Annotated in this window: 90 protein-coding genes, 7 pseudogenes and 1 riboswitch; of the genes and pseudogenes, 57 read left to right on the top strand and 40 right to left on the bottom strand. The window is 71.8% G+C overall.

The genetic code is table 11. From position 1 onward, the window contains the following. Positions 1-99 precede the first annotated feature (99 nt). Both RMT89_RS21720 and RMT89_RS21715 read left to right on the top strand, forming a co-directional pair. Positions 100-3,357, top strand: coding sequence for a sarcosine oxidase subunit delta family protein (locus RMT89_RS21720; protein WP_315885413.1), 3,258 nt, complete (start codon positions 100-102; stop codon positions 3,355-3,357). Continuing rightward, the gene (locus tag RMT89_RS21715; RefSeq protein WP_315885412.1) at positions 3,350-3,940 is read left to right on the top strand and encodes a sarcosine oxidase subunit gamma family protein; all 591 of its coding nucleotides are present in this window, start codon (positions 3,350-3,352) and stop codon (positions 3,938-3,940) included. Before RMT89_RS21720 ends, RMT89_RS21715 begins: the two co-directional genes overlap by 8 nt. A 31-nt stretch (positions 3,941-3,971) precedes the next feature. Here the strand turns inward: RMT89_RS21715 and RMT89_RS21710 are convergent, their stop codons facing one another. Continuing rightward, positions 3,972-4,625: an IclR family transcriptional regulator gene (locus tag RMT89_RS21710; protein ID WP_399498457.1), complete on the bottom strand. Its 654-nt coding sequence runs from the start codon at positions 4,623-4,625 to the stop codon at positions 3,972-3,974. 238 nt (positions 4,626-4,863) lie between these two features. Between RMT89_RS21710 and RMT89_RS21705 the strand changes: the two genes are divergently transcribed. Beyond that, positions 4,864-5,748, top strand: coding sequence for a universal stress protein (locus tag RMT89_RS21705; RefSeq protein WP_315885411.1), 885 nt, complete (start codon positions 4,864-4,866; stop codon positions 5,746-5,748). A gap of 189 nt (positions 5,749-5,937) precedes the next feature. Then, positions 5,938-6,351, top strand: coding sequence for a hypothetical protein (locus RMT89_RS21700; RefSeq protein WP_315885410.1), 414 nt, complete (start codon positions 5,938-5,940; stop codon positions 6,349-6,351). A 67-nt stretch (positions 6,352-6,418) separates the two neighbouring features. On the opposite strand, the gene urtE is transcribed toward RMT89_RS21700, so the two are convergent. The 5 genes from urtE to urtA form a co-directional block, all read right to left on the bottom strand. Next, positions 6,419-7,111 (bottom strand): urea ABC transporter ATP-binding subunit UrtE, encoded by a 693-nt coding sequence (gene urtE, locus RMT89_RS21695; RefSeq protein ID WP_315885409.1) that lies wholly within the window; start codon positions 7,109-7,111, stop codon positions 6,419-6,421. Between the two features lie 4 nt (positions 7,112-7,115). Beyond that, positions 7,116-7,898: an urea ABC transporter ATP-binding protein UrtD gene (gene urtD / locus RMT89_RS21690; RefSeq protein WP_315885408.1), complete on the bottom strand. Its 783-nt coding sequence runs from the start codon at positions 7,896-7,898 to the stop codon at positions 7,116-7,118. Continuing rightward, positions 7,895-9,007 (bottom strand): urea ABC transporter permease subunit UrtC, encoded by a 1,113-nt coding sequence (urtC, locus tag RMT89_RS21685; protein ID WP_315885407.1) that lies wholly within the window; start codon positions 9,005-9,007, stop codon positions 7,895-7,897. Before urtC ends, urtD begins: the two co-directional genes overlap by 4 nt. Then, entirely contained in the window at positions 9,004-9,888 is an 885-nt protein-coding gene (gene urtB, locus RMT89_RS21680) for an urea ABC transporter permease subunit UrtB (protein ID WP_315885406.1), read from the bottom strand. The genes urtC and urtB overlap by 4 nt, the downstream gene beginning before the upstream one ends. 90 nt (positions 9,889-9,978) lie before the next feature. After that, on the bottom strand, positions 9,979-11,232 hold the full coding sequence (gene urtA, locus RMT89_RS21675) for an urea ABC transporter substrate-binding protein (protein WP_315885405.1): 1,254 nt from the start codon (positions 11,230-11,232) through the stop codon (positions 9,979-9,981). A 394-nt stretch (positions 11,233-11,626) separates the two neighbouring features. Here urtA and RMT89_RS21670 point away from each other — a divergent pair, with 394 nt between their 5' ends. Continuing rightward, positions 11,627-12,076 carry a MarR family transcriptional regulator gene (locus RMT89_RS21670; RefSeq protein WP_315885404.1) on the top strand — a complete coding sequence of 150 codons (450 nt, stop codon included), beginning with the start codon at positions 11,627-11,629 and terminating at the stop codon, positions 12,074-12,076. On the opposite strand, the gene RMT89_RS21665 is transcribed toward RMT89_RS21670, so the two are convergent. Next, complete coding sequence (locus tag RMT89_RS21665) at positions 12,060-13,142, bottom strand: substrate-binding domain-containing protein (protein WP_315885403.1); 1,083 nt, start codon at positions 13,140-13,142, stop codon at positions 12,060-12,062. The genes RMT89_RS21670 and RMT89_RS21665 overlap by 17 nt on opposite strands. A 432-nt stretch (positions 13,143-13,574) precedes the next feature. On the opposite strand from RMT89_RS21665, the pseudogene RMT89_RS21660 reads away from it, so the two are divergent. After that, positions 13,575-13,893, top strand: a pseudogene (locus RMT89_RS21660) (substrate-binding domain-containing protein); the annotation flags it as partial. Positions 13,894-14,012: 119 nt separating this feature from the next. Next, positions 14,013-17,387: a pyruvate carboxylase gene (locus RMT89_RS21655; protein WP_315885402.1), complete on the top strand. Its 3,375-nt coding sequence runs from the start codon at positions 14,013-14,015 to the stop codon at positions 17,385-17,387. Between the two features lie 2 nt (positions 17,388-17,389). Here RMT89_RS21655 and RMT89_RS21650 read toward each other — a convergent pair whose 3' ends face one another. Beyond that, positions 17,390-18,022, bottom strand: a complete 633-nt coding sequence (locus tag RMT89_RS21650; protein ID WP_315885401.1) for a class I SAM-dependent methyltransferase — start codon at positions 18,020-18,022, stop codon at positions 17,390-17,392. Between the two features lie 166 nt (positions 18,023-18,188). Here RMT89_RS21650 and pgm point away from each other — a divergent pair, with 166 nt between their 5' ends. From pgm to RMT89_RS21625, 5 genes and pseudogenes are all read left to right on the top strand, one after another. Then, the gene (pgm, locus tag RMT89_RS21645) at positions 18,189-19,829 is read left to right on the top strand and encodes a phosphoglucomutase (alpha-D-glucose-1,6-bisphosphate-dependent) (RefSeq protein WP_315885400.1); all 1,641 of its coding nucleotides are present in this window, start codon (positions 18,189-18,191) and stop codon (positions 19,827-19,829) included. A 2-nt stretch (positions 19,830-19,831) separates the two neighbouring features. Then, positions 19,832-20,395, top strand: coding sequence for a hypothetical protein (locus tag RMT89_RS21640; RefSeq protein WP_315885399.1), 564 nt, complete (start codon positions 19,832-19,834; stop codon positions 20,393-20,395). Positions 20,396-20,444: 49 nt separating this feature from the next. Next, positions 20,445-20,774 (top strand): annotated as a pseudogene (locus tag RMT89_RS21635) (STAS domain-containing protein); the annotation flags it as partial. A 171-nt stretch (positions 20,775-20,945) separates the two neighbouring features. Next, positions 20,946-21,275, top strand: a complete 330-nt coding sequence (locus RMT89_RS21630) for an anti-sigma factor antagonist (RefSeq protein ID WP_315885417.1) — start codon at positions 20,946-20,948, stop codon at positions 21,273-21,275. 46 nt (positions 21,276-21,321) lie between these two features. Further along, positions 21,322-23,754: a hypothetical protein gene (locus tag RMT89_RS21625; protein WP_315885398.1), complete on the top strand. Its 2,433-nt coding sequence runs from the start codon at positions 21,322-21,324 to the stop codon at positions 23,752-23,754. A 134-nt stretch (positions 23,755-23,888) separates the two neighbouring features. Here RMT89_RS21625 and RMT89_RS21620 read toward each other — a convergent pair whose 3' ends face one another. Both RMT89_RS21620 and RMT89_RS21615 read right to left on the bottom strand, forming a co-directional pair. Then, complete coding sequence (locus RMT89_RS21620; protein ID WP_315885397.1) at positions 23,889-24,422, bottom strand: DoxX family protein; 534 nt, start codon at positions 24,420-24,422, stop codon at positions 23,889-23,891. Positions 24,423-24,536: 114 nt separating this feature from the next. Beyond that, a complete protein-coding gene (locus tag RMT89_RS21615) occupies positions 24,537-25,064 on the bottom strand; it encodes a GNAT family N-acetyltransferase (protein WP_315885396.1) in 528 nt (175 codons plus the stop codon). A gap of 7 nt (positions 25,065-25,071) precedes the next feature. Here RMT89_RS21615 and RMT89_RS21610 point away from each other — a divergent pair, with 7 nt between their 5' ends. From RMT89_RS21610 to RMT89_RS21590, 5 genes and pseudogenes are all read left to right on the top strand, one after another. Next, positions 25,072-25,644, top strand: a complete 573-nt coding sequence (locus RMT89_RS21610; protein ID WP_315885416.1) for an XRE family transcriptional regulator — start codon at positions 25,072-25,074, stop codon at positions 25,642-25,644. After that, a complete protein-coding gene (locus RMT89_RS21605) occupies positions 25,641-26,819 on the top strand; it encodes an MFS transporter (protein WP_315885395.1) in 1,179 nt (392 codons plus the stop codon). Before RMT89_RS21610 ends, RMT89_RS21605 begins: the two co-directional genes overlap by 4 nt. Positions 26,820-26,914: 95 nt before the next feature. Then, positions 26,915-27,106 (top strand): annotated as a pseudogene (locus RMT89_RS21600) (hypothetical protein); the annotation flags it as partial. 77 nt (positions 27,107-27,183) lie between these two features. Further along, positions 27,184-27,471 (top strand): annotated as a pseudogene (locus RMT89_RS21595) (cation/H(+) antiporter); the annotation flags it as partial. Next, positions 27,468-28,337 (top strand): fructosamine kinase family protein, encoded by an 870-nt coding sequence (locus RMT89_RS21590; protein WP_315885394.1) that lies wholly within the window; start codon positions 27,468-27,470, stop codon positions 28,335-28,337. The pseudogene RMT89_RS21595 and the gene RMT89_RS21590, both read left to right, overlap by 4 nt. 18 nt (positions 28,338-28,355) lie before the next feature. Here the strand turns inward: RMT89_RS21590 and RMT89_RS21585 are convergent, their stop codons facing one another. After that, a complete protein-coding gene (locus RMT89_RS21585) occupies positions 28,356-28,814 on the bottom strand; it encodes a MarR family transcriptional regulator (RefSeq protein WP_315885393.1) in 459 nt (152 codons plus the stop codon). Between the two features lie 194 nt (positions 28,815-29,008). On the opposite strand from RMT89_RS21585, the gene RMT89_RS21580 reads away from it, so the two are divergent. After that, positions 29,009-29,368, top strand: a complete 360-nt coding sequence (locus tag RMT89_RS21580) for a hypothetical protein (protein WP_315885392.1) — start codon at positions 29,009-29,011, stop codon at positions 29,366-29,368. Here RMT89_RS21580 and RMT89_RS21575 read toward each other — a convergent pair. Both RMT89_RS21575 and RMT89_RS21570 read right to left on the bottom strand, forming a co-directional pair. After that, entirely contained in the window at positions 29,365-30,354 is a 990-nt protein-coding gene (locus RMT89_RS21575) for a helix-turn-helix domain-containing protein (RefSeq protein WP_315885391.1), read from the bottom strand. The genes RMT89_RS21580 and RMT89_RS21575 overlap by 4 nt on opposite strands. A gap of 346 nt (positions 30,355-30,700) precedes the next feature. Further along, a pseudogene (locus RMT89_RS21570) lies at positions 30,701-31,719 on the bottom strand (saccharopine dehydrogenase family protein). Positions 31,720-31,819: 100 nt separating this feature from the next. On the opposite strand from RMT89_RS21570, the gene RMT89_RS21565 reads away from it, so the two are divergent. The 3 genes and pseudogenes from RMT89_RS21565 (at position 31,820) to RMT89_RS21555 (ending at position 33,606) form a co-directional block, all read left to right on the top strand. Beyond that, entirely contained in the window at positions 31,820-32,767 is a 948-nt protein-coding gene (locus RMT89_RS21565) for a helix-turn-helix domain-containing protein (RefSeq protein WP_315885390.1), read from the top strand. 16 nt (positions 32,768-32,783) lie between these two features. Beyond that, positions 32,784-33,242, top strand: a pseudogene (locus tag RMT89_RS21560) (TerC family protein); the annotation flags it as partial. A gap of 178 nt (positions 33,243-33,420) precedes the next feature. Next, positions 33,421-33,606 (top strand): hypothetical protein, encoded by a 186-nt coding sequence (locus RMT89_RS21555; protein WP_399498454.1) that lies wholly within the window; start codon positions 33,421-33,423, stop codon positions 33,604-33,606. Between the two features lie 51 nt (positions 33,607-33,657). Here the strand turns inward: RMT89_RS21555 and RMT89_RS21550 are convergent, their stop codons facing one another. Further along, the gene (locus RMT89_RS21550; protein ID WP_315885389.1) at positions 33,658-34,587 is read right to left on the bottom strand and encodes an FkbM family methyltransferase; all 930 of its coding nucleotides are present in this window, start codon (positions 34,585-34,587) and stop codon (positions 33,658-33,660) included. A 153-nt stretch (positions 34,588-34,740) separates the two neighbouring features. On the opposite strand from RMT89_RS21550, the gene RMT89_RS21545 reads away from it, so the two are divergent. After that, positions 34,741-35,622: an LLM class F420-dependent oxidoreductase gene (locus RMT89_RS21545; protein ID WP_315885388.1), complete on the top strand. Its 882-nt coding sequence runs from the start codon at positions 34,741-34,743 to the stop codon at positions 35,620-35,622. On the opposite strand, the gene RMT89_RS21540 is transcribed toward RMT89_RS21545, so the two are convergent. Then, the gene (locus RMT89_RS21540; protein ID WP_315885387.1) at positions 35,598-35,819 is read right to left on the bottom strand and encodes a hypothetical protein; all 222 of its coding nucleotides are present in this window, start codon (positions 35,817-35,819) and stop codon (positions 35,598-35,600) included. The genes RMT89_RS21545 and RMT89_RS21540 overlap by 25 nt on opposite strands. Positions 35,820-35,923: 104 nt before the next feature. Here RMT89_RS21540 and RMT89_RS21535 point away from each other — a divergent pair, with 104 nt between their 5' ends. After that, complete coding sequence (locus RMT89_RS21535) at positions 35,924-36,829, top strand: LysR family transcriptional regulator (protein WP_315885386.1); 906 nt, start codon at positions 35,924-35,926, stop codon at positions 36,827-36,829. A gap of 55 nt (positions 36,830-36,884) precedes the next feature. On the opposite strand, the gene RMT89_RS21530 is transcribed toward RMT89_RS21535, so the two are convergent. Further along, on the bottom strand, positions 36,885-37,448 hold the full coding sequence (locus RMT89_RS21530) for an NAD(P)H-dependent oxidoreductase (RefSeq protein WP_315885385.1): 564 nt from the start codon (positions 37,446-37,448) through the stop codon (positions 36,885-36,887). A gap of 117 nt (positions 37,449-37,565) precedes the next feature. Here RMT89_RS21530 and RMT89_RS21525 point away from each other — a divergent pair, with 117 nt between their 5' ends. The 4 genes from RMT89_RS21525 to RMT89_RS21510 are packed head-to-tail and all read left to right on the top strand — an operon-like array spanning position 37,566 to position 41,985. Then, the gene (locus RMT89_RS21525) at positions 37,566-38,237 is read left to right on the top strand and encodes a TetR/AcrR family transcriptional regulator (protein ID WP_315885384.1); all 672 of its coding nucleotides are present in this window, start codon (positions 37,566-37,568) and stop codon (positions 38,235-38,237) included. Between the two features lie 39 nt (positions 38,238-38,276). Then, entirely contained in the window at positions 38,277-39,323 is a 1,047-nt protein-coding gene (locus RMT89_RS21520) for a LacI family DNA-binding transcriptional regulator (RefSeq protein WP_315885383.1), read from the top strand. A 17-nt stretch (positions 39,324-39,340) separates the two neighbouring features. Then, positions 39,341-40,519, top strand: coding sequence for a 4-hydroxybenzoate 3-monooxygenase (locus RMT89_RS21515; protein WP_315885382.1), 1,179 nt, complete (start codon positions 39,341-39,343; stop codon positions 40,517-40,519). Between the two features lie 29 nt (positions 40,520-40,548). Beyond that, positions 40,549-41,985, top strand: coding sequence for a benzaldehyde dehydrogenase (locus RMT89_RS21510; protein ID WP_315885381.1), 1,437 nt, complete (start codon positions 40,549-40,551; stop codon positions 41,983-41,985). 171 nt (positions 41,986-42,156) lie between these two features. Here the strand turns inward: RMT89_RS21510 and trxA are convergent, their stop codons facing one another. Then, positions 42,157-42,543: a thioredoxin gene (gene trxA, locus RMT89_RS21505; protein ID WP_315885380.1), complete on the bottom strand. Its 387-nt coding sequence runs from the start codon at positions 42,541-42,543 to the stop codon at positions 42,157-42,159. A gap of 140 nt (positions 42,544-42,683) precedes the next feature. On the opposite strand from trxA, the gene RMT89_RS21500 reads away from it, so the two are divergent. Continuing rightward, positions 42,684-44,117: an NAD(P)/FAD-dependent oxidoreductase gene (locus RMT89_RS21500; protein ID WP_315885379.1), complete on the top strand. Its 1,434-nt coding sequence runs from the start codon at positions 42,684-42,686 to the stop codon at positions 44,115-44,117. 18 nt (positions 44,118-44,135) lie between these two features. Here the strand turns inward: RMT89_RS21500 and RMT89_RS21495 are convergent, their stop codons facing one another. From RMT89_RS21495 to RMT89_RS21485, 3 genes are all read right to left on the bottom strand, one after another. Next, entirely contained in the window at positions 44,136-46,073 is a 1,938-nt protein-coding gene (locus tag RMT89_RS21495; protein WP_315885378.1) for a hypothetical protein, read from the bottom strand. A 65-nt stretch (positions 46,074-46,138) separates the two neighbouring features. Then, positions 46,139-47,287 (bottom strand): tryptophan 7-halogenase, encoded by a 1,149-nt coding sequence (locus RMT89_RS21490; RefSeq protein WP_315885377.1) that lies wholly within the window; start codon positions 47,285-47,287, stop codon positions 46,139-46,141. 14 nt (positions 47,288-47,301) lie between these two features. Next, entirely contained in the window at positions 47,302-50,322 is a 3,021-nt protein-coding gene (locus RMT89_RS21485) for a LodA/GoxA family CTQ-dependent oxidase (RefSeq protein ID WP_315885376.1), read from the bottom strand. A gap of 300 nt (positions 50,323-50,622) precedes the next feature. Here RMT89_RS21485 and RMT89_RS21480 point away from each other — a divergent pair, with 300 nt between their 5' ends. Then, positions 50,623-51,504, top strand: coding sequence for a YncE family protein (locus RMT89_RS21480; protein ID WP_315885375.1), 882 nt, complete (start codon positions 50,623-50,625; stop codon positions 51,502-51,504). Here RMT89_RS21480 and RMT89_RS21475 read toward each other — a convergent pair. The 5 genes from RMT89_RS21475 to RMT89_RS21455 form a co-directional block, all read right to left on the bottom strand. Then, the gene (locus RMT89_RS21475; protein ID WP_315885374.1) at positions 51,494-52,468 is read right to left on the bottom strand and encodes a hypothetical protein; all 975 of its coding nucleotides are present in this window, start codon (positions 52,466-52,468) and stop codon (positions 51,494-51,496) included. The genes RMT89_RS21480 and RMT89_RS21475 overlap by 11 nt on opposite strands. Continuing rightward, positions 52,465-54,375, bottom strand: coding sequence for a ferritin-like domain-containing protein (locus RMT89_RS21470; RefSeq protein ID WP_315885373.1), 1,911 nt, complete (start codon positions 54,373-54,375; stop codon positions 52,465-52,467). The genes RMT89_RS21475 and RMT89_RS21470 overlap by 4 nt, the downstream gene beginning before the upstream one ends. Positions 54,376-54,385: 10 nt before the next feature. Further along, on the bottom strand, positions 54,386-55,819 hold the full coding sequence (locus RMT89_RS21465; protein ID WP_315885372.1) for a radical SAM/SPASM domain-containing protein: 1,434 nt from the start codon (positions 55,817-55,819) through the stop codon (positions 54,386-54,388). Further along, entirely contained in the window at positions 55,816-57,246 is a 1,431-nt protein-coding gene (locus tag RMT89_RS21460; protein ID WP_315885371.1) for a hypothetical protein, read from the bottom strand. Before RMT89_RS21460 ends, RMT89_RS21465 begins: the two co-directional genes overlap by 4 nt. A gap of 188 nt (positions 57,247-57,434) precedes the next feature. Continuing rightward, positions 57,435-58,082, bottom strand: coding sequence for a peptide deformylase (locus tag RMT89_RS21455; RefSeq protein ID WP_315885370.1), 648 nt, complete (start codon positions 58,080-58,082; stop codon positions 57,435-57,437). Between the two features lie 131 nt (positions 58,083-58,213). Between RMT89_RS21455 and RMT89_RS21450 the strand changes: the two genes are divergently transcribed. Beyond that, the gene (locus RMT89_RS21450) at positions 58,214-59,647 is read left to right on the top strand and encodes a PepSY-associated TM helix domain-containing protein (RefSeq protein WP_315885369.1); all 1,434 of its coding nucleotides are present in this window, start codon (positions 58,214-58,216) and stop codon (positions 59,645-59,647) included. On the opposite strand, the gene RMT89_RS21445 is transcribed toward RMT89_RS21450, so the two are convergent. Both RMT89_RS21445 and RMT89_RS21440 read right to left on the bottom strand, forming a co-directional pair. After that, the gene (locus RMT89_RS21445; protein WP_315885368.1) at positions 59,640-60,062 is read right to left on the bottom strand and encodes a MarR family transcriptional regulator; all 423 of its coding nucleotides are present in this window, start codon (positions 60,060-60,062) and stop codon (positions 59,640-59,642) included. The genes RMT89_RS21450 and RMT89_RS21445 overlap by 8 nt on opposite strands. Further along, positions 60,059-60,568 (bottom strand): MarR family transcriptional regulator, encoded by a 510-nt coding sequence (locus RMT89_RS21440; RefSeq protein ID WP_315885367.1) that lies wholly within the window; start codon positions 60,566-60,568, stop codon positions 60,059-60,061. Before RMT89_RS21440 ends, RMT89_RS21445 begins: the two co-directional genes overlap by 4 nt. Positions 60,569-60,679: 111 nt before the next feature. Between RMT89_RS21440 and RMT89_RS21435 the strand changes: the two genes are divergently transcribed. Next, positions 60,680-61,645, top strand: a complete 966-nt coding sequence (locus tag RMT89_RS21435) for a pirin family protein (RefSeq protein ID WP_315885366.1) — start codon at positions 60,680-60,682, stop codon at positions 61,643-61,645. Here RMT89_RS21435 and RMT89_RS21430 read toward each other — a convergent pair. The 3 genes from RMT89_RS21430 to RMT89_RS21420 all read right to left on the bottom strand — a co-directional run bounded on the left by RMT89_RS21430 (position 61,531) and on the right by RMT89_RS21420 (position 64,487). After that, complete coding sequence (locus RMT89_RS21430) at positions 61,531-61,842, bottom strand: metal-sensitive transcriptional regulator (protein WP_315885365.1); 312 nt, start codon at positions 61,840-61,842, stop codon at positions 61,531-61,533. The two genes, RMT89_RS21435 and RMT89_RS21430, sit on opposite strands and share 115 nt — an antisense overlap. Before the next feature lie 27 nt (positions 61,843-61,869). After that, complete coding sequence (locus RMT89_RS21425) at positions 61,870-64,131, bottom strand: heavy metal translocating P-type ATPase (protein WP_315885364.1); 2,262 nt, start codon at positions 64,129-64,131, stop codon at positions 61,870-61,872. Between the two features lie 80 nt (positions 64,132-64,211). Continuing rightward, entirely contained in the window at positions 64,212-64,487 is a 276-nt protein-coding gene (locus tag RMT89_RS21420) for a heavy-metal-associated domain-containing protein (RefSeq protein WP_315885363.1), read from the bottom strand. Positions 64,488-64,663: 176 nt separating this feature from the next. Between RMT89_RS21420 and RMT89_RS21415 the strand changes: the two are divergent. After that, a pseudogene (locus RMT89_RS21415) lies at positions 64,664-65,629 on the top strand (hypothetical protein). 292 nt (positions 65,630-65,921) lie between these two features. On the opposite strand, the gene RMT89_RS21410 reads toward RMT89_RS21415, so the two are convergent. Beyond that, entirely contained in the window at positions 65,922-66,140 is a 219-nt protein-coding gene (locus RMT89_RS21410) for a heavy metal-associated domain-containing protein (protein WP_315885362.1), read from the bottom strand. 209 nt (positions 66,141-66,349) lie between these two features. Here RMT89_RS21410 and RMT89_RS21405 point away from each other — a divergent pair, with 209 nt between their 5' ends. The 12 genes from RMT89_RS21405 (at position 66,350) to RMT89_RS21350 (ending at position 77,988) form a co-directional block, all read left to right on the top strand. Beyond that, complete coding sequence (locus RMT89_RS21405) at positions 66,350-66,700, top strand: NADH-quinone oxidoreductase subunit A (RefSeq protein WP_315885361.1); 351 nt, start codon at positions 66,350-66,352, stop codon at positions 66,698-66,700. Beyond that, positions 66,691-68,070 carry a hypothetical protein gene (locus tag RMT89_RS21400; RefSeq protein ID WP_315885360.1) on the top strand — a complete coding sequence of 460 codons (1,380 nt, stop codon included), beginning with the start codon at positions 66,691-66,693 and terminating at the stop codon, positions 68,068-68,070. The genes RMT89_RS21405 and RMT89_RS21400 overlap by 10 nt, the downstream gene beginning before the upstream one ends. Then, complete coding sequence (locus RMT89_RS21395; protein WP_315885359.1) at positions 68,063-69,007, top strand: NADH-quinone oxidoreductase subunit H; 945 nt, start codon at positions 68,063-68,065, stop codon at positions 69,005-69,007. The genes RMT89_RS21400 and RMT89_RS21395 overlap by 8 nt, the downstream gene beginning before the upstream one ends. 7 nt (positions 69,008-69,014) lie before the next feature. Then, positions 69,015-69,584, top strand: a complete 570-nt coding sequence (locus RMT89_RS21390) for an NADH-quinone oxidoreductase subunit J (protein ID WP_399498453.1) — start codon at positions 69,015-69,017, stop codon at positions 69,582-69,584. Further along, entirely contained in the window at positions 69,581-69,886 is a 306-nt protein-coding gene (gene nuoK, locus RMT89_RS21385; RefSeq protein WP_315885358.1) for an NADH-quinone oxidoreductase subunit NuoK, read from the top strand. Before RMT89_RS21390 ends, nuoK begins: the two co-directional genes overlap by 4 nt. Next, complete coding sequence (locus tag RMT89_RS21380) at positions 69,883-71,733, top strand: proton-conducting transporter membrane subunit (protein WP_315885357.1); 1,851 nt, start codon at positions 69,883-69,885, stop codon at positions 71,731-71,733. The genes nuoK and RMT89_RS21380 overlap by 4 nt, the downstream gene beginning before the upstream one ends. 5 nt (positions 71,734-71,738) lie before the next feature. Then, a complete protein-coding gene (locus RMT89_RS21375) occupies positions 71,739-73,247 on the top strand; it encodes an NADH-quinone oxidoreductase subunit M (protein WP_315885356.1) in 1,509 nt (502 codons plus the stop codon). Positions 73,248-73,252: 5 nt separating this feature from the next. After that, positions 73,253-74,674, top strand: coding sequence for an NADH-quinone oxidoreductase subunit N (locus RMT89_RS21370; RefSeq protein ID WP_315885414.1), 1,422 nt, complete (start codon positions 73,253-73,255; stop codon positions 74,672-74,674). Between the two features lie 155 nt (positions 74,675-74,829). Next, entirely contained in the window at positions 74,830-75,630 is an 801-nt protein-coding gene (locus tag RMT89_RS21365; RefSeq protein WP_315885355.1) for a helix-turn-helix domain-containing protein, read from the top strand. Between the two features lie 131 nt (positions 75,631-75,761). Continuing rightward, complete coding sequence (locus RMT89_RS21360; RefSeq protein ID WP_315885354.1) at positions 75,762-76,223, top strand: hypothetical protein; 462 nt, start codon at positions 75,762-75,764, stop codon at positions 76,221-76,223. A 92-nt stretch (positions 76,224-76,315) separates the two neighbouring features. Further along, complete coding sequence (locus tag RMT89_RS21355; RefSeq protein WP_315885353.1) at positions 76,316-76,993, top strand: DUF305 domain-containing protein; 678 nt, start codon at positions 76,316-76,318, stop codon at positions 76,991-76,993. 254 nt (positions 76,994-77,247) lie between these two features. Beyond that, positions 77,248-77,988 (top strand): exo-alpha-sialidase, encoded by a 741-nt coding sequence (locus tag RMT89_RS21350; RefSeq protein ID WP_315885352.1) that lies wholly within the window; start codon positions 77,248-77,250, stop codon positions 77,986-77,988. Positions 77,989-78,042: 54 nt separating this feature from the next. On the opposite strand, the gene RMT89_RS21345 is transcribed toward RMT89_RS21350, so the two are convergent. After that, positions 78,043-78,267 (bottom strand): hypothetical protein, encoded by a 225-nt coding sequence (locus RMT89_RS21345; protein WP_315885351.1) that lies wholly within the window; start codon positions 78,265-78,267, stop codon positions 78,043-78,045. Beyond that, a complete protein-coding gene (locus RMT89_RS21340; protein ID WP_315885350.1) occupies positions 78,245-78,832 on the bottom strand; it encodes a TetR/AcrR family transcriptional regulator in 588 nt (195 codons plus the stop codon). Before RMT89_RS21340 ends, RMT89_RS21345 begins: the two co-directional genes overlap by 23 nt. A gap of 125 nt (positions 78,833-78,957) precedes the next feature. Between RMT89_RS21340 and RMT89_RS21335 the strand changes: the two genes are divergently transcribed. Then, positions 78,958-79,209, top strand: coding sequence for a hypothetical protein (locus RMT89_RS21335; RefSeq protein ID WP_315885349.1), 252 nt, complete (start codon positions 78,958-78,960; stop codon positions 79,207-79,209). Next, positions 79,206-79,754 carry a hypothetical protein gene (locus RMT89_RS21330; protein WP_315885348.1) on the top strand — a complete coding sequence of 183 codons (549 nt, stop codon included), beginning with the start codon at positions 79,206-79,208 and terminating at the stop codon, positions 79,752-79,754. The genes RMT89_RS21335 and RMT89_RS21330 overlap by 4 nt, the downstream gene beginning before the upstream one ends. A gap of 641 nt (positions 79,755-80,395) precedes the next feature. Here RMT89_RS21330 and RMT89_RS21325 read toward each other — a convergent pair. The 3 genes from RMT89_RS21325 to RMT89_RS21315 are packed head-to-tail and all read right to left on the bottom strand — an operon-like array spanning position 80,396 to position 82,160. After that, on the bottom strand, positions 80,396-81,082 hold the full coding sequence (locus RMT89_RS21325) for a methyltransferase (protein ID WP_315885347.1): 687 nt from the start codon (positions 81,080-81,082) through the stop codon (positions 80,396-80,398). Then, positions 81,079-81,825, bottom strand: a complete 747-nt coding sequence (locus RMT89_RS21320; protein WP_315885346.1) for a cation transporter — start codon at positions 81,823-81,825, stop codon at positions 81,079-81,081. Before RMT89_RS21320 ends, RMT89_RS21325 begins: the two co-directional genes overlap by 4 nt. Continuing rightward, positions 81,825-82,160: a metalloregulator ArsR/SmtB family transcription factor gene (locus RMT89_RS21315; protein WP_315885345.1), complete on the bottom strand. Its 336-nt coding sequence runs from the start codon at positions 82,158-82,160 to the stop codon at positions 81,825-81,827. Before RMT89_RS21315 ends, RMT89_RS21320 begins: the two co-directional genes overlap by 1 nt. Positions 82,161-82,280: 120 nt before the next feature. On the opposite strand from RMT89_RS21315, the gene RMT89_RS21310 reads away from it, so the two are divergent. The 3 genes from RMT89_RS21310 (at position 82,281) to RMT89_RS21300 (ending at position 84,109) form a co-directional block, all read left to right on the top strand. Then, positions 82,281-82,685, top strand: a complete 405-nt coding sequence (locus RMT89_RS21310; RefSeq protein WP_315885344.1) for a hypothetical protein — start codon at positions 82,281-82,283, stop codon at positions 82,683-82,685. Between the two features lie 141 nt (positions 82,686-82,826). Further along, positions 82,827-83,474 (top strand): DUF3105 domain-containing protein, encoded by a 648-nt coding sequence (locus RMT89_RS21305; RefSeq protein ID WP_315885343.1) that lies wholly within the window; start codon positions 82,827-82,829, stop codon positions 83,472-83,474. Further along, positions 83,471-84,109 (top strand): DUF305 domain-containing protein, encoded by a 639-nt coding sequence (locus RMT89_RS21300; RefSeq protein WP_315885342.1) that lies wholly within the window; start codon positions 83,471-83,473, stop codon positions 84,107-84,109. The genes RMT89_RS21305 and RMT89_RS21300 overlap by 4 nt, the downstream gene beginning before the upstream one ends. 74 nt (positions 84,110-84,183) lie before the next feature. On the opposite strand, the gene RMT89_RS21295 is transcribed toward RMT89_RS21300, so the two are convergent. Continuing rightward, positions 84,184-85,104 (bottom strand): cation diffusion facilitator family transporter, encoded by a 921-nt coding sequence (locus tag RMT89_RS21295; protein WP_315885341.1) that lies wholly within the window; start codon positions 85,102-85,104, stop codon positions 84,184-84,186. 275 nt (positions 85,105-85,379) lie between these two features. Between RMT89_RS21295 and RMT89_RS21290 the strand changes: the two genes are divergently transcribed. The 6 genes from RMT89_RS21290 (at position 85,380) to RMT89_RS21265 (ending at position 91,517) form a co-directional block, all read left to right on the top strand. Then, positions 85,380-86,060, top strand: a complete 681-nt coding sequence (locus RMT89_RS21290; RefSeq protein WP_315885340.1) for a hypothetical protein — start codon at positions 85,380-85,382, stop codon at positions 86,058-86,060. Between the two features lie 84 nt (positions 86,061-86,144). Continuing rightward, a complete protein-coding gene (locus RMT89_RS21285; protein WP_315885339.1) occupies positions 86,145-86,747 on the top strand; it encodes a copper resistance protein CopC in 603 nt (200 codons plus the stop codon). Next, a complete protein-coding gene (locus RMT89_RS21280; protein WP_315885338.1) occupies positions 86,737-88,782 on the top strand; it encodes a cytochrome c oxidase assembly protein in 2,046 nt (681 codons plus the stop codon). Before RMT89_RS21285 ends, RMT89_RS21280 begins: the two co-directional genes overlap by 11 nt. Next, a complete protein-coding gene (locus tag RMT89_RS21275; RefSeq protein WP_315885337.1) occupies positions 88,779-89,450 on the top strand; it encodes a thioredoxin domain-containing protein in 672 nt (223 codons plus the stop codon). The genes RMT89_RS21280 and RMT89_RS21275 overlap by 4 nt, the downstream gene beginning before the upstream one ends. Before the next feature lie 108 nt (positions 89,451-89,558). Beyond that, on the top strand, positions 89,559-90,038 hold the full coding sequence (locus tag RMT89_RS21270) for a DUF3093 domain-containing protein (RefSeq protein WP_315885336.1): 480 nt from the start codon (positions 89,559-89,561) through the stop codon (positions 90,036-90,038). Positions 90,039-90,062: 24 nt separating this feature from the next. Further along, positions 90,063-91,517: a DUF1775 domain-containing protein gene (locus RMT89_RS21265; protein WP_315885335.1), complete on the top strand. Its 1,455-nt coding sequence runs from the start codon at positions 90,063-90,065 to the stop codon at positions 91,515-91,517. Positions 91,518-91,567: 50 nt separating this feature from the next. Here RMT89_RS21265 and RMT89_RS21260 read toward each other — a convergent pair whose 3' ends face one another. Further along, positions 91,568-92,152 carry a histidine phosphatase family protein gene (locus RMT89_RS21260; RefSeq protein WP_315885334.1) on the bottom strand — a complete coding sequence of 195 codons (585 nt, stop codon included), beginning with the start codon at positions 92,150-92,152 and terminating at the stop codon, positions 91,568-91,570. A gap of 111 nt (positions 92,153-92,263) precedes the next feature. Further along, a riboswitch (cobalamin riboswitch) is annotated at positions 92,264-92,355 on the top strand. A gap of 63 nt (positions 92,356-92,418) precedes the next feature. Between RMT89_RS21260 and RMT89_RS21255 the strand changes: the two genes are divergently transcribed. After that, positions 92,419-92,640, top strand: coding sequence for a CbtB-domain containing protein (locus tag RMT89_RS21255; protein WP_315885333.1), 222 nt, complete (start codon positions 92,419-92,421; stop codon positions 92,638-92,640). 16 nt (positions 92,641-92,656) lie between these two features. Then, positions 92,657-93,421, top strand: a complete 765-nt coding sequence (locus RMT89_RS21250; protein ID WP_315885332.1) for a CbtA family protein — start codon at positions 92,657-92,659, stop codon at positions 93,419-93,421. Between the two features lie 100 nt (positions 93,422-93,521). On the opposite strand, the gene RMT89_RS21245 is transcribed toward RMT89_RS21250, so the two are convergent. Continuing rightward, the gene (locus RMT89_RS21245; protein WP_315885331.1) at positions 93,522-95,480 is read right to left on the bottom strand and encodes a copper resistance protein CopC; all 1,959 of its coding nucleotides are present in this window, start codon (positions 95,478-95,480) and stop codon (positions 93,522-93,524) included. 55 nt (positions 95,481-95,535) lie between these two features. Continuing rightward, on the bottom strand, positions 95,536-95,976 hold the full coding sequence (locus RMT89_RS21240; RefSeq protein ID WP_315885330.1) for a hypothetical protein: 441 nt from the start codon (positions 95,974-95,976) through the stop codon (positions 95,536-95,538). Between the last annotated feature and the right edge of the window lie 813 nt (positions 95,977-96,789).

The raw sequence follows: 96,789 nt of genomic DNA, 5'->3' as shown, positions 1-96,789 counted from the left end.
CCTTCGTCCGGCACGCCGAGGGCACGCACCGAACACCGCGGGCACCGCACAGGACTTTCAAAACACCCCCTAGGACCACTGGAATCTGGGAGCCGATCCATGCTGCTCATCCCCTGCCCGTGGTGCGGGCCCCGCGACGAGGCCGAGTTCCACTACGGCGGCCAGGCCCACGTCCCCTACCCGGAGACCCCGTCGACCCTCACCGACGAGGAGTGGGCCCGCTACCTGTTCTTCCGCGACAACCCGAAGGGCCCCTTCGCCGAACGCTGGACCCACACGGCGGGCTGCCGCCGCTGGTTCAACGCGATACGGGACACGTCGACGAACGAGATCCTTACGGTGTACAGGACGGGCGAGCCAAGGCCGCTGCGGACTGCGGGGGCGGGGGCGGCAGCCCCGGAAGGGGCGCGGGGCTGTGCCGATATGCGGCTCCGCCGCGGGGCGCGACCAGCCCCCACCCAGCCGCAGCCGAACGACAGCCCTCACGGGATCGAAGGGGCGGAGCCCCTTCAGGATGGGACGGGTAGGGGCGGCGGGGGCGAGAACCAACCCTTCCGCCACCCCACCCGCGGCCGAATCCACCGCGACACCCCCCTCACCTTCACCTTCGACGGCACCGAACACCAGGGCTACCAGGGCGACACCCTCGCCTCCGCCCTCCTCGCCAACGGCATCATCCAGACCGGCACCAGCATCAAACTCGGCCGCACCCGAGGCATCTTCTCCGCCGGCGTCGAAGAGCCCAACGCAGTCATCCAGATCGAGAAACCCTTCCCGGAGCCGATGCTCCCCGCGACAACCGTCGAGCTCTACGACGGCCTGGTCGCCACCAGCCTCCCCGGCCAGGGCCGCCTCGCCACGGGACCGGATCCGGCCCGTTACGACGCCGTACACGCCCACTGCGACCTGTTGATCGTCGGCGCGGGCCCGTCCGGCCTCGCCGCAGCCGCGGCCGCAGCGAGAAGCGGCGCCCGAGTCATCCTCGCCGACGACCAGCCCGAACTCGGCGGCAGCCTCCTGGGCACGGCCGAACACCTCGACTGGGTACAGGAGATCACCGCACACCTCGACACCGCCCCCGACGTCCGCGTCCTGCGCCGCACCTCGGTCTTCGGCTACTACGACGACAACCACCTCCTCGCCGTCGAACGCCGCACCAACCACCTCGGCGCCGAGGCCCCGGAAAACGTCTCCCGCGAACGCGTGCACCGCATCCGCGCCCGCCGCGTCGTCCTGGCCACCGGCGCCCACGAACGCTCCCTGGCCTTCGCGGACAACGACCGTCCCGGAGTGATGCTGGCCGCCTCGGCCCGCACGTACGTCAACCGCCACGGCGTCCTGCCCGGCCGCCACGCGGTGGTGTTCACCACCAACGACAGCGCGTACGCGGCTGCACTGGACCTGGCCACAGCAGGCGTCGGGATCACCGCGATCGTCGACACCCGCCCCGACCCGGGAGAGTGGGCCGAGCGCGCGAGGGCGGCCGGCATCGAGGTCCTGCCCGGCCACGCCGTCACCGGCACGGAGGGCGACGCGCGCCTGACCGCCGTAACCGTCGCCCCGTGCGGAGAGCCCGTCGGGCAGCGGCAGTTCGCCGCCGACCTGCTGCTGGTCTCCGGCGGCTGGAACCCGGTGGCGCACCTGTTCAGCCAGTCGGGCGGCAAGCTGCGCCACGACGAGACACTGGGCTCCTTCGTCCCCGACACCAGCCGGCAGGCGGTCGAGGTCGTGGGCAGCGCGAGCGGCGTCCTGGATCCGGCCGCGGTCCTGGCCCAGGGCGCGGCCGCCGGTGCCCGGGCCGTCGAGGCCGAGGGCTACAGGTCCGACACGCCCCGGCTCCCGGCGGTGCCCGCACAGCCGCAGCCGACGCACCCCATGCACATGTACGTCGTTCCGGGCGGCGCCCCTTCCTTCGTCGACCTCCAACGCGACGTCACCGTCGAGGACCTGGCCCGCGCGACCGCCGCCGGCATGCGCTCGGTCGAACACACCAAGCGCTACACCACCGCCGGCACCGCCAACGACCAGGGCAAGACCTCCGGCGTCCTCGCGAGCGGTGTCGTCGCCGAACTCCTCGGCGTGGACATCTCGGCGCTCGGCACGACGACCTTCCGCCCGCCGTACACCCCGGTCTCCTTCGCCGCCCTGGCCGGCCGCGACCGAGGCGCGCTGAGCGACCCGGTCCGCACGACCGCCCTCCACGAGTGGCATGTCGAGCACGGCGCCCTGTTCGAGAACGTCGGCCAGTGGAAACGCCCCTGGTACTACCCGCAGGACGGCGAGGACATGGAAGCCGCAGTGCTGCGCGAGTGCGCCGCCACCCGCGAGAGCGTGGGCTTCATGGACGCCTCCACCCTCGGCAAGATCGACGTCCAGGGCCCGGACGCCGGTGTCCTCCTCGACCGGCTCTACACCAACATGATGAGCACCCTGAAGGTCGGCATGATCCGCTACGGCGTCATGTGCCGCCCGGACGGCATGGTCTTCGACGACGGCACGGTCATCCGCCTCGCCCAGGACCGCTTCCTGGTCACCACCACGACGGGCAACGCTGCCGCCGTACTGGACTGGATGGAGGAGTGGCTCCAGACCGAGTGGCCCGAGCTGAAGGTCCGCTGCACCTCCGTGACCGAACAATGGGCCACGGTCGCCCTGGTCGGCCCGAAGTCCCGCGAGGTACTCGGCGCGCTCGCACCCCAACTGGCCGTCGCCAACGACGACTTCCCGTTCATGGCCTGGCGCGAGACGACCGTCGCCGGCATCGAGGCCCGTGTCTGCCGGATCAGCTTCTCCGGCGAACTCGCCTACGAGATCAATGTGTCACCGTGGCGGGCCCGCGCCCTGTGGGAGGCCGTGTACGAGGCCGGTGCCCCGTACGGCATCACCCCGTACGGCACCGAGACCATGCACGTCCTGCGGGCCGAGAAGGGCTACCCGATCATCGGCCAGGACACCGACGGCACCGTCACCCCGCAGGACCTCGGCATGAGCTGGGTGGTGTCGAAGAAGAAGCCGGACTTCATCGGCAAGCGGTCCCACGCCCGTGCGGACACCGCCCGCCCCGACCGCAAGCACCTGGTCGGGCTGCTGCCCGAGGACCCGGGCACCTTCCTCCCGGAGGGCACCCACCTGGTCGCCGACAGCGTGCTGCCGGCCCCACCCGTCCCGATGCTCGGCCATGTCACCTCCAGCTATCGCAGCGCGGCTCTCGGCCGGACGTTCGCGCTCGCCCTGATCAAGGGCGGCCGGGACCGCATCGGCGAGCGGCTGTACGCCCCCGTGGGCGGCCAACTGGTCCCGGTGACCGTCGCAAGCCCCGTCCTCTACGACCCCGAGGGAGCCCGCCGCGATGGCTGACACCGCACTCATCAGCCCCCTGTCGCACACCGCCGACCGCCTGGCCGCCGCCACCCGCAGCTCCGGCGGTGCGGTCCGGCTGGCCGAACTCCCCTTCCTGGCCCAGGTCAACGTGCGTCTCGACGCCAAGGGGGCGGCGGCGGAAGCCGTGGGGCTCGCGCTCGACCTCCAACTGCCCCTCCAGCCGAACTCCGCCGTTCGCGCGGGGGAGTTGACCGCCCTGTGGCTCGGTCCGGACGAATGGCTGCTGGTGGGGCCACCGGGTGGCGAGCGGGCACTGGAGCGCCGGATCCGGGAGGCCGCGGGCGACGAGCCCGTCTCCGTCACCGATGTCTCCGCCCAGCGCACCACCCTCCTCGTCACGGGCCCGCGCGCCCGCGACCTGCTGGCCCACGGCTGTCCGCTGGACCTGCATCCGCGGGCCTTCGGCCCCGGACGCTGCGCCCAGACGACACTGGGCCGCACACAAGTCGTCCTGGTCGCCCGGGACGAACCCAGGGCCGGATTCTGGGTCCTGGTCCGCTCGTCGTTCGCCGGCTATCTGGCGGACTGGCTGCTCGACGCGGCGACGGAGTACATCTGAGCCCGGACGCACGCATCGAGGCGGGGGAGGCTCAGCCCAGGTAGCCCATCCGGCGGCTGATCTCCTCCGCGCCCTCGATCAGCGCCGGCGCGAGTGCGTGGATGCGCTCCTCGGTGAAGCGGTACGCGGGGCCGGAGGCGCTGAGCGCGGCGATGACCTCACCGTCGCGGGAACGGATCGGGGCCGCCACGGCGTGCGGTCCGAGTTCGAGTTCCTCCAGCGTCACCGCGTACCCGCGCTCGCGGGCCTCGTCGAGGTTCTTCTCCAGCTTCGTCCTGGCGGTCAGGGTGCGCGGGGTCAGCTTCCGCGTCCCGGCTGCCGCGAGCACGGCGGCGCGCTCCTTGTCCGGCAGGTGGGCCAGCAGGATCTTGCCGCTGGATGTGGCGTGCAGGGGGGTGAGCTGCCCGACCCAGTTGTGCGTACCGACGGCGCCTGGGCCGCGTACCTGACAGAGGTTGACCGCGAAGTGCTCCTGCAGTACCGCGATGTCGACGGTCTCGCCGATCTCCTCGCTGAGCCGCTCGCACACCGGCCGGCTCAGGCGGGGACCGTCGTGCGCCGCGCCGATGCCCAGGCCGGCGACCCGGCCGGCGAAGTACGGCTGGTCCGCCCCCTGCGATACCACCACCTGCGGCGCGCCGGCCCAGGTGGCCGTCGTGGTCGTACCCGCTCCGCCGTGATGCATGACCGCGGCCATCCTGTGCGCGGATGGCCGCGATGGCCGCGCGGGTCACGCCCTCCGGGCCGCGCAGGGGGATGCTGCGGCGCGCACGCACGCTCACCCGCACGGGGTGTGCGGTATCCGCGGCCACCAGCCCGGGCCGCTGCTAGCCGCAGCACGGATCGCACCCCATCCGCGCGTGCTCGGAGGCCCTGTGTAGGACAATGAAAGAAGTGTCCCGGCGCTGAAGGCGGTGGGAATCATGGCGTTGCCCTTGGTCGTGGGTGTCGACGGCTCCGAGCCCAGCCTCCATGCCGTCGACTGGGCCGTGGACGAGGCGGTGCGGCACGGAGTGCCGCTGCGGATCGTCCACGCCTCGCTGTGGGAGCGGTACGAGGGGGCGGCCCTGGAGGACACGCCGGGCGCCGTCACGGATGTGGTGACCGAACACGATCTCGCCGAGAGTGTCGTGGCGCTCGCCGACCAGCGAGCCAGGCAGCGCGCACCGGAGCTGGAGATCAGTACCGGGCTGCTGCCGGAGGATCCCGTGTCGGCGCTGCTGCGCGAGGCGGGTCTCGCCTGTGCCGTCGTGACCGGCGTACGGGGCAGGGGCCCGATCAGGGATCTCCTGCTGGGCTCGGTCGGCCTCTCCCTCGCGGCCCGCGCCCCCTGCCCGGTCGCCGTCGTACGCGGCAGGGCGGAGAACAGGCAGTCGGCCAACGGTCGCATCGTCCTGGGCGTCGGCGAAGCCACGGCCGCCGCCGCGGTCCGGTACGCCTTCCGGGAGGCCGCGGTGCGGAAATGCGAGATCGAGGCCGTACGGGCCTGGCGGCGCCCGGCGCACCGGACGGCACCGCATCCGCTGCTGGCCGGGGAGCCCGCCCATGCCGAGGAGGAGCACGCCTCGGAGCTGCTCGACAAGGCGATGGAGAGTGTCGCCGAGGAGTACTCCGGCGTGACCGTGCACCGCGCGCTGGTCGAGGGCTCCGCGCGCCATGCGCTGGTGGCCCGGTCGGCGGCGGCCGACCTCCTGGTCATCGGGGCCCATCGGCGCCACGGACACCTCGGACCCCAGCTCGGCCTGGTGGGACATACGGTGCTGCACCACTCCGAGTGTCCGGTGGCGGTGGTACCGCGGCGGGAGTGACCGCGGTCGTCTTGTGCGGCAGGCTAATCGGCCTGCCACTGTGTGACGGCCGCCGAGCGGCTCGGTGCCGTAACCGAGAAGCCTGTGCGAAGCGGCCCCGGACCTCCTTGCCTTTGCTCGGGCGTACGGCGACGCCAACTCCCGTGATACACAGGGAAGATCAGTGAGCCGAGCAGAGAGGTACCGCCCATGGGCCGACCGACGAGCTCCACTCCGCTGCCGGGCGATACGAAAGTACTGTCCATCGGGCTGCACCCGAACGCGCTCGACTACAGCCGGATGCCCGACGGCGTCGACGAGGCGACGCTCACCGCCCGCATAGAGGCGGCGCACGCGGCCCTGCGCGAGGCGGGGTTCGACACCGTTCCCTGCCTGATCGACAGCTCCCCGGACCGTGCCGAGGCGATGGTCCGGGAGCAGCTCAAGGAGCACACTTTCGGCCTGGCGATGATCGGCGGTGGGGTCCGGCTGCTGCCGGAGCACACGCTCCTGTTCGAGCGGTTGGTCAACGTCCTTGCGGAGGCGGCGCCTGGGATCCGGTTGTGCTTCAACACGTCGCCCGAGGACACGGTTGAGGCGCTGGGGCGGTGGGTTCGGGCGTAGAGGATGTGGTCCGGGTTGCCCGTGCAGCGGACAGAAGCCACGGAGGCGGGACGCCGGCCGCCGTAGGTCACACGCTGAGGGCCTCCCGGACGGTCTGTTCGGCGCCCGTGCCGCCCTCGCCGGAGGAGGTCACCCGGCCCGCCTCCAGGACGCAGTAGCGCTGAGCGGCGCGCATGGCGAAGCCGACGTGCTGTTCGACGAGGAGGACGGAGAGTCCGCCGCGGCGGGTCAGGCCGAGGACGGTCTCCTCGATCTCCGCGACGACGGAGGGCTGGATGCCCTCGGTCGGCTCGTCGAGAAGGAGCAGCCGCGGCCTGGTGATCAGGGCGCGGGCGATGGCCAGTTGCTGGCGCTGGCCGCCCGAGAGCAGGCCCGCGCGGCGGCCGGACAGCTCCCGCAGGACGGGGAAGAGGTCCAGCACCTCGGCGATCGCCTCCTTGCCCCCGCCGCGGCCGTCGGCCACGAGTTGCAGGTTCTCGGCGGTGCTCAGGTGCGGGAAGGACTGCTGGCCCTGTGGGACGTACGCCATTCCGCGGGCGACCCGCTGGTGCGGGGCGAGGCGGGTGATGTCCTCGCCGTCCAGCAGTACGCTGCCGCTCTTCGGTTTCAGCAGGCCCATCGCCACGCGCAACAGGGTGCTCTTGCCTGCGCCGTTGTGCCCGAGGACCGCGGCGACGCCGTCCTTCGGGACGGTGACCGTGACGTCGTGCAGGACGGGGCTGCGGTCGTAACCGGCCCGGACGTTCTTGATCTCCAGCATGGCGTCAGACCTCCTGTGCCGACGCGACGGGTGCCGGGGACGCCACCTCGGGTTCGGAGGCCCGACCGAGGTAGACCTCCTGGACCTTGGCGTCGGCCTGGACCTCGTGGACCGTGCCCTGGCTGAGCATCCTTCCGGCGTGCAGGACGCTGACACTGCGGGCGAAGGAGCGCATGAAGTCCATGTCGTGCTCGATGACGACGACGGTCCGCTCCTCGCTGATGCGCTGCAACAGCTCGCCGGTCGCCTGACGTTCGTCGTGACTCATCCCGGCCACCGGCTCGTCGAGCAGCAGCAGCCGTACGTCCTGCACGAGCAGCATGCCGATCTCCAGCCACTGTTTCTGACCGTGGGCGAGGACCCCGGCCGGACGGTCGCGCAGAGCGGACAGACCGATCGTCTCCAGCGCCTGCTCGACCGGTTCCGGGATGTCCGTGCGGCGCCGCAGCATGGTCCACAGGCCGCGTCCCGCACCGGCCGCGATATCCAGGTTCTGAAGGACCGTCAACTCCTCGAAGACCGTGGCCGTCTGGAACGTACGGCCGATGCCCATCCGGGCGATGGACTGCACCGGCCTGCCCAGCAGTTCCCGGTCGCCGAAGCGGGCCGAGCCGGTGGCCCTCACCAGGCCGGTGACGGCGTCGACCAGCGTGGTCTTGCCGGCGCCGTTCGGGCCGATGAGGAAGCGCAGGTCGCCGGGGCGGATGTCCAGGTCGACACCGTCGACGGCGGTGAAGCCGTCGAAGGTCACGCGCAGATCGCGGACGGTCAGTCCCTCGCCACTCATGCGGTCTCTCCTGAACTGGTCGGTCGGGTACGGCGGTTGCGTGCGAGGGCCGTCAGGGAGGCGAGGCCGCCCGGCAGGAAGCCGACCGCCAGCACGAACAGCAGGCCCTGGAGATACGTCCATGCGGCCGGAAAGGCGTCGGACAGCGTGCTCTGCGTCCAGGCGACGGCGACCGCGCCGAGCACCGCCCCCACCAGCGAGGCCCGGCCACCGACCGCCGCGCCGATGACGAAGCCGATGGACGGGACGATGCCGATCAAGGCCGGGGAGATGATGCCGACGGCCGGGACGAAGAGGGCCCCGGCGAGCCCCGCCAGACCGGCCGCGACGACGTACGCCACCAGCTTGACGTTGGCCGGGTCGTAGCCGAGGAAGCGCACCCGCTCTTCGGAATCCCGTACGGCGATGAGGAGTTCGCCGTACCGGCTGACGAACAGCTGACGGACCAGGACCATCACCAGCAGCAGGGCCGCGGCGATGATGAAGTACACCGTGCGCTGGTTGACCGGGTCGCGCAGGTCGTAGCCGAAGAAGCCCTGGATGTCGGTGAGGCCGTTCGTGCCGCCCGTGGTGGCCTGCTGGCCGATCAGCCAGATCGCCAGGGCCGCGGCCAGGGCCTGGCTCAGGATCGCGAAGTACGCGCCCTTGACCCGGCGGCGGAAGACGAAGAATCCGAGCACCGTGGCGACCGCCATGGGCAGCAGCACCGTCATGGCCAGCGCGAACAGCGGGTTCGCGAACGGCTGCCACCACCAGGGCAGCGCGTCCGAAGTGCCGTACAGCTGCATGAAGTCGGGGAGCGTCTGGCCGGTCGCGGCGGCGTCCGCGAGCTTGAGGTGCATGGCCATGGCGTAGCCGCCGAGACCGAAGAAGACGCCCTGGCCGAGCACCAGCAGCCCGCCGCGGCCCCACGCCAGGCTGACGCCGACGGCCACGATCGCGTAGCACAGGTACTTGGCCAGCAGTGAGAGCCGGAAGTCGGGAAGGACGAGCGGCGCAACGCCGAGCAGCAGGACGGCGCCGAGGAGGAATCCGCCGGGCACCCGGAACCGCGTCAGCACAGCGGGGGCCGGGGTCTTGCCGGCGGCGGGGGTCATGGTTGTCGTCATGCCAGGCTCCGGGTGCGCAGTGTGTACAGGCCCTGGGGTCGCCACTGGAGGAAGGCGACGATCGCCACGAGGACGACGACCTTCGCGACGCTGATCGTCGTCGAGTACTCCAGTACCGCCTGGAGCGCACCGAGCACGAAGGCGGTGATCACGCTGCCCTTCAGCTGCCCGATGCCGCCCACGACCACGACGAGGAAGGCGTCGACGATGTAGTTGGTGCCCATCGTCGGGCCGATCGGCCCGACCAGGGTGAGCGCGACACCGGCCACCCCCGCGAGGCCCGAACCGATGAAGAAGGTCGTACGGTCGACCCGTTCGGAGGCGATGCCGGACACCTCGGCGAGGTCGCGGTTCTGTACGACGGCCCGGATCCGGCGGCCCAGCGGCGTCAGTCGCAGCACGAGTGTGAGGCCGAGGACGCAGCTCAGGGCGAGGCCGAGGATGAACAGCCGGCTGTTGGCCAGCGTGATGCCGGCCACCGAGATGTTGCCGGTCAGGAGATCCGGGGCGTGGGTCTGCACGTTGGGCGCGCCGAAGATGTCACGGGCGAGCTGCTGGAGCATCAGGGAGACGCCCCAGGTCACCAGCAACGTGTCCAGCGGCCGGATGTACAGGCGCCGGATCAGCAGCCACTCCAGCAGCGCGCCGAGGCTGCCGGCCACGAGGAAGGCCAGCGGCAGCGCGACGAGCAGCGAGAGGCCGGCACTGCTGATGGACTTCTGCAGGACGTACGTCGTGTAGGCACCGGCCATGATGAACTCGGCGTGCGCCATGTTGATCACGCCCATCTGACCGAACGTCAGCGTCAGTCCGAGGGCGATGAGCAGGAGGACGGCACCGATGCTGATGCCGGTGAAGGACTGGTTGAGGATGACCGTCATGAAGCGGCTCCGGGTCGGGGACGGGCGTGCGGTCCGGGGCGCGGCCCGGCCTCGGTGACGAGGCCGGGCACCCGCGCGGGGCGCCGGGGCTCAGGAGAGACCGGAGGCCCAGGAGTAGCCCTTCAGATACGGGTCCGGCTTGACCGGCTTGCCCGAGTTCCAGACCTCCTCGATCAGGCCGTCCGCGCCGACCTTGCCGATGCGGGCCGTCTTGTACACGTGCTGGGAGGCGCCGTCCACGGTGACCTTGCCCTCGGGGGCGTCGAGTTCGATGCCGTCGGCCGCCGCCTTGACCTCGGCGACGTCGAAGGAGCCGGCCTTCTCGACCATCTCCTTCCAGAGGTAGACCGAGACATACGCGGCCTCCATCGGGTCACTGGTCGGCTTGTCCTTGCCGTACGCGGACTGATAGGCCTTCACGAACTCGGTGTTGGCCGCGCCCGGGGTGGTCTGGTAGTAGTTCCAGGCGGTCAACTGGCCCTCCAGATACTGGGTGCCGATGCTCTTGACCTCCTCCTCGGCGATCGACACCGACAGCACCGGCATGCTCTTCGCGGTGAGCCCCGAGGACTTGTACTCCTTGAAGAAGGCCACGTTGCTGTCGCCGTTGAGGGTGTTGAACACCGCGTCGGCGCCGGAGTCCTTGACCTTGTTGACGATGGTGCTGAACTCCGTGGAACCCAGGGGCGCGTAGTCCTCCCCGACCACCTTCATGCCGTTGGCCTCCGCGTACGCCTTGATGATCTTGTTGGCGGTGCGCGGGAAGACATAGTCGCTGCCGACGAGATAGAGCCGCGTCAGCCCCTGCTTCTTCAGGTAGTCGAGCGCGGGCACGATCTGCTGGTTGGTGGTCGCGCCGGTGTAGAAGATGTACGGCGACTGCTCCAGGCCCTCGTACTGCACGGGGTAGAACAGCAGCGACTTGTACCGCTCGAAGACCGGCTTGACGGCCTTGCGGCTCGCCGAGGTCCAGCAGCCGAAGGTGGCGACGACCTTGTCGTCGGTGATCAGGCCCTCGGCCTTCTCCGCGAAGGTCGGCCAGTCGGAGGCGCCGTCCTGGCTGACGGGCTTGAGCTTCTTGCCGAGAACCCCGCCGGCGGCGTTGATCTCCTTGATGGCGAGGAGCAGCGAGTTGTGGACGGTCACCTCGCTGATGGCCATGGTGCCCGACAGCGAGTTGAGCAGACCGACCTTGACGGTGCTGCCGGAGGTGTCGGCCTTGGCCGCGGTGCCGGACGACGTGTCGTCGCCGGTCTTGGCACCGCACGCACTGAGGGCGGCGGACGCGCCGATGGCAGAGACGCCTGCCAGCAGACCGCGACGGCTGATGCTGGGCCCGGACATGCAGTACCTCCTTGCCCCGAAGGGGCGTGGGAAAGAGAGGAAGAATCGGGGACGGGGATGAGCGGGCACTCAGCGTGTGAAGGGCGGCTGCGTGGGCGCGCGCATTCCCAGCCGTACGGTGCGGTGGCGGCCGAGCTGGTCGTCTGAAGTGCGGTCACAGACTGCGCCGGTGCTGTTACCCCGGCGTTTCGGCGCCGTTGATGAATAATTTCTGTTGGAAGTAATCCGGTGCGAACCACGCCGGGAGCCGTCGCCTCGGATGCCTGAATGACGGCCGGTGGGGGCGCTGTTGGGGGCCGGGGAAGGGCTTGCTTCCCATGGAAAGTACCTCCCGGGGGGAGGTAGGGTCGGCGCTGAAAGCCGCTACTTCGTGGGCCTGCCGAGGAGGATGGAAGTGCTGTCGGAGCCGCCCCGCGATCTCCCCCGACTGCTCAGCAGTGCGGAGCGGTTGATGACCCGTCGGCTGGCCGCCGCGCTGGAGGCCGAGCACTGCTCCGTCGAGGAATGGCGGGTGCTGGCACTGCTCTCGGACGGCCGCGGACACACGATGTCCGACATCGCCTCCTACGCCCTGATGCCCGCGCCCAGCCTCACCAAGCTGGTCGACCGGATGGTGTCGGCGGCCCTGGTCTACCGCCGCAAGGACCCGGGGGACGGCCGGCGCGTCCTGGTCTACCTCTCCGCCCGCGGCCGGACCCGGCACCGTGCCGTGTCGGTGCCGGTACAGCGAGTGCAGGAGCAGATGCTGGACGAGCTGCCCGGCGTACAGGAGCTGGCGGACGGGCTCGCGCGGCTGGAGTTCCTCCTGGAGCGCGGCCCGGAGCAGGTCAGAGCTGAGCGGTGATCTCGAAGTCCAGCGCGTCCGCCCGGGCGAGATACAGCCGTTGTTCGAGGTGGTTGCCCCGCAGCCGCAGGGCGCCCCTGGGGCCCTCGTAGCAGATCGTCTCGTCCGGACCCGCCGGCGCCGACACCGCCAGCGACCCGCGCCGCTCGGCGAGCGCGCCGAGCAGCAGGATGCCCTCGAAACAGGACTCGCCGAGACTCCCCGCGACCGGCGCCTCGTCACCGAAGCGGCGGGCGTAGCGGTGGCCGAAGGACAGGCTCTCCGAGGTCATCAGGGAGTCGAAGTACCCGGCCGCCGCCCACAAACCCTCGGACGCCTCCGCGCCGGAAGCGAGCAGCAGGTTCTCGTCCATGTGTGTACTCAGCCGTACGCACCGCTGATGCAGCCCCGCCGCGGTGAACGCCCGGTTGAAGCGCACCGCGTCGTCCCCCAGCAGCAGCATCAGTACCGCGTCCGCCCCGCAGGCCTCGACGCGGCGCACCACGGGGCCGAACTCCTCGGTGTCCAGCGGCACGAACACCTCGTCCACCACGCTGCCGCGGCACTCGCCGGCGAACCGGCGCGCGGTACGGGCGGTCACCCGCGGCCAGACGTAGTCACTGCCCACCGTGCACCAACGGCGCACTCCCGTGGCCCCGGCCAACAGCCGCATCGCCGGGGCGAGTTGCTGGATGTCCGTCTCTCCGGTGAGGAAGACGCCGGGAGTCTCCTCGCCGCCCTCGTACTGGGCGGTGTAGATGTACGGCACCCGGTTGGCGATCCGCGGTGCCAGGGCCTGGCGTACCGCGGAGTCGTGCCAGCCGACGACCGCGTCGACCGCGCCGAGCGCGACCAGACCGGCCACCTCGTCCGCGACCTGCCGGGGTGCGGCGCCGCCGTCCACGACGACCAGCCGTACCTCCCGGTCCAGGATGCCGCCCCCGGCGTTGAGTTCCTCCGCGGCCAGCTGCGCCGAGAGCTCGCAGGACGGTCCGAAGATGCCGGCCGGTCCGTGGAGGGGGATCACGAGTGCGACCAGGAGCACATCCCGGCGGTCGGGGGACAGGCGTGCTGCCGTCGAGTGCACAGGGCACCTCCGGGGATTCCGCGGCGCAGGACCTCCCGCGCCGACGGAGCCCAGCCTAGGGGGTGTTTTGAAAGTCCCGCACAGCACCCACGGCGCCCGGCACGCGCCCTCGCCGCACCGGCCAAAGACCCAAGTACGTCCAGTACGAGGGCCTTCGTCCGGCACGCCGAGGGCACGCACCGAACACCGCGGGCACCGCACAGGACTTTCAAAACACCCCCTAGCTCCCCCTCTTCACGCGCCCCCGGACAGCAAGTGCCGCAAGAGCAAGCAGAACAGGCTCCGGCCCGTGGGCACCGTGCCGGGAGCGTCCGCCGGGACCCGGGTGCACGAGGTGCCCAGGACCCCGCGGCTGCCCGCGCCCGGACACAGCGTCGCGTCCTTCGCCGCCGCATGGAACACCGGCGGGCCCAGCCACCTGACCGACTCGACGTCATCGCCACCGACCGGCGCCGCGGCTACCGCACCGCCATGCGCCGGCACGGCCTGGACGCGCACATCCGGGTCCTGCGCGGCGACCACACCGAGGCGGCCGGTGAGCGCGCCGCCCGCCGGCTTCTGGACGCCGGTGACCTCCCCGCCGCCGGCTGAGCTGCTTCAACCTCACCACCGTCAGCCAGGGCGCCCGGGAACAGGCCCGGCACGCCGTGGCCGCCGCCGTGGAACGCCTGGACCAGAGCCGTACGACCCCCCGAGAGGTCGTGCTCAGCCACGGCTCGTGCCGCGCGGCTCCATCGCCGCACCCGCCTGATCCCGGCCCGGGAGAGTGAAGCGCGGTGTGTCAGTCCCCTCCGTGGCCAGGTTCACATGGCGTACGCGAGGCATGGCCGACACCATGGTGCACCTCACCGGCAGGCGAAGGGATCACGAATGTTCCGCAAGGTGCTGGTCGCCAACCGTGGCGAGATCGCGATTCGGGCCTTTCGTGCGGGCTACGAGTTGGGCGCGCGGACCGTCGCCGTCTTCCCGCACGAGGACCGCAACTCGCTGCACCGCCTGAAGGCCGACGAGGCCTACGAAATCGGCGAGCAGGGGCACCCGGTGCGCGCCTACCTCTCCGTCGACGAGATCGTCGGCGCCGCGCAACGGGCCGGTGCGGACGCCGTCTACCCCGGCTATGGATTCCTCTCCGAGAACCCCGAGCTGGCCCGCGCCTGCGAGGCGGCGGGCATCACGTTCGTCGGACCGGGCGCCGACATCCTGGAGCTGACCGGCAACAAGGCCCGCGCGGTGGCCGCCGCCCGTGAGGCCGGAGTGCCCGTGCTCGGCTCCTCCGCGCCCTCCAACGACGTCGACGAACTCGTCCGTGCCGCCGACGACATCGGCTTCCCGGTGTTCGTCAAGGCCGTCGCGGGCGGCGGCGGGCGCGGGATGCGCCGCGTCGAGGACCCCGCCCAGCTCAGGGAGTCCATCGAGGCGGCCTCCCGCGAGGCGGCGTCGGCGTTCGGCGATCCCACGGTCTTCCTGGAGAGGGCCGTCGTCGAACCCCGCCATATCGAGGTGCAGATCCTCGCCGACGGGCAGGGCAATGTCATCCACCTCTTCGAGCGGGACTGCTCGGTGCAGCGCCGCCACCAGAAGGTGATCGAGCTCGCGCCCGCCCCCAACCTCGACCCCGCCCTGCGCGACCGCATCTGCGCCGACGCCGTCCGGTTCTCCCGGCAGATCGGCTACCGCAACGCGGGCACCGTGGAGTTCCTCCTCGACCGCGAGGGCAACCACGTCTTCATCGAGATGAACCCGCGCATCCAGGTCGAGCACACGGTGACCGAGGAGGTCACCGACGTCGACCTGGTGCAGTCCCAACTGCGCATCGCCGCCGGGGAGACCCTCGCCGACCTCGGCCTTGCCCAGGAGACCATCACCCTGCGCGGCGCGGCCCTGCAGTGCCGTATCACCACCGAGGACCCCGCCAACGGCTTCCGCCCCGACACCGGCCGGATCAGCGCCTACCGCTCACCGGGCGGCTCCGGCATCCGGCTCGACGGCGGCACCACGCACGCCGGTACGGAAATCAGCGCGCACTTCGACTCCATGCTGGTGAAGCTCACCTGCCGGGGCCGCGACTTCGCCGCCGCGGTGGGCCGCGCCCGGCGGGCCGTGGCCGAGTTCCGCATCCGCGGTGTGGCCACCAACATCCCGTTCCTGCAGGCGGTGCTGGACGACGCGGACTTCCAGGCCGGCCGGGTCACCACCTCGTTCATCGAGCAGCGCCCGCATCTGCTCACCGCCCGCCACTCCGCCGACCGCGGCACCAAGCTGCTGACCTACCTGGCCGACGTCACCGTCAACCGGCCGCACGGCGAGCGGCCCGACCTGGCCGACCCGATGGCCAAGCTGCCCCCGGTGCCGGAGGGCCAGCCGCCCGCGGGTTCGCGGCAGCGGCTCGTCGAACTCGGCCCCGAGGGCTTCGCCCGAAGCCTGCGCGAGGCACCCACCCTCGGCGTCACCGACACCACGTTCCGCGACGCCCACCAGTCGCTGCTCGCCACCCGGGTCCGTACGAAGGACATGCTCGCCGTCGCCCCGGTCGTCGCCCGCACCCTGCCCGAACTGCTCTCCCTGGAGTGCTGGGGCGGCGCCACCTACGACGTCGCCCTGCGCTTCCTCGCCGAGGACCCGTGGGAACGCCTGGCCGCCCTGCGCGAGGCAGTCCCGAACATCTGCCTCCAGATGCTGCTGCGCGGCCGCAACACCGTCGGCTACACCCCCTACCCGACCGAGGTCACCGACGCCTTCGTGCAGGAGGCCGCCGCCACCGGCATCGACATCTTCCGCATCTTCGACGCCCTCAACGACGTCGACCAGATGCGGCCCGCCATCGACGCCGTACGCCAGACCGGGACCGCCGTCGCGGAGGTGGCCCTGTGCTACACCGCCGACCTGTCCGACCCGTCCGAGCGGCTCTACACCCTCGACTACTACCTGCGCCTCGCCGAGAAGATCGTCGACGCGGGCGCCCATGTGCTGGCCGTCAAGGACATGGCGGGACTGCTGCGGGCCCCGGCCGCCGCCACCCTCGTATCGGCGCTGCGCCGGGAGTTCGACCTGCCGGTGCACCTGCACACCCACGACACGGCAGGCGGACAGCTCGCCACCTACCTCGCCGCCGTGCAGGCCGGCGCGGACGCCGTGGACGGAGCGGTGGCGTCCATGGCGGGCAGCACCTCGCAGCCGTCCCTGTCGGCGATCGTGGCCGCGACCGACCACTCCGCCCGCCCGACCGGCCTCGACATCCAGGCCGTCGGCGACCTGGAGCCGTACTGGGAGAGCGTCCGCAAGGTCTACGCCCCCTTCGAGGCGGGCCTGCCCGCGCCGACCGGCCGCGTCTACCACCACGAGATCCCCGGCGGCCAGCTCTCCAACCTGCGCACCCAGGCCATCGCGCTCGGCCTCGGCGACCGCTTCGAGGACATCGAGGCCATGTACGCCGCCGCCGACCGGATGCTGGGCCGGCTGGTGAAGGTCACACCGTCGTCGAAGGTCGTCGGCGACCTGGCGCTCCACCTGGTGGGCGCGGGCGTCGACCCGGAGGACTTCGAGTCGGAGCCCGACCGTTACGACATCCCCGACTCGGTCATCGGCTTCCTCCGTGGCGAGCTGGGCACCCCGCCCGGCGGCTGGCCCGAGCCGTTCCGCAGCAAGGCGCTGCGCGGCCGCGCCGAGGCCAAGCCCCCCGCGGACCTCACCGCCGACGACCGCGCGGCCCTGGTCAAGGACCGCCGCGCCACCCTCAACCGGCTCCTGTTCCCCGGCCCGACAAGGGAGTTCGAGACCCACCGTCAGTCCTACGGCGACACCAGCGTGCTGGACAGCAAGGACTTCTTCTACGGCCTGCGCCAGGCCAAGGAGTACGCCATCGACCTCGAACCCGGGGTACGGCTGCTGATCGAGCTCCAGGCCGTCGGTGACGCCGACGAGCGCGGCATGCGCACCGTGATGTCCTCCCTGAACGGCCAGTTGCGGCCCATCCAGGTCCGCGACCGGGCGGTGGCCTCGGACGTCCCGGCCACCGAGAAGGCCGACCGCTCCAACCCCGGCCATGTCGCGGCGCCGTTCGCGGGCGTGGTCACCCTCGCGGTCGCCGAGGGTGACCAGGTGACGGCCGGGGCGACGGTCGCCACCATCGAGGCGATGAAGATGGAGGCCTCCATCACCGCCGGCAAGGACGGCACGGTCTCCCGGCTCGCCGTGGGCCGGATCCAGCAGGTCGAGGGAGGTGACCTGCTGGTGGAGATCGCCTGAGGTCAGCGGCGGCAGTGGAGGTACACGTGGGGCTCGGGTCCCGCTCCGGGGTGGGCCGGGGTGAAGACGGTGCTGTTGCGCGACAGCACCGTCAGCCCCGCCGCCTCCTCCATGGCGATGAGATCCTGCTCGGCGAAACTCGTCGCCCGGACCGGGCGGCCCATGAAGACCACCTCGACGTCCTCCACGTCCGCGGGCACGGTGGCCAGCACCAGATGGCCGCCGGGCTTCAGGGCCAGTGCGAGCTTCTTGACCACTGCCGTCTGCTCCGCGCGCGTCATCTGGAGCAGCGAGAAGAACACGCACACCCCGTCGAACGAGCCCTCTTCAAGGGCGAGTTCACGGATGTCGGCGTGGCGGAACTCGGCCTCGGGGACCTGACGGGCGGCGAGTTCGACCATGACGGGGGAGACGTCGACGCCCAGCACGGAGTGGCCCGCCGCGGTGAGCACGGCCGCCGTGGGCCGTCCGGTGCCGCTGCCCACGTCCAGCGTCCGGGCGGCGGACGGGAGGCGTTCGAGGAGCCACTCCATCGCTGCCAGATGCGCGGGGGCATGGGCGAACGCCTTCTCGTAGTCGGCGCCGAGTGCATCGAACAGCACGGCGGCGGGCGGACGTTGGTCCTCGTGCGTCACGTCGGGTCTTCCCTTCGCTCGTCGGCACGCATCGTCGCACTGGCTGTAGGCACACCACAACGGTGACCTGTGCACCGACAAGAGCGGCCTGGTGCGCGTCCCCGCGCGCAGGGCAGGGGAGAATGAGGGCCGTCAGCAACGGTCGACCGTGCGGAGGAGCGGGGAGATGCAGGACGAGCGAGCGGGGCAGGTCGCCGGGCCCGAGGACCTCATCGACGTGGCCCGCCTGGTCACGGCGTACTACGCGCACCACCCCGACCCGGCCGAGCCGGGGCAGCGGGTGGCGTTCGGCACCTCGGGACACCGCGGCTCGTCCCTCGCGGCGGCCTTCAACGAGGACCACATCGCCGCCACCAGCCAGGCCATCTGCGAGTACCGCGCCGCCCAGGGCACCGACGGCCCCCTCTTCCTCGGCGCCGACACCCACGCTCTGTCGGAGCCCGCCCGCATCACGGCGCTGGAGGTGTTCGCCGCCAACGACGTCACGGTCCTCATCGACCAGACGGACGGCTACACACCCACCCCCGCGGTCTCCCACGCCATCCTCACCCACAACCGCAACCGCACCTCCGGCCTCGCCGACGGCGTCGTCGTCACCCCCTCCCACAACCCGCCCGCCGACGGCGGCTTCAAGTACAACCCGCCCAGCGGCGGCCCCGCCGGCTCCGAGGCGACCTCCTGGATCCAGGACCGCGCCAACGAGATCATCACGGGCGGCCTGAAGGACGTACGGCGCATCCCCTACGCCCGCGCGCTCGAAGCCCCCGGCACCGGCCGCTACGACTTCCTCGGCACGTACGTGGCCGACCTCCCGCAGGTCCTGGACCTGGACGCGATCCGGACCGCAGGCGTGCGCATCGGCGCCGACCCGCTGGGCGGCGCCTCGGTCGCCTACTGGGGCCGGATCGCCGAACAGCACCGGCTCGACCTGACCGTGGTCAACCCGCTCACCGATCCCACCTGGCGTTTCATGACGCTCGACTGGGACGGCAAGATCCGCATGGACTGCTCCTCGCCGTACGCCATGGCCTCGCTCATCGAGCAGCGCGACCGCTACGACATCGCCACCGGCAACGACGCCGACGCCGACCGGCACGGCATCGTCACACCCGACGCGGGCCTGATGAACCCCAACCACTATCTGGCCGTGGCGATCTCGTACCTCTTCTCCCACCGCGAGCAGTGGCCCGCGGGCGCCGGAATCGGCAAGACCCTGGTGTCGTCGAGCATGATCGACCGGGTCGCGGCGGACGCCGGCCGCCCGCTGGTCGAAGTCCCCGTCGGATTCAAGTGGTTCGTGGACGGCCTGTCCGACGGCTCCCTCGGCTTCGGCGGCGAGGAGTCGGCGGGCGCGTCCTTCCTGCGCCGCGACGGCTCGGTGTGGACCACCGACAAGGACGGCATCATCCTGGCGCTGCTCGCCTCCGAGATCACGGCGGTCACGGGCAGGACCCCGTCGCAGCACTACGCCGAGCTCACCGACCGCTTCGGCGCCCCCGCCTACGCGCGCGTCGACGCCCCGGCCTCCCGCGAGGAGAAGGCCCTGCTCGCCAAGCTGTCCCCGCGCCAGGTCACCGCAGACACCCTCGCCGGAGACCCGGTCACCACGGTCCTCACCGAGGCTCCCGGCAACGGCGCCGCCCTCGGCGGCATCAAGGTGTGCACGGCCAACGCCTGGTTCGCGGCACGCCCTTCGGGCACGGAGGATGTCTACAAGATCTACGGGGAGTCATTCCTCGGGCAGGATCATCTGCGGCAGGTCCAGGAGGAGGCGAAGTCGGTGGTGCTGGCCGCACTGGGCGCCTGACCGTGGACGATGCTGTCGTCACCGCACTGATCGCCGCCGGTGCCGCACTCGCCGGCGGCGCCCTGACCGGGGTGTTCACCTTCGCCGCCGCCAAGCGCCAGGCGGCGGCGGCCTGGGCGGCGGGGGAGCGGCAGGCAGCGGCCGCGTGGGAGGCGGGCCGACAACAGGCGGCCGCCGCCTGGGACGCCGGCCAACTCCAGGCCACGGCCCAGCTCGACGTGGCCCGCCGCACGCTCACCGAACAGACGCTCGCGAACCAGCGGGCGGTGCGGCGGGCGGCGTACGTGACGTTCCTGAGCCGGACGGACAGCGCCCAACAGACCTCGCAGGCCTGGCAGAGCGCGATCGGCACCGCGGAGGAGACGCCGCGGCGACGGGAGTACGACGCGGCGATGGGGGCGGTGGGGGAGGCGCTGAATGTCGTACGGCTGGAGGGGCCGGACGCCGTGACCGCGGCGGCGGAGACCCTGCGCACCGCCCTCGCCGCCGGCGCTCCCGGAAGCCAACACTCCATGGCGCAGGGGGCGTTCCTGGACGCGGCCCGCGCGGCGCTCACGCCTGTGTAGTGCGTGCCGGGCGGATAAGATCCGGAGTGCCCGAGATGGGGGGAGCCCGGTGCAGCTGAAGGTGTCGTACGAGGTTCAGCGCGACGGCATTACCGTTGTGCGGGTCGAAGGTACCGGCGAGGAGGCCGTGCTCAATTCCGGCACCAAGACGGAACTGCGCACTGTACTCGTGCAGTTGGCCCAAGAAGGGCGCCTGCTCTTCGTCGTCGACCTCAGCGGGTTGGACGACATCAGTGGCGACGGCGTGGGTGTACTGGTCGGGGCCTTGAAACGGGTGCACTTCAAAGGCGGGACGGTCGCGCTGGTCGTCACCGGCGAGCGCGTGCTCTCCGCGTTGTCCAAGAGCGGCCTGAACCGGGTCTTCCGTATCCACGACAGTGTGGAGAGCGCCGTGGGGAAGCTGATCGTGGACTATGCGGAGGAAGGTATTCAGCAGCGCTGCGCGGCCATTGAGGAGCGCGCCCGCGAGCGGCTCGCCAGGGAAGCCGCCGGCGCGGCGAGCCGCGTCGTGGTGTCGGACGGCTTCTCCTACGAGCACCTCACCGAGAGCATCAGTCTGGTGAAGGTCGCGGTGGAACTGGACGTCTACACAGCGCCGGCCCTGCGTGAGGTGCTGGTCGACCTGATCAACCAAGGACGGTACTTCCTGGTGGTCGACCTGAGTGCTATCGAGCACTTCGACTCGACCGGAGTGGGTGTCCTCGTCGGCGCGCTGAAGCGCGTCTACGTCCAGGCCGGTGCGCTGGCGGTGGTCGCCACCTCCGGCCGGGTGCTGAAGCAGTTCCGGATCACTGGACTGACCAAGGTGTTCCCCATCTTCCAAACGGTGCATCCGGCCGTCGAGTACCTCGGCCGGAAGGACCTCCGCACCCATGCATGACGGTGAGACCCGTCGGCGGACCGCCGCTGAATGGGACCCCCTGCGTTTGGGAGTTCACCCCGCGCCCGCCCCGGACGGGACCATCGACCTGCCGTTGACGGAGTACCTGCCCCGTCCGCACGACGACACTCTGCGGCAGCGGCTGGCCCGCACGGCGGCCACGCACGGAGCCGTGTTCGTATTGCTGGTGGGCCGCTCCGCGAGCGGAAAGACCCGTGCCGTCTACGAGGCGGTGGCTGCCGTCCTGCCCGACTGGCCCGTGGTGCACCCCGCCGACGCCGACGAACTCGCCGCGGCGGACATCGGTCCGCGCACCGTGCTGTGGCTCGACGAGACGCAGCGCTACCTGTGCGGCGCCTCGGGAGAGCGATCGGCCAGGGCCCTGGGGAGAGTGCTCGACCAGGTGGCACCGCTCGCCGTGGTGGGCACGATTTGGCCGGAGACACTGAGGCGACTGACGGAGAACAGCCGCGGCGACGAGGGCGAGAGCCCCCACATACGAGCGTTGTTGACAGGACGTCACGCCGTGATCGCGGTGCCGGACACACTGACCGGTGACGCCTCGGCTGTCGCCGCCGCGGCGGCCCGCGACGCCCGCCTGGCAGCCGCCGTACGGGCCGCAGGACCCGGCAACCGGGTACTCCAACACCTCACCGGGGGCCCGGAGTTGGTTCGCCGCTGGGATATGGGCCCCGACCAGTGGTTCACGGCTGCCGAGCACGCCGTGCTCACGGCTGCGGTCGAGGCACGCCGGCTCGGCCACGCCAGCGCCGTCCCCGCGCGGCTGCTGATGGAGGCGGCGTCCGGTTTCATGGACTCCACCTCCCGTGCCACCGCGGGCAAGGAGTGGTTCCCGGCTGCCATCAGCGCCCTGACCGCCACTGGAGGCGGCCCGGCGCCGCTGATCGCGGAGCGGCACGAGCCGGGTGTCGGCGACCCCGACAGTTACCGCCCGGACGACTACTTGGAGCAGCACATCCGCCGGGTCCGAGCCCATCGCGTGCCACCGGCCGAGTTCTGGACGGGGGCGACCTGGGCCCGGACCCCCGATGACCTCTACGCCTTCGGCCGGGCCGCCGAACAGCGACGTCGCTACGGCTGTGCCGCCGAGCTGTACAGACAGGCCGTCGAACAGGGCCACAGTCGGGCCCGGGCCGCCTGGGCCGTACTGCGGGAGACCACCGACGGGCGGGCCGCCGCCGAGGAGGCGGCCTGGACGGACGGGGCCGCCTGGGCGGCGCTTGCCGTGTCGAGGGAGTCCGACGGCGACAAGTCGGCTGCCTACGAGGCCTATCGGCGCGCGGCCGAGGCGGGAGACGTGTGGGCCTGGTCGGCCATGGCCCGCACACATGAGGAGGAGGGGGACCCCGCCGCCGCGGACGCCGTCGCGGCCCTGGCAGCGGCGGCGGGACAGCCGCACGCCTGGCGGACGCTCGGCCGGATGCGCGCGGCCCACGGGCCGTCCGCGGCGAAGGCGTTCGAGCAGGCGGTGGACGTCGGCGACGGATGGGGGCACGTCGGCCTCGCGCAGGTCGCCGAACGCGCCGGTGCCCTCTCCGAGGCGGTGGAGCACGCCACGCGGGCGGCCGAGGCCGGGGTCACCGCGGCCTGGGCGCGACTGGTACGGCTGCACTGGGCGCTCGGCGACCAGACGGCAGCCGTGGCGGCGGCCACCGGCGGCGCGGATGTGGGGAATCCCGAGGGATGGACCCTCCTGGCCCAACTGCGCAATCAGGCAGGCGACTTGTCGGGAGCGGCCGCCGCCCATCGCGAGGCCGCCGCCCTGGGCGTCGCCGCGGCCTGGCGCGAACTGGCCCTGCTCGCCGAGTCGGACGGTGACAGCGTCGCCGCCGAGGAGGCCGCGGCGCAGGCGGTACGCACCGGCGACCCGGAGGCCTGGACCGCGCTGGCCGAGGCCCGCGCGGAAGAGGGCGACGACACGGGCGCTGCCCGCGCCGCGGCGGAGGCGGCCCGCGCCGGTGACGTGGAGGCCTGGATCACGCTGGCGCGCGGCCGGGAGCGCGCCGGGGACACGGAGGGCGCGGAGCTCGCCGCCGACCTGGCCGCCGAACGAGGCTCCCCGGCGGCATGGGCCGCCCTGTCCCGGATGCGGGAGCGGACGGGAGACCGGGAGGCCTCCCGGCGAGCCGTACAACGGGCTGCCGCCCTTGGCGCCACCGACGCCTGGACCGCGCTGGGCCGTGTGCGCGAGGAACGGGGCGACAGTGCCGCCGCCGAACGCGCCTACGGCCGCGGCTGCGAGGCCGCAGACACAGAGGCCTACGCCGCGCTCGGCGCCCTGTACCTGGAACAAGGGCGAACGACCGAGGCCTGCGCCGCCTACCGTTCGGCCGTCGACGCGGGACTCCCCGACGCCTGGGAGGGGCTCCTGACGGCGCTGGCAGCCCAGGCACCGCGCGCCACGTCCGCGCAACTGGTACGGCGACTACGGACGACGGGACTGCCCGCCGACGAGTGAGCACGGCGGTTGGCGCTTGCTGGGAGGGTGCGAGGTCAGCGGGACGGCTTGCGCCGGTCCGCCGCCCGGCGTCCGAGCCTGGCACGCGGTCAGCCCGACAGCCCGGGTCCGCACGTCGCCGAGTTCCCTCGCCCTCACCGCGGCAGCCTGGCCCGCACCCCGCCGGCCCTCGCCGCCGGGCCGGCCGTGGCGCGCACCGAGCGGCTCACGAGGTGTGCGTCCCGGCGCAAGTCCTTCGCGGCGTGGCGGCCGCGCCATGCCAGTGACGGGGACGCACCGGTGTCGTCGGCGGCGATCAGGAGGCCGCCGAGCATGGAGAGGTTCTTCAGGAAGTGGATGCGCTGCTGGGTCCGCTGTTCCGGGTCGTCCTCCTCCCAGAAGCGGTGTCCGGCGAGGGTGGTCGGTACGAGGGTCGCCGCGATGGCGAGCGCGGCGATGCGGGGCATACGGCCGATGCCGAGCAGGACGCCCGCGGCGACCTGGACGGCGCCGTTGAGCCGGACCGCCTGCTCCGTGCGGTCCGGCAGGATCTCCACCCGTTCGGTGATCGGCTGGACGACGGGCTCCGCGACCGGCGCCACGTCCTTGGGGTTGCTCAGGGAGTCCAGACCCCCGGCGATGAACATCGAGGCGAGCATCGGGCGTCCGGCTACACGCAGCAGACTCATGGCACTCTCCGGAAATCGTGGCGGACTGCGGCGATCACCGGGTTCCCGGCCGGAGCCGGCTCATGCGACGGCGACGGCGACAGCGACGGCGACGGCGACAGCGACGCCCGACCGTCACCCCGACGTGCTGAGCCGCAGCTGCATCAGCGTCAGGTCGAACCAGCGGCCGAACTTCGTCCCGGCCTCCCGGACCGTGCCCACGTGCTCGAAGCCCCGGCGCTCGTGCAGCCGTATCGACGTGGTGTTCCCCGACTCGATTCCGGCGATCATGCTGTGCCGGCCGGTGGCACGGGCCGTCTCGATGAGCGCGGTGAGCAGGGAGCCGCCGATGCCCAGACCGTGGTGCTCCTCGCGGACGTAGACGGAGTCCTCCACGGTGTGGCGGAACCCCTCCAGGGCCCGCCAGGGGGCGTAGGACGCGTAACCGGCGATCTCGCCGTCCACCTCCGCCACCAGCGCCGAGCGGCGGTCGAGGTGATCGGCGAACCACGCCTGCCCCTCGGCGGGGGAGTGCGGTACCTGCGTCCACAGGGCCGTCGAGTGCTCGACGGCGTGGTTGCGGATCGCGACGACGGCCTCGGTGTCCTCCGGCCGGGCCGCGCGGACCGTCACGCCCCCTCGCTTCTCGTATATTGGAATCATGTCCAATATGATAGATCCTCTGGTGGAGCGGATCGCCACCCGAATTCGGTCCGAGCGGGAGCGGCGCCGATGGACGCTCGCCCAGCTCGCCGACGCCTCCGGGGTCTCACGGGCGATGATCAACCGGATCGAGCGCGGCGAGAGCAACCCCACGGCCGTCGTCCTCGGCAAGCTGTCCGCCGCCTTCCAGCTCAGCGTCGCGTCCTTGCTGGCCGTCACCGAAGACGCGCCGAAGGAGGAACCGGGCGTGCGGCGGCGGGCCGACGACGTCGAGTGGACCGACCCGGACACCGGCTACCGGCGCCGCCAGATCGCCGGTCCCCGCTTCCCCGCCGAGATCGCGGAGATCCACCTGCCGCCCGGCGCCCGCGTCCCCTACCCGGCCGCCGCCTTCGCCTTCCTCCACCAGCTCGTGTGGGTCCTGGAGGGGCGGCTCACCTTCCACGACGGTGACACCGTTCATGAACTCGGCACCGGCGACATCATCGAACTCGGCGATCCCGCGCCGCGCGTCTTCGCCAACACCGGTACCGACGCCTGCCGTTACGCCGTCGTCCTCAGCCGCACCGACCGGCCGTGACGCGCCCCCTCCGCCGGGGCGGCACCGCCCTGCTCGCCGCCTTGGCCGGTACGGCGACAGCCGACAACTACACCCTCCAGCCCGCCCTCACCGTCGTCGCCGCCGACCTGGACGTCCCGCTCTCCGCGATCAGCCTCGTCCCCTCCGCCGCCCTCGCCGGCTCGATGACCGGCTTCGCCGTGCTGCTGCCCCTCGCCGATCGCATCGCCCCCAACCGGCTGGTCGCCGCCCACTTCACCGCCCTCACCGCCGGCCTCGTCCTGGCCGCCACCGCGTCCGACGCGGCCGTGCTGATCGCCGCCCACCTGCTCATCGGCGCCGCGGCCGCGGTCGCCGCCCAGGCGAGCGTCATCGCCGGACGCCTCGCCGCACCCGGGCGCCGCGGAGCCGCCGTCGCGCTCGTGGCGACCGGCCTGTCCGCCGGGATCCTCCTCAGCCGACTCGTCGGCGGCGCCCTCACCGACCTGATCGGCTGGCGCGCGATGCTCCTGGTCTGCGCCGCCCTCGCCCTGCTCTGCGCCGGAACGGCCGCCGCACTCCTGCCCGGCGAGCGCCCCCGGGCCCGCAACTCCTACCGCACCGCTCTGGCCACCCTGCCCCGGCTCCCGCTGCGCGAGGCCCGGCTGCGGCGGGCGGTCGCCACCGGGGGCCTGTGGTACCTCGCCTTCACCCTCCTGTGGGTCGGCCTCGCGCTCTCCCTGGCCCGGCCGCCGCACTCCCTGGACCCCACCGCCATCGGCCTGTTCGGCCTGGCCGGGCTGCTCGGCTTCGCCGTACTGCCGTTCACCGGGCGGCTCGTCGACCGCCGGACATCCCACACCGTGATGACCGCCGCCGTGACGGTCGCGGCGAGCGGCACCCTGCTCATCGCCCTCGCGCCGGACTCCCTCCCGGCCATCGCCGTCGGACTCGCGGTGTTCGACGCGGGCTGCTTCGTCGCCCAGGCCGCCAACCAGAGCCTCGTCATCGGCATCGACCCCGCCGATTCCGGCAGCCTCAGCGGCGCCTACCTGGTGCTGTACTTCGCCGTCGGCGCCCTCGGCACCGCCCTCGCCGGACCGCTGCTGGACACCATCGGCATGCGGGGCACGACGCTCGTCGCCCTGAGCGCCCTGGCCGGGGCGGCCCTCCTCGCGCGAGTCCCCGCACCGGCGCCCAGACCCTCGTGCGAGTGAGACAAACTGGTGAGAGCCGGGGCAGACCTGGAGCCCTCCGGAAGAATTGCTGTCTCCGACTCGGTGGCACCGTCAGGAGAGACACGTGGGCCTGCCAGCACCCCAACAACGTCTGGTCACTGCACGGACTCCACGAGTGCCTGATGCGCCAGGGCAAGGACGGCGAGGCCCGCATCATCGCCCAACAGCTCCGCATCGCCGCCGCGTTGGCCGACGTACCCATCGAGTCGTCGTGCTTCTGCCGCCTCGCCACGAGCGCCGTTACGGGGGAGTGCTGCGGCTCGTAGAGGGGTGCTGTCCCAGATGGTCGCGGCCCCCTCGGTAGTGGCACGGTGACGTCGTACCGGCGAGACCGCCGTCACCCGCCCGTCTGTACGGCTACGGCCCCGGACCGGCCGCCGACATCGCCACCACCCTCGTCGCCCGCGGCGAGTTCGCGCTGGTCCTCGCCGCCATGGCCGCGGGAGCGGGACTCGACAGCCGGCTGACGGCGTTCATCGCCGGGTACGTACTGGTCCTCGCCGTGCTGGGCCCGGTGGCGGCGGGCCACGCCGACCTGCTGGTGCGTGATCCCGGCGCGGTCCGCCCCGGCCGAGCCCCGGTCGGCCGACCGCGCTGCCCTAAGAACCACCGCTCTACGCTGCCGTCATGACGGAAACAGAGGAGGGACCGGCGGCAGCGGCGGCCCGCTTCACGGGTGGCGCCGTGCTCGGAGCGCGGCGTCTGTCCGGCACGCTGACCGAAGTCACCCTCGACGGCGGGCGGGTGGTGATGGTCAAGCGCGGGGACGGCGGCCCCGGGGCGACCCGGGCCGAGGCGGCGGGGCTGCGCTGGCTGGGCGCGGCGGGCACGGTCCGGGTTCCGGCCGTGCACGGGCACGACGAGGAGTGGCTGGTGACGGACCGCGTTCCGGCCGGCCGGCCGAACCCCGACGCGGCGGAGCGCCTCGGTCGCGAGCTGGCCGCACTGCACGCCACGGGCGCCCCGGCGTTCGGGGCGCCGCCGCCCGACGGCCCGAGGGACGCGTACATCGGACTGGCTCCCATGCGGAACGTCGAGGGTACGGACTGGCCGAGTTGGTACGCCGAGCATCGCGTGCTGGCGTACGTGCGCCGGGCGGTCGACGGCGGCACGCTCGGCGCCGCCGAGGCCGCGGAGTTCGAGCGGGTCTGCGCCCGGCTGTCCGAACTGGCGGGCCCCGCCGAGCCTCCGGCCCGTCTGCACGGTGACCTGTGGAACGGCAACGTCCTGTGGGCCGCGGACGGCCACGCCTGGCTGATCGACCCGGCCGCGCACGGTGGTCACCGCGAGACGGACCTGGCGATGCTCCACCTCTTCGGCTGCCCCCACCTCGACCGCCTGCTGGACGGCTACCAGCGCACGGCACCGCTCAGCGAAGGCTGGCCCGCCCGAATCGCCCTGCACCAGCTCTTCCCTCTTCTGGTCCACGCGGTCCTGTTCGGACGTGGCTACGCGGAGCAGGCGCTTGCGGCGGCGAGGTCGGCCCTGGCGGGCTGACCGTGCGGTGACCTGTGCTCAGGCAGGAACCCGGAGCGTCTCCACGGCCCGGACCAGCGGGGCGAGTTCGGGGTTGAGGGCCGCCTCGTCCAGAGCCTCGCGCAGTGCGGACTCGTTGGTGGGGCGGGCCTCTTCGAGGAGCTTCAGGCCCGCTTCGGTGACGTCGGTGTAGATGCCGCGGCGGTCGGTGGGGCAGAGGTAGCGGGAGAGCAGGCCCCGGTCCTCCAGGCGGGTCACCAGCCGGGTGGTGGCGCTCTGACTGAGGACCACGGCGTCGGCGACCTGCTTCATCTGGAGGTGGCCGCCCTCGCCGCTGTGCTGTCGGCTCAGGACGTCGAGCAGCGAGTACTCCCGCACGCTGAGGTCGTGCCCGGTCTGCAGGGCGCGCTCGATGTGGGCCTCGATCCGCCCGTGCAGCAGGGAGAGCGCGCACCAGCCCTGGGCGAGGGCGGTGAGTGCGGGGTCTGTGGCGGTCATGGGCCTGTCTCCTCCGTCCCGGTGTGACTCACACCAGGATATGCCATACGCGAAATTGTCGTCGCGCGCGATTATTAATCGCCTGCAAGTATCTGGAACAACCCGATGGCGCCGCCCCGTTTTCCCCCGCTAGCGTCAGGATCCCCGCCCGGCCGACACCGACGACCGGCGCCCCGTAAGGAATGCGACCCGCGATGACCAGCCGCCCGCCCATGACGACGACCCTTTGGCGCCCCACGGGCCCCGAGGAGCTGGACCTGGTGCGCGACCTGGACTGGCGGGCCTGGCCGCCGCGCCTGCCCGAGCAGCCGATCTTCTACCCGGTGCTCAACGAGGCCTACGCGGTGAGGATCGCCCGCGACTGGAACGTCAAGCACAGCGGCGCCGGCTTCGTCACCCGCTTCGAGGTCGAGTCCCACTTCCTGCGCCGCTACCCGGTCCAGCAGGCGGGCGGCGAGACGATCCTGGAGCTGTGGGTGCCGGCCGAGGAGCTCGACGAGTTCAACGCGCACATCGTCGGCACGATCGAGATCGTGCACGAGTTCCGGGCCTAACTTCGCGCCAAGTGCCGCATAGTCAGGGCGAGTTGAAGTCGGAAACGGCCCTGCGGGGTGCGTACCGGCCAGCCCAGCAGGTGTTCGGCGTGGGTCAGGCGGTCCTGGAGTGTGGAGTGGTGGACGTTGATGTCGGCGGCCGCCGATCGCAGGCTCGTCGTGGAGGCGACCGCGTGCAGGGTGGTGAGGAGCCAGAGTGTGGTCGACGCCGCGCGCTCCAGGGCCTGGACGTCCGCCGGTGGTTCGGCGCCCGGTACTACCAGGTCGGCGATCCGGGCGACGTCACCGAGGTCGTCGGCGTGCACCACGCGTTGTCCGGGGTCCCGGGCGGTGCCCTCCGCGGTGAAGCGCAGGGCCGTACGGGCGTCGGCCCAGGAGCGTGGCAGGTCGAGGACGGGTACGGCGGGGCCGACCCCGACCCGTCCGACGGGGAGATCGTCCTCCGTATCCGCCGCGACGATCAGGGCCCGCCCCCCGGACACGGCCAGCGCACGCGCCCGGCCCGTGGGATCGAGGCCCAGGCGGCGGGCCGCGTGCAGTCGGGTCGGCTCCGGTGCCGTGGCGTCGAGGAGCGTCTCCATCAGGGCCGGATCGTCGGCCGGGGCCCGGCCGCGGGTGCGGTCCAGCACCAGCCGTACGGCACCGGCGGCCCGCTCCAGGATCACCGCGTCGACCACGCTGGGCTGCGCCCCCGACCGCTCCAGCCACAGCGCCGCCGTACCGCCCGGCGTCAGCGTGGCGGACGGCCAGGCCGGGTCCGGCGGCAGCTCGGTGTCGCTGCGGGTGCCGTCGGCCTCGACCCGCACCCGGACCTGCCGCTCCGCGTCGACGAGCCGCGCCGGGACCCCGGCCAGCACGGCGGCTCCCCGCACCAGCGCCTCCACACCGGCCCGTGACTCGGCCAGTCGGTCGAAGTAGGCGATGACCCGCACGGCGGCGCCGGCGTCCGGGTCCAGCGCGGTGAGACGCCCGGCCAGCTCTTTCATACGTTCATAGTGCGTCGGCCGGGCGCCTTTCGAGGAGCCCCCGGCTACCGGCGGATGTCGACCGGCGCATGCGCGTTCGCCCGGAGCCTTTGGAGAGGGCCGGATAGCGGGGGATGCCCCCCGACAGCCGGGCACTATGCGCGGAGCCCCCGGCCCCCGGCGGATGTCGGCCCGGCACATGCCCGGACGGCCGGGAGCGTCTCGGGAGGGCCGGATACCGGCGGATGCCGATCGAGGAGCCCCGGCCGCCGGCGACCCGCACATGCGCGGACGGCCCGGAGCCTTTCGAGCGGGCCGGATAGCGGGGGATGCCCCCCGACAGCCGGGCACCATGCGCGGAGCCCCGTTACCCGTGGACGTCCACCGACACATGCGCCGACAGCGCGCCCAGGAAGTCGGCCGCGTCGAAGGCCGCCCCGGCGGACGCGACACCCACCGTCCTGGTCCGCCCGGTGAGGACACGGGTCACCGCCTCCACCGCGAGGGGCGCGCTGACCGCGTAGATGTCCCGGCCCCGGGCCACCGCACGGCGTTCCCGGCCGGCCGAGCGCACGACGACGTCGACGAGGAAGGTCTGGTCGGAGCGTCCCCGCTCGTCGGCCGCCGTCGGCGCCGGTGTGTCCGGGGTCGCGATGTCATCGGCCGCCTCGGTCGTCATGTACGTGCGCACCTCGGGCACGGTCAGATGGCTGGGCACGGTGACGACGTCGGCCATCGTGAACTCCGCGACGACCGGCCGGGTCCCCAGCGGCTCGGGGAACGGCCAGTCCACGACGGTCGGCGCGTCGTCGTGGTACTCCAAGCGCCCCTTGGCATAGCGGACCCGCTTGCCCCGCGCCGCTCCCGGGAGACCTCGCCCGCGACCCGCGTCCCGGCGGTGGGCTGCCAGCCGTTCAGCCCGTACGCGATGTGCACCTCGTCGGCGCTCGTCCAGTCGCCCATCGCGGAGGTGACGAGCAGATCGCCGAGACCGCCGTAGAAAGCCATCGCGGGCACGATCAGCGTCCCCGCCGCCCGGGCGCGGTCGGAGAAATGCGTGAACGTGTCGTCATTCGCCTCGATCTCGGCCGCCACGTCCACGTACGGAATCCCGGCCCGCAGCGCCGCCTCGATCAGCGGCCCGGCGGTCGTCGCGAACGGCCCGGCCGTGTTGATCACGGCCGCCGTACCCGCCAGCGCACGGTCCAGCGAGACCGGGTCCTCGACCGACGACGGACGGACGTCCAGGCCCGGCGCGGCCGCCGCCCGCAGCTTCTCGGCGTCACGGCCGGACAGCACCGGCACGAAGCCCCGTTCCAGGAGCTCCGCCACCACGAACCGCCCGGTGTGCCCGTATGCGCCGAACACCGCCACCTGCTGTCCCATGACCACTCCCCGTTCTCGTGCGTTCCGTTGTGATCATCCTGGCAAGGGCGGGCGCCCCACCGTGAGTGTCCGGAACGACACTGCCCATACAATTCCGGACATGGCCTCAGTCGCGTTCGCCGTCACCGACGGGATGCTGCACTTCGAACTGTCCATCGCTCAGGAGATTTTCGGCGGCGCCCCGGACGGGGTGCCCGGGCCCTGGTACGACATGGCCCTGTGCGGAACGGGTGCGGTGCGGGTCGGCGGGTTCCGGGTGGAACCCGACCACGGGCTCGACCACCTGGCGCGCGCCGACACCGTGATCGTCCCCGGCTGGGCGGACATCGACGCCGCCCCGCCCGCCGACCTGGTCGACGCGGTCCGCGCGGCGCACGACGCGGGCAGCCGCGTGGCCTCCCTGTGCACCGGCGCGTTCGTGCTGGCCGCCGCGGGCCTGCTGGACGGCAGACGCGCGACCACGCACTGGGCGCACACCGACGCCCTGACCGCCCGCCATCCCCGGGTGGAGGTCGACCCCGACGTGCTCTACGTCGACAACGGCAGCGTGCTCACCTCGGCGGGCAAGGCCGCGGCCCTGGACCTGTGTCTGCACCTGGTCCGCCTGGACCGTGGCTCGACCGTCGCCAACGCCGTCGCCCGCCGCCTGGTCGTGCCCCCGCACCGGGCCGGCGGCCAGGCGCAGTACGTCACCACGCCGGTGCCCGCCCGGGACGATCACCCGCTCGGCGCGCTGCTGCCGTGGGTGATGGAACGCCTCGACCAGCCGCTGACCGTGGACGACCTGGCGCGCCGCACCCGGACCAGCTCGCGCACCCTCGGCCGCCACTTCCGGGCGGCGACCGGCACCACCCCGCTGCAGTGGCTGCTCACCCAGCGGATCCGCCGCGCCCAGGAGCTGCTGGAGACCACCGACGACAGCGTCGACACCATCGCGACCGCCACCGGCATGGGCACCGCCACGACCCTGCGCCGCCACTTCAACCGCACGCTCGGGGTGCCCCCGGACACCTACCGACGGACGTTCCGCGCGTCCCGCGACGGCTGAGCTCAGCCGGCTGGCAGCCCGGCGCTTCGGCGTGGCCGACCGCTACCAGGGCACCAATCTGTGGGTCGAGCAGAACGGCAAGCGGGTGATGACCCCGATGCTCGTCGTGATGCTCGCGATCGGCTCCACCGACGTCCTGTTCGCCCTGGACTCCATCCCCGCGATCTACGGCCTCACCCAGGACCCGTACATCGTCTTCACCGCCAACGCCTTCGCCCTGATGGGCCTGCGCCAGCTGTACTTCCTCATCGGCGGCCTGCTGAAGAAACTGGTCCACCTCAGCTACGGCCTGTCGATCATCCTCGGCTTCATCGGCGTCAAACTGATCCTCCACGCCCTGCACGAATCAGGCGTCCACGTCCCGGAGATCAGCATCCCCTTCTCCCTCGGCTTCATCGTCCTGGTCCTCGCCATCACCACAGCAACCAGCCTCCACGCCACCCGCAAGACGCCGGACCAAGACCACGCCCTCTAGGCCCGTACTTCGCAGGTCGCCGAAAAGGTTCTCCGCATCGGCCTCACGGCGTCCGATCTCGACCGGGCCGGACCGAGACGGCCATCGCTGCTGCGGTTCCGACCGGCGAGCGATCAGCTACGACCGCTTGGTCTTCACGATCGGGTGACCTGCGAAGTACGGGTCTAGGCTCCAGGCCATGCACAACACCCTGACGGAGCACGCCCGGTGTCTGTACGGAGACGAGTACCGGCCCACGCCGGAGTGCGGGCTCGAACCTTGCCCATGGCTGGTGCTCCCGCAGCGGCCGGACGAGTCGGCTCTGATGCGGGAGGCCGCCAAGAACCTCCGGATGCACGGTCCGCTGGGACGGCATCGCCGCTGATCCGGTGCGGCGGGCGGACGTCCTGGAGGCGGGCGCGGTGGACCCCGGAACCTAGGCCGCCGAGGGCGCCGCCTTCGCGCGCATCATGACGCAGTCGAACTCGACCACCCGGCCGGTGGTCGCCTCGCGGGTGACCGGGTACATGCCGGTGATCTCGAAGCCGCCGTCCTCGTAGGCGGCGACGGACTCGCTCATCGGGGGGCTGCCCTCGTACAGGCGCAGCATGGCGACCTCGGACTGCAGGCCCACGAAGTCGGCGATCCGTTCCCCGGCGCCGGCGTACACCTCCAGGTCGTAGCCCTGGGTGTCCATCTTCAGGAAGGGGCGTGGGTCGTCGATGCCGTCGAGGGCCTCGTCCAGTACGGCGTCCAGGCGGCGGATGCGGATCTCCTCGGTGCGGGTGGTGTGGAAGCGCTTGTAGCGGTCGCGGCCGTAGTCGCTGGCCGGGAGCAGGGAGTTCATGGTGTTCCAGCCGACGTGGATCTCGGCCGTGGTGTTCTCGCGGCCCAGGCCGCAGTGGTGCACCTGCCAGTTCGGATCGCGTTCGGCGGCTTTGCTGAGGCGGGCGAAGGCCTCCTCGGTCGGTTCGAAGGAGACGATCCGGCCCTGGTAGCCGTGCTTGCGCAGCCTCTTGGCGTACTGGCCGTTGTTGGCGCCCACGTCCAGCACGCAGTTCGCGCCGTACAGCTCGAACATCGCGGTGACATGCTGGGTGCACAGATATTCGGCCGCTGCCATCTGAAGCTTGCGCTCGTCCGCCGCGGACGTCTCACCGAGAACGAGCCGGGCCCCGCTCTCGCCCAGGGGGACGCTGGTCCAGCCGCCCGGGGCGCCGCGGTGGACCATCCAGGCGTCCTTGCCTGCGGGTTTCACCGTGTACCGGCCACGCCGGGAGACCAGCGCGGTTCCCGGTGCCAGGTCCGTCACCCGCACGCCGAAACGGGGCATCAGCTGGAGCAGTCTGCGGTAAAGGGTCTGCATCCGCCCACCCTGGCAGAGTTGACCGGAATCGGTCCCCTGTTTGAACGCATTTCAACGAGCGGATGGCGTCCCGGGTTTGCCGCTTGACTTCGAGAGCGCTCGAAGAACTAGCGTCACCGGCGACGGTGACAGTCGGGGCGAACGGAGACGGACATGCAAGTGGGCGTGCACATCAACCGGTTCGACCACCCCGGGGGCGGCCCCGCGCTGGGCAGCGAGCTCGCGGCGGCGGGCCGCGCCGCCGAGGCGGCCGGGGTGAGCTGGTTGTCGGTGATGGACCACTATTTCCAGATGGAGTTCAACGGCGGCGCCGAGGCCCCCATGCTGGAGGCCTACACCACCCTCGGTTTTCTCGCCGGCCACACCTCCACGGTCCGGCTCGGCGCACTCGTCACCGGCGTGACCTACCGCCACCCCGGACTGCTCGCCAAGATCGCCACCACGCTCGACGTGCTGTCGGGCGGCCGGGCCACCCTCGGGATCGGAGCGGCCTGGTACGACCGTGAACACCGGGGCCTGGGTGTCGAGTTCCCGCCGGCCGCCGAGCGCTTCGAGCGCCTTGACGAGGCGCTGCGGATCTGCCGGCAGATGTGGGACCCGGCGGACAACGGCCCCTTCGAGGGCCGCCACTACCGGCTCGCGGAGACTCTGTGCGTCCCGGCCCCGGTCAGCCGCCCGCACCCGGAGATCATGATCGGCGGCGGGGGAGAGAAGAAGACCCTCCGTCTGGTCGCCCGCCACGCCGACGCCTGCAACCTGTTCGCGACCAGCCCGGAGGAGGTCGCGCACAAGCTGGACGTGCTGCGCGGCCACTGCGACACGGAGGGCCGGGACTACGACGAGATCCGCCGGACCGTCGTCTACACGGGCGAGGCCGCCACGGCGGGCGACCTCGATGCCTTCACCCGTGACATCACCGGCTACACCAAGCTCGGCATCGACACGGTGATCCTCGCCCCGCGCACCGGTGAGCCGGCCGCGTTCATCGAGGACTTCGCGGCCCCGGCCGTTCAGCGGCTGGCACAACTGGACTGAGCGGTCACCGGCGGCCTGCTGCGGGAGACGACGCGGGTGCCGCTTTCGTCCACGACCCGGACCTGGAGCGAACCGCATCCGCACCGGGTCCACACCGTGCGGCCCTCGGCGGTGCTGTGCCGGGAGACCACCTGGAACGGCTCGGCGCCGTCGGGCCAGCCGCAGTGCGGGCAGACGGTGGCGGTGGCGCTGGTCATGGCAACTCCTCCTGGGCGGTGATCGGTTCACTGTCCAGGGTGCGGTCGGGCGTTCATGTACGTCCAGGTTGACTTTCCGCACCGCACCTTGAAGCGTGGGCTTCATGATTGACCTGCGCCGACTGCACGTCCTGAGGGCCGTCGCCCACTACGGCACGGTCACCGCGGCCGCCCACGCCCTGCACTTCACCCCGTCCGCGGCCTCCCAGCAGATCCGCCAGCTCGCCCGCGATCTGGGCGTCGACCTGCTGGAACCGCAGGGGCGCGGGGTACGGCTGACCCCGGCCGCGGAGAGTCTGCTCGCCCACGCCGACGCCATCCAGGTCCGCTGGGAGGAGGCCGAACTCGATCTGCGTGCCGAGCACGGGGCTCCCGCCGGACAACTGCGCGTCTGCGGTTTCTCCACGGGCGTGTCGGTGCTGCTGGCGCCGATGGCGGTACGGCTGCGGGAGCGGTATCCGCGGCTGACCGTTCGGATCCAGGAGACGGGGGCGCTGGAGAGCTTCGACCTGCTCTTCGAGGGCGAGACGGACCTGGCCGTGGTGGAGGTGACCCCGCGCAATCCGCCGCTGAGCGACGCGCGCTTCGAACAGCAGCCGCTGCTGGACGATCCGTACGACCTCGTGGTCCCCGACGACCATCCGCTGGCCGGACGTGGGCACGTCGATCTCGCGGAGGTGGCGCACGAGGACTGGATCGCGCCGTTGCCGGAGAGTCCCTGTTGCCCGCATGTGATGTCGGCGTGCGGGGCGGCCGGGTTCACGCCGGGGGTGGTCCATCACGCGATGGACTGGACGGTGACCGCCCATCTGGTCGCCCACCGGCTCGGCGTCGCGCTCGTCCCACGCCTTGCCCGGCTGACCCCCCGTCTGCCGATCACGCGGGTGCGCTGCACCGGCAATCCGCACCGCAAGCTGCTCAGCGCCACCCGCCGGGGCATCCGTACCCGCCCCGCGGTCGCCGTCGCGCTGGAGGAGCTGCGGGAGCTGGCGTCGACGGCGGTGGCCTGACATGCCCGAGTGGGGCGGGGACCGTCGGTTCCCGCCCCACTCACGAACCGCTGCCTCAGGCGGCGGCCGTCTCGCCGGCGTAGCCGTGCACCCGGGCGATGACCTCGGTCAGCTGGGCGGCGACCTCGGCGTCGTCGGCCGGGTGGGTCTCGGCGAAGCGGGTCACGGAGCCGGGGATGGAGAGCTTGACGTCCTCCAGCACCTTGCCGCCGGCGATGCCCACGGCCTTGCGGGTCTCGTCCTGCGCCCACACGCCGCCGTACTGGCCGAAGGCGGTGCCGAGGACGGCGACCGGCTTGCCGCCGAAGGCGCCGGCGCCGTACGGACGGGACAGCCAGTCGATGGCGTTCTTCAGGACGGCCGGGATGGTGCCGTTGTACTCGGGGGAGAACAGCAGGAACGCGTCGGCGGCCTGCGCGGCCTCGCGCAGCTTGGCGGCCGGGGCCGGGACGCTGCCCTCGACGTCGATGTCCTCGTTGTAGAAGGGGATCTCCGCGAGGCCCTCGAAGAGCTCGACCTCGGCGCCCTCGGGCGCGAGCTTCACGGCCGCCTCGGCGAGCTGGCGGTTGTGCGAACCGGTGCGAAGGCTGCCGACGAGCGCGAGGATGCGAACAGACATGCGAACTCCAGATGTGAAACAAGCGGGCGGGGAGCAACCGGACCGAGGTCCGTTTAGTTTCTAGCATCCTAAGCGGACCGCGGTCCAGTTTCATTCCCGATGCTTTACGCTGGCTTCATGTCCGCGTCCCTGCCGCCCTTCCCGCTGCCTCAGGAGCCCCTCGACGAGCCCGAACTGCTCCAGCTGGGTTCCCCGGAGGACGAGCCCTGCCTGCGCGCCGACGCCGCTCGCAACCGGGCCCGGCTGCTGGAGGCCGCCGGACGCCTGGTGGCGGAGCACGGCGCGGCCGGGGTCACGATGGAGGCGGTGGCCGCGGCGGCCGAGGTCGGCAAGGGCACGGTCTTCCGCCGCTTCGGTGACCGCACCGGCCTGCTCACGGCCCTGCTCGACCACTCCGAGAAGAACTTCCAGTCCGCGATCATCACCGGCCCCCCGCCGCTGGGCCCCGGGGCGCCGCCCCTGGAACGGCTCAAAGCGTTCGGCTGCGCCCTGCTGCGCCGCTCGGCCGACGAACTGGAGCTCCAGCTCGCCGCCGAGCCCGTCGCGGAACGCCGCCACTCCAACGCGCCCCGCCGCTTCCTGCGCGGCCACGCGCTGATCCTGCTGCGCCAGATAGTCCCGGACGCCGACTGCGAACTGCTGTCCCTGACGCTGATGGCGTATCTCGACCCCCCGATGATCCACTACCGCAGCAAGGTCTGCGGCATGTCGCAGGAGCGGGTCGAGGCGGGCTGGCTGGACCTCGTCGACCGCGTCACGAGGACCGCCCCGCCCTGCCAGGGGAGGTAACAGCCCCCGCCCGGACGCCCCTTCACAGCTTCTGCAAAGATGCCGTACGTCATGGTGCAGATACCGAAAACGCCCGCGTCCGCGTCTCCCGCACCGCGCTCCGTGCCCACGAGCGCCGATGTGGCCCGCCTGGCCGGCGTCTCGCGCGCGACCGTCTCCTACGTCCTGAACAACACCAGCGCCGTACGGATCAGCGAGCCCACCCGGCGCCGGGTCCACGAGGCCGCGAAGGAGTTGGGGTACGTCCCGCACGCGGCCGCCCGCAGCCTGCGCGCCGGGCACAGCCGGATGGTCCTGATGCCCGCCCCGGCCTTCCCGGTCGGCCCCCTGTACGGCCAGTTCATCAGCGACCTCCAGTCCGCCCTCGGCCGCCTCGACTACACGGTCGTGCAGTACGGCAGCGTCGGCCTGCACGGCGACGAGGCCGCCCGCGCCTGGGCGGAACTGCGCCCCGTCGCCGTCCTGGTACCGGGCTCCGGACTCGGCCCGCAGGGCGTGACGGTCCTCAAGCGCTCCGGCGCCCGGGCCGTGGTCACCATCGGCTCCGAGTGCGTCGAGGGCGCCCACGCCCTCCAGATGGACCACTCGGCCGTCGGCCACAGCGCGGGCCGCCACCTCTACGAGCGCGGCAGGCGCCGTATCGGCGTCGTGGTGCCCGCCGAGCCCGGCCTTGAGGCCTTCTCCGGGCCCCGCCTCGACGGCGTGCGCCGGGCCCTGACCGGCACCGACGCCACGGTGACGGAGCTGCCCCTCGGCTACGACGAGGAGGCCGCCGCCCGCCTCGCCGCACGCTGGCGCGAGCTGGACCTGGACGCCGTGTTCGCCTACAACGACGAGTACGCGATGCTGCTGATGAGGGCCCTGCAGGACGAGGGCGTCGCCGTACCCCGGGACACGGCCGTCATCGGCGCCGACGATCTGATGCTCGGCAGGCTGCTGCGGCCCAGACTGAGTACCGTCCATATCGAGCTGCCGTCCGGCCGCGACCTCGCCGAACTGGTCGACCGCGCGGTGCGCAACCCCGCCGCCGCGCCCGAGACGCACAAGGTACTGGGAGCATCGGTGGTGCACCGCGACTCCAGCTGACGTACGGGAGGCCCTCCATGCGTACGACCGTCGGCATCATCGGTGGCGGCCCCGCCGGGCTCCTCCTCGCCCGTCTGCTGCACCGGGCCGGGGTCGACTGCGTCGTCCTGGAGAGCCGCACCCGCCAGTACGTCGAGCACCGCCAGCGCGCGGGCATGCTGGAGCAGGGCACCGTCGACACCCTGCGCGAGGCCGGCGCCGCCGACCGGCTGCAAGCCGAGGGCATGGTCCACAACGGCATCGAGCTGCGCTTCGAGCGCGAGCGGCACCACATCGACTTCCCGGCCCTCACCGGCGGCCGTACCGTCACCATCTACGCCCAGACCGAGATCGTGCGCGATCTGATCGCGCTCCAACTGGCAGACGGGCCACCGCTGTTGTTCGAGGCCCCGGCCCTTGCCGTCGAGGGCGCGGAAAGCGAGCAGCCGGTCGTGCGCTACCTGCATCAGGGCCGGGAGGAGACGCTGACCTGCGACTGGGTCGTGGGCTGCGACGGCTTCCACGGCGTGTCGCGCGATGCCGTACCGGCCGCCGTGAGCCGGGCGTACGCCCACGACCACCCCTACGCCTGGCTGGGGATCCTCGCCGAAGTGCCGCCGTCCTGCGAGGAGTTGGTCTACGCACGCGGTGAGCGCGGCTTCGCCCTGCACAGCATGCGCTCGCCCTCCGTCTCCCGGCTGTATCTCCAAGTCCCGGTCGGCACCGACCCACAGGACTGGCCCGACGACCGGATCTGGGACGAACTGGCCGCCCGCTTCGCCATCGACGCCGACTGGACCCTGGAACGCGGACCCATCACCGCCAAGTCCGTGACCCCGATGCGCAGTTACGTCCACGAGCCGATGCGCCACGGCCGGCTCCTGCTCGCCGGGGACGCCGCCCACATCGTCCCGCCGACCGGCGCCAAGGGCCTCAACCTCGCCGTCGCCGACGTCCGCTTCTTGAGCCGCGCGCTCGCCGCGTGGCGTTCCACAGGCGAGACACAACTGATCGACAGATACTCGGACGTGTGTCTCGCGCGAGTGTGGCAGGCCACGCGTTTCTCCTACGACATGACTAAGATGTTGCACGCTCAACCAGACGGGGATGCCTTCGACCAGCGGATGCAGCTCGCACGTCTGCGCCGGATCACCGCATCCCGCCACGCGGCCGCCGAACTGGCGGCGAACTACACGGGACTCCCGCTCCCCGAGTGAGTCCCGCGGTGACCGAACGGAGAGCCGTCATGTCGTTGCTCGACCCCAAGTCCTGGCAGCCCCGCCCCCTCACGGGCCCCGAGCACACCGTCACCGAGCCCGCCACCGGCGACGCGCTCGGCACGGTCACCCTCGCCGCCCCCGAGGACGTCGCACCGGCCGCCGAGGCCGCCCGCGCGGCGCAGGCGGAGTGGGCGCGGCTGCCGCACTTCGTGCGCGCCGGGGTCCTGCGCAAAGCCGGGGACCTGTTCACCGCGCACGCCGACGAGCTGCGTGAATGGCTCGTGCGCGAGTCGGGCTCCATCCCCGGCAAGGCCGACTTCGAACTGCACGTCGCCTCCCAGGAGTGCTACGAGGCCGCCGCCCTCGCCTCCCGCCCCGCCGGACACGTCCTGCCCAGCGAGGCGCCCCGCCTGTCCTACACCCGCCGGGTCCCGGTCGGCGTGGTCGGCGTGATCGCCCCGTTCAACGCCCCGCTGATCCTCTCCATCCGCTCCGTTGCCCCCGCCCTCGCCCTGGGCAACGCCGTCGTCCTCAAGCCGGACCCGCGCACCGCGGTCTGCGGCGGCCTGTCGCTGGCCGCGGTCTTCACGGAGGCGGGCCTGCCCGAGGGGCTGCTGCACATCCTGCCCGGCGGGGCGGAGACCGGAGCGGCCCTGGTCGCCGACCCGAGGGTGCCGGTGATCTCCTTCACCGGCTCCACCGCGGCCGGGCGGGCCGTCGGCGAGACCGCCGGCCGCCATCTCAAGCGCGCGCATCTGGAGCTGGGCGGCAACTCCGCCCTGATCGTCATGGAGGACGCCGACCTCGACGCGGTGATCTCCACCGCCGCCTGGGGCTCCTTCTTCCACCAGGGCCAGATCTGCATGACGACCGGCCGCCACCTCGTGCACCGCTCGCTCTACCAGGAGTACGTCGAGCGCCTTGCCGCGAAGGCCGACTCGCTCGCCGTCGGCGACCCGCACCGCGACCAGGTCCACCTCGGCCCGCTCATCGACCGCAACCAGCTCGCCAAGGTGCACGGCCTGGTCGAGGCCAGCGCCGCCAGCGGCGCCAAACTGGCCGCGGGCGGCACGCACGAGCTGCTGTTCTACCGGCCCACAGTCCTCGCCGACGTCGCCGACAACACCCCCGCCTACGCGGAGGAGGTCTTCGGCCCCGTCGCACCCGTACGGCCCTTCAGCACCCCCGACGAGGCCGCCGCCCTCGCGGCGGACGGACCCTACGGCCTCTCCCTGGGCATCGTCACCAGGGACGCGGCCCGCGGCCTGGACCTCGCCGAGCGCATCCCGACCGGCATCGTGCACATCAACGACCAGACCGTGAACGACGAGGCGGTCGCGCCCTTCGGCGGTACGGCAGCCTCCGGCACCGGCGCCCGGTTCGGCGGCGAGGCCAACCTGGAGGCCTTCACCGACGTGCGCTGGACGACGGTGCGCGGGGACGTGGCGCCGTACCCCTTCTAGGCCCGTACTTCGCAGGTCGCCGAAAAGGTTCTCCGCATCGGCCTCACGGCGTCCGATCTCGACCGGGCCGGACCGAGACGGCCATCGCTGCTGCGGTTCCGACCGGCGAGCGATCAGCTACGACCGCTTGGTCTTCACGATCGGGTGACCTGCGAAGTACGGGTCTAGGGGTTACTGGCCGTTCGCCTCGGCCTGGGCCTGCTGCTCGGCCACGGCCTTGCGGACCTCGTCCATGTCCAGCTTGCGGGCCTGCCCGATGACGTCCGTCAGGGCGGCCTCGGGCAGGGCGCCCGGCTGCGCGAACACGGCGACCTGATCCCGGACGATCATCAGGGTGGGGATGGACTGGATACCGAAGGCCGCGGCCAGCTCCGGCTGCGCCTCGGTGTCCACCTTGCCGAACACCAGGTCCGGGTTCTCCTCCGCAGCCTTCTCGTAGACCGGGGCGAACTGCCGGCACGGGCCGCACCAGGCCGCCCAGAAGTCGATCAGGACGAACTCGTTGTCCGTGACCGTCTGGTCGAAGTTCTCCTTGGTGAGCTCCACGGTGCTGCTCATGGCGTGTTCCCTCTTCCTGTGTCGGGGCGAAGCCGTCGGCACAACACGGCCGGACGGGCAGGTATTCCGTGCGCGTACAGTCACGCATCGGCGCACGTACCCGTGTGGCCACGGTGCACACCACCCACCAGACTGACCCCATGACGGAAACGGAATCCATCGCGTACGACGTCGTGGTGCTCGGGGCCGGGCCCGTGGGGGAGAACGTGGCCGACCGCACCCGCGCGGCCGGCCTGTCCACCGCGGTCGTGGAGAGCGAGCTGGTCGGCGGCGAGTGCTCGTACTGGGCCTGCATGCCCAGCAAGGCCCTGCTGCGCCCGGTCATCGCCCAGGCCGACGCCCGCCGCCTGCCCGGCCTGAGCGCCGCCGTGCAGGGCCGACTCGACACGGCGGAGGTGACGGCCCGGCGGGACGGCTTCACCTCCCACTGGAAGGACGACGGCCAGGTCGGCTGGCTGGAGGGCATCGGCGCCGACCTCTACCGGGGCCACGGCCGTATCACCGGCGCCCGCACGGTCACCGTGACCGGCGCCGACGGCACCGAGCGCGTCCTGACCGCCCGGCACGCCGTCGTCGTGTGCACCGGCACCCGCGCGGTCCTGCCCGCCCTGCCCGGACTCGCCGAGGTGAAGCCCTGGACCAGCCGGGAGGCCACCAGCGCCAAGGAGGCGCCCGGACGCCTGGTCGTGGTGGGCGGGGGAGTGGTCGCCACGGAGATGGCCTGCGCCTGGCAGGCCCTCGGCTCACAGGTCACCCTCCTCGTCCGCGGCAAGGGCCTGCTGTCCCGCATGGAGCCCTTCGCCGGCGAGCTGGTCGCCGAGGCGCTCACCGAGGCGGGCACCGACGTCCGCACCGGCACCTCGGTGGAGTCCGTGAGCCGCGAGAACGGCACGGTCGTGGTCGTCACCGACGGCGGCGACCGGATCGAGGCCGACGAGATCCTCTTCGCCACCGGCCGCGCCCCGCACACCGACGACATCGGCCTGGACACGATCGGCCTGAACCCCGGCTCCTGGCTCCCCGTCGACGACAGCCTGCGCGTCACCGGCAGCGACTGGCTCTACGCCGTCGGCGACGTCAACCACCGCGCCCTCCTCACCCACCAGGGCAAGTACCAGGCCCGCATCGCCGGCGCCGCGATCGCCGCCCGCGCCTCGGGCGTCCCGCTCCTGGAATCCGACCCCTGGGGAGCCCACGCCGCCACCGCCGACCACGCGGCCGTCCCCCAGGTCGTCTTCACCGACCCCGAGGCAGCCGCGGTGGGCCTGTCCCTGGCGGAAGCCGAACAGGCGGGCCACCGAGTCCGCGCCGTCGACTACGACCTCGCCAACGTCTCCGGCGCCTCCCTCTACGGCGACGGCTACCGAGGCCGCGCCCGCATGATCGTCGACCTGGAACGCGAAATCCTCCTCGGCGTCACCTTCGTCGGCCCCGGCGTCGGCGAACTCATCCACTCCGCGACGATCGCGGTCGCGGGCGAGGTACCGATCAGCAGGCTGTGGCACGCGGTTCCGTCGTATCCGACGATCAGTGAGGTGTGGCTCAGGCTGCTGGAGACGTACCGGGACAACTGAATCCCGGTCGCCCCGGCCTCACTCGGAGAAGAGTGCCGTCTCCGCCGCCGTACTGGTGAACCCGTTGGTCGTCGTGATGCGCAGCCGGACATCGTCCCCGGGCCGGAACTGGCCGCGGTCGAGGTGGACCGTGGGATCCTTCAGGCCGACGCCCAGGGTCTGCCAGGTACGGCCGCCGTCCGCGCTGACCTGGGCGGAGTAGGAGAGGTCCGGCTCGGGCTCCCGGTCGAACTCCAGGGCCATGCCGAGCATGCCGTCCTCGGCGCCCTCGTACCGCGCCGCTCGCAGCGCGGGCGGGGTGCCGCCCGGCCGGAAGGTGTCCAGCACCTGGCCGTCCACGACCAGTTCGACGGCCTCGGGAGCGGGTCCAGTGGACGTCACCGCGTCGATCAGCCCGGTCCGGTCGGCGCCCGGCTCCGGTTCGGAGTTCAGCTTGACCGGTACCTGGATCTCCTGCGGCGGTGACCCACCGGACTGCAGGATCCGCAGCACGGCCGTCGGGGCCCCTCCACCGTCGGCGGCCTCCTGCGGCGCGGTCTGTCCGGCCGGCGGGCTCGGAGGGACCGCCGGCCGGTCCACCGGGTTGACGAACCGGATGCTGCCCTCGTGGCGGGTCAGGTTCACCGTCCCGACGACGCTGACGAGTTGCTCGGGCGCTCCCTCCGGGCCGGGGCCCGCCGCCTCCCGTGCGCCGGGGCCGGTCGAGGTCACCGTGGTCGCGGTGCGGGTGGGGTGGCGGTCGTCGGGTCGCCCGCCGCTGCCACCGAGGCCCGACATCACGGTGGCCGTCAGCGGCGGCGCCGACGGAACCAGCGGGGCCGGCTCGGCGACCGGTCCGGTGCCCGACACCAGGGCGTCCTCGGCGAGCAGGCGACGCCGTACGCCCTCGTAGGTGTAGGAGCTGAGCCACTGGAAGTTGCAGTAGGTCATCACGTCGTGCCACTGGGCTCCCGGCAGCGCCTTCATCGGCAGGCCCAGGGCCGTGTCACCGACGTCGAAGCCGACGAACGCGTGGGTCTCGTCGCCGATCTGGCCGTTCTTGAAGGGGTAGTTGAGCAGGTCGTCGTGGCTCTCCCCGCAGAAGCCGGGGTGTCTGCGGCCCAGCGTGTGAGCCAGTTCGTGGGCGCCGTACCAGTCGCCGTACACACCGTCGAAGTCCCAGCCGTAGGAGCCGGGGCCGGTCGGTCCCGACGCCACGGTGGTGGGGTCGGGCAGCGCCGGAATGCCCGAGGCCGCACCGCGCATGTAGAAGCCGCCGTCGGCCACCAGACCGTAATAGTGCGTGCGCTGGTCCCCGCCGGTGCTCATGTCGAGCGCGCGGATCGCGGCCAGCTGGGCATTGACGTCCTCGGAGCCGAATTCCGGCGGGACGACGGCGTCGACGAGTCCTCGGGTGCTGATGACCTCGGCCACCGGATAGGCCCGCCCGAGCCAGGACACCAGCGCCCGGTAGTCCTTCTCCCGAGGGGCGTGGACAGTGGGCGGGCTGCCGAACGAGTAGCGCACACCGAGGATGCGCACGCGCAGCGGTGGCCCGGACTTGAACCAGACGGTGGGGCCGGTGGGGCCGGTGGGGCCGGTGAGCGGCAGCGGGGTCCCGCTGACCGCGTCGACGACGTTCACTGCCGTGACACTGAGCGGGCCTTCTGCCGTCAGCCAGCTGGGCAGCACGAAATTGAGGCTGAGTCCGGCGTCCCCGCGACGCGTGGCGAGGTCAGGGGGCTGGGCCGGATCGAGGGAGATCGCGTTGACGGAGGCGATCGTCTGGGCCGGTTCCGCCGGGGAGCGGCGGACGGCGACGGCGCCCCGCACGGAGACCGCCGGCCCGGAGGTGCCCCTCAGGTACAACCGGACGACGGTGGTCTTTCCCGCGATCAGGGTCACCGAGTGGTTGAGGTCCTGTACGGCTTGGGTGATTTCCGCCGCGTCCAGGACGCAGTGTGACTGCGAAGCCATGACCGAACCCCCAGAGCGGTGGTTGACCCCTCCCCCGGAACAGGTGGTTTGCCCCTCCGCCCACTCTAGTCGCGGGGCCCCTGGCGCGCGCGTCGGCGGACGGCCGCCCGCCGTTGCCAGAACGGCAGTTCCGGCCAGCGGGTTTCAGCCGCATAGGCCTCCGTGTGATGGCGTACGTAGGCGGCGGCGACGCCGTCGAGGAAGTCCGTGTACGAGGCCAGGACCGGGCGGGGCGGCGCGCCCGCGAGGCACAGGGCCGTGGCGAGGCCGGCGCGGGCTCCGCTGTGCAGGGCGGTGAGGATGCCCTGCGAGGAGAGCGGGTCGAAGGCCAGCGCCGCGTCACCGGCGGCGATCCAGCCCCGGCCGCCGTAGGGCGTGCGACGCAGACCGTGGGCGGCGCTCCAGCACGGAGCCGGCGGATCGGTGAGGTCCCCGGCCGTGAGGCGGTCGCCGATGTACCGGGTGCGCAGGGCCCCCTGCAGGAACCCGTCGGGGGTACGCAGACCTGGGCCGGCGAGGTCCGGGTCGGTCAGATGGGCGACGATCCGTCCCACGGGGGTCAGCGTCGTGTACCACCATCCGCCGGGCACCGCCTCGACGACGGTCCGGGCCTCCTGGTCCGACTCTCCCACGCCGGACGGCTGGTGACGTGGCATCAGGACATGGGCGGCCACGAGCCGGTCCTGGCGACGACGGACCGCTCGACGCCTGGCGAGGACCGCGCGGCGTCCCGTCGCGTCGACGGCCCAGGCACAGCGCAGCTCCCGTGTGCCGTGCCCCTGGCGCACGAGCAGGCGCAGGCAGGGGCCGTCGTCCGCGGCGTCCACGGCCCGCCCGCGCAGCGGCTCGGCGCCCGCCGCGTGCGCCGCCTCGCGAAGGAACGCGTCGAAGCGGAGACGGTCCAGCTGCCATCCCGGGCCGTACGGGTCCTGCACCGGGCCGCGTTCGTTCAGCGTGGGCGAGCCCCAGGAGACGTACATCCCGGTGGAGCGCAGGTGCGTCTCGACACCGCCGGGCCACAGGTTCAGATCGCGCAACAGGGAAGCGGCGGCCGACGGCAGGCTCTCGCCGACCTTGTGAGCTCCCGTCACGAGCCCGGGTGGCTCGTCCACGAGCGCCACGCGCCGGCCGGCGCGCGCGAGCACGAGGGCGGCCACCGCGCCGGCCGGTCCCGCGCCGGCGACGACCGCGTCGTACACCTCGTGACGCGTCACCGCCGGCCGCCGCGTCACCGGTTGCCCGGGAAGCGGGCGACCTTCGCGATGTAGCCCGCCGACAGTTCCTCGTCCGGTTCCTCGGCGAGGGCGACGGCGGTCGCCAGGACGGCGTCCCGCAGCCGCTCGTCGGCGGCGAGCGGCACATGCAGGCTCAGCAGGTTGCGGCCGTGCGGCGGGGCGGGTTCGGCGGGGAAGGAGACCTCGGACTCGACGAGCATCTCGGCGGGCAGAAGGGGGTCGTCGGTGACGCCCGGACGGCGTTCGACCAGACCGAGCCGTCCGAAGTCCTTCACCATCGCGTTGATGGTGGCCTTGTAGGGCGTGGGCAGCCAGCGGTCCCAGGGGTAGCGGCGTGCGAACGCCGCGAGCCGCTCCTCGCGCGGGCGCGCGGTGTCGAGGACGATCTGGTAGTCCTCCTCGGCCAGGACGTGGTTGGGCACCCGGGCGGGCCAGAACGTCGGCAGATACGGGTCGTACCGCTTTTCGTATCCGGAGCGGCAGCTCGCGGTGTCCGTCTGCCAGGGCACGGCCATCCAGCGGGTCAGGCCGCCGGGTCCCTGGGCGTACAGCGGCCCGTCGTAGGCCAGGGCGGCCTGCGGGGTGAGCACCCTGCCGTGGAAGCGGTCGGGGCCCGGCGGGCGGTGGCGGATGCGGAACGGCGCGCTGTACAGCGTGGTGTGACGCATCGGCCAGGTGATCTCACAGCCGGGGTGGAAGGCGTCGGCGACGCAGAAGGACAGGGCCGCGCGGTCGAGGGCGGCCGGCCGGGCGGCGAGCGGCAGCCGGTCGAGCGGCTTGGGCGTGGTGTCGGCACCGGGGACGTGGTCGGGGACGAAATCGCCGCGGGCCCAGCGTGCCAACAGCCGTGTCTGGAGCGGGGAGAGGGCCAGGTGCTGGCGTGCGGAGACCGGGGGCAGGCTCATCGCGTCGCCGTAGACGGGCGGCCAGGGGATCTGTGAGGTGCCGTCCCGGTCGGGGTCGCGCATGGTCTTCGAGATCTGCCGGCGCAGCTCCTGGCGGCGGGGGGCCGGGTCGGCGAGGGCGGCCAGCAGGTCGGGGTCGAGGAAGTGCTCGCGTCCGCCGTGTCCGAACAGGGTGGCCAGGCCCTGGTTGACCCATTGCAGCTCGCACAGGCGGCGCAGGATGGGCAGGATGTCGTGGGTGAAGGAGGCCTTCTCCGGCTCGGGGAGCGCTCCGGCCGTGACGAACGCGTCGCGGACGAGGTCGTACAGCGTGCGTACGGACTTCAGCTCGGGGGCGTAGTTGGGCGGGCCGACCACCACCCAGGCCGGTTCGACCGGCAGTGCGCGGCCCTCGACGCGGACCTCGGCGGTGACCGGGCCGTCGCAGATGTCGTCGTACCAGCCGTCGTTGTTGGCGAAGTCCTCGGCCTCCTTGTTGTCGACGGACTCGGAGACGCCGCGGCCGCCGAGGAAGATCAGCCGCCCGGCCTCGTCGGTGCGCAGTTCGCCGAGGTAGACCGGGATGCGCAGGAACGTCCCGGTGTCGAAGCGCAGTTCGGGCAGGCCGGCACGGTCCCGGCCGCGGACGGAGCGGGAGCCGGGATCGATGCTCAGCCCGGCCCGGTCCGCTCCCGCGACCAGGGGATTGCGGAGTTGGCTCTCGGCCGCCTGGGCGGCCTCGGGGATGTCCAGGGCCAGTTGGAACTGGTACCAGGCTGCCTTCTTGTTGGCGACGTGCACGGTCCAGCGCACGTCGGCGTTGTCCGCGGTGAGTTCGGCCACCGGTTCCCCGGCCGCGTTGTAGCCGTAGATCCGGAACCGGGCCGCCTGGCGCTTCAGGGCGCCGGTCGCGTCCTTGTACGAGCCGGTGGGCTGTGGGGGCTCGTCCTCGGTCTCGGGGGCGAGAAAGAACTCCTCGGCGCTGTCGCCGACCCGGGCGACGCCGATCGCGGGATGGATCGCGGCCCGTACGATCCGGCTGTCGCGCCCCGCGGGCTCGGTGGACGGGGGCCGGGCGGGGCCGGGTTCGGCGGCCGGGATGCCGTTGGCGTCGCGACGCCGGTCCGCGGACGCCTTGTAGACCGTCGCGCGGGCCTCGGCGAGGCTGCCGACGGGCCGGTGCTCGGCGAGGCTGTGCCAGGGGTTGAACGCCAGGTTGGCGCCGTACGCCGCCTGTCCGCGGCCGCGGACGTCCTGCTGGGCCAGGGTGAGCCGGGCGACGGGGACCGGGGCGCTCGCGGACTCGTCCCAGCGCACGGTCGCCCGGTCGAGCGGCATGGCCTCGACGTCCGTGCGGAACTGCACGAGCAGGTCGAAGGCCGCCTCGCCGGCGGCGAGCCGGTGCGCGAGGTCGGTGCCCAGATAGCCGGGGTTCTCGTCGGGCGGGGTGGCCGCGGGGTCGGCCGGGGCGCAACCGGCGGGCGCCAGCTTGTACTTGACGAACCGGTCGGTGCCGAAGGCGTACGGCAGCACGCCCCAGTAAGTGGCCGTCAGGACGCTGTCCTCGGTCCTGGCCATGTCGTCGAGGATCCGCCGGGTCACCGGGTGGTCGCGCAGATAGGACTCGTAGTCCTGGTGGACGACGCCGGCCCGGGTGAACTCGCACATGTCCTGGGCCGTGTCGACGAAGAACACGTCGTGGTTCTGCATCAGCAGGTCCTGGGTGTCGGCGTCGCCCTCGCCGTCGAGCAGCTTGGCGCCGGGCACGCCGAAGACCTTGACGCCGACGCCCACCGTGGTGAGCAGGTCCGGGCGACTGGGCACGGTGTCGCTGGAGAAGCGCACCCAGGCGGTCAGGCCCTCGGGCCGCTGCCGGGCGAACTCCAGGAATCCGACGCGCAGTTCGTCCGGCAGGTCGGCGCGGACCGTGAGCGTGCCGCGGGCGGTGCCGTGCGGCTTGAGGAAGACCGGCCGTTCCACCGGATCCTGCCCCCGCGCGACGCGATCGCCCTGGGACCGGTCGACGAACATCTCCTTCAACGCGGCCGCGGGATCCGACGAACAGTCCGGCACGGACCGGTTGTCGTTCTCGGAGGGCCCGGAGGACGAGGAAGCGGAAACGACGGCCATGGCTCGATCTCCCGCGATGCGGTACTGCCGGGGCGCACCGGGCTCGTGGAGCGATGTACAGGGGTGCACCGTCCGTACAGCTCTCCATACTGACAAACAAGCGTGCGACGCGCGACCGAAGGCCGTGACCGGCCGAGTCGCACCTCGCCTGGATCTCCATCAGACTGGACAACGAGCCCCGGCCGCCGCATGCGGCCACCGCGCCCGTCGAGCCCACCCGTGAACGCCGTCGACCTCCGCCCGCGGCGCGCGACCGGCGTTCAACCATCCATCCAGGAACCCCAGTTGGGAAGTGCCGCCATGGCCACCGAACACGACAGGCGGGACCGTCTGGCAGCCGAACGCGCCGACACGCCGTTGGTACGTCTCCTGGACACGGCCCGCAAGAGAGGCCGGGAAGTGCCCCGGCCGCAGAGCACGACCACACCATCCGCCCCGCGCGGGGTCACGACGATCCGAGTCGGGGAGAGCCCGCACAGTGTGGCGGTGAGCCCCGACGGAAGCCGTCTTTACGTGACCGATTTCAAGGCGGACACGGTGGCGGTGGTCGACACCTCCCGTGAGGAGGTCGTGGACACGATCGCGGTCGACGAAGGTCCGTACGGCGTGGCGGCGAGCCCGGACGGCACACGTCTGCACGTCACCGTCCCCAATGCGGAACTCCTGCTGAAGATCGAGCTCCCGGACGACGTCTCCGGCAGCCATTTCGGCCACGCGCCCTACGGAGTGGCGGCCGGCCCCGACGGACAGCGCGTATATCTCGCGCTGGCGCTGGAGGACCGGGTATGGGTGACCGACCAGTTCGCCATGGGTGACTTCGCGACCGTCACCGGCCTCGACTTCCCGGTCGGCGTGGCGGTGAGCCCCGATGAGCAGTACCTCTACGTGACCCACTACTTCTCCGGCCAGGTTTCCGTCGTCGACCTCGACCGCACCGCGGTGGTCTCGACGATCCCCGTCACCGACGGTCCGTACGGGGTGACGGTGACCCGCGACGGGGCTCGGCTGTACGTGGCCCACTTCCCGTTCGGCACAGTTTCCGTGATCGACACCGCGCGGGGCGAGGTGGTCGACACGATCCCCGTGGGTGACGGGCCACGCGGTGTGGCCGTGAGTCCTGACGGATCCCGCCTCTACGTCACCAACTTCTTCAGCGGAACCGTGTCGGTGATCAGGCCGTAGCGGTCCGCAGCAGCGCCGTGCGGGTGGCGTCGAGCTCGTCCTGCCAGGCGCCGGTCGTGAAGGCGGCCTCGTACAGGCGCAGACAGGTGCGCAGGTGAGCGTCGTGGGCGGTACGCAGCCGCCGCGCGTAGTGGGTGCACAGGGCGTCCGCGGAAGTGCCCCGCGCGGCCGCGTCGATCACGGCGGCGGCCAGGATCGCGGTCCGCAGAGCCTGGGCGGTACCCGTGCCGCTGAGCGGATCCTGACGCAGGGCGCCCGCGCCGACGACCAGCCGGCCGCCGGCCGCCGCAGGCGCCGCGGCCGGGGTCGGATGGACGCTGGGCGCGGCCGCCACCGCCACGGCGGTACGCGGCGGACGGCTCAACCGGCCGGCGAGGCAGGACTCGGCGAGGACGCGGCCGAGCAGCCCGGCCGGGTCGGCCGCCGGACCCGGGACCATCGCCTGGACCAGGCACTCACCGCGGCCGAGCGGCGTGAGATGGAGCCAGCCCAGCTCGGTGCAGTCCAGCCGTGCCGTGGTCCGGTCGCCGGCCCGCCGCAGCGGGGCGGTGCCGGCCAGCAGGGTTCGCCGCCCGAACTGCCGGTGTGCGGACCCGTCCGGGCCGGCGTCCGCGGTGACGGTCCACTCGGGTGGATCCGCGGACTCGTCGCGCCGGCCGAGCAGCTCCCGCATCCGGGCGGTCAGCTCGGCACCGTCCACGGCGTACGCCCGCTGCGGGAACCGGGTGGCAGGGGCACCCGCTCCCCACCGCACCTCACGGTGGGTCAGCCACCAGCCGCCGCCGAGGAGTTCCCGGCCCCACAGCGAGCCGAGCAGCTCCAGTGCCGGTCCGGTCAGCAACAGCGGGCGGGACGCCGAACGGGCCGGGGGCGGGGCCGGCCGGACCCGGTGGCCGCGGGCGAGCAGCAGTCGCGCGCAGGTCAGTTCCGCCAGCCCCGATCCGGCGATCTCGACCAGGGTCACCGGCCGTCCAGGGCGGTGAGTGCCGCGAGCACGGCCTCGACGTCGGTCATGTGGCGCAGCACCATCGGCCGCAGCCGGCCGTCGCGCCGGGCGACGGCCGGGAGGGTCGCGGTGACCGTCGCGGCCGCGTCCCGGGCGAGCTGCCGGTAGGCGGTGCTCATTTCGGCGGGGGTGCCTCCGTCCTGGTCGGGCAGGACCGGCATGGTGAAGCGCGGCCCCACGCCGCGGCCCGCGAGCACATGGTGGAGCTCCTGCAGGTTGGTCATCACCAGACGGGTCTGTGCCATCAGCGCGCCTCCGGCACTGTCGAACAGCTCCAGCGACGCGCGCAGCGTCCCGAGCAGCAGCACATAGTACTGGTCGCTGATGTCGAGCAGTTCGGTCTCCGCCGCGTCCGCCTGGGCGTCGAGCCGACGAAGGTACTGATTCTCCTGGAGACCGGCCAGATGGTCCTGGACCGCGAGGAAGCGGCGGTAGTGGTCACCGCCCTCGTCGATGATGAGCTTGATGAGGTGGGCGAGCCGGTCGCCCTGGGGGAACAGGTCCAGCTGCTGGACGACGGACATGTGCAACTTGACGTACATGCCGTCGAGGCCGACGGGATCATCCGGGTCGTCGGCCACATGCCGGCTGGGCGCCTCCACGTCGACGAACCACTGCAACCGGTCGCGGGTGAGCCGTTCCAGCCCGAACTCGTGGTCGATCTCCCGGTCGATGACCGTGGCCCGGTCGAGCACGGGTTGCCGGCCGAGCATGGCGAGCGCCTCGTTGACCCAGCGTAGATGGCGCATCTCGTCGATCGCCACGGCGAACACCTCCTGCCCTGCCGCGTGCGCACGACGGGTGAGTTCGTCCGCGCTGCGGGGCAGGAACTGGGGGGCGTTCAGCGAGTAGTGGGCGTAGAGGTACTCCACGCACAGGGCGTGTTCCACCCCGGCCAGTTTGGTGAGTTCCTTGGCCACGTCCTCCGGACTCATCAGGTCGCGGGCCGCGGCGACCGCGGCGGGCATGGCCCGCGGGGTGCTCACCGGTTCCTCCTGCTCACGGTCGTCGAGGACCACGGGCAGGACCTGCCAGTCTCTGATCAGCTGCGGGTAGGTGAACTCCAGGGCGGTGCGCCGGCCTCCCTGGTCGCTGGAGAGGTCCGGGGCGGGCGGGGTGCCGCGGTCCGCGCGCAGGAAGTTGACCTCGGGCACGCTGCCGTCCGCGCTGCTCGTGACGTCGGGTTTGGAGGCGGCCCAGTAGAAGCAGCCGCAGTCGCGGAAGTCGTACTGCCAGGGCGCGCACAGACTGCGGGTCAGTTCGCCCGGCCGGTACACCTCCGGGTCGATCACGCCGTCCGCATCGAGATAGCGGGCCCGCGGGGCGGTCAGGACGGCGGACTCGACCCGCCCCTGCGCGTCCCGCTGCACAAAGCTGTTGCCGGTCAGCCGCGTCCCGTTGAGGTCGGGTACGGCGGGGGGCGGGGTGGCGATCGGTGCGAGGAGCACCGTGACGGTGCCGGGCAGCAGGTCGTGGACGTGCCGCCAGACGTCCAGGCCGCTCAGCGGCGCGCAGTCGACCGTGGGGACCTGCTGCTCGCTCTGGTCCACGGTCGTACGCCCGCACAGCGCGCGTACGTACAGGGGCCGGGTGTCGGACAGGTCGGCGTCGGTCAGTCCCTGAGCCAGGGCGGGCTCGCCGGTGAAGGCCAGCACACGTGCCCCTTCGTCACGGTGGAAGTCGACCCTGATCCCGGGGAAGAAGCCGGTGTCCAGGTTGCGCTGGTCGAACTCCAGGCCGGGGAAGCAGTTGTCGACGCCGCTCTCGGCGCGGGTGCCGGAGGGGTTGCCGGGCACGCGGTAGTCGGCGCGGGCGGTGAGGTTGCGCGGAAAGAACTTCCCGTCGGGGGCCGGAAGGTCGGGCATGAGGGCTCCTTCAGACGAGGCCGGCGCCGCCGGCGCCTGCTGCGGGGTGGGCGTCCGGCACCGGCGGCCGGCGGAAGAAGTCGGGGACGGCCTCGGCGAGTTCCACATAGGCACGCAGGCAGAAGGCCAGCCAGCCGCGGATATAGTCGCAGCCCGGCCGTCCGCGCCGGCTCACCTCGTGGTAGCACCCACCCCCGCACAGGTACCGGGCCCAGCAGGAGCGGCACGGCTCGGTCCGGTCGACGTGACCGGCCGTCAGATGGCGTCGTCGGGCGTCGGCGTCGGGCCCGTCGGCGACCGAACCCATCGCGTGCGCGGGGTCGTCGACCAGGCGGTGACAGGCGTACAGGCCCCCCTCGGCCGAGGCGCTGAGATAGCCGGCACCCGCGCCGCAGGGGTAGGGACGGTGCGTGCCGCGGTGCAGCTGGTCGAGGGCGGTCAGCAGGTTCCCGAAGGGATAGCTCCGCCCCACCGACAGTTCGCTCAGGGCCCGCTCACCGCACTCCACCATCTGCTCCAGGAAGCCGGTGAACCCGTCGGTGTCGATCTCGTACGCCGGATCAGGGGCGCTGACCACGGCCGCGAAGCCGACGTCGTCGAAGCCGAGCGAGATGCCGTGCTCCAGCACGTCGAGCAGGCGCGAGGTCTTGGGGGTGACGCTGACCCGGGCGGCGAGATGGCGCGGTCGGCCGTGCCGGGTGAGCACGTCGAGACCGGCGCGCAGCCGGTCGTAGGCGCCGACGCCGCCCGGGGCCTTGCGCAGCGCGTCATGGCCCGCCCGGTCGCCGTCCAGGCTGACGGTGACGGTGAAGGGGTGCTCGGCGAAGAGCCGGGCGTCCTCGGGCCGAACGGTGGTGAGGTTGGTGGTCAGGGAGAACCGGACGGTGTGTCCCGTCTCCCGGCCGGCCCGCACCGCGTGGCCGACCACGTCGTGGATCAGGTCCCGGGCGAGCAGCGGTTCGCCGCCCATGAAGCCGACCACCACGTCCGCTCCGGGCGCGGCCTCGGCCAGCAGCCGGTCGACAGCGGCGTACGCCGTGTGCCGGGGCATCGCGCGGGCCGCGCCGCCGAACCGTCCCTCGTCGGCGTAGCAGTGGCCGCAACTGAGGTTGCAGGCCTGCATCACATTGAGGGAGAGGGAGGAGAGCGGCGGCGGTTCGAGGGGGGTGCCGTCGATCCTTCGAGGCCGGTCCCACAGTGGCAGGCCGAGCCGGTCGGCGAGGTCGGCCGGGGTGCCGTCGGGCGCCGCCGCCCACTGCTCCAGCCGGGCGGCGAGCGGTTCGGGCAGGTCGTAGATCCGGCTGCCGTCCGTGAGGAGGAGATGCGCGCCGCGCGCACTGCGGAAGACCTTGAACTCGGCGGATCCGTCCGGTGGCCGGGCCGAGCCCCGTGGTTGAGCCGGACCGTCCGGCGGGCGGCGACCGATCTGGAGGAGTACGGTCATGTGTTCGGCTCCGTGTCCTCGCTCAGCCGGGCGGCCCAGCCGACCAGCAGGTCGTACTGGCGGCGTGTCAGGTGCAGGGGGTAGGCGTCCGAGCCGCGCATGCCGCTGGGCATCTGCCGGGTGTAGAACCGCGAGGAGGCGAGCGAGGCACCCGCCTCGGCGGCCGGCACGGCGGGCGGGCGGATCCAGCGCGAGATCAGGTCGGGCTGTTCCCGGAGCATGTCCTCCAGCACTTCCAGGGCCACGAACCGGCGGTGTCGGCGCCGACCGCGTTCGGAGAGGCCGAGCAGCAGTCCGAGCAGCGGCTGCGGAGGCTCGAAGGCCAGCGCGCGAGCCTCGGTGGGGGACACGTTCAGGGCGGGGGCGATACGGGCGTTCAGGCCGCCGGACCGTTCGTTCTGCACATCCACGTTGACCGCGTTCATGGTCTCCAGCACGCGCTCGAACAGGTCACGGATCTCCAGTACGGTCTGCTCGTCCTCCAGGAATCCCGGCTGGCGAACCTCGTCCCGTTTGAGCCGGTCGGCCAGGCCGTCGGCGAGGGAGACGAAGGGCCTGCGGTCGGGAGTGAAGTCGGGCGGCCCGGCCACGATCCGCGCGGTCGCCGACAGCCCGCCCGGCAGCCGGACGGTCACCGTGCCGTCGCACACGTCGTCGACGAGCCCGACGCTGCGGCCCAGCTCCGCGCCCGCGAACAGGTCGCCCGGAGCGGTCCGCGGGTCGGTCTCCGGCGGGACGAAACCGACCCACCCGGAATCCGGGTTGAGGATGCGTCGCCCGGCCGGGATGTCGTAGTCGGCCTCGGACCGGGGATCCGGCAGGTCGGTGGGCCCGTAGACGAAGCCGCTCCCCGGAGTGAACCGCAGCCGCAGCCCCGGGAGTTCCGGGTTGGGCACGGGCAGTTGCACGGCGCCCAGCGGCAGGCTGGTCCCGGAGGGCACCAGCGGGTCCTCCTCGTCCTGCGGCGAAACACCGGCCAGGACGTGCCGCTGGTTGTCGTCGCCGGCCACTTCGACCCGGGCCTCGATCCGGTCACCCTCCTGCTGCGTGAGGTGGTACGCCTTGAGGTTGGCGACCGACACCTCCCAGCGGATGTCCGCCAGGCTCAGCCCCGAGTCCGCCAGCACCCGCTCGGTCAGCGGTCCCTCGCCTGCCTTGCCGTCGACGGTCCAGGACCCGTGCACCTCGAAGTAGGGGCACACCGGCCGCCAGCCCGCCGAGTCCTTGAACTGCACGCGCTCCGGCATACGGGCACTGAGCGTGCCGTCGGCGCCGAGGTCGAGGGTGAGATCCGGTACGACGGTGGTCTTGCCCGTGCCGTGGGGTGTGAGATCGCTGGGCCCCCAACGGTAGTTGTCGCAGGGCACGGTGGAGGAGCCCAACCGGGCGAAGGCGAGGGGTGGTTGAAGCCAGAGCCGTTCGATCACCGGCTGCTCCTTGGAGTGGGGAGGACGGAGGGGTGCCCGGCGTGGCACGACACCACTCGGTGACAGAATGCGCGCAATCTATCACTCTGTGTGACCGAAACGGGCGTGCCATGCGAGCCGGGGGCCGGTGAAAGGCCTTCCGTCGAGGAGCGGCTCAGCTCAACTCTTCCGTCGAGGAGTGGCTCGGCTCAACGCGGCACCTCGAAGCCGAGCGCCGCCGCCGCCTCCTCAGGTGTCGGCTGGGTCCAGCGCTCGGCCATCGCCTGGTTCGACGACAATGAGCGCAGTTCGGCCCGGTCCAGGTAGAGCGTCCCGTCCAGATGGTCCGTCTCGTGCTGCACGATCCGGGCGGGCCATCCGCTGAACACCTCGTCGATCCCGCGCCCGTGCTCGTCCTCGCCGGTCAGGCGTACCGCGGCCGGCCGGGACACCACCGCCTGCCAGCCCGGCACGCTCAGGCAGCCCTCGAAGAAGGCGGCTCGGGCCGGCCCGACGGCTTCGTACGACGGGTTCACCAGCACCCGGAACGGCTGCGGCACCCGCCCGCGGGTGAGCCGTACTTCCTCCGTCACCGGTGCCGGGTCCTCGATCACGGCGACCCGCAGCGGGACGCCCACCTGCGGTGCCGCCAGGCCCACGCCCGGGGCCGCGTGCATGGTGAGGCGCAGGGCCGCGACGAAGCGGGACAGCAGGGCCGGGGGCAACTGGCCGTCGTAGCGCTCGCATGCGCGTCGCAGTACCGGCTCGCCCGCCGCGACGATCGGCAACGGGCCGTCCGTGGCGAGGAGTTGTTCGACCAGTTCAGCCAATGGTGCGTGATCATTCGGGGATGCCATCGGGTCAGGATGCCACGCGCCCGTCGCCTGTGACGCAGGTCACTTCAATGGCCGGGAACTCCGGGGTGCCTCGCCCCGACTACTGGACCGCCACAGCACAACAAGCGTCCCCAGCCCGGAGAGGCCCGCCGATGTCCACCGCTCCCTCGACCACCGAGGACGAGGCCCGAAAGACCGACGCCACCCCAGCGTCGGCCCGCCGCACCTGGGCACCCCTGCGCCCGCTGATACTGCGGCTGCACTTCTACGCCGGAGTGCTCGTCGCACCGTTCCTGCTCGTCGCCGCCGCGACCGGCTTTCTGTACGCCGCCTCGTTCCAGGCCGAGAAGATCGTGTACGCGCGCGAGCTGACCGTCCCCGTCGGTGACGAGAAGCTGCCGATCTCCGAGCAGGTCGCGGCCGCCCGCAAGGCCCACCCCCAGGGCACGGTCGCCGCCGTACGGCCCTCGCCGGAGGACGATGCGACCACCAGGGTGCTGCTGTCCGGCGTCGAGGGCGTCGACGAGGACTACACCCTCGCCGTCTTCGTCGACCCGTACACCGCCGAGGTGCGCGGCTCGCTGGAACAGTACGGCTCCACCGGCGCCCTTCCGCTGCGCACCTGGATCGACCAGTTCCACCGCGATCTGCGCCTCGGTGAGAGCGGCCGCCTGTACAGCGAACTCGCCGCGAGCTGGCTGTGGGTGATCGCGCTGGGTGGTCTGGTGCTGTGGTTCTCGCGTCGGCGGGCCCTGCGCAAGCTGCGCGGCACCAGCGGGCGCCGCCGCACCCTGGGCCTGCACGGCACCGTCGGCGCCTGGGCGGCCGCCGGGTTCCTGTTCCTGTCGGCGACCGGGCTGACCTGGTCGCAGTACACCGGCGCCAACATCGACGAACTGCGCACCTCGCTCGGCGGGGCGACCCCGTCGATCTCGGCGAGCGCGGGCGGTGAGCACTCCGGTCACGGTGCCTCGGCCGCCGCCGGGGACGCGGCGCACGGCGTCGGCCTCGACAAGGTGCTCGCGGCGGCCCGGGCGAGGGGGCTCGGCGACCCGGTCGAGATCGTGCCGCCCGCGGACGCGCAGTCGGCGTACGTGGTGAGGCAGATCCAGCGCAGCTGGCCCACGAAACAGGACTCCGTCGCCATCGATCCTGGCACCGGTCAGGTCACCGACGAACTGCGGTTCGCCGACTACCCGGTGCTCGCCAAGCTGACCCGCTGGGGCATCGACCTGCACACCGGCGTGCTGTTCGGCCTGGTCAGCCAGATCGCCCTGATGCTGCTCGCCCTCTCGCTGATCCTGCTGATCATCTGGGGCTACCGCATGTGGTGGCAGCGCGGCCGCGGCTCCGCCTTCGGCCGGCCGATCCGGCGCGGCGCCTGGCAGCAGGTGCCGCCGCAGATCCTGGTGCCACTGGCGGTCGTGGCGGCCGTGGTCGGCTACTTCGTCCCGCTGCTCGGGATCTCCCTGCTGGTCTTCCTCGTCGTCGACATCGTGCTCGGCGAGATCGCGCGCCGGCGGGGGAGGGGGAACGCCGAGGAGGCGGAGGGGGCCGAGTCCCCTGCGTCGTCCGCGACTACGTGAGCTCGGCGTTCGCCCGCTCGGTGATGAGCGTGAGTACCCGTCCGGCGACGGCGAGGTCCTCCTGGGGGATATCGGCGTAGATCCGGGCGCTGATGGGGGCGGTCTCGGCGGACGTCGTCCCGAAGAGTTCACGTCCCGCGTCCGTGATCCCCACCTGCGGGGTCAGCAGCTCCTTGGCGATCAGCTCGTCGACCACGGAGTGGGCCTCCGCCGCGTCGATCTTCAGCGCGCCCACGACACCGTCGACGAGCCGGTCCCGCTCGACCGGTCCGTCGGCGATGGCGACGATGCGGAGGGTGACGGACTGCTGGAACGTCACGCCGTGGCGGGTCAGCACGCTCTCCAGAACCGCGCGGCCCGCGTAGTGGGCCAGGGCTATGACGCGGGGGTCGAGCAGGGGAGTGGTGGTGGTCATGACTGCTCCTCGTTGTTCTCTGCGTTCTCTGCGTTCTCGGCGGTCTCGCTGAACGGATCGAGTGGTGCGTCGAGCAGGGTGGCCAGGTCGGCGGTGAACTCCCGGGCCCGCGGGCTGTCGAGCCCTCCGAGCGGCCCCAGCAGCTGCTGGAGGAGACCGTGGACGACCTTGATGGCCTGTCCCGTCACCTCGTGGCCCCGCTCGGTGAGCGCCAGTTGGACGGCGCGCGGGTCCTTGGGGTCACGGGTGCGCTCCAGGAGGCCCGCGGACTCCAGGGTGCGGGCGAGCTTGGAGACGTAGAGCGGTTCGAGTCCGGTGTGGTCGGCCAGGCGCCGCTGGCTGGGGCGCAGTCCGGTGCGGTGCATGCCGTGCAGCGACGCGACCAGGGCGTACTGGGCGTGCGTCAGCCCCAGCGGGGCCACCGCGCGATCGACCGCGACCCGCCACTTCATCGACAGTCGCCAGACCAGGAAGCCGGGCGTAGCGCCCTCGGATGCCGTACTCATGAGCAATAGAGTACATAGCTACTATGTACATGGCTACTATTTTGGGCGAGGGCGTGAAGTCCGCCGGAGTTGGCCTGACGGAAAGGCCCCGGCAGGGCTAGTTTGGGCGGCATGAGCAATCTTGATCGCGAGCCCGTGCCCGCGGTGTGCGGCGGCCGTGGCTTCGTCGTGGCGGAGCCCGTACGGGAACTCCTCAGCCCTCGCCGGGTCAAGCTCGGTGAGTCCTCCGAAGTGCGCCGACTGCTGCCCAACCTGGGCCGCCGCATGGTGGGCGCCTGGTGCTTCGTCGATCACTACGGCCCCGACGACATCGCCGACGAGCCCGGAATGCAGGTGCCCCCGCACCCGCACATGGGCCTGCAGACGGTGAGCTGGCTGCACGAGGGCGAGGTGCTGCACCGCGATTCCACCGGCAGCCTGCAGACGATCCGCCCCCGCGAGCTGGGCCTGATGACCTCGGGCCGGGCGATCAGCCACTCCGAGGAGAGCCCGAAGCCGCACGCCCGCTTCCTGCACGGCGCGCAGCTGTGGGTCGCCCTGCCCGACGGCGACCGGCACACCGAGCCGCACTTCGAGCACCACTCCGAGCTGCCCGTCGTCACGGCGCCCGGCCTCACAGCCACGCTGATCCTCGGCACCCTCGACGGCGCCCGCTCACCCGGAACGACGTACACGCCCCTCGTCGGCGCCGATCTGGCGCTCGCCCGCGGCGCGGACGCACGCCTGCCGCTGGAGCCGGACTTCGAGTACGCCGTGCTGTCCATGTCCGGCGAGGCCCATGTCGACGGCGTACCGGTCCTCCCCGGCTCGATGCTCTACCTCGGCTGCGGCCGCACCGAACTCCCGCTGCGCGCCGAGTCGGAGGCGGCCCTGATGCTCCTGGGCGGCGAGCCGTTCGAGGAGGAGCTGATCATGTTCTGGAACTGGATCGGACGGTCCCAGGGGGAGATCGAGCAGGCGCGTCAGGACTGGATGTCCGGCACCCGCTTCGGCGAGGTGAAGGGGTACGACGGTGCTCCGCTGCCCGCCCCCGAGCTGCCGGCGACGCGGCTGAAGCCGCGGGGAAGGGTGCGCTGACCGGCAGGAATGCCTGAGTTCCTGTCCAGGAGGGCCAGGGCGCAGGACTGGAGCGCGGCGTTGGTGGCGGCGACCTGAGTGAGGACGTTGATGCAGTAGGCGTCCTCCTCGACCATTCGTTGCAGCCCCCGCACTTGGCCCTCGATCCGGCGCAGTCGTCGGACGATGTCGTCCTTCTGGTCGTGGTACCCGGTCATGGTTGCCACCTTCATCTTGGGGGCTGCTCAGTGGTCGGCGGGCTGGAAGCCGCGCAGGCGGAGGCTGTTGCCGACCACGAAGACCGAGGAGAAGGCCATGGCCGCGCCTGCGATCATCGGGTTGAGCAGGCCGGCGGCGGCGAGCGGCAGGGCGGCGACGTTGTAGGCGAAGGCCCAGAAGAGGTTGGACCTGATGGTGCCCAGCGTCTTGCGGGAGAGGCGGATGGCGTCCGCCGCGACCCGCAGATCGCCTCGCACCAGCGTGAGGTCGCCCGCCTCGATCGCGGCGTCGGTGCCGGTGCCCATGGCCAGACCCAGGTCGGCCTGGGCGAGTGCGGCGGCGTCGTTGACGCCGTCGCCGACCATGGCGACCGAACGGCCCTCGGTCTGCAGGCGCTTGACGGCGTCGACCTTGTCCTGCGGCATGACCTCGGCGATCACGTGCTCAGGCGCGATGCCCACCTCCGCGGCGACCGATTCGGCGACCGCCTTGTTGTCACCGGTCAGCAGCATCGGCGTCAGGCCGAGGGCGCGGAGCCGCCGAATGGCTTCCGGGCTGGTCTCCTTTATGGCGTCGGCGACTTCGAGGACCGCGCGGGCCTCGCCGTCCCAGGCGACCGCGATGGCGGTACGTCCGGCCGCTTCCGCGTCCGTCTTGGCGCACTGAAGCTCCTCCGGCAGGGAGATGGCCCACTCGGCGAGCAGCTTCTCGCGGCCGACGAGGACCGCGTGGCCCTCGACGATGCCCTGGACGCCGAGGCCGGCGATGTTCGCGAAGTCCTCGGGGGTGGGCAGTGTGCCGACCCGGGCGGCGGCGCCGGAGGCGACGGCCTGGGCGATGGGGTGTTCGGAGGCGTGCTCCAGGGCGCCCGCGAGGCGCAGGACCTCGTCCTCGTCGGTGCCCTCGGCGGTGTGCACGGCGAGCAGGGTCATCGTGCCGGTAGTGACGGTGCCGGTCTTGTCCAGGACGATGGTGTCGACCTTGCGCGTCGTCTCCAGGACCTCCGGCCCCTTGATGAGGATTCCGAGCTGGGCGCCGCGCCCGGTGCCGACCATCAGCGCGGTCGGCGTCGCCAGGCCCAGGGCGCACGGGCAAGCGATGATCAGGACGGCGACGGCTGCGGTGAAGGCGGCCGTCAGGCCCGCGCCGTTGCCGAGCCAGAAGCCAAGGGTGCCGAGCGCGAGGGCGATCACGACCGGGACGAAGACAGCGGAGATCTTGTCGGCGAGCCGCTGTGCGGAGGCCTTGCCGTTCTGCGCGTCCTCCACCAGCTTGGCCATGCGGGCGAGCTGGGTGTCGGCGCCGATCCGGGTGGCCTCGACGACCAGGCGGCCGCCGGCGTTCAGCGTGGCCCCCGTGACGGCGTCCCCGGTGCCGACCTCGACCGGCACCGACTCGCCGGTGAGCATCGAGGCGTCAATGGCGGACGAGCCCTCGACGACCACACCGTCGGTGGCGATCTTCTCGCCGGGCCGTACGAGGAACCGGTCGCCGACCTTCAAATCACCGACCGCAATGAGCTCTTCCCGGCCCTCGCGCAGCACCGTGACTTCCTTGGCGCCCAGCTCCAGCAGAGCCTTCAGTGCCGCGCCCGCCTTCCGCTTGGAACGGGCCTCGAAGTAGCGCCCGGCCAGGATGAAGGCCGTGACTCCGGCGGCGGCTTCCAGGTAGATGTTCCCGGCGCCGTCGGTGCGGGCGATGGTGAGCTCGAAGGGATGCGTCATGCCGGGCGTTCCGGCGGTGCCGAAGAACAGCGCCCACAGGGACCACAGGAACGCGGCCGATGTGCCGACCGAGATCAACGTGTCCATGGTCGCCGCGCCGTGCCGCGCGTTGGTGAAGGCGGCCTTGTGGAAGGGCCAGGCGGCATACGTCACCACGGGCGCTGCCAGCGTCAGCGAGAGCCACTGCCAATACTCGAACTGCAACGCCGGGATCATCGCCATCGCGATCACCGGCACCGCGAGGGCCACCGCAGCCGTCAACCGCTGGCGCAGCGGCCGCAGTTCGTCGCCCAGGTCCTGCGCGGGGCCACCGCCGGCTTCCGGCTCGGTGCGTATCGGCTCGGGCTCGCGTGCCGTGTAGCCGGTGGCCTCGACCGTCGCGATCAGGTCCGCCACGGCTATGTCCTCGCGGAAGGTGACCTTGGCCTTCTCCGTGGCGTAGTTGACGGTGGCCTCGACCCCGTCCATGCGGTTGAGCTTCTTCTCGATCCGAGCGGCGCACGAGGCGCAGGTCATGCCGCCGATGGCGAGTTCGACCTCGGCGCCGGGCGTGGTGGTGGTCATGTCTGCTCCTCGCAGCTCACGGATTCGATGGGGGAGGGGCGGGGCCGGTCTGGCAGGGCGGCCCCGCCGATGCTGGTAGGTCAGGCGGGCACGCGGCCGGCGAAGTCGTAGCCGGCCTCGTCGACGGTCTTGGCGATCAGCGCGTCGAGCTCCTCGTCGGGCGCGGTGGCGGTGGTCACGGTGACCAGGCCGGTGCCGATCTCGACGTCGACCGTGGTGATCTCGTCCAGACCGCCCACCGCCTTGGCGACGATGCCCTGGCAGTGAGCACTGCCGACGCCGTCGACCCTGTAGGTGCTCTTGATCTCCGCGCTGGTGTGGCAGCTTCCGTCAGAGGTGCAGCAGTTGTTCGACATGGGATTCTCCGTAGCTGGCAGCTATACCCCTAGGGGGTACCTCGCGACGAGTCATGTATACCCCCCTCCCGTATTCTCCGCAAGGGCTGACCATCCTGCTCGAATTCATACCCCCCAGGGGTATGTTGAAGTGCATAGGCCGTATCAATGAGCGGCCCGGAGAAGAGGAGTGGGTCATGAACACCGGACTGCGGATCACCGCCTGAGCCGCCGCGCTCGCCACGACTTTCGGCACCGCCTACGGTGTCGGCGGCACGGTCGACGCGATCCCGCCCGAACCGAAGGGTGGTGCTCACGGCGGTCCCGACGGTCACGTGGCGGCCGGTCACGAAGGGGCGAGTGGCGGCCGTGAGGCGGCAGTGCCGGGAGGTCTTGAGGTCTCACAGGGCGGCTACACGCTCGACCTGAAGACCCCGCGCATCGAGGCCGGCAGGAAGGCCGAGCTGCGCTTCGCCGTCATACAGGACAGCATCGGCCGCAAGGTCACCGCCTACCAGCGCGAACACGGCAAGGAGCTGCACCTCATCCTCGCCTCACGAGATCTGAGCGTCTATCGCCATCTGCACCCAGCCCGCGCCGCGGACGGCACCTGCTCCACCCCGGTGGACCTGCCCAAGGCCGGCAGCTACCGCGTCTTCGCCGACTTCAAGCCCAGGGGCGGCGAGGCACTCACCCTTGGCGCGGACCTCGCGGCCTCCGGAACGTACGACCCCGCTGAGCTGCCCGAGCGCAACACCACCGCCAGGATCGATGGCTAGGAGGTGAAGCTCGACGGCGACCTGACCCCCGGCAAGGCCGGCGAAGTGACGCTGACAGTGAACAAGGGCGGCGAGCGGGTCCGGGATCTTCAGCCGTACCTGGGCGCCTACGGCCACCTGGTCGCCCTGCGCTCAGGTGACCTCGCCTCCCTGCACGTCCACCCCAACGGCGAGCCCGGCGACGGCATGACCCAGCCCGGCCCCGAGGTCTCCTTCACGGCTACCGCGCCCAGCACCGGCGCGTACCGCCTGTTCCTGGACTTCCCGCACGAGGGCAAGGTGCGCACTGCAGCCTTCACGATGCTCGCGGGCGGCGCGGTGGGCGAGCCCGAGAAGCCCTCAGAGGCCAAGCCCGCCGAGGGAGAGGCCGAGCACGCACACTGAGACGCGTGGTCCTCGCTGGGGCGAGGTGGGGGCAGTGGCGTCCCAGTGTTGTGGCCTGATCATGGCTGGCGCAGGCCTCAGGGGGAACGGGCGCCTGGCGACGCTCGCCCCGCCCCGGCCCTGGCCCTGGCTCAGCGAACCGTGCGGGCGGCGTCGCGGCACGCGCAGGGCTTCCGCGCCGGGGCGGCTCCGGCATCTGCCAGGCGAGAGGCCGCGGCCTGGAGGAGCGCCGCGGCCGTAAGCCTGACGACACGGTGACCGACTGCCCGGCGCAGCAGTTCTGCCCGCCGGTTCACTGGCTCTCGCCGCCGACGAGCGCGTAGCCGGCCTCGTCGACCGCGGCGGCGACGGCGCCGGGATCCAGCGGCTGCTCGCTGGTCCCCGTGACCTTGCCCGACGGCAGATCCACCTGGACGTCCTCGACTCCGGGGAGGCCGTTGAGTTCGGAGCTGACGGCCCGGACGCAGTGAGCGCACGTCATGCCCTTGACGTCGTACACCTTCTGAACCATGTGCTTACTCCTTCCGAAGAGAGGCCCAAGGATACCCCCACGGGGTAATGTGTCCCCGGGGTGGTTCCGGCCGCATTCCCACCACTAACGTCCTTCGTGGTGCGGTGCTCCGGTTGCCTCGCCCTGCGCCATGGGCCACGCCTCCAGGGCCTGAACCAGCCGGTCGCGCACCATGAGCCGTATGACGCCGAGAACGGAGGTCGGGCGGGATGGACACATGGCAGCCGATGCTGGCCCTTCTCGGTGTGGTCGGTGCCGGTCTGGCTCTCCTCTACGGACTGGGCCTGTGGCTGGCGGCAGTGCGGACTCCCCTCGAAGCGGGCCCCTTCGCCGGAGGTCTCAGGCCGGGCGAGCACGCTGTGTCCCGGTTCCATGTGCGCTGGTACGCGGTCACCATGATCTTTCTGGCCTTCGACATGGAGATGCTCTTCATGTACCCGTGGGTGAAGGTCGTCTCGGAGGTGGGCACCACTGCCGTCGTGGAGATGTTCCTCTTCCTGGGGATCCTGTTCGCGGCGGTGGCGTACGCCTGGCGTGAGGGAGCCCTGCGGTGGACCTGAGAGGCCTCCTGCGGCGTACGGCGATGCGGCGTCCGGCGGTGCTGGTGGTCGCGCTGCCCGGAGCGACGGAGATCCGGCTGGAGGTGGAGGCAGAGGTCCGTCGGTGTGGGTGGCCGGCGGCGGGCGCCCCGGCCGGCGCCGACCTGATGGTCGTCTGTGGCGCCTCGGAGCCGGGGGACGCGGAGTGGCTGGACGATATCGAAGGGTCGATGCCGGAGCCGGCCGTGCGCATTGTGGTCGAGGAGACGGGGCATGCCGCGCACGCGCTCGAGAGGGTGCGGAGGGATCTGACCGACAGGGCGGTTACTCCGCGAGAGGCCGACAAAGACGACCAACAGGCGGCCGCGGAGCGCGAGTCTGATGGTCGTGCGCAAGGCGAGCACCAGGGGCACGGTGGCGATCAAGGCCATCCGTTCCCCTCCATGGACCACGGCCAGGGCGGCCGTGCGGCTCACTCGGGCCATGAGGGGCATGAGAACCACCGCCCCGACGACCATGCCCCGCACACGGATCATATGGAGCACGAAAGTCATGGCGGTCATGTGGATCACATGGGTCACGACATGCACGCCATGGGTGAGGTGGCGGGCCTGCCGATGGCCGAACGGGGAGACGACCGGGACGAGTTGAGGCTCGATCAGCTGCACGTCCCGATCGGTCCCGGCCTGACCGACTGGCCAACGGGGCTCGTTCTCCGCCTCACCCTGCAAGGAGACGTCGTACAGGACGTCGAGGTCGACCATCTCCCCGTACCGCCCGGCCATCGACTGCCCTTCTGGGACGAGCCATGGCTGCGGGCGGCGCAGGGCGAGGAGGTCACCAGGGGAAGCGCGGCGCGTCGGCGTTGTGCCGCGCATCTGGACAGTGCGGGGCGGCTCCTCGCTGTCGTCGGCTGGGACGACGCCGCAGGGCGATGCCGTCGGCTGCGGGACGAGTTGCTGTCGGGAGCGTCGCGCGAGGGGATCGGAGGCACCCTGGGGGTGCTGCGCAGAGTGCGGCGGTCACGCACCCTGCGTTGGTCGATCGCCGGGCTGGGGGAGTTGTCGTCCTCCAGAGCGGGCGAGGCGGGAGTGACCGGGCCGGTCCTCGCCGCGGACGGGGACGCGTACGACCGGCTGCGGAGGTGGCTGGACGAGATCGAGCGCGGCCTCGAAGTGCTCGACGACGAACGGCAGTTGCCGCCGGATGAACTCACCGGCCCGCGGGGACGCCTCGACGGACCACGGCCGCCGTCACAGGCGCTGTTCGACATCCTTCCGGAGTTGCTGACCGGAGCGGAGTTCGCCTGCGCGCGGATCATCGTGGCCAGCCTGGACCCCGACCTCGACGAACTCGCGCTCGCGCCCGTGTCCGGAGCGGCCCATGCCTGATTCAGCGCCACTGTGGGCGACCGTCATCCTTCCCCTCGCCCTGGCCGTGGCCGCTGTGATCACGGCTGGGTTCGACGCGGTGCTGACCGGGGCGGCCGAGCGCGGTCCTGCCGGGGGCGTCCGGGAGGCCGGGCTGCGGGCGCTGGCCCCGGTTCGCGAAGCCCTGCGGCTGCTTGTCCAGCAGCCGCGCCGTACGACGGCCGCGGACCAACTCCTCGCAAGGCTGGGCGTGGTGCTGGTCCCGGTGGCGGCGGTGCTCGGGGGTGCCGTACTGCCGTGGGGGTTCCGTTCCGTGAGCGATCCGTCCGTCGGCATCGTGTGGTTCAACGCGATGGAGGCGCTCGCATGGGCGGCGGTCTGGCTGGTGGGCTGGGGGCCGAACTCGGCGCTGTCGCTGATCGGCGGGTACCGGTTCCTGGCGCAGGGGCTGGCGTACGAACTGCCGCACATGTTCGCCATCACCACCGCCGCCCTGGGAGCCGAGTCGCTGCGGGTGGGTGACGTGGTCGCGGCTCAGGACGGGCTGTGGTTCGTGGTGTGGATGCCGGCCGCGTTCGTCGTCTATCTGCTGAGTGCGCTCGCGATGGCCTTCTGGGGGCCCTTCGCGTACCCGCTCGCGCGGGACGCGGCCGGGGGTGCCGCCGTCGAACTGTCGGGCGTGGACCGGCTGGTGCTGCTGGGCGGCCGGTGGATGCTGCTCGTGGTGACGGCCGGCTTCAGCGTGCCGCTGTTCCTCGGCGGCGGGCACGGCCCGCTGCTGCCGGGCTGGGCGTGGACGCTGCTGAAGACCGGGGCCGTGCTGGCGCTGCTCGTGGCCGGGCGCCGGCTGCTGCCCGTGCTGCGCATGGAGCGGTACATGGAGCTGGCGTGGATGGTTCTGGTGCCGCTGTCGCTGCTTCAGGCCCTGTTCGTGGCCGTGGTCGTCCTGAACCGATGAGGAGGTGATGGCCGTGCTCGACGACGTGATCTTCTGGGTGCTGGCCCTGGTGGCGGTGGCCAGTGGCGTCATGGTCTTCCGGTTCGACTCCATGGCCCGCGCGACGTACGCGCTGCTGACCTCTCTGCTGTGCGTGGGCGGTGAAGTACTGCTGCTCGGGCTGGACTATCTCGGGGTCGTGATCGTGCTGATGATGACCATCGAGATGGCCATCATGGCCGTGTTCATGGTGATGTACATGATGAATCCGGCCGGGCTCATGCCGATGACCATGGTGCACAACACGAAGGGCGCGGCCGTGATCTGCGCGGCGGTCTTCGCCGTCCTCGCCGCGGGCATCCTGCTTGCCCCGTGGCCGTCCCGGCGCGGCAGGCCGTCGTCCGATCCGACCAAGGACCTGGGCCTGTCGCTGATGGGTTCGCAGATGCTCACCATGACGACCCTGGGTCTCGCCCTGTTCGCCACCATCGTCGCGACCGTCGTTCTGGCAACCCGCCGGGGTCGCTACGACCGCTTCGGCGACGACCTCAAGGCGCGTACCGCCGGCGACCCGGTACGGGGAGGGATGGGCCGATGAGCCTGGAGCTCCTTCTGCTGCTCGCCGCGGCTCTGTTCAGCATCGGACTGTTCGGCGCGCTCACCCAGCAGTCGATCGTGATGCTCATGATGGGCCTCGAACTGATGCTGGGCGGCATCATCGTCGGCGCGGCGGCCGTCTGGCACTACATCGCCCCGGCCGCCGCCGACGGGCAGGTGCTGGTGGTCCTGGCGGTCACGGTCATGGCGGTGGAGATGGCCGTCGGGTTCGCCGTGGTCACCGCGCTGTTCCGCTCCCGTGAGGTCGACATGACCGACATGGCGGCGGAGTTGAAGGAGTGAGCGCGCTGCTGTGGGCGCTCGTCGCGCTACCGCTGAGCGTGGGGACGCTGCTCGCGGTCGTCGGACGCCCGGCGGACCGGTGCGCCCCGACGGTCGCGGTCGGCACGGCCGTCGCCGCGCTCGTCCTCGCCGTTGCGGTGGCGTTCGCGCACCCTCGGGTCGAGGCGCCGCTGCTGGAAGGGCTCGCCGCCGGGCTCGCGGTCGACGGGCTGTCGGGCCTCATGGTCGTCACCGTCACGGCGGTGACCGCGGCCGTCCTTCTCTTCAGCGTCGCGGACATCGGACCGGGTGAGGCACGTGCCCGCTTCTTCGGGCTGATGCTGCTGTTCGGCGGCGCGATGCTGACGACGGTCACCGCGACCACGCTGCCGGTCCTGCTGATGGCATGGGAGGTGATGGGCGCCACCTCCTGGGCCCTGATCGGCTACTGGTGGCGCGACCCCGAGCGCGGCGACGCCGCCAACACGGCCTTCCTCACCACCCGCGCCGCCGACCTCGGCCTCTACCTCGCCGCCGGGGCGGCGCTGGCGAGCGGGCAGGCCGGCTCCCTCGCCCTCGACGAGCTCCCGGACGCGACGGGCGCGTGGTCCGCGGTCATCACCGCCGGCGTCATCGCGGCCGCGTTCGGCAAGTCGGCCCAACTGCCGTTCAGCTTCTGGCTGTCCCGTGCCATGCAGGGCCCGAGTCCTGTCTCGGCCCTGCTGCACTCGGCGACCATGGTGGTGGCGGGGGCGTATCTGCTGCTGCGGCTGGAGCCGCTGCTCGCGCAGTCCGGCTGGGGCGGACCGGTCGTGGCGTGGACGGGTGCGGTGACGGCGGTGGTGCTCGGCCTGGTCGCCGTGGCGCAGACCGACCTCAAGCAGCTGCTCGCCGCCTCGACCTGCGCGCAGATCGGCTTCATGGTGCTCGCCGCCGGGGCCGGTGCGGTCACCGGTGGAACCCTGCAACTCATCGCCCATGCCGCTGCCAAGAGCCTGGCCTTCCTCGTCGCGGGAGCCTGGCTGACGGCCCTCGGCACCAAGGCGCTGCCCGCCCTGCGCGGCGCGGCCCGGCGGAACCGTACGGCCGGGATCACCTTCAGTGTGGCGGCGCTGGCCCTCGCCGGAGTCCCGCCGCTGGCGCTGTGGGCGGCCAAGGACGTACTCCTCGCCGGCGCTCTGGAAGACAACACAGCGCTGTACCTCGTCGGTCTGGCCGGTGCGGTGATCTCCGCGGTCTACAGCGCCAAGGCCCTCTGGTTCGTCTGGCAGCCCGCTCCCGTACCGGACGACCGTGAGGAGCCGCTGCCGTACGCGACCCGGCTGCCGCTGGTCACCCTGGCCGTCGCCTGCGCTGCCCTGACCGTCACGTCCTTCCCGCCCGTACGGGACTCGGTCGAGCGGGTGCTCGGCGGCGAGGGACAACCGGACCCGAAGGCCTGGGAGTTGGTTTTGTCCGGCGCGCTCGCGCTGGCCGTCTCCGCTTTGGTCTGGATGCGTGGACCCCAACTCCTCGCTCTCCCGGGCCGGAGCACTGCCTGGGTGTCGGACTGGCTGCGCCTGGAAAACGCGGCACGAGCCCTCCTCGTAGGCCCGGTCCTGCGTCTGGCCGGCGCCCTTGCTGCCTTCGACGACCGGGTGCTGGACCGGGCTGTCGAGGGCACGGCCCGCGGCTCGGTCCGATTGGCGCAGTGGACCAATGCCCAGGCGGAGCGGCTCGTCGACGGCACCGTGGAGGGTGTGGCGGGCGGTGCCCGGGCGCTCGGCCGCTGGGCGCGCAGGCCGCAGACCGGGCAGCTGCACCAGTACCTCGCTCAGGCGGTCGCCGCCTTCACCGTCCTCGCCGTCGTCCTCGTCCTCGTGAGGTGACCGCCGTGCTCACGGCCATCGTCCTGCTCCCGGCCGCCATGGCGGCCCTCCTGCTGTGCGTGCCGCGCAGCGCGCCCCGCGTCCTGTTCCTGACGGCCTGGGCGGCGACCGCCGCAGCCGAGCTGGTCCTGACGGTGATCGTCTGGGCGGGCTTTGAGCACGACGGAGGCATGCAGTACGAGACCCGGGCTCGCTGGATCCCCAGCGCGGGCATCAGCTACCACGTCGGAGTCGACGGGCTGTCCCTGCCCCTGGTGGCCGTCACCTGCGTGCTGTTCCTCGCCTGCGCCGCGTACGCGTGGCGCGAGACCCGACGGCCCAGGGAGTTCGCGGCCCTGTTCCTGTTCCTCCAGACCACATGCCTCGGCCTGTTCGTCGCCCTGGACCTGATCCTGTTCTTCGTCTTCTTCGACCTGTCCATCGTGGCGATGTACTTCATCATCGCCGGGTGGGGACACAAGGGCGCAGCCCGCGCCGCGCTGAAGTTCTTCCTCTACACCTTCATCGGCTCCCTCGCCCTGCTGCTCGGCTTCATCGGCCTCTACCTGGCCACCGATCCCCACACCTTCGACATCGTCGAGCTGACCGACGCCAACCCACTGGCCGGACGCACGACGTACGGCGCCCTCGTCCTACTCGCCATCGCCGTCGGCCTGGCGGTCAAGACCCCGACCGTGCCCTTCCACACCTGGTTGCCGCCCGCCCACACCGACGCCCCGGCCGCCGGGTCGGCGATCCTCGCCGGTGTGCTGCTGAAGATGGGCACGTACGGTTTCCTGCGCATCGCCATGCCCGTCCTGCCCGACGCCTGGCGGGACCACGCCCTCGTCTTCGTCATCGTCGGCGTGGTCTCCGTGCTGTACGGCGCGCTGGTCGCCCTGGCCCAGACCGACTTCAAACGGATGGTCGCGTACACCTCCGTCAACCACATGGGCTACATCATTCTGGCGATCGGCGCGGCCGGTGCCGTCGGCGCCGGGCAGGAGGAGGCCCGCCGACTCGCCGTCACCGGATCGGTCTTCCAGATGGTCAGCCACGGGCTGCTGACGGGGGCGCTGTTCCTGTTGTCCGGCGTGCTGTACGAGCGCGGGCGGACGTACGAGATGTCCGCGTACTCCGGCGTGGCCGAGCGCGCGCCGGTCTTCGCCGCGCTGACCGGCGTCGCCGCCTTCGCCTCCCTCGGGCTGCCCGGTTTCTCCGGCTTCATCGCCGAGTTGCAGATCCTCACGGGGAGCCTGGGCCCGGAGCCGGTCGCCACCGGACTGGCCGTCCTCGGGATCCTGCTCACCGCGGGCCTGTTCCTGCGCGCCCTGCAACAGGTCTTCCTCGGCCCGCTACGGCTGCCCGTCGCCGCGCCCGGCGCCGACCGGCCGTTCCCCGACATCCGCGGCCACGAAGGGCTCGCGATCATCCCGCTGCTGGCCCTCGGCGTCATCCTCGGCCTCGCCCCCCGGTTCGTCCTCGACGTCATCGAACCCGCCTCGCGCACCGTGCTGGAGCTGCTCGCGCGATGAACGAGATGACGGGGATGAACGAGAACCCCCTCGACCTCCTGCCCGAGGTCCTGCTCGCCGCCTCCGCTGTGCTCGGTCTCCTGCTCGGGGCATGGCTGCCGCGCCGCCGCCAGTGGCTGATCGGCGCCCTGGCGGGAGCGGCCTGCACCGTGGGGATCGTGGCCGCCGCGATGGCCGCGGCCAATCCCGTGGAGACGGCTTTCGGCGAGTCCTTCGCCCTGGACACGCTCACGGCCGCCGGCAGGATCATCATCCTCGGCGCCACGCTGCTGGTCCTCGCGCTCGCCATGCCGCGCCTGTACGCCGACCCGCGCGAGACGGAGTTCTACGTCCTGCTCCAGCTCGCCTCCGCCGGCGCCCTGATGCTGGCCGGATCCCAGGACCTGCTCCTCCTCGCCGCCGGTTACCTGCTGGCCAGCGTGCCCGCCTACGCGCTCGCCGGGTTCCGCAAGGGCGCCCCCGGCACTGAGGCGGCCCTGAAGTTCTACGTCGTAGGTGCCCTCCTCGGCGTCGTGATGCTCGCCGGCATCACCATCCTCCTCGCCGCCGGGCGGGCAACGGCTTACCCCATGCTGCGCACTGAACTCGCCGAGGCCCCGGCGGGACTGGTGGCGGTCGGCACGCTCGCCCTGCTCGCCGGTGTCCTGTTCAAGGCCGGAGGCGTGCCCGGCCACTTCTGGGTGCCGGACGCCGTCCAGGGCAGCTCGGCGCCTGTCGCTGCCTTCCTCACGACGATCCCCAAGATCGGCGCCCTGGCCGCGTTCTACCGGCTCGCCGCCGTGCCGCTCGCGGACGCCGACCTGCCGTGGGCCGATCTGGTGGCGGTGCTGTCGGTGGCCTCGATGACGTTGGGCAACCTGGCGGCCTTCTTCCAGCAGGACGTCAAACGCCTGCTCGCGTACTCCACGATCAGCCAGGTCGGCTATCTCCTGCTCCCGGTGGCCGTCGCCGGGCGCACCGACCTCGCCCAGGAGGCGCTGCTGTACTTCCTGGCGGGGTACGCGCTGACCAACCTCGGCGCTTTCGCCGTCGTCTGCGCCCTCCCCGCGGCCCGCACCATCGACGACTACCGGGGCCTGGCGCGGACCCACCCGGCCCTGCTGGCCTCGCTTGTCGTCTGCCTGCTGGGCCTGGTGGGCACGCCCCCGACCGCCGTCTTCCTCGGCAAGCTGGAAGCCTTCAGCGCGGCCTTCGACGGTGGTTACGCCTGGCTGGCGGTCGTCGCGGCCGTCAACACGGTCGCTTCCCTCTTTTACTACCTGCGCTGGATCGCCCCAGCGTTTCTCGAACGCGGACCCGTCGGTGATCCGGGTCCGACGTCAAGATCAGCTGCCATCGTCGCCTACGGGGCGGCCACCGGATCGGTGGTACTCGGAGTGCTCGGCGGGACCGTCCTGGACGTGCTGGGCGGCCCGCTCGCACCCTGACCGCACAGGCGCGTGTCGCCGCTGCCGAGCAATGGCTCGTCGGCCTGTCCGTTCCCCCTTGCCGTGGGGAGTGATCGCCCGCTCCTGCCTTGCGGCGAGTGGGCTGCCGGGAGAAGTGGCTGTATCGCCGAACCTTCTGGTTGCGCCGTCGAACCATGTCGGCAGATCGTGAAGCTGAAGACCCAGCCGTTCTCCAAGAAGCACTCCGGGGCTTTGTGCGCGCCTTCGGCCTTCTCCACGCCGAGAGCACGCCTTGCGGTCAGTCGATCCCCGTTTCCGAAGCTCACGCCCTCGGGGAACTGGCGCAGGAAAGCGTACTGCGGCAGGTCGAACTGGCCCGTCGGCTGCGGCTGCAGAAGAGCACCGTGAGCCTGGTCGGACAGCCGACCGGCCGCGGCTGGGTGGAGCGTGGCCCGGCTGCAGAGGACGGACGCGGAGTTGTTCTGCGCCTCACCCCGCAGGGCAGCGGGCTGCGCACACCCTCGCCGATGCGCGGCGGGAGCGGGTTTCCCGGCTGCTCGAATCGATCCCTGCTCATGAACGAGCGGGCATCCTGCACGCCCTGGGAGTCCGAACGCGGTCGTTCCGTCATGCCCTTCGACCTCGAAGAGACAACCCACCACTTCACCCCCACCGACACCGGCGTCCAGGACATCGTGGCCGACCAGCCCGGGGATGCCGAGCAAATCGACCTCATTCGCACCCACCTGAAGCAGGAAGCCGAAGCGTTCCGCCGGGGAGACTTCGGTGACCCCGCCCAGATCCACGGCGACGACACGCCGGGCCTGGCGGAATTGGAAGAAGGCTACGAACGCTTCGAAGTGCCATACCACGAACGAACCGACGGCGCCACCATGACCTACGACACTGGGGACTCCGCACTGGTCGGCGCCCTTCACGACTGGTTCGAAGCCCAGCTCAGCGACCACGCTGACCACGCCGAGACCGGCCACTGACCGGCAAGCGCCCAGCGCCTGACTCTGCATGAAGGCTTAGTAGTATTTCTGTGAGACGAGAAAGCACCACGAGGCCCGGGTACTCATGGCCTGCCCTGGATGGTGTCGGCCCGAGGAGGTGCAGGTTGAGTGTGAGCAGGCGGCTGCGTGCGGGAGGGGCCTTCGGCTACCTCCTGCTGGTCGCCATGCTCACGTTCGGCGTGTTTGCCATGCACACGATGGGCCACGCGGAGCACTCGTCAGGCTCGGCGACAGACGGCGGTCCCCATGCCGCGGTCGGCGCGCACCAGGGCGGCATGGGCCAAGGGACAGTCGACACCATGACGTCCAGCGAGCCTGCGGCAATGACGGACCACGGGGCAGCGACCTCGGCCACGCTGTCGACGACGCTGGACGAGCCCATGATCAGCATGGACGTGCTGTCCGTGTGTGTGGCGGTGCTCACCGGGTGGCTGCTCTGGTTGTTCCTGTGCGCGGCGGTTCGTCGTAAGGAACGGCTGACGGCCCTGCTCGCCCGGGCCCTGGCCGTGCTGCCTCCTGGCCCGCCGCCCCCCAGACCTCTCCTCGTTCAGCTGTCAGTGCTGCGGATTTAGGCCGGACCGCAGCGCGGGCTCAGTCATGCCCGCGCACGCCGCGCGTACCGCCATACCCACTGACAGAACTGATCCAGCGAGGTATTTCGCACATGACTGCCCACAACTCTGCTCTGCGCCGCCGTCTTCGTCGCCGTATCGCGATGGTGAGCGCCGCCGTGGCGGGTGGACTGCTGCTCGCCGCCTGCGGCGGGGACGACATGGAGGGCATGGACCACGGGAGCGGCACATCCGCCTCCGCCACGTCCACCGCGGCGGCGGGGGACAACCCGGCGCCCGGCGCCTTCAACGACGCGGACGTCACGTTCGCGCAGATGATGATCCCGCACCACGAGCAGGCCCTGGAGATGGCCAAGCTCGCGGACGGCCGGGCCTCCGACGCGGAGATCAAGACACTGGCCGCGGACATCGAGAAGGCCCAGGATCCCGAGATCCAGACCATGAAGTCCTGGCTGAAGGCCTGGGGCAAGCCGGAGTCGGCTGCCGAGAGCATGCCCGGTATGGACCACGGGTCCGGCGGCGCGGCCGGCTCCGGGATGTCCGGAATGATGTCCGACAAGGACATGCAGAAGATCGAGGCCGCCAAGGGCACCGAGTTCGACCGGATGTTCGCGGAGATGATGATCGAGCACCACAAGGGCGCGATCACCATGGCGGAGGACGAGCAGAAGAACGGTCGTAACGCCACGGCCAAGCAGCTCGCCGCCGACGTCGTGAAGACCCAGTCCGCCGAGGTCGAGAAGTTCGAAGAGATCCTCGACCGGCTCTGATCCGCATCACCCGCAGACCGCCCAGGGCTCCGACGTGCGAGTCCGAGGAGCCCCGGGCGGTCTCCCTCCATGCCGCCATGACCGCGATGGGCCGTCGCCGCTCCGGTGCACCCGTACGCCCCTGAGGAATCATGAACAAGCGCCCTGCCGCTGTGGCAGCCTCTGCCCGGGCTCTCGCCTTTACCCTGGCTGCCTGCTCCGAGAGCGGGGACAGCGCGGAATCAACCGGTTCGTCTGCCGCTTCCGGGACGACCGTGAGCCACATTCACGGGCTGGGACTGGACCCCGCCGACCAGCGTCTCTACGTCGCCACCCACGAAGGTGTCTACACCCCCGACGCCGAGGGGGAGCCCGAACTGGTGGGCGACAGCAAGGACGACTTCATGGGCTTCCCCGTGGCCGGCGACAAGACGTTCTACGCCAGCGGTCATCCGACCTCGGGTGGGAACAAGGCTCGTCAAGAGCACCGACCCGGGCAAGACCTGGAAGTCCCTGTCCCTGTCCGGCGAGTCCGACTTCCACGCTCTGACTTCGCCGACGGCACGGTCTACGGCTACGACGCCACCAACGGTCTGGTTCGCACGACCAAGAACGGTCTCTCCTGGAGGGATGGGGCGCAGCTCGAAGCCCTCGACATCGCAGTCAGCCCCAAGGACTCCGGTCTCGTTCTGGCTACGACTGCCGGGGGTGTCCCCCGAAGCAGCGACGGTGGGAAGACGTTCGCCCAAGGTAAGGGGCCGGTCATGGCCTTCCTTTCCTGGAGCGCGAAGGGCACCCTCTACGGCATCGACAGCTCCGGCGGACTGAATCGCAGTACAGATCGCGGCACCAGGTGGACGAAGGTCTCCACCGTGCCGGGCGATCAGCCTCAGGCGCTGGCCTCTGTCGATGCCGAGCACGTCCTCGCCGCCTCGCAGACCGGGGTGTACGAGTCGAAGGACGGCGGTAAGACGTTCGCCGAGCGCCTGGCCGTCGCTTCGAGCGGCGGCCACTGATTCGCGCCCGGTGGGGGCGGGCGCACCGCCGTGTCCCGGGGCGGCGACGGACGGTCAGACGGCCATCATGACGGGCATGGCGCACATCGTGCCGCCCATGCCGATGTGGGCCGTCAGGGCCGCGTCCGGCGACGTACCCGGCGGGCGCCGACGGCTTCGGTTGCCCGTTGCCGCGTGTGCCCGGCGCTTGGTCCCTCCCGAGCGGGCCTTGTCCCACACGGAGATGGCCAGGGAAGCGGCGAAGACCGCGAGGGATTCAGTGCTGGGGCGGGCGTACACCGGTGAGTGTGAGGGTGACCAGGCGTCGCACGGCGGCCTTGGACGGCAAGGTGCGTGCTGCCGTCAGGGCGTTGAGGCAGTAGTGCGTGAGTTCGGCGGGCGGGATGTCGTCCCGGACGTCGCCGGCCTGTGCTGCCTCGGCCAGTAGTTCCTGGACCATGTGGTGAAGGTGCCGGTGTGCGTGAGCCAGGTGGCTGCCGCTGTCCCGGTGCAGGAACGCGCCGAGGTCCGTGTCGTGGTGGCCGTGGGATTCGTGAGTGATGAGGGCGTAAGCCCCCAACACCGCGTCCAGGCGTGCACCGGCCCCCTCTGTCCGGTCCCGCACTTCGGCCAGTTGGGCGAGATGGCCGGCGACCTCGCGGGCGTGCCAGGCGTGCAGGATCGCTTCGACGTCCGGGAAGTACTTGTACAGCGTGGCCCGCCCGATACCGACCCTCTCCGCGATCTGAGACATCGTCACTGACAGTGGTCCGTTCTCGGCCGCCAGGGCGGCAGTGCTGTCCAGGATGGCGTCGCGCACTTCGCGGCGGTGCGCCTCGATCGTCTCGTTCCACAGCTTCGGCACGCGGAAAGCGTACGTGATGCCGATGGGTGAACATGATGGTTTGACAGTGACAAAGTGTATCGATAAAGCTGGAGTCCTTCGAACGGCACGCCGCTGAGGCGTGGGCGAAACAAGGAGGACCACTCATGGCGGATCCGTCCCAGGAGCCGGACACTCGGGACAAGACCGGTGGGGCCCCCGGCCGGAACCCGGCTGTCGGCGTGCCGCGATGGGTGAAGGTGTCCGCGCTCATTGCGGTGGTCGTGGTCCTTCTCTTCGTGGTCGTGCTGCTGGTCAAGGGGCCGGGTGACCACGGTCCGGGCCGTCACTTCGGCGGCCAGGCTCCGCTCGTAGGCGTCACGGAAACCGCCGGACCGGCCACGGGTGACCTCGGATGACAATGCCGCCCCGCCTGCGCAAGCTTGCCCTCATCGCGCATGTCACGTCCTCCGTCGGCTGGTTCGGTGCGGTCGTAGTGTTTCTCGCGCTGGCGGTGATCGGCATGACCAGCCAGGATCCCGCAGCGGTACGCGGCGTCTACCTCGTGATGGAGCCGGCCGCCCGGTACGCCCTCGTCCCCCTGGCCCTCGCCTCGCTGCTCACGGGCGTCATCCAGTCTCTGGGTACGCCCTGGGGCCTCTTCCGGCACTACTGGGTCGCGTTCAAGCTCCTGATCAACGTTGTCGCCACCGGGGTGCTGCTGATCTACATGGGGACGTTCAGGTCCATGGCCCACATGGCCGCAGACCCGGCCGCCGAGCTCTCCACGGTGCGTAACTTCTCGCCCGTGCTCCATTCGGTGCTCGCGCTGGCGGTGCTGCTGCCGGCCATGATCCTGGCGGTGTACAAGCCGCGGGGCGTCACTCCGTACGGGCAGCGCAAGCAGCAGGCGCAGCGTGGGAGCCGTGGCGTATCGGGCGCGGCGTCCGTACCTCAGGGGTGAGAACCGCACCCTGCCGCCATTTACCCCCCCGGGGTATATTGGCGGCATCGTCTCACCGGCACTCAGAGCAGCGACGACGGCACGGGGAGCCTGGTCCCTGCGGACCCGCGCCTCGCGCGCCGCCGTCCGCTGGGAGCGCGCTGCGGTCATCGCTCTGCTCGCGGCTTTCGCCGTACTGATTCACCACGAGACGCCGGCCTCGGCGATCGAGCCGACGCCCTCGTCCGCCGTACACGTGATGACGCCCGGCATGGTGATGGCGGGCAGCCATGGCGCACCGGCCACAGCCGTGTCCGGGCACGCTCACGGAAGAGCCCCCGCACAAGCCGCCGTGCCGACAGCGACCGCCCCTGCGACGAACAGTGCTGATGGTCCGGCCTGCTCCAGTACGGCCATGCAGCACTGCTCGACCGCGAGCCTCGACGTTGTGAAGCTCGCGGCACCGCAAGAGACCCCTGCGCCATGGGATCCGCCCGCGCGCGGAGCCGTCACCGGACGACCTGCGCACGGCCGTGGTCGCCGTCGAGACCGACCGCACCTGCGGCGAGGCTGAAGCGAACAACTGCTGCTGAAGGCCGTGAAGTCCCTCGGACCTCCCCGGCGCGAGATCGGCGAAGCCTATCGGTGAGACGCGCCCAGTGCTACGCCCCAGCTTCGTCGCTCCCGATCCGCAGTCGCCCGACACCAGGGACGAAACGCCCGGATCGGGCCGCGTAGGCGCGGTAGGCCGCCCCGTGAGTGGCCCGGAGGTGGGGCTCCTCGACGACGCGGACCTGCAGTTTGATCGCGATCAGCAGGGCGGCGAGGGCGGCAAACGCCAGGGCATTGGGCACCATCATCGTGAGTCCGAGGCCGGTGACGCCCATTGCCGTGAAGATGGGGTTGCGTACGTGCGCGAAGAGGCCACCGGTGACCAGTGCCGTGCGCTCTTCGGGATCCACGCCGACGCGCCAGGACGTGCCCATGGCCCCTTGTGCCATCACCGTGCCGACCGCCCCGAGCACGGCGACCGCCCCGAGCACGGCGACCGCCCCGAGCACGGCGACCGCCCCGAGCACGGCGACCGCCGCGCCGGCGCCGTATACCGCGGGAGTCTCCTCGATGAGGACGGGCAGGCCCGCCAGGGTCGCGGCTGGTGCGGCGACGGCGCCGAGCAGCGCCAGGGCGAACAGCACCCCGGCCCACCAGGCGGCCGAGCCGGGAGTGCCGGACAGACCGCGGAAGGCGTTGTCCCCGGTGCGGCGGCGCTGGATCAGCGTGCGGATGACGAAAGCCGCGGTCAGCCACGCCCCGTAGAGGGCGAGCGCCGCCCAGGACCAGCCGGTCATGGCGCGTCCGTCTCCTTCCGCGGCCCGCAGCACGAGCAGCCCGGGGCGCATCCGCAGCCGTCCTGGGCGCCCGCGGCCACGTCCGTTGACTGGGGGAGGCCGACCGGCACGGCGCAGCGGCTGTCGCCCCGCCAGGCCTCGCGGCCTTCCTTGACCGCGACGGCGGCGATGACGAGGGCGGCGATCGGGTCGGCCCAGGACCAGCCGAGCAGGGAGTTGGCGAGCAGCCCGGCGAGCAGGACGGCGGAGAGGTAGGTGCACAGCAGGGTCTGCTTGGAGTCCGCCACGGCCGAAGCCGAGCCGAGTTCACGCCCGGCCTTGCGCTGGGCCGCCGACAGGAACGGCATCACCGCGAGGGACAGGGCGGCGAGCACGATGCCCGGGGTGGAGTGCTCGGCTTCGCCGGTACCGGTCAGAGCACGCACGGAGTCGACCGTGACGAAGGTGGCGAGCGCGAAGAAGGAGACCGCGATCACGCGCAGGGCGGTCTTCTCGCGCGCCTCGCGGACGGCGTGCTCGCGTGCGGAGAACTGCCAGGCGACGGCCGCGGCCGAGGAGACCTCGATGACGGAGTCCAGGCCGAAGCCGATCAGGGCGGTGGAGGAGGCGATCGTGCCCGCGGTGATCGCGACGATGGCCTCGATGACGTTGTAGGTGATCGTGGTGGCGACCAGGAACCGTACACGCCGGGCCGGTTCGACGCGGCGCTGCGGGGTGGGCCCGAGTGAAATCTGCACCGTCATCAGCGGCCGTCCTTCTCTTCGGCGTCCGGGCGGGTCCGGTCGGCCTCAACGGCCAGCACGGCGCCGCGCAGGTCGTCCAGGGCGTGCCCGAGGCGGGCGTCGGCCAGCTCGTAGCGGACGCGGCGGCCGACGGGGACGGCGACGACGATGCCGCAGTCGCGCAGGCAGGTGAGGTGGTTCGACAGCCGGGTACGGGAGATCTCCAGCCGCTCGGCCAGGTCGGCCGGATGGGCGGGAGCCTCGCGGAGCGCGAGCAGGATGCGGCAGCGGATCGGGTCGTCAAGGGCGCGGCCGAAGCGTGCCAGGGCGTCGATGTCGGAGGTGGTGGTCAGCACCGCCTGACGGTACATGAGATCGTGGATTCAAGAAATGCTGAATTCGGGAATTCGGGCAATCGAGCCCGACATGGTGGCCCACTCCCCGGCTCCGGCGGGGCTTGGCTACGATCTGCGGCGATGAGCAACCGGTATCTGGGCGTCCGGGGCGCGGTGGGACACGTGACCCCGTTTCTCGTGCTGCGTTGTGCCGTCCTGCTCGCCGCGCTGATGTGGCTGCTCCCGGTGTGTGTCCACAGCTCCGGCGAGTCGCTGCGGGTGCCTGCCACCTCCTCACAGGGAAGTGTGCAGACCGCCCTGGGTTCGGCCGCCGGTCACGAGTGCCCCGACACGGAGCACGGGCCCGGCGACTCACACTGCCGTTCCGCCGAGGCCGTCACCAGCACCTCCGTGGCGCTGCCGTCGTTTCAAGCGGCGGACGTGACTGCGGCGGTCCGGACACAGGGCTCTCCACCCCCTCGCGCAGCACCGGGCGTTCTCGTCCACACACCGGGCATTCATCACCTCCAGGTTCAGCGGATCTAGGAACGGGCAAGCCGCACGGCTCAGGCCTACCGGGCCGTGCCCGCTCAGCCCTCCTGCCCCCGCACCCGGCGGGCGCGCAGGCCCTCGACCGCTCGAATCGCACCACCGCGCCTGCCCGCGCGGTGGGGACAAGGACATGCAATGGGGTCTTCCCGAGCCAAGGAACAGCGCGCCTCACGCCGCGCCAAACTGGAGGAGATGCGCCGCGCCGAGGCGGCCCGCGAGCGCCGCAACCGGATCATCACCTGGACCTGCAGTGCGGTCATCGTGGCCGCTGTCGTCGGCGGCAGCTGGTACCTCGTCGACCGGATGCAGGACGAGAAGGCGGCGGAGGAGGTCGCGGCCGCCAAGCCGGTGGCGGGCGAGAAGTCCTTCAAGGGCCTCAGTCAGAACCACGTCGAGACCCCGGTCGACTACAAGACGTCCCCGGGGGTCGGCGGCGACCACAACCCGGCCTGGATGAACTGCAACGGCGTCGTCTACGACAAGGAGATCGGCGAGACGAACGCCGTGCACTCCCTGGAGCACGGCGCGGTCTGGGTCACCTACACCGACAAGGCCACGGACAAGGACGTCAGCACGCTCAAGGACCAGGTGACCAAGACTCCGTACACGCTGATGAGCCCGTTCGCCGACCAGTCGTCGCCGATCGTCCTGTCCGCCTGGGGCAAGCAGCTGAGCGTGGACTCCGCCGCCGACCCCCGCGTGGAGAAGTTCCTCGGCAAGTACGTCCAGGGTGCCCAGACCCCTGAGCCGGGCGCCGTCTGCACGGGAGGGATCGCCGCATGACCAGCGCTGTCACCCGCCGCACCCCGCTCATCATCCTCGTCTGTACCCTGCTCGCCGTCGCCGCCGCCCTCGTCGTGTGGTGGCGTGCGGCGGAGGGCACGGCGAACGCGGCCTCGCCCGGCGACCGTTCCGTGGAAGCCGGGTTCGCCCGGGACATGGCGGTGCACCACCAGCAGGCCGTGGAGATGTCGTTCATCGTCCGCGACCGCACCGACGACGAGGGCGTGCGCACCCTCGCGTACGACGTCATCAACACGCAGGCCAACCAGCGCGGCATGCTGCTCGGCTGGCTGGAGGCGTGGGGGCTGAGCAAGTCCTCCACCGAGGCGCCGATGACGTGGATGGGCCACGGCTCGATGTACGAGGCGAAGGACGGTGCGCTCATGCCCGGCATGGCCACCAACGCGCAGCTGGACCAGTTGCGCCAGGCCAAGGGGAAGGACGCCGAGATCCTGTACCTGCGGATGATGACCGCTCACCACAAGGGCGGCATCGACATGGCCAAGGGCGCGGTGAAGATGGCCGCCGACGACAAGCTCGTACGGCTGGCGCAGACCATGGTCAACGGCCAGCAGTCGGAGATCGACCTGATGGCCGACATGCTCGCCCAGCGGGGTGCCAAGGCCGAGCAATGAGCCCGTGCCCGGCCGGGGAGCGCATCGCCGCACCCCGGCCGGGCACGCCGACGACCGGGCGGACCGTACAAGCCCTACCAGCCGACCTTCTCGCAGCCGGTGTGGTCGGCCGGCTCGACCTGCAGGGTCGCATGAGCCACGCCGTGGCGGTCGCGCAGCAGGTCGCGGGCCCGGTCCAGGACCGTGTGGCCGTCGGCCTCGTCGGCTGTGACCAGGTGGGCCGTGGCCACGTTCATGCCTGAAGTCAGCGTCCACAGGTGCAGGTCGTGCACGTCCTTGACGCCGTCCACGGCGGCCAGGTCGTCGGCCACGGCGGCCGGGTCCATGCCCGCCGGGGCGTGCTGTCCGAGGACGGCGAAAACCTCCCGGCCCAGCGCTATCGCGCGTACGGCGACGAAGGCGCCGATGGCGAGGGCGACCAGGGTGTCCCACAGCGGCTGCCCGGTCGCGGCCACCAGCCAGCCCGCCAGGATCACCCCGACCGAGCCGGCGGTGTCGGCCACCACTTCCAGGTAGGCGCCCTTGACGTTCAGGCTCTCCGAAGCGCCCGACCGAAGCAGGAGCAGGGCCACGAGGTTGATGACCAGTCCAATGCCGCCGACGATCAGCATCGGTCCGGAGGCGACCTCGGCGGACGCGCCGATCCGGCCTACCGCCTCGATGACCACGTACACCGAGACGGCCAGCATCAGTGCCACCGACAGCAGGGAGGCGAACACCTCCGCCCGGTAGGAGCCGTAGGTGCGTCGTCCGGTGGTGTCGGGGCGGGTGGCTATCCGGGTCGCCACCAGCGCCGCGCCCAGCGCCACCACGTCGGCGGCCATGTGCCCGGCGTCCGAGAGCAGCGCGAGCGATCCGGACAGCAGCCCGTAGGTCAGCTCGACCACGAAGAAGGACGCGACCAGAACGAACGACACGGTCAGCCGCCAGCGGTGCCGACCGGCTGCGTGACCGCCCACCCCGTGGCTGTGACCGTGTCCGTGGCTGTGGCCCATGAGTCGTGTCCCTCCCTAGCTAGCGTCCGGCGTCCGTCCGCAGCAGGGAAACACATGGCGGATGAGCTCGGCAAAGGCTGCACCGGTGACCGTTGTCATGTCCGCTAACACGTCTCTGACCTGCGAGGATGTGTCACCGGTGCGGAGTGGTGGCGTGAGGGGCACCCGGCGGTCCACCGAGGGTGCACGGGTGGGTACGCTGCCTGGGCGTACGGTGTGCAGGCCCCGTACGCACCCGCTCACACCCCGCGCCGGACTCCCGAAGGCCCGACCTCATGCGACCGCTCCGCTCACCAGCCCCCGCCTCCCCGGCGTCCGGGGTGCTGCGCGGGTTGCGGGCCGGGGCGCTCGCGGTGCTCTGCGTGCTGCTGCCGCTGGCCGGGCATGCTCTGTCCCAGTGCCACGCGCCCCGGTGGATCATCGTCGCGGCGGTCGCCGCCGTGGCGGTCCCGGGCGCGGTGGTGCTGACGCGGCGTCGGCTGACCGACAGCCAGGTGGTGGGCGTCCTCGCCGCCGCTCAGATTGCCTACCACGTCGCCTACTCGCTGCCGGGCGCCTGCCAGGCCGTGACCGGCCAAGGCGCGGTGGCGGGCGGTCTGCCCACCGTGGTCGAGCACGGCGCGGCCTCCGGACCGCCCGCCGGTGTGCTGCTGGCCGGGCACCTCGTCACCCTCGTCATCGCCGCGCGGCTGCTGGGCGTCACGGAGCGGCTGCTGTGGAAGTCCCGGCCGCTGCTGACCGCCGTACGCCGACTGCTGCTCTTCGTCTGGCCGTTGCTCGGCCGCGCCCATGGCACCGCGCCGCGGGCCACCTGCGTCGAGAGCAGCGCGCCGCTGCGGTCCACGATGCTGGCGCGACTGCGGGAGGGCAGGGCTCCGCCGGGCCACGCGCGCGCGTTCCGTGCACCCTTCGCCCTTTTCCGGCCGACGCGGATCGGCGGTCCCTGCCCGTCCTGACGGGTGAGGCCCCGGCCATCCGATGGGCCGGCCCTCCCGTCCCGGTGGTCCCATGCCGCCGGGGGACGACAGAAAGCCCGCATCATGCACGTCACCGACCGGCGTGCCGCCCGCACGGCGGCACGTGTCCTCGTCGTACCCGCCGCGCTTACGGCCCTGGCCGTCACCGCACCGCAGGCCGCGGCCCACACCGAACTGGAATCCACCAAGCCGCGGACCGACGCGTCGCTCGCTGGGCTGCCCCCGCGCGTCACGCTGACCTTCAGCGACCCGATGACGCAGAAGTACGCGAAGGTCGCCGTGACGGGAGCGGACGGAGCCTCGGCCGCGAAGGGCGAGCCACAGGTCGAGGGAAAGACCGTCACGCTCCCGCTCGACACCGGTGCTCCGGCGGGCCGTTACACCGTCGGCTACCGAGTGGTGTCCGCCGACGGACATCCCGTCGCCGGCTCCTACACCTTCACCGTCAAGCAGACGGCGCAGACGCCCAGCCCGTCGGCCACGGTCCAGCAGGAGACCGCCGCTTCCCCGACGTCAGTCCCGTCACCGGAGGCCGACCAGGCCGACGAGGAGTCCTCCAGCGTGGCCGTGCCGGTCCTCGCCGGGGCAGGTGCGCTGGCCGCGGCCGCGGCCGGGGCCGTGGGTGCCTACGTGGTGCGGCGGAGGCGGACCGACCATGGCGACTGACAGCAAGGCCGCCGGTACCGGACGACTGCCCCGACTGCCGCTGCTCCTCGCCCTGGCGGCGGGGGTCTGTGTCGCTGTGGCCCTGGCCGCCGTCTGGGCCGGCGGCGGTGGCGCCACAGCGATCCCGGGAATCCCGGACGCGGGTGCTCTGACCGCCTGGGGGCTGCCGGCCGCCCGAATCCTCGCGGACGCGGCCGCCGTGGCCACCGTCGGCGCCCTGCTGCTGGTGGTCGTGCTGCTGCCCGGCGGCAGTCGGCTCGCCCCGGCGCAGCTGCGCTATCTGAACTGGGCCGCCTGCGCCGCGGGGCTGTGGGCCACCGCGTCCGGCGCTGTCCTGGTGTTCACGCTGTCCGACCTGTTCGCCCAGCCGGTCGGCGAGATCCTGTCGCCCGCGATCGTGGCGGACTTCGTCACCACCGACGCCCAGGGCCGCTCCTACGCCCTGACCGCGGCCGCCGCAGGCGTCATCGCCACCCTGTGCGTGGGGATCGGCAGCGCGCGCTGGGCCCGGTGGGCACTTGTGCTCGCCCTGGCAGGTCTGCTGCCCCCCACCTTCACCGGGCACTCCTCGGCGGCCGGCAACCACGACGCCGCCGTCACCAGCCTCGCCCTGCATCTGGTCGGGGTCGCGGTCTGGGTGGGTGGCCTGGTCTTCGTGCTCGTGGTCGCCGCGCGCCGGGAGGAGCAGGCGGCGGACGCGGCCCGCCGGTTCAGTCCGCTCGCCGGGTGGGCGCTGCTCGCGGTTGGTCTCAGCGGCATCGTCAACGCCGCCGTCCGGCTGCCGTCCCTCACCGAGGTGTTCAGCAGCCGGTACGGGCAGATGGTGCTGGCCAAGACGCTGGCGCTCGTCCTGCTGGGCGGCATCGGCTACTGGCACCGCCGTCGTACCCTGCCCGCGCTCGCCGAGGGCAGGCGGCGGGCGTTCGTCCGGCTCGCCGCCGGTGAACTGCTCCTGATGGCGGCGGCGATGGGGCTCGCGGTGGGCCTGTCGCGCACCCCCGCACCGGGCGCGGGTGATGCCTCGCTGTCCCCGGCCGAGGAACTGCTGGGCTTCCCGATGCCGCCACCCCTCGGTGACTTCCCGTGGACGCCACTGTTCACGCAGTGGCACTTCGACCCCCTGTTCGCCTTCGGCACCGGGGCCGCCGCGCTCCTCTACCTGGCCGGCGTACGCAAGCTGCGCGTCCGCGGCGACAGCTGGCCCGTGGGACGGACGGTCGCGTGGCTGATGGGGCTGGCGCTGACCGTGCTCGCCACCATGAGCGGGCTGAACACCTACGGCAAGGTCCTGTTCAGCGTGCACATGGGCCAGCACATGCTGGTCGCCATGTCGGTACCGATCCTGCTCGTCCTCGGGGCGCCCGCCACCCTCGCGCTGCGCGCGCTGCCCTCCGCCCCCAAGGGCTCACCGGACGGGCCACGCGAGATGCTGCTGAAGCTCCTGCACAGCCGCTACGTCAAGCTCATCTCGCATCCGGTGGTGGCGAGCGTGCTGTTCATCGGCAGCGCCTTCGTCGTCTACTACACCTCGCTGTTCGAGACGTTGATGCGCAGCCACCTGGGCCACATGGTCATGCTGGTGCACTTCCTCGCCACGGGCCTGCTGTTCTTCTGGGTGATCATCGGCATCGACCCCGGCCCGCGCCGACCGCCGTACCTCGGCCGGCTCTTCGTGCTGATCCTGACGATGCCGTTCCACTCCTGGTTCAGCATCTCGCTGATGAGCTCCACCGCCCTGATCGGCGAGGGCTGGTGGTCGCTGCTGGACCGCCCCTTTGTCGCCGACCCGCTGGAGGACCAGTACAACGGCGGCGCCATCGCCTGGGCCACCGGTGACATCCCCGTCCTGATCACCACGATCGTCCTGGCCATCCAGTGGATCCGCTCCGACCAGCGCGAGGCCCGCCGCGTCGACCGGCAGATCGAACGCGGCGGCGACAGCGATCCGCTGGCCGCCTACAACGCCTATCTGGCGAGCCTGCACGCCCGCGACCGCCGCTCGGCCGCCCCCCGCACCCCGAACGAGGAATCATGACCAGACTCAAGAGGCAGCTGATCGTCGCCGCGGTGCTGTTGGCCGGTTTCGCCGCCGCGATCGGCTCCTACGCGCTGCTCGCTCCCGACAAGGGAAGCGGCGGTGGCGGCGTGGACGTGCAGGCGGCCGCCAAGGCGCTGCCCGTGCGCGCCGACAGCCACCGTCTCACCACTCCCAAGAAGAGCGAACTGACCATCGTGGAGTTCCTCGACTTCGAGTGCGAGGGCTGCGGCGCGTACTACCCGGTGGTGGAGAAGCTGCGCGAGGAGTACGGCGACCGGGTCACCTTCGTCGCCCGCTACTTCCCCATGCCCGGTCACCGCAACGGCGAACTCGCCGCCCGCACCGCCGAAGCCGCTGCCCGGCAGGGCAAGTTCGAGGAGATGTACAACAAGCTCTTCACCACACAGAAGGAATGGGGTGAGTCGAAGGACTCGAAGCAGGACGTCTTCCGCGGCTACGCCAAGGAACTCGGCCTGAACATGACCGAGTTCGACGCCGCCCTCGACGACCCCGAGGTCGCCGGACGCATCCGGAAAGACCAGCGCGACGGCCTGGGCCTGGGTGTCCAGGGCACCCCGACCTTCTTCGTCGACGGCAGCCAGATCCAGCCTCCCAGCTCCTACGAGGCGTTCAAGGCCCTCATCGAGGACGGGCTGTCCGACTGACCGGGCCACGAGGACGGGTTCCTGTCGCACCCCATCGACCAGGCCCGCTTCTTCGGCGCCCTGTGAACGCCCCCACCACCCACGACGTATACGACAAGGTGAGCCGCAGTGACCGCCAGCACGACCCCCGCCTACGACGAACGCCTGACCGCCCCCAAAGCCTGGTGGGTGATCGCCGCGCTCTTCGGCCTCTCCCTGGCACTGGTCTTCCTGCCCTACGGCCTGATCGCCGCCCTTGTCGCCCTGACCGCCGGCACCTGTCTGGCCGGGCTCCGCGTCAGCACCGAGGGGTCGATGCGGATCCGGGTCACCGACCGGCTGCTGGTCGTCGGGGACGCCCGCATCCCGCTCAGCGCGCTCGGCGAGCCGCAGGTCCTGCAGGGCGAGGAAGCCCGGGCCTGGCGGACGTACAAGGCGGACCTGCGCGCGTTCATGGTCATGCGCAGCTACATCACCACCGCCGTACGCGTCGAGGTCCTCGACCCGGAGGACCCGACCCCGTACGTGTACCTCTCCTCCCGGACCCCGGACCGGCTCGCCGAGGTGATTCGCGAGATGTCCGGACAGGCGGGGGCGGAACGAGCATGATGGGCGTCCGTGCCAGGTGATCAGGTGAGGCGGCTCGGCCGCCGGGGCTCCCGTGCGCGGTCCATCCGTACGGGCGCCTGTGTGCGGGCCGCGGCGTTCGCGCTCATCGGCAGCGTGCTCGCCGCGCTCGGGCACCACGCGGTCGCCGAGGGCTCGGTGCCGTGGCGGCTGGTGGCCGCGTTCACCGTCGGGCAGTTCGTGGCCATGTGGCCGTTCGCCCAGCGGCGGTTGTCGCTGCCCGTCGTCGTCGCGTGCACGCTCGCCGCACAGGGCGCGCTGCATCTGACCCTGACCGTGGCGAGCGGCACCCGTGACTCGGGAGCCGGCCAGACGGGGCACCACATGGGCGGTGGCGCGGCCATGCCGGTCGGGGACGGGCATGCCTGGCATCACGCCTCCACGGCCATGACGTTCGCCCATCTCGTCGCCGCGCTGGCGGCGGGCCGGCTGCTGCAGCGCGCCGACGCCGCCCTGTCCGCCGCGCTCACGGCCACCCGCGCGGCAGGCCGGGCCGCCACCGACGTACTGGCCCGGCTGGTGCCGCGGCTCGACGTCGTCGTGGTGCCCGCGCCGACCGCCGTACGGCTGGCCGCCTGCTTCGCACCGCCCGCAGTCGCCCGCACCCTCACCCTGGAACATGCGCTGGTGCGCAGGGGACCACCGGGACACGCACCCGTCCCGGTCCAACCCCTCACCCGGGCCGCCGCTTCGGCGTGTCCGGATTCCCGCGCAAGGAGTTCTATGTCCACGCATCACGCTGCCCGTCTGGCGCGCCGGGCCGCTCTCGTCGGCGCCGCCGCGCTGACCGCCACCCTCGCGCTGGCCGCACCGGCCGTCGCGCACGCGGAAGTCGAGGCCGACAAGCCGCAGGCCCTCGCCGAGAACGTCACCCTCAGCTTCGTCTCCGAGGCGGAGTCCTCCACGGCCGGATTCACCGAACTGCGCATCGTCCTGCCCAAGGGCATCGCGCCCGCCGACGTGGCCCTCGAGGAGGCCCCCAAGGGCTGGAAGCTGAAGGCGACCGACGACGGCTACACCGTCGGCGGACCGGAGCTCGCGCCCGGTGCCGACGCCGCGCACTCGATCAAGGTCCGGCAGCTGCCGGACGCCAAGGAGATCGCGTTCAAGACCGTCGAGGTCTACGAAGACGGCAAGGTCTCCCGCTGGATCGAGGTACCCAGCGGCGGAGCGGAGGCCGAACAGCCCGCACCGGTCCTGGAATTGAAGGCCGCCGCGCCGGGCGCCACCCCCGTCAGCCCCAGCCCGACCGCGAGCCCGACTCCCAGCCCCACTCCCACCCCCACCGAAACGACATCTCCCACGGCGACCGCGGACGCGGACGACAGCGCCACGGACGAAGACAAGGACGAGGACAGCTCGACCGGGATCGTCGTCGGTGTGGTGGTCGTGGCGTTGCTCGCCGTCGCGGGCGGCGCGTGGTGGCTCGTACGCCGCCGGAGCGCCTCGGCCGGGAGCTGACGGCGGCTTCGTGTCCCGCGGGGCGGAACTGCCGCCGCCCCGCGGGTCGTTCAGCCCGTCGAGCCGTCGCCCACGCTCGAGACGGCTCCCATCCGCAGGTTCCACCGCCCGGCCCGGCCGGTCAGGCGCACGGCGTCCAGAGGCGGTACGTCGATACGCCAGAACGACGCGGGCGGGGCGGCCAGCGCGCAGATCACCGCCGCACGCGCCACGGCCTGCTCCACCACGGCCACTACCTGTCCGGCGCCGTCCGGCAGCGCACCGAGCCAGGCATCGATCCGGCGGCACACATCGGCCACTGACTCACCGCCGTGCGGGGCGGCCTCCGGGTCGCTCAACCAGGTGCTGAAGGCGACTGGGTCCGCCGTGGCGATTTCCTCCGGTGTACGGCCGTACCAGCGGCCCATCTCCAGGTCCCGCAACGCCGGTTCGGTGACGAGCGAGTCCCAGCCCAGGGCCTCGGCGGTCTGACGGCAACGCTGGGAGGGCGCGGTGTGGCAGGTCGTCGCTGCGGGCAGGGCCGCGGCGGCCGTGCGCGCCTGCCGCAGTGCCCGCTCGTCGAGCGGGGTGTCGGCGAAGCGCACCTCGCGCCCCGTTGGCGCGGCGGCGCACAACAGCGTGAGCCGGATCGTCATGCAAGCCCCCTCGCCCTATCCACAACGGTCGGCCCATCGTACGTGGCGTACGCCATGTTGGCCGATGGCCCGCTTGCCCCTACGATCTGGGCGACAAGTAACGACGGCGTCGGAAGTCCGGTGCAAGCCCGGCACGGTCGCGCCACTGTGTGCCGCAGGCTCCTGCCCCCTCGGGGGCGCGGGGTGATGGCGGTGAGTCAGACCCGACGCCGTCGTTTTGAGTGCTCCACACGACACGGGACGCGTGTTCCCGAGGAGGTCTCGCCATGGCGCAGTCCACCGCCGCCCCTGCCCCCACCACCCTGCCCGCCGCAGCACCGCTGCCCGTCCGGGCCATCCTGCCCTGGGCCGCGTTCTTCGGCCTTCTGATGCTCGTCCTGCTCTACTTCGTCGGCGCCGAGCAGGGCGCTTTCGCCGTCTTCTCCGGCGAGGGCGTCCACGAATGGGTGCACGACGGTCGTCACCTGCTCGGCTTCCCCTGCCACTGACGGGGATCGGACTCACATGAACTCTGCCAATGTGCGCGCCCTGTTGGTGCGCGGAATGCTCGCGGGCCTCGGCGCCGGCGTGCTGGCCTTCGTCTTCGCCTACCTGGTCGGTGAAGGGCCGGTCGAAGCGGCGATCGCCTTCGAGGAGGCGAACTCCCCCCACTCCGCCGGCGGGGAGGAACTGGTCAGCAGGTCGGTGCAGTCGACCGCGGGGCTGGCCACCGGCGTCCTCGTCTTCGGCGTGGCCGTCGGCGGCATAGCCGCACTCGCATTCTGCTTCGCGCTGGGCCGGATCGGCCGGTTCGGCGCCCGGGCAACGGCGGCGCTGACCGCGCTCGTCGCGTTCCTCACCGTCTACCTGGTGCCCATCCTGAAGTACCCGCCGAACCCGCCCGCCGTCGGCAACCCCGACACCCTGGACCAGCGGACGGCCCTGTACTTCCTGATGATCGCGCTGAGCGTCCTGCTCGGCATCGCCGCCGTCCTGCTGGGCCGTCGGCTCGCCCCCCGGTGGGGCAACTGGAACGCGTCCATCACCGCAGGGCTGGCCTTCGCGGCGGCCGTGACGGTCGCGATGGTGTTCCTGCCGTCCGGGGACAACGTGCCCAAGGGCTTCCCGGCCACGGACCTGTGGGAGTTCCGCATGGCCTCCCTCGGCGTCCAGGCCCTGCTCTGGGCGGCCTTCGGCCTGCTCTTCGGCTACCTGGCCGAGCGTGTTCTGGAGCCAAGGTCCACCACCTCGGCCGGCCGGGCCGAGGCATTGTCCGTCTCGGTCGGCTGACCCGGGGCGTACGGCACCACGCATGGACCCGTCGGGGGCGCGCCCGGCGGGTCCATGCGTTGGGGTCGGCGAACTGCGACCCGCTCCGCCCGACTTGGCGTCAGCTTGCGCCTGCCACCTGCGGCGGCAGGTCCCGGATCGTCACGTTCTCCGACACGGTGACCTGGTCGACGTCGCTGACGCGCACGGTGACCTTCAGGGTCCATGTGCCGGGGAGGGGTATCCGTAGGCTGTCCGTCGCCCAGTAGCCTCCCTTGTCGACCAGTTTCGCGTCGAGCGGGCCGACGCTCTGCGCCCGGTGGGTGACGGTGAGACGCACTTCGGGAACGGCGACGGGGCCGCTGTCGGCCCCGTACACCAGGGCCTCGACTCTGTTCTCGCCCACCTGTCCCGGCAGGAAGGTGATCTGCACCTGGCCGTATCCGTTCGGCACGCCGGTGTCGAACGGGATCGTGGCCACCGCTGCCGGAACCTGCTGGACCCCTGCCACCGCTGTGGCGCTCTGCGCGGCGGCCCGGCTGGGCGGGGTTCCGGTGAGCACCGTGGTGATCGCCAGGACGATGACACCGAGAACGGCTTCGGCGGCGACCGAGCGGCGCAGGCCGCGTCGGCGCTGCTCGGGGAGCGAGACGGGCGGTTCGGAGCGGCGGACGGCGCCAGGTGCGGACGACTCTTCGTCGCTGTCCGCCACGGCACTGCCCGCGTCGGGAAGGTCCTCGTCACCGGACGATGAGCCGACACCGACGGTCTGCGTCACGCGTACGCGCTTCGGTGCCGCCACCGCGAGCGTCTCCGGCGTCGGCCGCGGTTCGTGGACCGGCTGCATCGTCCACTGCCGGGAGAACTGCGCCGCGGTCAGGACCATGACGACCGCGGCGACCTTGAGGCAGAGCAGCCTGCCGTACTCGGTGGTGGAGAGAGCCTCCCACGAACCGACCTGCCGCCAGGACTGGTAGACGCCGGTCGCGGTCAGGACGAGGACGGCGCCGAGCGCCAGTCGGGAGAAGCGGGTGACCGCTGACGTCGGAACCGTCGTGTCGGCGGGCGTCCGCCAGAGGATGAACGCCAGGGTGAGGAGACCACCGAGCCACACGGCCATGGCGAGCAGGTGCAGGACCGCGACCGGGATGGCCACGGGCACCTGGAGACCGGCGGAGGCGTGCTCGGCCGCGGCCCAGGTGGCCGCCAGGCCCACGGCGAGCAGGAGCCCTGTCACCCGTGCGCCGACGGACGGGGGGATCGGCCGGACGTGTATCCCTTCCGCCTTGCCGACGAGACGGCCCGTGATCGGGGCCAGCACCAGGCCCGCCACCGTGGCCAGTAAGAGCCGTGTCACCAATGCCGTACCGGTCCTGCCCGTGAGGGTGGGACCCAGCAAGGACGGGTCGAACACTGCGGTGACGCCCCGTCCGCTTTCGTACGGGCCGCGCAGAAGCAGCAGGACGAGTGTCGAGGCGATCAGCGCCAGCCAGCCGGACAGCAGCAGCCTGCGCACCAGACGGAGGGTGAGCGCGGCGGGCCAGCAGAGCAGGGCGAATCCGGCGACGCCGATGAGCAGGGCGAGGCCGCCGTAGGCGGTGTAGCGGGCGATGCCGTAGAGGCGGGAGACGGTGGGGTCGACCGAGGGCCCGGAGGGTGGCACCGCGGAGGTGGCGGACGGTTTGCCGATGGAGAAGGTGAACGCGCCTGAAATCGGGTGGCTGTCGGCGGAGATGACGCGCCAGGACACCGTGTAGGTGCCCTTGATCAGCTTGTCGCCCAGCATCACGCGGACCGTGTTCGCTTTGCCGCCCGCGTGCTCCACCGAGCCCTCATTGACCCGCTCGTTCCTGGGCGAAAGTACGCGCAGGGAGCCGTCGTTGAGGCTGACCGTTTCGGTGAAGGTGAGCGTGACCTGCCGCGGCGCTGTCTTGAGGACGGCGGTGTCGGCCGGGTCGGATCCGGTCAGCGCGGCGTGGGCGGAGGCCGGCCCGGCGCCGCCGAGGAGAAACGCGAGCACGGCGCCGATCAGCGCCAGGGCCGTCAGCGGTTTTCTGGCCCGGCGTGGTGCCGTGGGCATGAAGCAGCCTCCAGGGTGGTGTGCGCGGCGGTCGTAAGCGGCGGTGTCCGAGCGGCTACGGCGTGCTCGGTGCGGGGCCGATGCCCCGCAGCTGCTGGACGGTGCCGCCGAGCTTGGTCCGGAACCGCTCCAGCATTTCCGGCTCCTTGGCGCTGAGGACCCAGCGCGTGCCGACCAGGTACTTGCCCCCGTAGATGGCGGCGGAGTCCAGCCAGGCCTTCTTGTACTTCTCCTCCGGGAAGGTGGTGATGAGGTAGTCGACCTCCTTGGTGTGACACAGGCCCTGGCGCAGTTCGTCCGCCTCGATACGGATCTTGGCCTTGCAGCCGGTCAGAGAGGCGATCACTTCGACCTTGGCCGGCGCGACGACCCCGGCCGCCGGGGCAGCGGAGATGTTCGACGGGTCGGCTTCCTCGGCCGCCTTGTCCCCACCGCCGCTGCAGGCCGTGAGCAAGGGAAGGACCGCCAGACTCCCGACGATGGCGGCACGTTTCACGGACGCGAGGGACAGACTTCGGCCGATGGGTCCTCGTGGTTGCTGTTGGGGCACGTTGCCTCTCCATGTCCGGTGCTGCTCGTACTCGACTCGGAGTACGGATGAACGCGGAGGGTTGTTCAGTGCGTATGAGATCAATGGCCCTTGGCTCCAAGTCCCGGTGAGGGCCGATCAGACGCCGCCTTCACCCAATATGGTGATATGGGGCGAATAAATATGCGGCCCTTGGTCTTCGCCCTCGTCTCGGCGGACGTCAACGAAGCGCGGCCATTGCACGGATCTTCACCTTCGCGAGGCAGACGGCACCTCCCGCTCTTCACCGGAACTTTATGTGGTTGGTTGATTACTCTTTGCATTTATGACGGCTGGCTCGGTATCCCGCAGCGGCCGCTCCGTGTCACGGACCGGGGCGGCGCTGCTGGTGCTGCTGGCTGCACTGGTACACGTGTGGGCTTGCGCACACGGCCCCGGAACGGAGGCCGTCGGACGGGACGATGCCTTTCCGAGGGCCTCCGCCAGTTGCGCCCAACACATCGAGCAGTCGCAACAGACGGCGGACCTGGTGACTGCTCCCGCGGACGGCGACACACCTCACTGCTGGGCGTTGGACGAGCCACCGGTCACGGCGCCGCGTGACGTTGCCCTGACCGTGGAAGCGGTCCGTGACGCTCTGCCGCTCGAAGACGTCACCGCCCGGCTCACGCCGGTCCTGCGGCCTGCGCAACCCTCGCCCGTAGAGCCCCGCCCGTCTTCCACCGGGCAGTCCCGGTCCTCGCTCGGCGTGTGGCGGACCTGATCGCTCGGTGAGCCGCG

Source organism: Streptomyces sp. P17 (genome assembly GCF_032436805.1).
Classification (GTDB): domain Bacteria; phylum Actinomycetota; class Actinomycetes; order Streptomycetales; family Streptomycetaceae; genus Streptomyces.
This window is presented reverse-complemented; position numbering and strand designations above follow the sequence as displayed.

What these genes read in the sequence shown, in the direction of transcription:
- RMT89_RS21280 (WP_315885338.1), top strand. Translation starts at nt 86,737, where the DNA reads ATGGCGACTGACAGCAAGGCCGCCGGTACCGGACGACTGCCCCGACTG.
- RMT89_RS21710 (WP_399498457.1), bottom strand. Translation starts at nt 4,625, where the DNA reads ATGCATCACGGCGGAGCGGGTACGACCACGACGGCCACCTGGGCCGGC.
- RMT89_RS21700 (WP_315885410.1), top strand. Translation starts at nt 5,938, where the DNA reads ATGGGCCGACCGACGAGCTCCACTCCGCTGCCGGGCGATACGAAAGTA.
- RMT89_RS21480 (WP_315885375.1), top strand. Translation starts at nt 50,623, where the DNA reads ATGGCCACCGAACACGACAGGCGGGACCGTCTGGCAGCCGAACGCGCC.
- RMT89_RS21500 (WP_315885379.1), top strand. Translation starts at nt 42,684, where the DNA reads ATGACGGAAACGGAATCCATCGCGTACGACGTCGTGGTGCTCGGGGCC.
- RMT89_RS21430 (WP_315885365.1), bottom strand. Translation starts at nt 61,842, where the DNA reads ATGACCGGGTACCACGACCAGAAGGACGACATCGTCCGACGACTGCGC.
- RMT89_RS21450 (WP_315885369.1), top strand. Translation starts at nt 58,214, where the DNA reads ATGTCCACCGCTCCCTCGACCACCGAGGACGAGGCCCGAAAGACCGAC.
- RMT89_RS21435 (WP_315885366.1), top strand. Translation starts at nt 60,680, where the DNA reads ATGAGCAATCTTGATCGCGAGCCCGTGCCCGCGGTGTGCGGCGGCCGT.
- urtA (WP_315885405.1), bottom strand. Translation starts at nt 11,232, where the DNA reads ATGTCCGGGCCCAGCATCAGCCGTCGCGGTCTGCTGGCAGGCGTCTCT.
- RMT89_RS21440 (WP_315885367.1), bottom strand. Translation starts at nt 60,568, where the DNA reads ATGAGTACGGCATCCGAGGGCGCTACGCCCGGCTTCCTGGTCTGGCGA.
- urtC (WP_315885407.1), bottom strand. Translation starts at nt 9,007, where the DNA reads ATGACGACAACCATGACCCCCGCCGCCGGCAAGACCCCGGCCCCCGCT.
- RMT89_RS21255 (WP_315885333.1), top strand. Translation starts at nt 92,419, where the DNA reads ATGGCGCAGTCCACCGCCGCCCCTGCCCCCACCACCCTGCCCGCCGCA.
- RMT89_RS21295 (WP_315885341.1), bottom strand. Translation starts at nt 85,104, where the DNA reads ATGGGCCACAGCCACGGACACGGTCACAGCCACGGGGTGGGCGGTCAC.
- RMT89_RS21540 (WP_315885387.1), bottom strand. Translation starts at nt 35,819, where the DNA reads ATGACCAGCGCCACCGCCACCGTCTGCCCGCACTGCGGCTGGCCCGAC.
- RMT89_RS21575 (WP_315885391.1), bottom strand. Translation starts at nt 30,354, where the DNA reads ATGAAAGAGCTGGCCGGGCGTCTCACCGCGCTGGACCCGGACGCCGGC.
- RMT89_RS21285 (WP_315885339.1), top strand. Translation starts at nt 86,145, where the DNA reads ATGCACGTCACCGACCGGCGTGCCGCCCGCACGGCGGCACGTGTCCTC.
- RMT89_RS21370 (WP_315885414.1), top strand. Translation starts at nt 73,253, where the DNA reads ATGACGGGGATGAACGAGAACCCCCTCGACCTCCTGCCCGAGGTCCTG.
- RMT89_RS21510 (WP_315885381.1), top strand. Translation starts at nt 40,549, where the DNA reads ATGTCGTTGCTCGACCCCAAGTCCTGGCAGCCCCGCCCCCTCACGGGC.
- RMT89_RS21325 (WP_315885347.1), bottom strand. Translation starts at nt 81,082, where the DNA reads ATGACCGGCTGGTCCTGGGCGGCGCTCGCCCTCTACGGGGCGTGGCTG.
- RMT89_RS21580 (WP_315885392.1), top strand. Translation starts at nt 29,009, where the DNA reads ATGACCAGCCGCCCGCCCATGACGACGACCCTTTGGCGCCCCACGGGC.
- urtD (WP_315885408.1), bottom strand. Translation starts at nt 7,898, where the DNA reads ATGAGTGGCGAGGGACTGACCGTCCGCGATCTGCGCGTGACCTTCGAC.
- RMT89_RS21520 (WP_315885383.1), top strand. Translation starts at nt 38,277, where the DNA reads ATGCCGTACGTCATGGTGCAGATACCGAAAACGCCCGCGTCCGCGTCT.
- RMT89_RS21290 (WP_315885340.1), top strand. Translation starts at nt 85,380, where the DNA reads ATGCGACCGCTCCGCTCACCAGCCCCCGCCTCCCCGGCGTCCGGGGTG.
- RMT89_RS21530 (WP_315885385.1), bottom strand. Translation starts at nt 37,448, where the DNA reads ATGTCTGTTCGCATCCTCGCGCTCGTCGGCAGCCTTCGCACCGGTTCG.
- RMT89_RS21445 (WP_315885368.1), bottom strand. Translation starts at nt 60,062, where the DNA reads ATGACCACCACCACTCCCCTGCTCGACCCCCGCGTCATAGCCCTGGCC.
- RMT89_RS21470 (WP_315885373.1), bottom strand. Translation starts at nt 54,375, where the DNA reads ATGCCCGACCTTCCGGCCCCCGACGGGAAGTTCTTTCCGCGCAACCTC.
- RMT89_RS21320 (WP_315885346.1), bottom strand. Translation starts at nt 81,825, where the DNA reads ATGACGGTGCAGATTTCACTCGGGCCCACCCCGCAGCGCCGCGTCGAA.
- RMT89_RS21535 (WP_315885386.1), top strand. Translation starts at nt 35,924, where the DNA reads ATGATTGACCTGCGCCGACTGCACGTCCTGAGGGCCGTCGCCCACTAC.
- RMT89_RS21590 (WP_315885394.1), top strand. Translation starts at nt 27,468, where the DNA reads ATGACGGAAACAGAGGAGGGACCGGCGGCAGCGGCGGCCCGCTTCACG.
- urtB (WP_315885406.1), bottom strand. Translation starts at nt 9,888, where the DNA reads ATGACGGTCATCCTCAACCAGTCCTTCACCGGCATCAGCATCGGTGCC.
- RMT89_RS21705 (WP_315885411.1), top strand. Translation starts at nt 4,864, where the DNA reads ATGGCGTTGCCCTTGGTCGTGGGTGTCGACGGCTCCGAGCCCAGCCTC.
- RMT89_RS21585 (WP_315885393.1), bottom strand. Translation starts at nt 28,814, where the DNA reads ATGACCGCCACAGACCCCGCACTCACCGCCCTCGCCCAGGGCTGGTGC.
- RMT89_RS21410 (WP_315885362.1), bottom strand. Translation starts at nt 66,140, where the DNA reads ATGGTTCAGAAGGTGTACGACGTCAAGGGCATGACGTGCGCTCACTGC.
- RMT89_RS21610 (WP_315885416.1), top strand. Translation starts at nt 25,072, where the DNA reads ATGATAGATCCTCTGGTGGAGCGGATCGCCACCCGAATTCGGTCCGAG.
- RMT89_RS21405 (WP_315885361.1), top strand. Translation starts at nt 66,350, where the DNA reads ATGGACACATGGCAGCCGATGCTGGCCCTTCTCGGTGTGGTCGGTGCC.
- RMT89_RS21355 (WP_315885353.1), top strand. Translation starts at nt 76,316, where the DNA reads ATGACTGCCCACAACTCTGCTCTGCGCCGCCGTCTTCGTCGCCGTATC.
- RMT89_RS21485 (WP_315885376.1), bottom strand. Translation starts at nt 50,322, where the DNA reads ATGGCCGTCGTTTCCGCTTCCTCGTCCTCCGGGCCCTCCGAGAACGAC.
- RMT89_RS21720 (WP_315885413.1), top strand. Translation starts at nt 100, where the DNA reads ATGCTGCTCATCCCCTGCCCGTGGTGCGGGCCCCGCGACGAGGCCGAG.
- RMT89_RS21390 (WP_399498453.1), top strand. Translation starts at nt 69,015, where the DNA reads ATGGCCGTGCTCGACGACGTGATCTTCTGGGTGCTGGCCCTGGTGGCG.
- RMT89_RS21300 (WP_315885342.1), top strand. Translation starts at nt 83,471, where the DNA reads ATGACCAGCGCTGTCACCCGCCGCACCCCGCTCATCATCCTCGTCTGT.
- RMT89_RS21555 (WP_399498454.1), top strand. Translation starts at nt 33,421, where the DNA reads ATGCACAACACCCTGACGGAGCACGCCCGGTGTCTGTACGGAGACGAG.
- RMT89_RS21310 (WP_315885344.1), top strand. Translation starts at nt 82,281, where the DNA reads ATGAGCAACCGGTATCTGGGCGTCCGGGGCGCGGTGGGACACGTGACC.
- RMT89_RS21260 (WP_315885334.1), bottom strand. Translation starts at nt 92,152, where the DNA reads ATGACGATCCGGCTCACGCTGTTGTGCGCCGCCGCGCCAACGGGGCGC.
- RMT89_RS21545 (WP_315885388.1), top strand. Translation starts at nt 34,741, where the DNA reads ATGCAAGTGGGCGTGCACATCAACCGGTTCGACCACCCCGGGGGCGGC.
- RMT89_RS21465 (WP_315885372.1), bottom strand. Translation starts at nt 55,819, where the DNA reads ATGACCGTACTCCTCCAGATCGGTCGCCGCCCGCCGGACGGTCCGGCT.
- RMT89_RS21620 (WP_315885397.1), bottom strand. Translation starts at nt 24,422, where the DNA reads ATGAGTCTGCTGCGTGTAGCCGGACGCCCGATGCTCGCCTCGATGTTC.
- RMT89_RS21330 (WP_315885348.1), top strand. Translation starts at nt 79,206, where the DNA reads ATGACAATGCCGCCCCGCCTGCGCAAGCTTGCCCTCATCGCGCATGTC.
- RMT89_RS21655 (WP_315885402.1), top strand. Translation starts at nt 14,013, where the DNA reads ATGTTCCGCAAGGTGCTGGTCGCCAACCGTGGCGAGATCGCGATTCGG.
- urtE (WP_315885409.1), bottom strand. Translation starts at nt 7,111, where the DNA reads ATGCTGGAGATCAAGAACGTCCGGGCCGGTTACGACCGCAGCCCCGTC.
- RMT89_RS21565 (WP_315885390.1), top strand. Translation starts at nt 31,820, where the DNA reads ATGGCCTCAGTCGCGTTCGCCGTCACCGACGGGATGCTGCACTTCGAA.
- RMT89_RS21420 (WP_315885363.1), bottom strand. Translation starts at nt 64,487, where the DNA reads ATGTCGAACAACTGCTGCACCTCTGACGGAAGCTGCCACACCAGCGCG.
- RMT89_RS21515 (WP_315885382.1), top strand. Translation starts at nt 39,341, where the DNA reads ATGCGTACGACCGTCGGCATCATCGGTGGCGGCCCCGCCGGGCTCCTC.
- RMT89_RS21455 (WP_315885370.1), bottom strand. Translation starts at nt 58,082, where the DNA reads ATGGCATCCCCGAATGATCACGCACCATTGGCTGAACTGGTCGAACAA.
- nuoK (WP_315885358.1), top strand. Translation starts at nt 69,581, where the DNA reads ATGAGCCTGGAGCTCCTTCTGCTGCTCGCCGCGGCTCTGTTCAGCATC.
- RMT89_RS21365 (WP_315885355.1), top strand. Translation starts at nt 74,830, where the DNA reads ATGTCGGCAGATCGTGAAGCTGAAGACCCAGCCGTTCTCCAAGAAGCA.
- RMT89_RS21395 (WP_315885359.1), top strand. Translation starts at nt 68,063, where the DNA reads ATGCCTGATTCAGCGCCACTGTGGGCGACCGTCATCCTTCCCCTCGCC.
- pgm (WP_315885400.1), top strand. Translation starts at nt 18,189, where the DNA reads ATGCAGGACGAGCGAGCGGGGCAGGTCGCCGGGCCCGAGGACCTCATC.
- RMT89_RS21275 (WP_315885337.1), top strand. Translation starts at nt 88,779, where the DNA reads ATGACCAGACTCAAGAGGCAGCTGATCGTCGCCGCGGTGCTGTTGGCC.
- RMT89_RS21305 (WP_315885343.1), top strand. Translation starts at nt 82,827, where the DNA reads ATGGGGTCTTCCCGAGCCAAGGAACAGCGCGCCTCACGCCGCGCCAAA.
- RMT89_RS21525 (WP_315885384.1), top strand. Translation starts at nt 37,566, where the DNA reads ATGTCCGCGTCCCTGCCGCCCTTCCCGCTGCCTCAGGAGCCCCTCGAC.
- trxA (WP_315885380.1), bottom strand. Translation starts at nt 42,543, where the DNA reads ATGAGCAGCACCGTGGAGCTCACCAAGGAGAACTTCGACCAGACGGTC.
- RMT89_RS21335 (WP_315885349.1), top strand. Translation starts at nt 78,958, where the DNA reads ATGGCGGATCCGTCCCAGGAGCCGGACACTCGGGACAAGACCGGTGGG.
- RMT89_RS21615 (WP_315885396.1), bottom strand. Translation starts at nt 25,064, where the DNA reads ATGATTCCAATATACGAGAAGCGAGGGGGCGTGACGGTCCGCGCGGCC.
- RMT89_RS21715 (WP_315885412.1), top strand. Translation starts at nt 3,350, where the DNA reads ATGGCTGACACCGCACTCATCAGCCCCCTGTCGCACACCGCCGACCGC.
- RMT89_RS21245 (WP_315885331.1), bottom strand. Translation starts at nt 95,480, where the DNA reads ATGCCCACGGCACCACGCCGGGCCAGAAAACCGCTGACGGCCCTGGCG.
- RMT89_RS21495 (WP_315885378.1), bottom strand. Translation starts at nt 46,073, where the DNA reads ATGGCTTCGCAGTCACACTGCGTCCTGGACGCGGCGGAAATCACCCAA.
- RMT89_RS21425 (WP_315885364.1), bottom strand. Translation starts at nt 64,131, where the DNA reads ATGACCACCACCACGCCCGGCGCCGAGGTCGAACTCGCCATCGGCGGC.
- RMT89_RS21250 (WP_315885332.1), top strand. Translation starts at nt 92,657, where the DNA reads ATGAACTCTGCCAATGTGCGCGCCCTGTTGGTGCGCGGAATGCTCGCG.
- RMT89_RS21550 (WP_315885389.1), bottom strand. Translation starts at nt 34,587, where the DNA reads ATGCAGACCCTTTACCGCAGACTGCTCCAGCTGATGCCCCGTTTCGGC.